This is a genomic window from Stutzerimonas balearica DSM 6083 (genome assembly GCF_000818015.1).
GTDB lineage: Bacteria > Pseudomonadota > Gammaproteobacteria > Pseudomonadales > Pseudomonadaceae > Stutzerimonas > Stutzerimonas balearica.
Genome location: NZ_CP007511.1, coordinates 1,831,238 through 1,946,580, shown reverse-complemented (window position 1 = coordinate 1,946,580; position 115,343 = coordinate 1,831,238). Strand labels below are relative to the sequence as shown.

Genomic DNA, 115,343 nt, shown 5'->3' with positions numbered 1-115,343 from the left:
TGATCGGCCTCGGCGCCTGGATCGGTACGCTGATGCTGCTCAACCTCTGGCTGGTGCTCTGGCCGCATCAGAAAAAGCTGCTTGGCTTTGTCCCGGCGACGCTCGAAGAGCGGGTTCGTTGCTCGCGGATCACCTTTCTCTCCTCGCGCAGCAACACCATCCTGTCCTTTCCCTTGTTGCTTTCGATGGCGGCCGGCAGTCATGGCCTGCATCTGTTCTGAGCGCGCCGAGCGCTACAACTTCGCCGCCGGGCCGGCGATGTTGCCGACCGAGGTACGCCTGCAACTGGCCGATTGGCTCACCCAAGCGCCCGCCTGCGGTGTGCCGCTGCTCGAGCAGCCCTTCACCGGCGCCGGCTTTCGCCAATTGATGGACGAGACCGAGGGGCTGCTGCGCACGCTGCTGGCGATACCGCCCGACTATGAGGTGCTGTTCGCCCAGGGCGGCGCCTCCGCCCAGTTCGGCCTGCTGCCGCTGAATCTCCTGGCCGCCGGGCAATCGGCGGCCTACCTGGTGACCGGCCACTGGTCGCGCAAGGCCTTCATCGAAGCCTGCCGCCACGCGCCGGCGAGGCTGGCCGCGAGCGGCGAGGCCACCGGCTACACCGCCATGCCGCCGAGCCGGGATTGGCAGGTGCCAGCCGATGCGGGCTACTGCCACGTGACCAGCAACGAAACCGGCAGCGGCCTGCAGATGCAGGCTTTTCCCGAACTGGCGGTGCCGCTGGTAGCCGACATGACCTCGGACCTGCTCACCCGACCGATCCCGGTCGAGCGCTTTGGCATGATCTACGCCAGCACCCAGAAAAACCTGGGAGTGCCCGGGCTGTGCCTGCTGATCGTCCGGCGCGACCTGCTCCATGCCCCGCGCGCGGGGCTGCCCAGCGCCTTCAGCTACCAGGTGCTCGCCGAACAGCACAGCCGCTTCAACACTCCGCCGACGCTTGCGCTCTATTGCACCAATCGCATGCTGCACTGGATCGCCGGGCGTGGCGGCGTGACGGCGATGGCGCAACGCTGCCGTGAGCGCAGCCGGCAGCTGTATGACTGCATCGACGCCAGCGGGCTCTACCGCTGCGCCATCCGCCACGAGGATCGCTCAACCGTGAATGTCTGCTTCGAACTGACCGACGACTCGCTCCTGGCGCCATTCCTGCAGCAGGCCGAACGCAGCGGCCTGCATAACCTGCAAGGTCACAGCGCCCTGGGAGGCGTGCGGGCCAGCCTCTACAACGCCATGCCAGTGGAGGGCGTCGCCCGGTTGGTCTCGTTCATGCGTGCGTTCGAGAAGCGCAATGCCTGACCTCTCGATCGACTTCCGGCGCCTGGCCCACCGCACACTGTATGGGGCGACCTGCCTGGCGGCGCGAGTGGCCCCGCTGCCGCAGCCGCAGCGGCACCAGGCCATTCGCGTCATGGGGCTGAGCTTTCCTTCGCCGCTGGGCATCGCCGCCGGCTTCGACAGGCACGGCAAGCTGGGACGTGGCGCTGCCCGGCTGGGGTTCGGTTTCAGCGAACTCGGCACCTTCGACATCGCCAGGTTGCCGCGCTGGCGCACGCAGCCGGGCGATGCCGTACTGGGTGTCAATCTGGGGTTGCCGGTAGCGGCGGACGCCGAGACATTGCGCAAGGGAATCACCCGCGCCTGGCAGGCGGCGGACTACCTGATGCTCAACCTGCTGAGTCCACTTAGCGCCGCGCTGCTTGCTGAGCCAGCGCGGCTGCACGAGGTACTCATGCTGCTGCGTCAGCAGGTCGATCGACTGCGCGAGCAGAGCGGGCGACACGTCCCGCTGCTGGTCAAGCTGCGTTGTGTGCCGGGCGAGGTGCCGCTCGAGCTGACCGAGCGACTGCGGACCTTAGGCTACGACGGCCTGCTCGCGGCGCATGACCCCGGCCCACCGGCGACCGCCGCGCGCTATCGCCGTTGGCAGCAACCAAGCGCGCAGTACGAGGCCTGTGCGCAGGTCGCGGCCTTGAAGGCCAGCTGCGGGCCGCAGGTGGCGCTGCTTTCCGTCGGCGGCATTCAGACGGCCGCCCATGTGCAGGCTCGTCGGGTCGCCGGAGCTGACCTGGTGCAGCTGCATAACGCGCTGCTGCACCGCGGCCCGTGGATCGCCCGTTCGTTGCTGCCCGGGGGCGCACCGGCCAGCTAGCCCTCTGGCCGGAAGATCAGCACCCCAAGCGGTGGCAGTGTCAGGTTCAGCGAAACCGCCTGGCCGTGGCTGGGCGTCGCCTCGACGCCCAGGCTGCCACCATTCCCAACATTCGACCCGCCGTAACAGGCGGCATCGCTGTTGAAAATCTCCTGCCAGCGCCCTTCCAGGGGCACGCCGATCCGGTAGTTTTCCCGCACCACCGGGGTGAAATTGCACACCACCAGCAAGGGGTCGCCAGCCGCGCTGCGCCGCAACCAGGCGAACACGCTGTTGGCCCGATCATCGCCGATCAGCCATTCGAAACCGCGCGGGTCGGCATCCAGTTGGTACAGCGCCGGCTCCTGCCCGTACAGGCGGTTGAGGTCGCGCAGCATCTGCTGGGCGCCGCGGTGGTCCGGTTCGTCCAGCAGGAACCAGTCGAGCTCGCGGTCATGGCTCCACTCGCGCCACTGGCCGAATTCGCAGCCCATGAACAGCAGTTTCTTGCCCGGATGCGTCCACATGAACGCGAGATAGGCGCGCAGGTTGGCGAACATCTGCCAACGGTCGCCCGGCATCTTGTCGATCAGCGACCCTTTGCCGTGCACCACCTCGTCATGGGAGATCGGCAGCACGAAGTGTTCCGAGTAGGCGTAGACCATCCCGAAGGTCATCTTGTCGTGGTGGTACTGCCGGTGGACCGGGTCTTCCTGGATGTACTTCAGCGAGTCGTGCATCCAGCCCATGTTCCACTTGTAGGAAAAGCCGAGGCCGCCTTCGCTGGTCGGTTTGCTGACCCCCGGGAACGCGGTGGACTCCTCGGCAATCACCATCGCGCCGGGCGCCTCGAGGGCAACGACGTCGTTGAGGTGACGCAGGAACTCGATGGCCTCGAGGTTCTCCCGTCCGCCGTGGCGGTTGGGGATCCACTCGCCTTCCTTGCGTGAATAGTCGCGGTAGAGCATTGAGGCGACCGCATCCACACGCAGGCCGTCGACGTGGAACTCGCGCAGCCAGTGCAACGCCGAGGCCAGCATGAAGCCGTGCACCTCGGTGCGCCCAAGGTTGTAGATGTAGGTGTCCCAGTCCTGGTGGAAGCCTTCGAATGGGTGGTCGTACTCGTACAGCGAGGTACCGTCGAAATCGCCCAGGCCATGAGCGTCGGTGGGGAAATGCGCCGGTACCCAGTCGAGGATCACGCCGATGCCGGCGTTGTGGCAGGCATCGACGAACGCGGCGAAATCGTGCGCCGAGCCGTAACGGGCGCTCGGCGCGAACTGCGAGAGCGGCTGGTAGCCCCAGGAACCGCCGAACGGGTGCTCCATGATCGGCATCAGCTCGATATGGGTGAAGCCCATCTCGACCACGTAAGGGATCAGCCGCTCGGCCAGCTCGTGCCAGTTGTAGAGCCGCCCGTCATCGCCGCCCTCGCGCCGCCAGGAGCCGGCGTGCACCTCGTAGATGCTCATCGGCTGGTCAACCTTCTGGCGCACCATGCGCTGCTGCAGCCAACTGTCGTCTCGCCACTCGTAGTCCAATGGCGAAGCGACCACCGAGGCAGTACCCGGTGGCAGCTCGGTGGCCAGTGCCACCGGATCGGCCTTCAGCGGGAGCACGCCGCCGGGGCCGAGAATCTCGTATTTGTAGCGGTCGCCAGGCCTGAGCCTGGGGATGAAGATCTCCCAGACCCCCGCGGGAATGCGCAGCCGCATCGGATGGCGGCGCCCGTCCCAACCATTGAAATCGCCCACCACCGAGACGCGCCGCGCATTCGGCGCCCAGACCGCGAAGCGAACGCCCTCGACACCGTCGACCGTCATCAGCTGGGCGCCGAACGCCCGCCCCAGATGGCGATGATTACCCTCGGCAAACAGATAGATGTCCATTTCGCCGAGCTGCGGCCCGAAGCTGTACGGGTCCTCGGTGACCTGCTCACCACCGGCCCAGCGGATGCGCAACAGGTAGGGTTGCGGGTTGGCCAAACGGATGAAGAACAATCCCGGCACCTGCCCCTGCTCCATGCCGCCCAGTGCAGTGCCCCCCGAACGGTCGAGCACCTCGACACCGAGTGCGTTTGGCAGGTAGGCACGAATCACCAGCCCATCGCCGTCGGGGTGCGGGCCCAGGATGGAGAACGGATCGCCATGCTCGGCGCGGACCAGCGCGTCGACCTCGGCATCGCTGGGCAGCAGGTTTTCTCCGGGCATGGTCACGGCCGGACGATCACTCATTGGACTCTCCTCTGCAAAGCTGTTGAGCCAGCGCTGCCAGGCCCTGCAAGGGGACCGACAGCCAGGCGGGCCGATTCTCAGCCTCGTAGGCCACTTCGTACGCGGTCTTCTCGAGGGTGAACAGCGTCAGCGTCGCCGTGTCGCCCTCTTCGTCCCGCCAAGCATGGCCGATTCCGGTTACCGCTTCGCAATAGCCGTCGAGGAACGCCTTGCGCGCGCTCGCCGCGTAGTGTTCGGCGATGGTCTGGCGTGCCTGACCGGCTTCGGCCGAGCTGTCGCTGACCTGTGCATTGCGAACAGTCATCGCCGCGGCATATTCGAACGACCGCAGAATACCCGCGACATCCTTGTACGGGCTGTACTTGCCACGGCGCTGCGCCAGCGGCCGGGCCGGCTCGCCCTCGAAGTCGATGAAGTAGGCGTCGCCCTGCACCACCAGCACCTGGCCCAGATGCAGGTCACCATGAACGCGGATCCGCAGCCCGCCAAGCGTGCGCATGGCCAGACGATCGACTTCGGTCAGTAGCGTCTCGCGCTGCCCGAACAGCTTGTCGACCAGCGCGGCGTCCTTGCGCTCGAGCTCGCCCCGACGGCTGTCGAGCAATTCGAACGCTCGGCCGAGCTGCTCGCGCACCGATTCACCGATCTCCCGGGCCTGTGCCTGCTCGGTCGGCTCGGCGGCGAATGCGGCGTCATCGGTGTCACTGGCCAGAACCCGGTGCATTTCACCGAGACGCTGGCCGAGCAAACGGTTGAAGACTTCCAGTTCGTCCAGCGCGCTGTACTGGTTCTCGTGCAGCGAAACGCCGCCGGCCAGCTGGTCGCGCACGGCACGGTCAAGCGTGTTGACCGTCCACTCCCAGGCGTCGCCCTGGTTGTCCAGGTAGCGCTGTACCACCATCAGGGCGTAGGGGTTGCCCTGCTGATCGACGCGGCTGACCTGGCCGAGCATGGCCGAGATATGCGCGAAGCCGCGCTCGGTGAGGAAGCTGCCCATCTCCAGCTCCGGATGCACACCCGCCGCCACACGCCGCAGCAGCTTGATCATCACCAGGTTGGAGACGATCACCGAGCTGTTGGACTGCTCGGTGGTCAGGTAACGCACCTCCAGTTCGGCCGGCAGTTCGATCTCGTCGAGCTGGCGCATCGGCACGAAGCGAATCTCGCCGTTTCCGCTATCGAGCACGAGCTGGTCGCGCAGCCCCTGCACGACCGCGAAGATGAATTTGTCCAGCGTGAAGGCGTCGGTCAGCAGGCCCACCTGAGGCCCGCGGCGAACCCGCGCCATCGCCAGCTGCTGCGGCAACGCCGTACCGAACTCGGCCTCGGGCAGGTAGCCGAACGGCAGCTGGTAGACATCGGTGCGTTCACCGCTCCTGACTTCGATCTCGCTGAGCAGCACCGGCCGCTGCGGATCGCCGAAAGGCACCGCGTAGCAGATGTGCACCGCGTCGATGGCGCTGTCCTTGCTGGCGAACCAGCGCCGCTTCGGCAGATAGGTCGGCAACGAGTCGCTTTCGAGGATCTTGCGGCAGGCGCTGTTCAGGGTGTCCAGGCGCTTGAGCACGAGCGTCTGGAAGTCCGGCATCGTTTCCACCGGCTCCTGATGCCAACTGGGCATCTGGTTGCTGGTCGCCAGCTGGAACCAGTAGAAGCCATACGGCGGCAGGGTGAGCAGATAGGGCAGCTGGCCGATCGGCGGGAAAGCGCTGCCGCCGAGCATTTCGACCGGCACCATGCCGGCGTACTGGGACATCTCCAGCTCGGCGGCCTGCGCCGAACGCGAAACGTTGGCCACGCAGAAGATGATTTCGGTCTGCCCGTCCGGGCCGGTGAACTCGCGCAGGTAGGCGAGGATGCGCCGGTTGTTCGGCGCGAGCATCTTCAGCGTGCCACGCCCGAACGCCTTGAACTGCTTGCGAATGGCGAGCATGCGCCGCGTCCAGTTGAGCAGCGAATGCGGGTCGCGCTGCTGCGCCTCGACGTTGATGGTCTGGTAACCGTAGAGCGGGTCCATGATCGGCGGCAGTACCAGGCTCGGCGGGTCGGCCCGCGAGAAGCCGCCGTTGCGGTCCACCGACCATTGCATGGGCGTACGCACGCCATCACGATCGCCGAGAAAGATGTTGTCGCCCATGCCGATCTCGTCGCCGTAGTAGATCACCGGCGTGCCGGGCATCGACAGCAACAGGCTGTTGAGCAGCTCGATGCGCCGGCGGTCGCGCTCGAGCAGCGGTGCCAGGCGGCGGCGGATGCCAAGGTTGATTCGCGCGCGCTTGTCCGACGCGTAGTAGTTCCAGAGGTAATCGCGTTCCTTGTCGGTCACCATTTCCAGGGTGAGTTCGTCGTGGTTGCGCAGGAAGATCGCCCACTGGCAGTTGTCCGGGATGTCCGGCGTCTGGCGCAGGATGTCGGTGATCGGAAAGCGGTCTTCCTGGGCGATGGCCATGTACATGCGCGGCATCAGCGGGAAGTGAAAGGCCATGTGGCACTCATCGCCGGGGCCGCCATTCTCCCCCCCGAAGTACAGCTGGGTGTCTTCGGGCCACTGGTTGGCCTCGGCCAGCAGCATGCGGTCGGGGTAGTTGGCGTCGATTTCCGCGCGGATCTGCTTGAGCACCACATGGGTCTCGGGCAGGTTTTCGTTGTTGGTCCCGTCACGCTCGACCAGGTACGGAATCGCATCCAGGCGCAGGCCGTCGATGCCCAGGTCGAGCCAGTAGCGCATGACGCCGAGTACCGCCTTCATCACCTGCGGGTTGTCGAAGTTCAGGTCCGGCTGGTGCGAATAGAAGCGGTGCCAGAAGTACTGCTTGGCCACCGGGTCCCAGGTCCAGTTGGATTTCTCGGTATCGAGAAAGATGATCCGCGTGCCCTGGTACTTGTCGTCGGTGTCGGACCAGACGTAGAAATTGCGCGCCGCCGAGCCCTTCTTCGCCTTGCGGGCGCGCTGGAACCAGGGGTGCTGGTCGGACGTGTGATTGATGACCAGCTCGGTGATCACCCGCAGCCCACGCTTGTGCGCTTCGGTGATGAAGCGCCGCGCGTCGGCCATGCTGCCGTAGTCGGGGTGGACGTTCTTGTATTCGGCAATGTCATAGCCGTCGTCGCGACGCGGCGAGGGATAGAACGGCAGGAGCCAGATGGTGTTGACCCCCAGGTCAGCGATGTAGTCGAGCTTGTCGATCAGCCCGGCGAAGTCGCCGACGCCGTCGTTGTTGGAGTCGAAGAAGGACTTCAGGTGGACCTGGTAGACCACGGCGTCCTTGTACCAGAGCGGGTCCTTGATGAAGGCTGCGGGCTTGCGCGGTTTCGCCATGTTCCGGTTCCTTTTTCGCCGTCACTGCCGTTCCCACCGCGATTTCAGTGGCTATAAACGGTCTTACGTTGGTTTCATATCTAACTGAATAATCTACGTTTTTGCTCTTATCCTAGAATTCACTTCAAGTCTGGATCGACCTGCTCGGCGGTCAGCCGCCAGATCCCGAAGGGCAAATGCCAGGGCTCGATCCGCATCCACTGCGTCTTGCCGTACCAGGACCAGCGGTGGCCGTTCATCAGGTCTTCACCCTGGGTCTGGGCATCGTCGCGCAGGCCCAGTTCCCAGAGCGGCAGCTCGAAATGCGCCTCCTGGGCGTTGTGCGGATCGAGGCTGATCGCCACGAGAATGAAGTTGGAGCGGTCGGCCGTGCGCTTGCCGAAATAGAGGATGTTGTCGTTCCAGCACAGGTAGGGCTGAAAGCCGAGGTGCGTCTGCAGCGCCGGATTCTGGCGGCGGATGCGATTGAGCTGGGCGATCTCGGCGACGATGTTGCCGGGCGCGTGGTAGTCGCGCGGGCGAATCTGGTACTTCTCCGAGTCCAGGTACTCCTCCTTGCCGGGAATCGCCGCTGCCTCACACAGCTCGAAGCCTGAATACATGCCCCACAAGCCCGAGCCCATGGTGGCCAGCGCGGCGCGGATGAGAAAACCCGCTCGCCCGGACTCCTGCAGGAAGAACGGATTGATGTCCGGCGTGTTGACGAAGAAATTCGGCCGATAGCAATCGCGCAACGGCGGCTCGTTCAGCTGGCCGAAATACTCGGCCAACTCGGCCTTGGTGTTGCGCCAGGTGAAATAGGTATAGCTCTGAGAAAAGCCTACCTTGCCCAGCCGCGCCATCATCGCCGGGCGGGTGAAGGCCTCGGACAGAAACATCACATCCGGGTCGCGCTCACGGATATCGGCAATCAGCCATTCCCAGAACGGCAGCGGCTTGGTGTGCGGGTTGTCGACCCGGAACATCTTCACGCCCTGCTCGACCCAGTGCCACACCACATCGCGCAGCGCCAGCCAGAGCCCCGGAAGGGCGTCCTCGGCGTAGAAATCGACGTTGACGATGTCCTGGTACTTCTTGGGCGGGTTTTCGGCGTATTTGATGGTGCCGTCCGGCCGCCAGGAGAACCAGCCAGGATGCTCCGTCAGCCAAGGGTGATCTGGCGAGCACTGAATGGCGAAATCAAGCGCGATCTCCAGGCCGTGCTCGGCGGCGGCGCGAACCAGGTCACGGAAGTCCTCGAGCGTTCCCAGCTGCGGGTGGATGGCATCGTGACCGCCCTCCTCGCTGCCTATCGCATAGGGACTGCCGGGGTCGCTGGGGCCCGCCTCGAGGCTGTTGTTCGGCCCCTTGCGGTGCTTGCGCCCGATCGGATGGATCGGCGGGAAATAAAGCACGTCGAACCCCATGTCGCGAATCGATGGCAAGCGCTTGTGCACGTCGCGGAACGTGCCGTGGCGGTTGGGATCGTCGGTTTCCGAACGGGGGAACAGCTCGTACCAACTGGCGAACTGCGCCCTGACTCGCTCGACCTCCAACGGATAGACCGGGCTGCGACTGCAGTGCTCGCGTGGGTCGGCGGCGGCCATCGCCACTGCGGTTTCCTCGGCCAGCAAAACCGACACCCGCTCGTCTTCCAGATGAGCCGTTTCGAGCCTATGCAAGAGATCACTGAGCGCGGCGCGCACTTCGCCCTGGGCACGCTCCACGGCACGCTGCAGATGGCGCTTGCCCTCCTCCAGCTCGACACTGATCGGCACGCCAGCGGCGTGTTTCTTCGACAGCTCATAACGATACGATTCGAAAACGTCCCACCAGGCTTCGATCATGAATTCATGACTGGCGACCTGGGTCGGCGTGAAGTGGCCCTCCCAGCTGTCATTGACCAGCGCCTTGAGCCGCGCACGCCGCCAGCTGCTCTCGCCCTTGATGCGCCAGCACACCGCCGCGGCGAGCTTGTCGTGACCGTCGGCAAAGATCTTGCTCGTCACACTGACCGGCTGGCCAACGATGCCTTTTGCCGCGAAGCGACCGCCGTCGATGACCGGCTCGCTCGACTCGATGGCGATACGTGGCATTCGCATGGCCTCGGTGAGTCGTGGGTGGAGGGAGGCAGAATGCTTGGCATCGGTCATCGAACGGCTCCTGAAGCGCTGGGCGTGACGGAACGACACACCGACCCGCTCGCCTCCTGCTGGCAAGCGGATCCGTGATCGATGGAGCGCCCGGCCGACCGGCAATCGTCCGGGCTCTTTATTCCGAGCCGGTCAGGTGGCGAAAGTTCAGCGCGACGCAGAGCGCGCGAGCGCTTCAGGCGACACCCGGCGGCTGCCCCGGGCAGCGTCTAGACTGCGGGAGTTCGCCCAGTTTGAAGGAGACCTTCGGCATGACTCACCCCAAGCCCGATGTACCGCAACCTGACCCGGTGCTGCACGACAAACCGGGCGACATTCCGCAAGTGCCCTGTGCCGACGAGCTGGATGACTACAAGCCCGGAACACCGTACGGCAACCAGAGCGTCAGCGATCCGGACGAGGAGACACAGCCGGGCTGAACAGCTCATTCGAGGGCTGGAGGCCAGCTGCGGCAGGTCAACGCCAGTGCGCTGAACGCATGCTATGGTTCGCGCTTCGATCTTTCCGGGAGTGTTCTCATGCTGCTTCGCCTTCTGACCGCCGGCGCGCTGAGCGCGGTTTGCCTGACCGCCTCGGCTGCCGATGAATCCCACGCGCATGCCGGTCATCCCATGCAGGGTTCGATAACCATCGCTCAGCCCTGGTCGCGCGCGATGCCGCCCAGCGCTCCGACCGGCGCGGTGTACTTCCAGTTGCAGAACCAGGGGCAGGCCGATGATCGCCTGGTCGGTGCCCAGACGCCGCGCGCCGAGCGTGCCGAGTTGCATATGCACAAGCACGAAGGCGATGTGATGCGCATGGTGAAGGTCGATGAGGTCAAGGTTCCCGCCGGCGGCAGCGTCGCGTTCGCGCCGGGCGGCTATCACGTCATGCTGTTCGGCCTGAAACAGCCGCTGGTGGCCGGCGAGCGGTTCCCGGTCACGCTGAAATTCGAGCATGCCGGGGAGCAGACCGTCGAGGTGCCGATTCAGGAAAACGCGCCGGCCGGCAGCGCTCACAGCCATCACTGAAGGAAGCGAGCGGGCCGCCCCGGCAGCGGCCCGCCTCGCACCTGCTCGCCTCAGATCGCCGCGGGCGTGCGCATGGTGACGAACTCCTCCGCCGCCGTCGGGTGGATCCCGAGCGTTTCGTCGAACACCCGCTTGGTCGCTCCGGCCTTCAGCGCTACAGCCAGCCCCTGCATGATCTCGCCGGCATCCGGCCCGACCATATGGCAGCCGAGCACACGATCGGTCTGGGCGTCGACCACGAGCTTCATCAGGCTGCGCTCCAGGCTTTGCGTCATGGTCAGTTTCATCGGGCGGAAACGGCTCTCGTAGACAGTGACCTTGTAGCCACGCTCACGCGCCTGCTCTTCGGTCAGGCCAACGGTCGCCATGTTCGGCAAGCTGAATACCGCGGTCGGAATCAACGCGTAATCGACCTTGCGGTATTCCTCCGGCTTGAACAGCCGCCGTGCGACGGCCATGCCTTCGGCCAGGGCGACCGGTGTCAGTTGCACCCGGCCGATGACGTCACCGATGGCCAGCACCGATGGCACCGACGTCCGATATTCCTCGTCGACGGCGATGAAGCCACGCTCGTCGAGTTCGATACCCAGCTCGGCCAGCCCGAGTCCGTCGAGCATCGGCCGCCGGCCGGTCGCATAGAAAATGCAGTCGGCCTCCAGCGTGCGACCGTCCTCCAAGGTCGCCAGCAGGCTGCCATCGGCCAGCTTGTCGATGCGGGCGATGTCCGACTTGAACTGCAGGTCCATTCCCTTCTTGATCAGCTCGTCCTTGATGTGATCGCGTAGCGAACCATCGAAACCGCGCAGGAACAGCTCGCCGCGATAGAGCAGCTTGGTGTCGGCGCCGCAGCCATGGAAGATCGAGGCGAATTCGACCGCGATGTAGCCTCCGCCGACGACCAGCACGCGGCGCGGCAGTCGCTCCAGGTAGAACGCCTCATTGGAGGTGATTGCATGCTCGTGGCCGGGAATCTCGGGGACGAAAGGCCAGCCACCGGTGGCCACCAGGATGTGCTCGGCGCTGTAGCGCTGGCCGGCGACCTCGACGGTATGGGCATCGACCAGGCGCGCATGTGCTTCGAACAGGCTCACGCCACCGTCGACCAGCAGGTTACGGTAGATGCCGTTGAGGCGCTGGATCTCCTGGTCCTTGTTGGCGATCAGGCTCGACCAGTCGAAGGTGGCGCCGTCGATGGTCCAGCCATAGCCCTGCGCCTGGCCGATGTCTTCGGCATAGTGAGCCCCGAACACCAGCAGTTTCTTCGGTACGCAACCGACATTGACGCAGGTGCCGCCCAGATAGCGGCTTTCGGCCACCGCCACCCTGGCACCGTAGCCCGCTGCGAAGCGCGCCGCACGCACGCCACCGGAGCCCGCACCGATGACAAAAAGATCGAAGTCGTAAGCCATGAGTCGTTGTCTCCTTTGAGAACCGAAAGCATACCCTCCATGGAGGTCCCTCGCATGCGCCCCACCCTCACCCATCTGGCCCTGCACGTCGCTGACCTGGACGCCTGCATCGCCTTCTACCAGCGCTTCTGCGGGATGCAGGTATTCCACGAGCGCGCGGGCAAGGGCTCGCGCATCGTCTGGATGGCCGAACCCGGCCGCGAACGCGAGTTCATTTTTGTCATCATGCCCGGCGGCACCGACCGCCAGTTGGCGGCGGACGATTACAGCCATTTCGGCTTTGCCCTGGCCAGCCGGGCGGAAGTGGATGCGATCGCCGACCTGGCCCGCGAAGCCGGCTGTCTGATCTGGGAACCGCGCGACGAGCCCTACCCGGTTGGCTACTACTGCGGCGTGCGCGATCCGGCCGGCCACTACATCGAGTTCAGCTACGGCCAGCCGCTGGGGCCGGGTGCCGAGGCGCTTGCAGCGGTCGGAAAATGAAAAAGGGCCGCCTGCCGGCAGCCCTTTATCGATCAAGAAATCGCCAAGGCGATCAGAACTTGCCGGTCTGGTAGAAGTTCTCGTAGCAGAAGTTGGTCGCTTCGATGTAGCCCTCGGCGCTACCGCAGTCGAAACGCTGCCCCTTGAACTTGTAGGCCAGCACGCAGCCGTCCTGGGCCTGTTTCATCAGCGCGTCGGTGATCTGGATCTCGCCGCCCTTGCCCGGCTCGGTCTGCTCGATCAGGTCGAAGATATCGGGCGTCAGGATGTAGCGGCCGATGATCGCCAAGTTCGACGGCGCGTCTTCCGGCTTGGGTTTTTCGACCATGTGGCTGACGCGGAAAATATCGTCGCGAATCATCTCGCCGGCGATCACACCATACTTGCTGGTTTCCTCCGGCGGGACTTCCTGAATCGCCACGATCGAGCAGCGGAACTGGTTGTACAGCTTGACCATCTGCGCCAGCACCGGGTCGCCACCGAGGTTGATGCACAGGTCGTCGGCCAGTACCACGGCGAACGGCTGGTCACCGATCAGCGGGCGCCCGCTGAGAATCGCGTGGCCCAGGCCCTTCATCTCGATCTGGCGGGTGTAGGAGAAGGTGCACTCATCGATCAGCTTGCGGATGCCGACCAGGTACTTTTCCTTGTCGGTGTTGCGGATCTGATGTTCCAGCTCATAGCTGATGTCGAAGTGGTCCTCGAGCGAGCGCTTGCCGCGTCCGGTGACCATCGCGATCTCCTTGAGGCCGGCGGCCAGGGCTTCTTCGACGCCGTACTGGATCAGCGGCTTGTTGACCACCGGCAGCATTTCCTTGGGCATTGCTTTGGTCGCGGGAAGGAAACGCGTGCCGTAACCGGCTGCGGGGAAAAGGCATTTCTTGATCATGAGAGTCCTTGATAGAAAGGTTCCAGTTGGTGCACTGCCCGCAAAAGCAGCAACTTCGGAAGCCCGCGTAGGCAACCGACGCTGAGGCTACGACCACCGAATCACCCGCCGGTTCGCGCCCCTCCCGCAGGCGCAAGCCGACCGGCTCACCAGGGCGATGCCCGCCGATGCGCCGGCAAAGCTACGTCCCGTCCAGGCGGCTGTAAATGCTGCCGCTCGCGCTTACGAAAAAATACTGCTCCTTGCCGGAAAACCGCCGCCTCGGCTGACCTGGATCAAGGCAAGCGCGTTTGCGTCGGCCATTGGTCGAAGCCGCCCTTACCTGGCGAGCGTGCTTCAATATCATATCGCCACCATCCAACTTTGGATGGGCGTAAAACCTCCTAAAGATCAGGGACTTTGCGCCGATAGCTTGGGCGAACAAGGCAAGCTCTGTCGCCTGCGCGCCGAATCGTCGAATTACAAGAACAGGTCGAGCGGCCGGATCACACGCCCGCAGCAGTGGACCCAAGGAAAACCATGACCAGTACCTCCGCTTCCCGGCAAATGTCCGTTCAAACCAAGATCAACCTGGCGCTGCTGGCGGTGCTGGTATTGATCATGTCGGCCTCCCTGTTCGTTGCTGCCGACGCCGAAAAGAAACTCGTGCTGCAGGTCGTCGAGCAACAGACCAAGGACGCGGCAGACTCCTATTTCGACAGCATCAACACCATGATGCTGACCGGCACCATGGCCCAGCGCGAAGTTCTGCGTAAGAAGGCACTGGCGCGCCCAGGCGTGATCGACGCCCGCATCATCCGCGGCGAGCCGGTGATCAAGACCTTTGGCCCCGGCTTCGATCACCAGGCGCCGGTCGATGCGCTGGATCGTGCAGCCTTGACCGGCGAGGCCATCGTCAAGGTCACCAAGCAGGACGACGGGCGCCGCGTGCTGACGGTCATCAACCCGATCCTTGCGCACAGCGACTATCGCGGCACCAACTGCCTGGGCTGCCATCAGGTTCCGGAAGACAGCGTCATGGGCGCCGTACGCATCGCCTACGACCTCGACGCACTCGACCAGCAGGTCAACCGCAACCTGCAGCTGCTCGGTGCCGTACAGCTGGTCCTGCTGCTCGCCGGCGTCGCGGTGATGATCTACACCGTGCGCCGGGTGATCATCAGCCGCATCACCGACATGCGCCACACCATGGAAGCCATGACCCGCGACGAGGACCTCAGCCGCAGCGTGACGGTCGGCGCGCACGACGAAATCGGCGCCATGGCAACGGCCTTCAATCGCATGATCGGCAAATTCCGCGGCAGCCTGGAGGCCGTTGCGGCGGTCACCCAGCAGCTCACCGACGTCTCGGGACGGGTTTCCAACGTGGCCGAGAAAACCCTCGGCGCGGTGATGGAACAGCGCAGCGAGACCGACATGGTCGCCTCGGCGATGAACGAGATGAGCGCCACGGTGCAGGAAGTCGCCCGCAACGCCAGCCAGACCGCCACGGCATCGACCGGCGCGGACAACGAATCCAAGGCCGGCGTGCGTGTTGCGAGCGAGGCGCTCGATGGCATCGACACGTTGATCCAGGACATCGAGAAGGCGGCCGAAGTGGTGCGTCAGCTCGAAGCCGACAGCGCCAGCATCGACACCGTGGTCGGCGTGATCAAGGGCATCGCCGAACAAACCAACCTGCTCGCCCTCAACGCGGCCATCGAAGCGGCCCGCGCCGGCGAGCAGGGGCGTGGCTTTGCCGTGGTCGCCGACGAGGTGCGCACGCTGGCCTCGCGCACGCAGAAGTCGACCGAAGAAATTCAGCACATGATCGAGCAGCTGCAGCAGGGCGTCGGCAATGCCGTACAGGCGATGGTCGCCGCGCAATCGCGCGCGCGCTCCGGCTCGGACTGCGTGGCTCGCGCCGCGCAAAGCCTTGGCGCGATTGCCGACGAGGTGGGCACGATCAACGAGATGAACACGCAGATCGCCACCGCCGCCGAGCAGCAGAGCGCGGTCGCCGAAGAGATCAACCGCAACATCACCACCATCAGCCGGATCGCCGACACTACCTCGGCCGACGCCACGCAGACTTCGCAGATCAGCGAAGAACTGGTGCAGCTGGCCGCCGAGCTCAAGCGCCTGGTCGGCCAGTTCCGCCTCTGAGCCCAGGCGATTGGCGGCCACCCGGACTGCAGGTGGTCGCCAACTCAGGTCTTCTTGATCTGAAACAGTCGGTCGATGCGGCCGGATCGGTGATAATTCGCGCCTAGACGAACGGCCGGCCTTACGTGCACCGCGCCGCCTTTAAGAAGAGCATTCGAAGGTGAACCGCTTCCATGGACCAGACACCCACGTTCAACCGCGCGCTGGTTGAAAAGTACGACCGCCCCGGCCCGCGCTACACGTCCTACCCGACCGCCCCGCAGTTTCACCAGGCTTTCGCCGCCGATGATTACCGCAACGCCGCACGCGCCAGCAACGAGGCTACGCCGCCCAAGCCGCTGTCGGTGTACATCCACATCCCGTTCTGCAAGAGCCTGTGCTACTACTGCGCCTGCAACAAGATCATCACCCACAAGACCGAGCGGGCCGCCGAGTACCTCGACTACCTCAAGCGCGAGATTGCCATGCAGGCGGCCCTGTTCGACCGCTCGCGCAAACTGACCCAGTTGCACCTCGGCGGCGGCACGCCGACCTATCTGAGCAGCGAGCAGCTGGCCGACCTGATGGCCACGCTGCACCAGGCGTTCAACATGGACGACAGCGACGATCACGAGTTTTCCCTCGAGGTCGACCCGCGCACCATCAGCCCGCAGCAGATCCAGGAATTGCGCGCACTCGGCTTCAACCGTCTGAGCTTCGGTGTGCAGGATTTCGACGCCCGAGTGCAAGCGGCGGTCAACCGCATCCAGAGCGAGGAACAGACCCGCGAACTGGTCGAGGCCGCCCGCGCGGCCAAGTTCAAGTCGGTCAGCGTCGACCTGATCTACGGCTTGCCACTGCAGACGGTGGAGAGCTTCGATACGACCCTGGACAAGATCATCGCGCTGCGCCCGGACCGCATTGCCGCCTACAGCTACGCACACCTGCCTGAGCTGGTGCGCGCGCAGAAGCTCATCCGCCCCGAGGACATGCCGCCGCCCGAGCGCAAGCTCGAGCTGCTCGAGCTGACCATTCGCCGACTGACCGCCGCCGGGTACGTCTATATCGGCATGGACCACTTCTCGCTGCCGGATGACGAGCTGGCCCTGGCGCGTGCCAACGGCACGCTGCAACGCAACTTCCAGGGCTACTCGACCCATGCCGACTGCGACCTCATCGGCCTGGGCATCTCTTCGATCGGCAAGGTCGGCGACAGCTACAGCCAGAACGTCAAGGAGCTATCGCAGTACTACGCGCGCCTGAACGAGGGCCTGCTGCCGGTGCATCGCGGCTATCAGCTGAGCGAGGATGACCGCATCCGTCGCGACGTGATCGTTGCGCTGATGTGCCATGGACGGATCGACTTCGCGGCGATCGAGGCGAGGCACGGTATCCACTTCACCGAGTACTTCGCCGACTCGCTGGCCAAGCTCGACGAGCATGTCGCCGACGGCCTGGTGCGCATCACCGACCAGGCACTGGAGCTCATGCCGCAGGGCCAGCTGATGATGCGTAACGTGGCGATGGCCTTCGACGCCTACCTCGGTGGCGAACAGCGAGGCCGTTTCTCGCGGACCGTATGAGGCCCGGCTACTCCGGTGCTCACGCATCGGGGTAGCGACTGCTCCGCTGATCGACCGGGCATTGCCAAAGCGCCAGAGACCTGTATAAATAGCCAGCCCCATTCAGTCGTCGTTGGGGCCTGGCGTCCCCGGTGTCATGCGCGCATCCCTACCGAATCCGTTCTATTACCTCGACAACTTCCAGCAGGTGCTCGACTGGGTGTTCCAGCGCCACGGTGACCTGCTGGACGAGGCCGAGCGCGCCTTTGTCGCGGCCTTTGCCGACCTGCCGAAAGCTTCACGTGCCCTGCTGGTGCGAATGGTCATGCGCAAGGGCGAGCTGTTTCGCGCCAGCAAGCTCGACTACGCCGAGATCGGCTGCCCACACGCCGCAGCCGATCCGCTGGCCGCGCTCGGCTGGCTCGACACCGCACCCTTGTTGAGCGGCGCACAGCTGTTCGCCTTGCTGAACAAAACAGAGCTCTTGCGCGCCTTCGCCCTGACCGGCATGAGCGGGATGCGCAAGAGCGAGCTGTTCGACCATCTGGGCGAAAGGCTGACAGGCGAGCGCGCCTTGGGCGACTGGTGTCCGGCACTTGGCGATCGCGTCTTCCAGCTATGCATCGGCGACTGGTGCGAGCGCCTGCGACTGATGTTCTTTGGCAATCTACGCCAGGACTGGTCTGAATTCGTGCTCGCCGACCTGGGCATCTATCGCTACGAGCAGGTGGATTTTTCCCCGGCTTTTCGCGCCTTTCACCGCCGCGAGGACATCGATGCCTATCTGCATCTGCATCGCTGTCGCGAGGCATTCGAGCGCGGCGAGCCAGTGGCGGACGTGCTGGAAGCGATTCCGCGGGAGGCGTTCACCAATCCCTGGCTCGAAGCACGGCGCGGCAAACTGCTGCTGCGCGTCGGCCAGCAACTGGAGCGCCAGGGCGAGTTGGCCGAAGCCTTGCGTGTTCACACCGAAAACCCCTATGCGGGCGCGCGCGAACGCGCCATCCGCGTACTCGAGCGTTGCGATCAGCCCGAGGCGGCACTCGAACTTGCCGAGCGCGCGGCCGCCGCGCCGGAGAGCGAACAGGAGGCGCAGCACCTGCAGCGCATCGTACCCCGACTGCAGCGCTGCCTGGGTCGAGCTTCAGCGCCGCGCCAACGACGTGCGACCGTCGAGCGGCTGGATCTCAGGCTGGCCCTGGACGGCATCCGCGTCGAGCAAGCGGTGCGCGACCACTTGAGCCAGCCTAAGGCGCCCGTGCATTACGTGGAGAACGCCCTGCTCGGCTCACTGTTCGGTCTGCTCTGCTGGGACGCCCTGTTCGCCCCCCTACCTGGTGCCTTTTTCCACCCCTTCCACTGGGCGCCAGCGGACCTGGACCGGCCGGACTTCTATCAGCGCCGAGCCGCGCTTTTCCGGCAATGCCTGGCGCGTCTGGACACTGATGCCTATCGAAGCTGGATCTGGCGAACCTATCGCGAGAAGTCCGGCATCCACAGCGCTTTCGTGGCGTGGGGCGTAGTCGGCGAACAGCTGCTGGGGCAGGCGCTGACATGCATCGCGCCGCACCATCTCAAGCTGATCTTCCAGCGCATGCTCACCGATGTGCGGAGCAACCGCTCCGGGCTTCCGGACCTGGTGCAGTTCTGGCCGGCCGAGCGACGCTATCGCATGATCGAGGTCAAGGGGCCCGGGGACCGGCTGCAAGACAACCAGCAGCGCTGGATCGAATACGCCCTGCGGCACGAGCTGCCGATCAGCGTCTGCCACGTGGCGCGGGCGGACTGAACGTGGCCTACCGCGTCGCGGTGCGTGCGCTGTGCGAGTTCAGCGCCAAGGAGGGCGACCTCGACCTTCGCTTCACGCCTTCGCCAACGGCGCAGGAGGGGATTGCCGGGCATCAGCGCGTGACGTCCCGGCGCGCAGCCGGCTATGAGCGCGAAGTCGCCTTGCAGGGCAGCTACCGGAGCCTGACGGTGCGTGGCCGCGCGGACGGCTATGACCCCGAGCGCAATCGCCTCGAAGAGATAAAGACCTACCGCGGCGATCTGGCGCGGCAACCGGCCAATCATCGTCAGCTGCACTGGGCGCAGGCCAGGGTCTACGGCTGGCTGCTGTGCCAGGCTCGCCAGCTACCGGGCGTCGAGCTGGCGCTCGTCTACTTCGACATACTCACCCAGAAGGAGACCACTATCAGCGAGTATCACGACGCCGATGCGCTGCGTGAATTCTTCGAAACTCAATGCAAGCGTTTTCTCGCCTGGGCCGAGCAGGAGCTGGAACATCGGCAAACACGCGATCGGCTGCTGGCTGCCCTTGGCTTCCCCTACCCCAGCTTTCGCCAGGGCCAACGGCAACTCGCCGAAGCCGTATACAAGTCTGCCTGTACCGCCACGCCTTTGCTGGCGCAGGCTCCGACCGGCATCGGCAAGACGCTCGGCACGCTGTTTCCGCTGCTCAAGGCAATGCCCGGGCAAGCGCTGGACAAGCTGTACTTCCTGGCGGCGAAAACCTCTGGCCGCGCACTGGCGCTGGACGCACTCGCTCGTCTGGAAAGCGCTCAGGTACCGACCCTGCGCGTGCTGGAGCTGATCGCCCGGGAGAAAAGCTGCGAACACCCGGACAAAGCCTGCCACGGCGAGTCCTGCCCGTTGGCCAGCGGCTTCTACGACCGGCTCCCGGCGGCGCGGCTGGCGGCGGTTCGCCGCGGCTCGCTGTGCCAGGCGACACTGCGCGAGATTGCCCTGGCGCACCAGGTCTGCCCCTACTACCTCAGCCAGGAGATGGCCCGCTGGGCCGACGTGATCGTCGGTGACTACAACTATTACTTCGACCTCAGCGCCCTGCTCCACGGCCTGATGCAGGCCAACGAATGGCGCGTCGGCGTGTTGGTGGACGAAGCCCACAACCTGCTCGAACGCGCTCGCGGCATGTACAGTGCCGAGCTCGACCAGCGCATGTTCAGCGGGCTGGCCGGGCAGGCCCCGGCGCTGCTGGCGAAAGCGCTGCGCAGGGTCGGACGCTGCTGGAACGAGGTCCACCGCGAGCAACTGCACGATTACGCCGTACTGCCGGCGTTGCCCGCCAAGCTGCTGGCTGCGCTGCAGCAGTTGGTTGGAGAGGCCACCGAACTGCTCGGCGAAAAACCCGATGCACTGGGCATTGAACTGCGCGAGGCCTGTTTCTCGGCGATGCGCTTCTGCCGCATCGCCGAACTCTTCGGCGATCACTCGCTCATCGACTGCACACTGCTCGTCAAGGGCCAGCGGCGGGCGTCGCGCCTGTGCCTGCGCAATGTCGTTCCCGCCCCCTTCCTCGAACCGCGCATAGCTCAGGCATGCTCGACCGTGCTGTTCTCGGCAACCCTGACACCAAGGCACTTCTACCAGGACACGCTCGGTATCCCCGCCGTGCACGCCTGGCTCGACGTCGAGCCACCGTTCCGCGGCGAGCAACTGACCGTGCATCTTGCACGCGATGTGTCCACGCGCTTTGCCGACCGCCAGGCCTCGCTCGACCCTATCGTCGAGCGCATGGCACGGCAGTACCGGCAACGACCGGGTAATTATCTGGCGTTTTTCAGCAGCTTCGATTACTTGCAGCAGGTCGCCGATCTGTTCTGCCAACTACACGCCGACATTCCCTGCTGGCTGCAGACCCGGCACATGGATGAGGCGGCCCGCAGTGCCTTTCTCGAGCGCTTCACCGAAGACGGCCGCGGCATCGGCTTCGCCGTGCTCGGCGGCGCTTTCGCCGAAGGCATCGACCTGCCCGGCACTCGCCTGATCGGCGCGTTCATCGCCACCCTCGGCCTGCCGCAGGTGAACCCGGTCAACGAGCAGATCAGGGCGCGCATGCAAAAACGCTTCGGCGCCGGCTATGACTACGCCTACTTCTTCCCGGGCATGCAGAAGGTGATCCAGGCGGCCGGCCGAGTAATCCGCACGCCCGAAGATAGCGGCGTGATCCACCTGATCGACGACCGCTTCGCCCAAGCGAGAAGCCTGCGCCTGCTGCCGTCGTGGTGGCTGATCGATTGAGTACGAACGCTGCGACAGCAACCGCGAACAGAGGAAGGCTGGCGCATAGGTCAAAACGACGCTCGACGCGCCGAGCACAAGGCACTCAGGCGAAGCGTGCGGGATGTTGCAGGAGTATTGGTGCCCGGAGCGGGGGTCGAACCCGCATATCCTTTCGGACGAGGGATTTTAAGTCCCTTGCGTATACCAATTTCGCCATCCGGGCGGGATGCGTGGTGGGCGCAGGACTATAACCAGCCTCCCTCGCAGGCGCAACCGGCAAGGCAGAACGGGTATGGCTTTCGCTTGGCAGTCGGCAGCGCCGGCTTCGGGGCGCTTTTTCGGCAAACGATCGAGCCCTTCCTTTTTTGTCCTCAGATACAACAACTGCTATATTTGTATCCATGGACACACAGGAACGGCACATGTCAGCGATTTTACAACCAGCGAACTTTTCCAAAGACCAGTGCGCGGCCGGTCTTCGGGCCGCGCTGAACGTACTCGAGAAATGGCAGGCCTCCACCGAACAGGCCTGCAGCATCCTGCGCATTTCCCGCAGCACCTATGCAAGGGCCCGGGCGGACAATCGAGGCTGGTCGGTCAGTCTCGATCCGGATCAGCTGCAGCGCATCAGCTTCATCCTCAACATCCACGCGGCGTTGCGACTGATCTTCGACAATCCGGACAACGTCTACGGCTTTCCCCGGCTGCCGAACCACAACGAGTTCTTCAATGGGCGCTCTCCACTCGAGGTCATGGCCCAGGGTGACATGATCTCCCTGTATGAGGCATTCAGACGTATCGACAGCCTGCGCGGTGCCCAGTGGTAGCGCCGCACCAGCTGCGGCGCAAAGGCCCTGCGCAGCGGCAAGCCTATCGGCTGGCCAACTCGAAGTTTCCTCCGATCTCGCTTTTCGATGACGTTGCCGACGCGGATGAGTTCGAAACGCTCTTTCAACTGCAGGCGCTGACCAACCCTCGGCTGCGTAACGAGATCGGCCAGCTCGAGCTCATTCCGCGCCAGGAGATTCCCTTCGGTATTCCTGGCTGTTCCTATGCGACGGCGCCCTTTACGCACGTCAACCCGGCGGGTTCGCGGTTCAGTGACGGCACCTATGGCGTGCTCTACCTGGCCGATACCATGGAGACGGCCATCGCCGAAGTGCGCTACCACCAGGATCGTTATTGGTCAGCAGTCGATGGGCTGAGCTACGAGCGCTTCGTCTTTCGCGGGCTGTCCTGCCAGTTCAGTGAAGCCGGCATGCTCGATGCCACCGCCCTGCCCGTCAGCGACCCGATCTATGACCCGGACGACTATACCGACGCTCGGCTGCTCGGCCGGCGGGCCAGGCAGGAGGGTTGCCCGGGCCTGTTTTATCACTCGGTGCGCCATCCGGGGCACGCTTGCTGGGCGCTAATGACGCCGCGACCGGTGACAGCCATCATTCAGGCTGCCCACTACGAAATGGTATGGAATGGACGCATTTGCAGCGTGAGTGCGATCAGCGCCATTTGACTACAGGCCGGCAAGCTGCCCGCGCTGGCGCACGGCCTCTATGGATTCAGTCGTTGCGCATGCGCGGATGGCGCAAAAAGGCCACGCCTGCCGGCAAGGCAGTGGCGACCACGCCCAGGCCCAGTGCGGTAATCGCGGCTTGCAGGCCAAAATGATCAGCCAGCCAGCCCGCGCCTAGCAGTGGCGCGATACTGCCGACATAGCCGCTGACCAGATAGGTGGAGATCAATCCGGCGCGCTGCGCCGGGCTGGCGATACGGTTGACCATGCTGATGCCGGCCAGCAGGCACAGGCCGTGGCCAACGGCGGCAGCGAGCACCCCAACGGCGAACAGCGCCACCGACATCGCCTGGAAATTGAATACCAGCAAGGCGTTGCTCAGTACCACGGCGAGCAAGCCGAGCGAGCCGCACCAATGCAGGCTCAGGCGGGCGCTGAGCAGCTGGACCGCAGCCGACATCATCAGGATCACTCCGATCGAGCAACCGCTGACAGCAGGGCCATGCCAGGGCAGCATCTTGTCGATGAACAGCGGCGACATCGAGGCGTACAAGCCAAACACACCAAACGCGAAGAACGGGCAGCAACAGGTCAGGACAAAGGCAAAGGTATCGCGACGTTCCGGCCAGGTCAGCCTCGGCGCCAGTGCCTGCCAACGAAACGCTGCGGCAGCACCAGGCTCATTCGCATGCACTTTGAGCAGACCGTAAATAGCCAACACCCCGAGCAGCAGGGTCGGAATGTAGGTCGTGACAAGCGGCTGCGGCAGCCATTGTGCCGTCAGGCCGCCGCTGATCGGCCCGAGCCCGAAGCCAAAGGCGAGGAGAAAGCTGGTCAGCGTGGAGACGTACTGAGGGCTGCGCGTGCGCAAGACCTGCATCAACCCTACCGAGGCACTGGTGACGATGAGGCTCGACGACAGGCCCACAGCGAAGCGAGCGGCGCCAAGTGCGCCAAGATCCCATGACAGCATCGACAGCAGCGTGCCGCCCCAGCCCAGCGCCAGCCCGAAAAGCATGACCGGGCGAAAACCCTGGGAATCGGCCAGGCGCCCCATGAACAGCAGGCCTACCAGCGCGCCGAGCATGTAGACGATATAGAGCAGCGACACCTCACTGGTGCGCAGCGACCACAGCGTCTGATAGAGCGGGTACAAGGGCGAAATCAGTGCGGTCCCCATGACGCCGACGCACATGGCGAAACACACCCAGGGAACCGCAGACCACTTCAATCGCATTGTTTTGCCTACCTGCCATCGATATCCGGCAAGCCAGGCAATGTTGCCTAAGTCAGAACGACTCTTGACCGAATGGACGAGAAATCGCACAGCTTACCGATCGCCGGGCACGCCGCCCATAGCCGATGAGCGCAGATATCCGCCCGCCGCAATCAGGCTTCGCAGGGAAGCCGTTCGTCCTCGGGGATCTCTTCGGTCACGTAGACCAGCCAATGCCCGTGTGCTTCGGCTTCCATCCGCAACCCGAAGTAGAGCGCATCGTGCTCGTCCCAGAACTGCTCGACCTCTTCTCGCGTGGCGCGCGACAGCAGCGTCTGGTCACGCGCCTCGAGAATGATGGAGTAACGCTCAACGGTCATGGCTATTCATCCTGTGCGATGCACTCGCGGGGACTGGCATTATGCCAGCGCCACGCCCCGGCAAATGCCCGCTTATCGGCCGGCTAGAGCCTGGCGACGAACGTCACGCGGCTCTCGCACAACAAAGCCGCTGCGAATGAAGGCGTCCGCATCAGCAGAATCGCCAGCGCCGCCCCGGTCGTCCAGGGTTACGCCAGAGCCAGGCGGACGTCAGCCACTCCGGCCAGGCCAGGATCTGGATTGGTAGCGGTCCCGAGCCCGAGGATCATCCCCGGTGAGCCTGCGCCCCGGCAGGGCCCGAAAAAGCTGCATCGAGCCGGAGCCGGTAGCCGCCCGTGACAGCCAGCATCTGGCGAACTCGAGCGACTGCGCGATCACCACCCGCTCGCCCAATCGGCGCCGTTCACCGGCCAAACAGCGCCGGCCCAAGGAACCCGAGGCATGTATGTACGGCCTGAGGCAGAAAGCCTGAGAGGAGCAGCTGCGCATGTCCGACACGACGACTTACCTGGCCATCGCCGGTGCTGTGCTGGTGATCGTCCTCGATCTTCTGGCCATCATCAGCGTATTCAAGAGCGAACGCAGTGTCGGCTCGAAAGCCATGTGGGCACTGGGCATCGCCCTGTTTCCGCTGCTCGGCCTATTGTTCTGGCTGGTAGTTGGCGTGCGCCGCCTGCGCTGAGGCACTTTAGCGCCAGAAACAAAAAACCCCGCAGATTCATCATCTGCGGGGCTCTTGATATGGAGGCCGATGTCGGAATCGAACCGGCGTACACGGATTTGCAATCCGCTGCATAACCACTCTGCCAACCGGCCTCAAAACGCACGCGCCGCATCTGAACTGCGGCGCGCCTTAAACTGGAGCGGGAAACGAGACTCGAACTCGCGACCCCGACCTTGGCAAGGTCGTGCTCTACCAACTGAGCTATTCCCGCGTTGTCGTGTTGACGGGCGCCATTTTAGCGCTCCGCAAAGCCTCGTCAAGCCCTTGATTAAAGAAAGTTTATTTATTCTCGGAGGGGCTCAGATGCGGCCAGGCCGCTACCAGGTAGTTGACCATCGACCAGAGCGTCAACGCCGCGGCGACGATCAACAGCGCGTAGCCCAGGCCGACCCAGACGGTAAGGGCTGGCGGGTTGGCCAGCAGGATGACGAGCGCCACCATCTGCGCTGCCGTCTTCCATTTTCCAAGGCTGGAAACCGCAACCTGCGCCCGGGCGCCGAGTTCGGCCATCCACTCACGCAACGCCGATACGACGATCTCCCGCCCGATGATGATCGCCGCAGGCAGAGTCAGCCACAGGTTCGCATGCTCGCCCACGAGCAACACCAGCGCCACAGCCACCATGAGTTTGTCGGCCACCGGATCGAGAAAGGCGCCGAACGGCGTACTCTGCTGCAGCCGGCGCGCCAGATAACCGTCGAGCCAGTCGGTCAGCGCAGCCACGGTAAATACCGCGCTTGCCGCCAGATAACTCCAGTGAAACGGCAGATAGAACAGCAGTATGAAGAAGGGAATCAGCAGTACACGCAGTACGGTGAGCAGGTTTGGAATATTCATCGGTACCACTGAGCTGCGGAAAAGACGTTGATTCTACTCACTGTGCAACGCAGCATAAATCGACTCGGCGAGCTTTTTGCTGATGCTCGGCGCCTTGGAAATCTCGTCGACACTGGCTCTGCACAATTCCTGCAGACCGCCAAAATGCTTGAGCAGTTCTCGCCGCCGCATCGGACCGATCCCCGGCACGTCTTCGAGGCTGGAGGTCCGCCGCGCCTTGCCTCGCCGAGCCCGGTGCCCGGTGATCGCGAAGCGATGCGCCTCGTCACGGATCTGCTGGATCAGGTGCAGTGCCGGTGAGTCGCCCGGCAGGGTGAATTCGTGAGCCACATCGTTCAAGTAAAGCGTCTCGAAGCCAGGCTTGCGAGTGACGCCCTTGGCCACGCCGAGCAGGATCAGGTCGGACAGAGAAAGCTCGGCCAATACCTCGCGCGCCATATTGAGCTGGCCCTTGCCGCCATCCACCAGCAGGATATCCGGCCGCTTGCCCTCTCCCTCGGCCACCTTGCGAAAGCGCCGCGACAACGCCTGATGCATCGCCGCATAGTCATCGCCCGCCGTGACGCCTTCGATGTTGAAGCGCCGGTAGTCGGATTTGAGCGGCCCCTCCGGGCCGAATACCACGCAGGAGGCCACCGTGGCCTCGCCACTGGAATGGCTGATGTCGAAGCACTCCAGGCGCTGTGGAGGCTCGTCCAGCCCGAGTGCATCGGCCAGCGCCTCGAAGCGTGCCGAAAGATGCTGACGGTTGGCCAGCCGGGCAGTCAGTGCCTGCTCGGCATTGGTCAGCGCCATCTGCTGCCAGCGCGCTCGCGTTCCTCTGACGCGCTGCACGATGCTCAGCTCGGCGCCACGTAGCTCGGCGATGGCCGCAATGAACGTCGGATAATCCTCATGGGCGGCGTTGACGATCAGCTCGCCTGGCAGATCGCGTTCGGCGGAGCCCAGATAATATTGTTCGAGGAATGCCAGCAACACGTCACCGACGCTCTCCTCGATCGCCACCTGCGGAAAGAAATTCTTGCTTCCGAGCACTCGCCCGCCCCGCACGCTGATCAGGTGTACGCAAGCCCCGCCGGGGCTGACACTGGCCGCAACGATGTCGACATTGCCGGTGCCGCCCTCGATGTTCTGCTGATCCTGGACACGGCGCAAAATGCCGATCTGGTCGCGAATCTGCGCAGCGCGCTCAAAATCCAGCGCCAGCGCCGCCTGCTCCATGTTGCGCGAAAGCTCCTCGGCCAGCGCATTGCTGCGCCCCTCGAGAAACATCACCGAGTGCCTGACGTCCTCGGCATATTCTTCCGCCGCGACGAGATTCACACAGGGTGCCTTGCAACGCTTGATCTGGTACTGCAGGCAGGGCCGCGTGCGATTGCGGAAATAGCTGTCTTCGCACTGGCGCACCAGGAATGCCTTCTGCAACAGCCCAAGGCTCTCGCGAATCGCGCCGGCACTGGGATAGGGCCCGAAATAGCGGCCCGGCTCCTTCTTCGCGCCGCGATGAATGCTCAAGCGCGGGTATTTACCTGCAGAAAGAAATACATAGGGATAGGATTTGTCGTCACGCAGCAGGATGTTGTACGGCGGCCGCCACTGCTTGATGAGCGTCTGCTCGAGCAGCAGCGCCTCGGTTTCATTGCCAGTGATGGTCGTCTCGACCTGGGCGATCTTCGCAACCAGCGCAGCCGTCTTGGGCGCCTGGCCGGTCTTGCGGAAATAGCTCGCCAGTCGCTTCTTGAGATTCTTTGCCTTGCCGACATAGAGCAGCTTGCCGTCGGCATCCAGCATTCGATAAACGCCCGGTCGCCCGCTGCAGGCGGCCAGGAAGGCTGAAGCATCGAACCGCTCGGACATCAGTTGACGGTGTCGACCATGCCGTGGCGGACGGCCAGCAGCGCCAGCTCCACATCACTACTGATCGCCAGTTTCTCGAAGATGCGGTAGCGATAGGTGTTCACGGTTTTGGGAGAAAGACAGAGCTTGTCGGAAATGGCCTGGACCTTCTGGCAGTTGGCGATCATAAGCGCGATCTGGATCTCACGCTCGGAGAGCAGGTCGAACGGCGAGGCGCTGGTCTGCGGTTGGAACGACTTGAGCGCCAGCTGCTGAGCGATCTGCGGGCTGATGTAGCGCTGGCCGGCGAACACCATGCGAATGGCCCTGACCATCTCGTCAAGCGCTGCGCCCTTGGTCAGATATCCAGCGGCACCCGCCTGCAGCAGACGGGTGGGGAAAGGATCCTCTTCACAGATGGTGACCGCGATGACCTTCAGGTCCGGATTGCTACGCAGTAGCTTGCGAGTGGCTTCCAAACCGCCGATGCCAGGCATTTTCAGGTCCATCAGGACCACGTCCGGTTTGAGCTCGCGCGCCCGGCGAATGGCCTCCTCGCCGGAGTCCGCTTGACCGACCACATAGAGGCCATCGATATCGGACAACATACGGGTAATACCAGTACGCACCAGATCGTGGTCGTCGACCACCAGCACTCTAATCAAGCAGAACACCTCGTCAATCAGAACCAAAGCTGGCTGGCTACTGGCTTTTTCGTAGGCCGCGAACTTTAGCAAAAAACATCGGCCGCCACCTGCGCCCTGGCGACGCAAGCACACGCCGCCCGTCCGGGAATTGCGCGGCGCAATAACCACTGCGAGCCGTCAGGCATGGGCGATCTCCTACACAATTGCGCCTGTAGGAAATTCGCTCAACAACGATAGCTCAGCCGACAGACGGCACGAAGCGCACGCCAAACAAGACGAGCGGCATTTGTGCCGAACCGGGCGGTGACTTGGTCAATGGTTACGCATCGCAGCACGTGCCAGGCCGTACGGCGGGCAAAGATAGCACAATGCCATGCGACAGCCGCCTGTTCGAAGGGCGGGAGTGGTCAGCTCTCGAGCTGGCTCCACAGGGCAGGCGCACCAGCGGCCTTTTCGATTGCCGCAAGGCGTGCCATGTGGGCGGCGAGTTCCTGCTCGCTGGCTGCCAGCACGGTCGTGCGCTGACGATCAGCCGGCAGACGACGGATCGGGCTGGGCTGGGGACGACCGCCGGCATTGTCCGCACCATCCCCAGCCAGGGACAGGTTGGTCTGCCCGCCAGTCATGGTCAGCCAGACGTCGGCAAGAATCTCGGCGTCCAACAAGGCGCCGTGCAGATCGCGGCCGGAGTTATCGACCCCATAGCGCTTGCACAGCGCGTCGAGGCTGTTGCGCTGGCCCGGGTGCCGCTCACGCGCCATCAACAGGGTATCGAGCACCGTGCAGTGGTCGGTGATCTCGGCGCGGTCACGCTGCCCGAGCAAGGCGAACTCGTTGTTGATGAAGCCGATATCGAACGCCGCGTTGTGAATCACCAGCTGCGCGTCGCGGATGAATTCGAAGAACTCGTCGGCGACATCACGGAAGCGCGGCTTGTCAGCGAGAAACTCGTTGGTGATCCCGTGAACCGCCACTGCGCCCTCATCGACCTCTCGATCAGGCTGCAGATAGACATGGAAATGCCGCCCGGTAAGACGCCGGCCGATCACCTCGACGCAGCCGATTTCAATCACACGGTGACCATCGGTCACCGGCATGCCTGTCGTTTCGGTATCCAGAACTACGCTGCGCATCGGTCTCGCTCGTTACACAATGGGTTGTCGTTTGGCCTGAACCACACCACGGTTAGCCAGCAGATCGGCCTGCTCGTTGCCCGGATGGCCTGTGTGCCCCCTGACCCACTGCCAGGTCACTTCATGGCGATTCACCTGCTCATCCAGCAGTTGCCACAGATCGGCATTCTTGACCGGTTGTTTGCTGGCTGTTTTCCAGCCGCGCTTCTTCCAGTTGGGCAGCCAGTCGTTGATTCCCTGCATCACATACTGCGAATCGGTGCAAAGATGGACCTTGCAGGGTCGCTTGAGCTCGGCAAGCGCGCGGATCGCCGCCATCAGCTCCATGCGGTTGTTGGTGGTCTGCGCCTCGCCACCCCACAGCTCGCGCTTGACGCCCTTGTAAATCAGCAAGGCGCCCCAGCCACCGGGGCCGGGATTACCCTTGCAGGCACCGTCTGTGTAAATCTCGACCAGGTCGTCACTCATGAAATGCTGTATGTCCAAAGGGTTCGAGGCGTGCGCTCGACAAGACTACTCGGCGTTGCGACGGCTGACCTTGGCGACCGGCATCGGCAACAGCTTGCCCATGCGCTCTCGGCGTTGCTGACGCAGCGGCCGCAGCCCGATCATCAGCTTGCGTGCCATCAGCAAGTAGAAGCCGCCGGCCGGGGCCTGCAAGCGATTACCAAGCCGATCGAGACGAGCCAGTCGCGCCTGCCAGTCGCTCGAGGAAAGCGGCGGACAATAGCATCCGAAGCGACGATTCTCCAGCGCGAACCCCAGCAGATTGAGCCAGTCCCCGACCCGCGAAGCGCGAATGCAGCGCGCCTGGCGAAAGCCGTCACGGGCGGTCAGATGACGGGCGCCCCATAGGCTCCACGGATTCACGCCGAGGATGAGCAGATGACCACCCGGCCTGACGCTGCGCGCCGCTTCGCGCAGCAGGCCATGTGGCGAGGTGCAGAAATCCAGCGCGTGCTGCAAGACCACCACATCGGCGGCATGCTCACCGATCGGCCAGGCCTGCTCGTCGCAGTGGATCTCGACCCCGTCCATTGGTGCGCCGAGGCGAACGCAGCGCTTGATCTTCTGCGCCTGCAAGGGCACTCCGGCGAATGGGCCGCAATGCACCAGATAACTGCCAAAGCAGCGCTGCAGCGCCTCTTCCAGAGCCTGCTGCTCCTGGCGCAACAACTGCTGCCCCGGCGGCGTTTCGAACCACAGCCTGGCGGACTCGGCAATCCGCATCGCCTGATCGGGCGCTTTGGTGCAGCAATGATCGGTCATGGCAAGGCTCCGTATCAGGTTCACGCGGACAGCTTGCGCAAGATGCGGGGCGGCTTCAACTTTCGCCCCGGGCTGCTAGCATGCGCCTTTGTCCACTGTCTGGCGAGCACCCCGAGATGCCCATCATCGAAGCCCTACCCGCCTTCTCCGACAACTATATCTGGCTCCTGCAGGATAGCGCCTCGCGCCGCTGCGCCGTGGTCGATCCCGGCGATGCCGAGCCCGTGCTGCGCTGGCTGGAGCAGCATCCGGACTGGCAACTCAGCGACATCCTGATCACCCATCACCATCACGACCATGTCGGTGGCGTGCTGGCGCTCAAGGAACGCACCAGTGCTCGAGTGCTCGGCCCGGCTCACGAGCAGATTCCCGGGCGAGACATGGCGCTCGATGATGGCGATCAGGTCGCAGTGCTGGGTCGCAGTCTGCAGATCATCGCCGTGCCCGGTCACACGCTGGGACACATCGCCTACTACGACGCAGACGCCAACCAACCCGTACTGTTCAGTGGCGATACCCTGTTCGCCGCAGGTTGCGGCCGCCTGTTCGAAGGTACGCCAGAGCAGATGTTCCAGTCACTGACGCGACTCGCTGCGCTCCCGCAACACACGCAGGTGTTCTGCACGCACGAGTACACGCTCAGTAATCTGCGCTTCGCCCGTGCGGTGGAGCCGGACAACCCGGCGATCGAAAAGCGGTTTCAGGATGTTTCCCAACTGAGAGAGGCTGGTCGCTGCAGCCTGCCTTCAACCCTCGCACTGGAGCAGCAGACCAACCCCTTCCTGCGCACTGCGGACACCGCCGTAGCCCGCTCGGCAAGCGTACAGGCGGGCCACGAACTGAAGGAGGAAGTCGCGGTATTCGCGGCCCTGCGAAGCTGGAAAGATCGCTTCTGAGCAGCGTCGACGACATCCCGAAATCGACCCGGCAAACTTGACCCCCCGGGAGGGCATTTCTAGAATCGCCCGAATTTTGTGCCCCGGAAGGCCACGCCCATGCCGCCACAACCCAGGAAACGCTGCGAACCAGACGCCTTGGTGACTACCGGCCGGGCCATTGCACTGGCCCTGTGCATCGCCCTGGCAGGTTGTCAGAGCAATGCCCGGCACGACGCCGAGGACGACATGAGCCTCGGTCGTCAGGTTACCCAGCGTGCCGATCCCATCTGGTTGAGCGATACCGTCCGCCCCGTAGTCCATGAAGACATCTGGGAGCGCATCCGCGACGGTTACCAGCTGCAGGACTACATCGACGGTAATCCCCGCATCGAACAGCAGCGCCTGCTGTTCGCCAGCCGCCCGGCCAATGTCGAAGTCGCCACCGAACGTGGCAGCCCGTTCATTCATTACATCGTCGAACGCCTCGAAGAGCAGAATATGCCGCTCGAGCTGGCCCTGCTGCCCGTCATCGAAAGCTCGTACGATCCGTTCGCCTATTCGCCCGCGCATGCCGTTGGCTTGTGGCAGTTCATCCCTTCGACGGGACGCCATTTCAATCTGCGGCAGACCAACTGGTACGACGGGCGCCGCGACATCACCGCCTCGACCAACGCCGCCCTGCGCTACCTCAATTACCTGCACGGCCTGTTCAACGGCGACTGGCTGCTCGCCCTCGCCGCCTACAACGCCGGGGAAGGCACGGTCAGCCGGGCAATCGAGCGTAATCAGCGGCTGGGCCTGCCGACCGACTACTGGAACCTGCCGCTACCCAGCGAAACGCGTGACTACGTACCCAAGCTGCTCGCCCTTTCACAGCTGATCAAGACGCCCGAGTCCTACGGCCTCAGCCTGAGTCCGATCGCCAACGAGCCCTATTTCGAAGTCGTCCCGCTCAAGCAGCGCATGGACCTGGCCCGCGTCGCCAAGCTGGCCGACATCGACGAGGACGAGCTGATCCAGCTCAACCCGGCCTTCACGCGCCGGATCACCCTCGACGGCCCGCCGCAGCTGCTGGTTCCGCTGAGCAAGGCGGAAACGCTGGCGGCAAACCTGGCGCGCATGAAGCCGCAGGATCTGGTGGACTGGCAGCAGTACCGGGTTCGCCCGGGCGATACCCTGAGTGGAGTGGCCGGCCGGCATCAGGTCAGCGTGCGTACGCTCAAGGAAGTCAACCGTCTGCGCAGCAACACGCTTCGTATCGGCCAGACGCTGACCATCCCCAGTGCCAGCGGGTCGACGCCGCGCCTGCTGGACGCCGTGGCCGCCCGCTCCGGCGCGACGACGCCGCGCAGCTACCGCGTCAAGCCTGGCGACAACCTCTGGGATATCGCCAAGAGCCAGGGCGTATCGGTGCGCGACCTGCAGGCATGGAACGGTCTGGCGGGCAGCCAGCTGAAGGTGGGCCAGGCGTTATTCCTGGAGAAAACCGCGGCTGGCACCAAGAGCAAGCCGACCTACTACAAGGTGCGCAGCGGCGATTCGCTGTACGAGATCGCCAGACGCTTCAACGTCAAGATCGCCAGCCTGAAGAACTGGAACCCGCACGGCACAGGCATTCTGCGCCCCGGTCAGTTGCTGACGCTCTATCTTCCCTGAGAAGCGCCGGTCAGCCCCGACCGGCCAAAGCCCCCAGGCAGCGCCCGGCCAGCTGGGCGAAACGCTGAAACGCGACGAACTGCTCGTGCTTGAGTGCCCGCCCGGACAGCCGACTGTCGGCGTAGATAACGCCGATTTCCCGGGTGCCCGCCAGTAGCGGCGCAACGAAGAACATTCCGTTGCCGAGCAGTTGGCGAATCGGCTGGGTGACCAGCTCGGCCAGGTTGTAACTGGCCGGTACGCCCATCCACAGCGGCTGACGGTGGCGCAGCACGTAACTGAAGATATGCGGCAACTCCGGCTGTTCGGCTGGCAGGCTGAAGGATTCGAGCCAGCTCTGCGTACCCTCCCCCACGGCGCACCGTGCGCGAAAGCGCGTCTGCTTGTCGGCGAGCACGACCACCATCACGCGCTCCAGGCCCGCTCCCCGGTGCAGCCCCTTTAGCAACGCATCGAGGATCAGCGTGACATCGCTGCCTGCACAGGCCATCTGTCCCAGGTCCTGCATCGCCTGTTGCAGCACCAGCAGATCGGGCTGCAGCAGCGCCGCCTGTCGCTGCATCTGTTGCAAACGAATCTGTTCCGGATCCGTGTTGGGGATCAACCGGCACAATTTGCTCGCACCGAACGTCGAGGCTACCTGCACGGCCTCGTCGGCACTGGCCAGGATCTGCTGCAGCGCGTCTGCTTCGCTGATGCCGGCCAGATCGGCATACTCGGCGGCCAAGGCGGCCATCCGCGGACTCTCCCAGCCGTCGAGCGCCGCCTCGCTGATCCTGACACCCAGCGTCACCGACCGCGCGCGGCTGTCCTGGACCGTTGTCGCCCCCTGGGCCAGCGCCGTCAGTTCACCGAGGCTCCAGCTTTTGACCAGCCCCAGCGTGAGTTGACGGAAGCTGGTGCCAAGCACCTGTTGCACAGCCTCGTCCGCCAGTACACCCGGTACCGCCAGGGCCTCGGCCAATTCATCGGCCTGCGTGCCCCCACAGCCCCAGAATGCAAGCTCTCCGACATGGCACAACAAGGCCGCGATGAAAACCTCTTCCTCGCTTCGCGACATCAGGTAACCGGACAGATTGCGTGCCTGCACGGCCGCATGGAAGGAGCGCGCCAGCAGCTCCAGCAGCTGGTGCCGCGGCGCGCGATCGAGCAGCCCGTCGACCAGGCTGACCGACAGGCTGATCAGACGGACGTTGTCGAAGCCGATCAGCACGATCGCCCGGGAGATCGTCTTGATCACTTCCTGCGAGGGGTTGTAGTAGCTGCTATTGGCCACTCGCAGCACCTTGGAAGTCAGCGCCGCATCGCGCAACAGCACGTCGGCGAGCTGCTGCACCGACGCGTGCTCGGCCTGGGTCAGGCGCTGGAGGTCCGTCACGACCGAGGCAAGCGCCGGCAACTCAGACTGGTTGAGGCGCTCGATCCACGATTGCAGACCCTGGGTATGTACGGGCAAGAAATGCCACCTTGCCGCGATGGCGGCGCAATGAAATCACCCGCAGTTTGCCCGAGGAGCCCGCGCTTTTTCCAGCACGGACAAGCTGTTACTGTACCGACCCGAAAAGCCTGAAAGCACCATGGATCGGGTCCTCCATCTGATGCGATTTCTTTTAGCGATAATCAGCTGCCTGCTGGTCAGCCCGCCGGTCTGGGCGACCATCACGCAGAGCCATGGCTATGCGCAGTTCGGCAATCTCAAGTATCCCTCGAGCTTCACGCACTTCGACTGGGTCAATCCGCGCGCGCCGAAGGGCGGTCGGGTACGCCTGATGGCCTCCGGCACCTTCGACACGCTCAACCCTTACACCTTCAAGGGCACCAGTCCGAGCGCCACCCCCGGTTTCTTCGCCTACGGCATCAGCGAGATGAACGAGCCGCTGATGGTCGGCAGTGGCATCTACGACCCCTCCGGTGACGAACCCACCTCCAGCTACGGCCTGATCGCCGAGTCCGTGGAGTACAGCGATAACTTCAGCTGGGTGGTCTTCAACTTGCGGGACGAGGCACGCTTTCACGACGGCAAGGCAATCACCGCCTATGACGTCGCGTTTTCCTATCGCGTGCTACGCAAGGAAGGCCATCCGCAGTTCCGTACCAACCTCAAGGGCGTCAAACGGGTCGACATTCTCAACCGTCACCGTATCCGCTTCGTCTTCGAGCGCCCCGATCCCCTGCTGATCAGCCGCCTCGGCGAACTCCCGGTGCTGCCGCAGCACTACTGGAAGGGCAAGGATTTCCGCGCCACCACGTTCGAGCCGCCACTGGGCAGCGGCCCCTATCGCATCGCCCAGGTGGTACCCGGCCGTCGCCTGGTATTCGAGCGGGTGAAGAACTGGTGGGGCAAGGACCTGCCGGTCAACCGTGGCAAGTACAACTTCGATCGCGTTGAAGTGGAGTTCTATCGCGACGACATCGTCGCTTTCGAAGCCTTCAAGGTCGGCGAGTTCGACTTCTATATCGAACACCAGGCGAAGAACTGGGCGACGGCTTACGAATTCCCCGCGGTCACGCGCGGCGATGCGATCCGCGCCGAAATCCCGCACCAGATCCCGACTCAGACCCAGGCGCTGTTCATGAACAGCCGCCGCGCGATCTTCAACGATCGCCGCGTCCGCCAGGCCCTCGGGCTGCTGTTCGACTTCGAATGGACCAACCGGGCCCTGTTCTACGGTGCCTACCGGCGTAGCGAAAGCTACTACCCCAACAGCGAGTTCGCCGCCACCGGGCTGCCCGAGGGCGGTGAGTGGCTGGCCCTGTCGGCCTACCGGGATCGACTACCTGCCGAACTGTTCAGCGAGCCAATCGAATTTCCCCGCACCGCCGGCCACGGTATTCCGCGCAAGACGCTGCGCCAGGCACTCGAACTGCTTCGCGATGCGGGCTGGAAGCTCACCGAATCGGGGTTGCGCAACAAGCGCGGCGAGGCACTGCGCTTCGAGATACTGCTGGTCAACCCGCGCCTTGAGCGAATTCTGCAACCTTACGCCCAGAACCTCGCGAGGGTTGGCATCGAGGCGAACCTGCGCACGGTCGACGCATCGCAGTACAAGCAGCGCCTGGATCAATATGACTACGACATGATTCTCACCACGCTGGCGCAGAGCCTGAGCCCGGGTCAGGAGCAGTGGCTGTATTTCCATTCCAGCCAGGTGGACGTCAAAGGCGGCCGCAACTACGCCGGCGTCGCCAATCCAGTGATCGACGATCTGCTGAGCCAGCTGCTGGCCGTCAAGAGCCGGGACGAGCAGATCGCCGTGACGCGCGCGATCGATCGGATCCTGCTGTGGAACCATTACACCATTCCCAACTGGTACATCGGCCATCATCGGCTGGCGTACCGTAACCGCTTCGCCTACAAGACCACGCCGCCCTACACCCTGGGGCTGCGCGCCTGGTGGCTGAAAGGCCTGGAGAAGGCTCAATGAACCGTCCCATGCAACGACTCGCCCAGCAGTTCGCCTTGCTCGGCCTGCTCTGCGCCTGCACGCTGGCAGGCGCCGCGCCCCGTCACGCCCTCACGCTGTACGACGAACCGCCCAAGTACCCGGCGAACTTCGAGCACTTCGAATACGCCAACCCTGACGCCCCCAAGGGCGGCGTCCTGCGGCAGGCCGGTTTCGGCAGCTTCGACTCGCTCAACCCCTTCATCAACAAGGGCGTATCGGCCGAAGACATCGGCCTGATCTATGACACGCTGACCACCAACAGCCTCGACGAACCCTTCACGGTCTATGGGCTGGTCGCCGAGAAGATCGAGCGTGGCCCGAAAAACGACTGGGTGCGTTTCTATCTGCGCCCTGAGGCACGCTTTCACGATGGCCAGCCGGTCACCGCCGAGGACGTCGCCTTTACCTTCGAGACCCTGATCAGCCAGGGCGCACCGCAATACCGGGCCTACTATGCGGACGTCGACAAGGTCGTGGTCGAAGGCAAGCGCCAGGTTCGCTTCGACTTCAAACATGCCGGCAACCGCGAGCTGCCAATGATCCTCGGCCAGCTGCCGGTGCTGCCCAAGCACTGGTGGGCCGAGCGCAACTTCACTTCCGGCAGCCTGGAGCCGCCACTCGGCAGCGGCCCCTATCGCGTCGAGCGAGTCCAGCCAGGCCGCTCGATCAGCTATGCGCGCGTGGAGGACTACTGGGGTCGCGACCTCGCCGTGAACCGTGGCTTCTACAACTTCGACCGGCTGGTATTCGACTACTACCGCGACAACACCGTCGCGCTCCAGGCATTCAAGGCCGGACAGTTCGACTACTGGCTGGAAACCAGCGCAAAGAACTGGGCAACCGCCTACGACATTCCCGCCGTGCACGAAGGTCGCCTGATCAAGGAAGAAATTCCGAACTACAACCCCACCGGCATGCAGGGCTTCATCTTCAACATCCGCCGTCCGCTGCTGCAGGACCGGCGGGTCCGCGAAGCGCTGGCATTGCTGTTCGACTTCGAATGGACCAACCGGCAGCTGTTCAACGGCGCCTACTTCCGTACCCACAGCTATTTCGACAACTCGGAGCTCGCCTCCTCCGGTCTGCCCGGCAAGGATGAGCTCGCGGTGCTCGAACCGCTGCGCGGCCAGATTCCCGACGAAGTCTTCGAGAAGCCGTTCGAGCTGCCGGTCACCGACGGCAACGGCATCATCCGCGAGCAGCAGCGACGCGCCTATCAGTTGCTCACCGAGGCCGGCTGGCGTGTCGAGAACGACCGCATGGTCGATGCCCAGGGCAAGCCAGTGAAACTCGAGTTCCTCCTGGTGCAGTCCGAATTCGAGCGGGTCCTGCTGCCCTACAAACGCAACCTGGCCGACCTCGGCATCGAGCTGGAAATTCGCCGGGTAGACGTCTCGCAGTACGTCAACCGCCTGCGCTCGCGCGACTTCGACATGATCGTCAGCGGCTTCGGCCAATCCAACTCGCCGGGCAACGAGCAGCGCGAGTACTGGCATTCGGTCAGCGCCGACAACCCCGGCAGCCGCAACTTCATCGGTCTGAAAGACCCGGCGATCGACACGCTGGTCGAGCAACTGATCGCCGCCGACACGCGCCAGGAGCTGATTACCCATACCCGAGCCCTCGACCGTGTATTGCTCTGGGGGCATTACGTCGTACCCAACTGGCACATCAAGACCTGGCGCGTGGCGTATTGGAGCCACCTGGCACACCCGCAAGTGACGCCACGCCAGGACATCGGCCTGATGACCTGGTGGACGCGCCCCGAGGAACCGGCCCCGGCCACCCCGACGCAGGCACCCGCGGAGTCGGAACGCTGATGCTCGCCTACATCGTTCGACGTCTCCTGCTGATCGTGCCGACGCTGTTCGGCATCCTGCTGATCAACTTCATCATCATCCAAGCAGCGCCTGGCGGGCCGGTCGAGCAGGCGATCGCCAAGCTCGAGGGCTTCGAAGGTGCGACCAGCCGTATCGCCGGCGGTGGCTCGGAAGTCGCCGCCGCCGGCAACAACTACCGCGGCGCGCAAGGCCTGGATCCCGAGCTGATCGCCGAAATCGAGCGGCTCTACGGATTCGACAAGCCACCGGCCGAACGCTTCTGGCTGATGCTCAGCAACTACGCGCGGCTGGATTTCGGCGAGAGCTTCTTCCGAGACGCCAAGGTGACCGAGCTGATTCTCGAAAAGATGCCGGTATCGATCTCGCTGGGGCTGTGGAGCACGCTGATCATGTACCTGGTGTCCATTCCGCTCGGTATCGCCAAGGCCAACCGGCACGGCAGCAGCTTCGATGTCTGGACCAGCTCGGTGATCATCGTCGGCTATGCGATCCCGGCGTTTCTGTTCGCGATTCTGCTGATCGTGCTGTTCGCCGGCGGCAGCTATTGGAACTGGTTCCCGCTGCGCGGCCTGACCTCGGCCAACTTCGACGACCTGACGCTCGGCGGCAAGATCCTCGACTATTTCTGGCATCTCGCGCTGCCGGTCACCGCGCTGGTCATCGGCAACTTCGCCACACTGACGCTGCTGACCAAGAACAGCTTTCTCGACGAGATCAACAAACAGTACGTGATCACCGCGCGCGCCAAGGGCTTGAGCAAGAATCGGGTGCTCTATGGTCACGTCTTCCGCAACGCCATGCTGATCATCATCGCCGGCTTTCCGGCGGCCTTCATTGGCATGTTCTTCACGGGCTCGCTGTTGATCGAAGTGATCTTCTCGCTCGACGGTCTGGGCCTGCTGAGCTTCGAGGCAGCGATCAACCGCGACTACCCGGTGGTGTTCGGCACGCTGTTCCTGTTCACCTTGCTCGGTCTGGTCGTCAAGCTGATCGGCGACCTCACCTACACCCTGGTCGATCCGCGCATCGACTTCGAAAGCCGGGAGGGCTGAAATGAAGCTGTCCCCTCTCAATCAGCGCCGGTTCGAGCTGTTCAAGGCACACAAGCGCGGCTGGTGGTCGCTCTGGCTGTTCGTCGCGCTGTTCACGCTGAGCCTCGGCGCCGAGCTGATCGCCAACGACAAGCCGATCGTGGTGCGCTACGACGGGCAATGGTACTTCCCGGTCTTCAAACGCTATCCGGAGACCACCTTCGGCGGCGAGTTCCCGCTGCAGGCCAACTACAAGAGCCCCTACATCGAGAAGCTGATCGCCAAGAAAGACGGCTGGATGATCTGGCCGCCGATCCCGTTCGACTACTCGAGCATCAACTACGACCTGCAGGTCCCCGCGCCGGCGCCACCGTCCTGGGATAACTGGCTGGGTACCGATGACCAGGGCCGCGATGTGCTGGCGCGAGTGATCTACGGGTTCCGCATCTCGGTGCTGTTCGCGCTCACGCTCACGTTGATCAGCTCGGTGATCGGCGTCGCTGCCGGCGCATTGCAGGGCTTCTACGGTGGCTGGGTCGACCTGGTCGGGCAACGGGTACTGGAAATCTGGTCCGGGCTGCCGGTGCTCTATCTGCTGATCATCCTGGCCAGCTTCGTGCAACCGAACTTCTGGTGGCTGCTGGGCATCATGCTGCTGTTCTCCTGGATGAGCCTGGTCGACGTGGTGCGTGCGGAGTTCCTGCGCGGCCGCAACCTCGAGTATGTGCGGGCGGCGCGGGCGCTGGGCATGCGCAACGGCGCGATCATGTTCCGCCACATCCTGCCCAACGCCATGGTGTCCACCATGACGTTCATGCCGTTCATCCTCACCGGGGCGATCGGCACGCTGACCGCGCTCGACTTTCTCGGCTTCGGGCTGCCACCCGGTGCTCCCTCGCTGGGAGAGCTGGTGGCACAGGGCAAGGCGAACCTGCAGGCGCCCTGGCTCGGCATCAGCGCATTCGTGGTGCTGGCCGTCATGCTGACGCTGCTGGTGTTCATCGGCGAGGCGGCGCGCGATGCCTTCGACCCAAGGAAGTGACATGGCCGAGAATCTGATTGAAATCCGCGACCTCGCGGTCGAATTCAGTCATGGCGAAAGCCGGCAGCGCGTCGTCGAAGGGGTGAGCTTCGACATTCGCAAGGGCGAGACTTTGGCGCTGGTCGGCGAGAGCGGTTCGGGCAAGTCGGTCACGGCGCATTCGATACTGCGCCTGCTGCCCTACCCACTGGCGAGCCACCCGGCCGGGCAGATCCTCTTTCATGGCGAGGACCTGTTGCACGCTGACGAAAAGCGCATGCGTGCGATCCGCGGCAATCGCATCGCGATGGTCTTCCAGGAGCCGATGACCTCGCTCAACCCCTTGCACACGGTCGGCAAGCAGATCAACGAGGTGCTCAGCATCCACAAGGGCCTGCGTGGCCGTGCCGCCAGTGCACGCACGCTCGAGCTGCTCGAGCTGGTCGGCATTCCCAACGCGCGCGAACGCTTCCGTGCCTATCCCCACGAGCTGTCGGGTGGCCAGCGCCAGCGGGTGATGATCGCCATGGCCCTGGCCAACGAACCGGAGCTGCTCATCGCCGACGAACCCACCACGGCGCTGGACGTAACGGTGCAGCTGAAGATTCTCGAGCTGCTGAAGGATCTGCAGGCGCGCCTGGGCATGTCGTTGCTGCTGATCAGCCACGATCTCAACCTGGTTCGCCGCGTCGCGCATCGTGCATGTGTCATGCAGCGCGGTCGCGTCGTCGAACAGGCATCGTGCGAGCAATTGTTCCGCGCGCCGCAGCATCCATACACGCAGGAGCTGCTGGCGGCGGAGCCGAGCGGTGGTCCGGTGGACGTCGAACAGCGCCCGTCATTGCTGGAGGTCAACGACCTGCGGGTCTGGTTCCCGATCAAGAAGGGGGTCATGCGCAGGACGGTGGACCACGTCAAGGCAGTCGATGGCGTCTCGTTCAGTCTGCCCAAGGGACAGACGCTTGGCATCGTCGGCGAAAGCGGCTCCGGAAAGTCGACCCTTGGGCTGGCGATCCTGCGTCTGATCGGTAGCCGTGGCGAGATACGCTTCCAGGGGCACGAGCTCAGCAGCCTGTCACAACGGGACGTGCGCCCGCTGCGACGGCAGATGCAGGTGGTTTTCCAGGACCCGTTCGGCAGCCTGAGCCCGCGCATGTCGGTGGGCCAGATCATCGGCGAGGGCCTGCGCATTCACCGGATCGGAACGGCCAAGGAGCAGGAAGCGGCGATCATCGAGGCGCTGGTGGAAGTCGGGCTCGACCCGGACACCCGCCACCGCTACCCGCACGAGTTTTCCGGCGGACAGCGGCAGCGCATCGCCATTGCGCGCGCGCTGGTATTGAAACCGGCGCTGATTCTGCTGGACGAGCCCACCTCGGCGCTCGACCGAACGGTTCAGCGCCAAGTGGTCGAGCTATTGCGATCGCTACAACAGAAGTACGACCTGACCTACCTGTTCATCAGCCATGACCTGGCGGTGGTCAGGGCGCTGAGCCACCAGATGATGGTGGTCAAGCAGGGTCAGGTCGTGGAACAGGGGGTGGCAGGCGAGATATTCGCGGCCCCGCAACATCCATATACACAACAGCTGCTGGAGTCGGCCTTTCTGGCCCCGGCAGCCGATGCACAACCAGAAGAGGGAAAAGCACATGGGTTTTCTAACCGGTAAGCGCGTACTGATCGTAGGCGTGGCCAGCAAACTGTCGATCGCCTCCGGCATCGCCGCCGCCATGCACCGCGAAGGTGCCGAGCTGGCCTTCACCTACCAGAACGAGAAGCTCAAGGGCCGCGTCGAAGAGTTCGCCGCCGGCTGGGGCTCGAGCGCCGACCTGTGTTTCCCCTGTGACGTGGCCAACGACGAAGACATCGCGCGGGTCTTCGAGGAGCTGGGCAAGAAGTGGGACGGCCTGGACTGCATCGTCCACTCGGTTGGTTTCGCCCCGGGCGACCAGCTCAACGGTGACTTCACCGAAGTAACCACCCGCGAAGGCTTCAAGATCGCCCACGACATCAGCGCCTACAGCTTCGTCGCCCTGGCCAAGGCCGGTCGCGAAATGATGAAAGGCCGCAACGGCAGCCTGCTGACCCTTTCCTACCTGGGCGCCGAGCGCACCATGCCGAACTACAACGTGATGGGCATGGCCAAGGCTTCGCTGGAAGCCGGCGTACGCTACCTGGCCGGCAGCCTCGGCCCGGAAGGCACCCGCGTGAACTGCATCTCCGCGGGCCCGATCCGCACCCTGGCCGCCTCCGGCATCGCCAGCTTCCGCAAGATGCTGGCCGCCAACGAGAAGCAGACCCCGCTGCGTCGCAACGTGACCATCGAAGAAGTCGGCAACGCCGGCGCCTTCCTCTGCTCGGACCTGGCCTCGGGCATCAGCGGCGAAATTCTCTATGTCGACGGCGGCTTCAACACCACCGCCATGGGCTCGCTGGAAGACTGACGGCAAGCCAGGACAGCACCCAGGAGAACCCCGCCCCGTGCGGGGTTTTTCTTTGCCGGGCGCAACACCCATTCACCGCGCTGCTCACGAGACGCAGCCTGTTCGAGCGCGGAGGTTTCCGGACATGTCGCGCGGCCTGTGCTTGCCGGCTGGTCACGCCTGTGCTGGCGTACCGCGGCAGCTGGACATCACGCCCGCAGGCCCGCCTTGCGCAACCCCTCGGCCAGGGTTTCCAGATTCTCCGGGCGCTGGATCGGTAGACCTTCTATGAAGGGCCGGACGATATCCACAGCGTCGGCCGCAACGCCAGTTCGACCGAGCCGGCGCGCTTTGGTGTTTCTGCTCAAACCGACACAGGTGCCCTTGCTGACCCCGGTGCGCTGAAGACCGGCCGGGCTCACGGCGATTGCGCCGGGCATAGCCATGCCTCCAGGGCAATCGCCGGTGCGCCTCTTGACCATCCGTTCAGCTGGCCGCCAGATAGGCCTCGGTGTCCACGAGCGTGGCATAGGCGAAGCCCAGCGCGGCCATTATCGCCGCATGCACCTGCCTGGCCGGAACCGTGACCCCACCGAATTCCAGATCCAGCGTGGCGCAGGCATCGTGCAAGAGGGTCACGCCATAACCGAGGTCGGCCGCCGCACGCACCCCTGCATCGATGCACATGTGGCTCATCGCACCTACCACCACCAGCTCCTGCACGCCGCGCTCGTCCAGCAGCTGTTTGAGCGAGGTCTCGCGGAAGGCATTCGGGTAATGCTTGACCACTACCGGCTCGTCGCCCTGCGGAACGACGGCGTCCTGGATCTTCACACCTTCGCTGCCCGGCACGAATATCGGCTTCTCGCCATTGACGAATTCGTGCCGGACATGGATCACCGGAATCCCTCTGGCGCGGGCATCGGCGATCACCTTGGCCGCATTGCTGACGGCCCGTTCGATGCCGCTCAGCGGCAGCTTGCCCGTTGGTAGGTATTCGTTCTGCAGGTCGATTACGACCACCGCACGCTTGCTCATGGCTGGCTCCTTTGACGATGCTGTGCAAGGGAAGGCCATCATCGGCTGTCAGCAGAAGGTTGCTAAGTGGTGCGATCGACATCTTCAGGGGCGCTACCGACAGGCGACGGCGAGCGGGTCATCGAGCTGGGCATCCTGCTCTACCCCGGTGCTCAACTGGCCACCGTCCTCGGCCTGACCGATCTGTTCGGCATCGCGCGTCGCCTCGCCGGCGAGCAGGCTAATCGCAATGCGCCCGTTCTGCGCGTCTCGCACTGGCGACTCGAGAACCCCGGCGACCTGCCGATGCGCGTCGCCGACTCGCATCCACAGGCGCGCGGCCAGCTGCAGGTGCTGATCCTGCCTGCCAGCCTCGAGACGCCGATCTCGGCGGAGGCGGCGGCGCCCTATAGGGCCTGGCTGCGGCAGCAGCATCAGGCCGGCGTCACCCTGGCATCGGTCTGCGCCGGCGCCTTTCTGCTGGGCGAGACCGGCCTGCTGGACGGCCGCACCATCACCACGCACTGGCTCCACGTGGACGGTTTCTCGGCCCGCTTCCCGGACGTTCGCCTGGATGTCGACCAGCTGATCATCGATGCCGACGACATCATCAGTGCCGGCGGCGTCATGGCCTGGACCGATCTCGGTTTGCGCCTGGTCGATCGCTATCTGGGCCCGACGATCATGCTCGAGACCGCGCGCGTGCTGTTGATCGACCCGCCCGGCCGGCAGCAGCGCTACTACCGCGGCTTCACTCCGCGGCTGGCACACGGTGATACGGCGGTGCTCGCGGTACAGCACTGGCTGCACGAGACGGGTGGCGGCGACGCCGCCCTGGCCGAGCTCGCGCAACGCGCCGGCCTGGAACAGCGGACCTTTCTGCGGCGCTTTCGCAAAGCCACCGGCATGACGACCACCGAGTATTGCCAGCGACTGCGGGTCGGGCGGGCGCGCGAATTGCTGCAGGCTGACCGCCTGTCCATCGAGCGGGTCGCCTGGGAGGTGGGCTACGCCGACCCCGGCGCGTTCAGAAAGGTCTTCACCCGCATCGTCGGCCTCAGCCCGGGCGCCTACCGGCGCCGCTTCGCCACGCTCGCCTAGCGCCAGGCGCGCTGCGCCCGCCCGCCGATCACTGCCGCGCCCTTGGCCCACGGTTGCGCACGGTTGCGTCCGCGTTCTGTCACAGCAGGGGAACAACCGCGAATCGGAGGCCAATGCATGACCCTGGACGAACAACTGGCACTGCTCGAAGAACTCCTGCTGGCGCGCGGCCCCGCAGGCCAGGAGGACGAGGTGCGCCAGATCTGTCGGCGCCAATTGCAGCAATCCTGCCAGGCAGTCTGGCAGGACGAGGCAGCCAACCTCATCGGCCGCATCGAGGCCACTGGCATGCCGCGCGAGCAGGCAGAGCGCCGCACCACCCGGATAATGGCGCACCAGGACGAGATCGCCATGGTGGTCAAACGTATCGATGATGACGGCCGCCTGCGCGTCGTGGCGCTTGGCGGCGCCTACCCGGTGAACTTCGGCATGTGTCCGGTGGACATTCTCGGCGAGCGCGAGGTGGTCCATGGTGCCCTGTCGTTCGGCACCATGCACGGCACCGGCGAGTCCAGCCAGTCGATGCACGTGTTGCAGGGTGACGTGCAATGGCACGACGTGCATGTCATCACCCGATATTCGAAAGCCGAACTCGGCGAGCTGGGGGTGCGCGCCGGCACACGGGTGGTGCTCAGCCGCCACTGGCGCCGGCCCTTTACGATACGCGACTGTATCGCCGGGCATTTTCTCGACGACCGCGCACCGCTGGTCGCCGCGCTGGTCGCCGCCCGCCGCCTGGCCGAGCGCGCCCACGAACTGCAAGGCGATGTGCTGATCGTGCTCACGACCAACGAGGAAGAAACCAATTCCGGCGCGCAGTACGCGGCGCGGACCCTGCCCGGCTCGCTGTGCATCGCCCTCGAAGTCGGTCCGATCGCCGCCGAGTACGACACCCGCCTGGCGCTCGACCCCATCGTGCTGACGGGTGACGAGAAAGGCTTCTACTCCAAACAGGTGTCCGATGAGCTGCTCAAGGCCGCCGCGCGCTGCGGTTATTGCCCGCAGCCGGCGCTGATGCCCGGCTTTGCTTCGGATGCGAGCGCCGTGCTCGGCTCGGGCTCCTCGCCTCGCGCCGGCTGCCTGGCCATTCCTACCGAGAACACCCACGGCTACGAAGTGATCATGCAGCAGGGCATGGAGGCTTGCGCGCGCACGCTGGTCGAGTACCTGCTCACCGGGCAGCAGTAAGCACGGTCGCGGTCGGCAAGCCGCCCGATGGACCGATGCGCAAAGGCTGACCTGGATCAGCCAGACGCCCCCTGCAACGGCGCTAAATAGAGCGGTAATGGACGGCAGGGAGCAGCGGCAATGCCTCAATCAGCGCAAAAGCTTCGTCTTGGTGCCCTGGTGGCACTGGTGGTCGGCTCGATGATCGGCGGTGGCATCTTTTCCTTGCCACAGAACATGGCGGCGAGCGCCGGTGCCGGCGCCGTCCTGATCGGCTGGGCAATCACCGGCATCGGCATGCTGACCCTCGCCCTGGTGTTCCAGACGCTGGCCAACCGCAAGCCCGAGCTCGACACCGGCGTCTACGCCTATGCCAAGGCGGGCTTCGGCGACTACATGGGCTTCTCCTCGGCGTGGGGTTACTGGATCAGCGCCTGGATCGGCAACGTCAGCTACCTGGTGCTGCTGTTCAGTACCCTGGGGCTGTTCTTCCCGGCCTTCGGCGAAGGCAATACCGCACTGGCCATCGTCTGCGCTTCGCTGCTCCTGTGGGGCATCCATTTCGTGGTGCTCAGCGGCATTCGCGAAGCGGCCTTCCTCAACCTGGTCACGACCATCGCCAAGGTCGTGCCGCTGGTGCTGTTCATCGTCATTGCGGCGCTGGCCTTCAAGATCGAGGTGTTCACGGCCGATTTCTGGGGTACCGGCAATCTCGAGCTTGGCAGCGTGCTGAATCAGGTGCGCGGGATGATGCTGGTCACCGTCTGGGTGTTCATCGGGATCGAGGGGGCCAACATCTACTCGGCACGTGCCGAGCGGCGCCGCGATATCGGCAAGGCCACCGTCATCGGCTTCTATTCGGTGCTGCTGCTTCTGGTGCTGGTCAACGTGCTGTCGATGGGGATTCTCAGCCAACCGGAACTTGCGGCGCTGAAGAACCCCTCCATGGCTGGCGTGCTGGAGCATGTGGTCGGGCGCTGGGGCGCGCTGCTGATCAGCGTTGGCCTGGTGATCTCGCTGCTCGGCGGCCTGCTGGCCTGGACGCTGCTGTGCGCCGAGATTCTTTTCGCCGGCGCGCGCGACCACACCATGCCGGCCTTTCTGCGCAAGGAGAACGCCAGGCAGGTCCCGAGCAATGCGCTCTGGCTGTCGAACGGGCTGATCCAGCTGATGCTGGTCATCACCCTGTTCAACGATGCCACCTACCTAAACCTGCTGTACCTGGCGACGTCGATGATCCTGGTGCCCTACTTCTGGTCCGCGGCCTATGCGGTGCTGGTGAGCTGGCGCGGCGAGACCTACGAGCAGCAACCGGGCGAGCGCCGCAGGGATCTGCTGATCGCGCTGATCGCCCTGCTCTACGCCGCCTGGCTGCTGTACGCCGGCGGCATCCAGTACCTGCTGTTGTCGGCGCTGCTCTACGCCCCCGGCGCGCTGTTCTTCGCCAAGGCCAAACGCGAGCTCGGCGAGCCGGTATTCACACTGCCGGAAAAGCTCATCTTCGCCGCCGTGCTGATCGGTGCCCTGATCGCCGCCTACGGCCTCTATGACGGCTTCCTGACCCTTTGACCCGCCCGGCCCCGCCCATTGGCGGGCCGGACCGCGACACAGGAGATACGCGAATGGCTACACCCACTCCCCCGCTCGGCGTGCATTCGGAAGTCGGCAAGCTGCGCCAGGTGCTGGTCTGCTCACCCGGGCTTGCCCATCAACGTCTCACACCATCGAACTGCGACGAGTTGCTGTTCGACGACGTGTTGTGGGTCAGCCAGGCCAAGCGTGACCATTTCGACTTCGTCACCAAGATGCGCGAGCGCGGCGTCGAGGTGCTGGAGATGCACAACCTGCTCACCGAGACGCTGCAAGACACCGAAGCCAAACGCTGGCTGCTCGATCGCAAGCTGACGCCCAACCTCGTGGGCCTTGGCCTGCATCACGAGGTGCGCGCCTGGATGCAAGAGCTGGGGCCACGCCGGCTGGCCGAATACCTGATCGGCGGCGTCTCCGGCGATGACCTGCCGGGGACGCACAGTGGCGAGATCGTGCGGATGTTCCGCGACTACCTGGGCCACTCGAGCTTCATCCTGCCGCCACTGCCGAACACCCTGTTCACCCGCGACACCACCTGCTGGATCTATGGCGGCGTGACGCTGAACCCGATGCACTGGACCGCGCGCCGGCAGGAAACGCTGCTCACCGCCGCCATCTACCGCTTTCATCCGACCTTCGCCAATGCCGACTTCAGGGTCTGGTACGGCGACCCGGAGCTGGACCACGGCCTCGCCACGCTCGAGGGCGGCGACGTGATGCCACTGGGCCACGGCGTGGTGTTGATCGGCATGGGCGAGCGCTCCTCGCGCCAGGCCATCGGCCAGCTGGCGCAATCGCTGTTCCAGCAGGGCGCGGCCGAACGCGTGATCGTCGCCGGCCTGCCGGTCGGTCGAGCGTCCATGCACCTGGATACGGTGTTCAGCTTCTGCGACCGCGACCTGGTGACCATCTACCCCGAAGCCGTCCAGGCGATCACTTCCTTCAGCTTGCGTCCCGACGAGGGCAAACCCGGCGGTATCGACGTGCGCCGCGAAGAAAAGTGCTTTCTCGACGTGGTCGCCGAAGCCCTTGGCATCCACAAGCTGCGCACCGTGGCAACCGGCGGCGACAGCTACGAAGCCGAACGCGAGCAATGGGACGATGGCAACAACGTGGTCGCGCTCGAGCCCGGCGTGGTGATCGGTTACGACCGCAACACCTACACCAATACCCTGCTGCGCAAGGCCGGCGTCGAGGTCATCACCATCGATGCCAGTGAACTGGGTCGCGGCCGTGGCGGCGGCCACTGCATGACCTGTCCGATCACCCGCGACCCCGTGGACTACTGAGGAGCCGACCCGATGGCGTTCAACCTGCACAACCGGCACCTGCTCAGCCTCACGCACCACAGCGAGCGCGAGCTGCGCTACCTGCTCGATCTCGCTCGCGACCTCAAGCGCGCCAAGTACAGCGGAACCGAGCACCAGCACCTCAAGGGCAAGAACATCGCCCTGATCTTCGAGAAGACCTCGACCCGCACCCGCTGCGCGTTCGAGGTCGCCGCCTACGACCAGGGCGCCAACGTCACCTACATCGACCCGATGTCCTCGCAGATCGGCCACAAGGAGACCATGAAGGACACCGCCCGCGTGCTCGGGCGCATGTACGACGCCATCGAATACCGCGGCTACAGCCAGCAGGTGGTCGAGGAACTCGCGCAGTTCTCCGGCGTGCCGGTGTTCAACGGCCTGACCGACGAGTACCACCCCACGCAGATGCTTGCCGACGTGCTGACCATGCGCGAGCACAGCGACAAGCCGCTGCAGCAGATCCGCTACGCCTACGTCGGCGACGCACGCAACAACATGGGCAACTCGCTGCTGCTGGTCGGCGCCAAGCTGGGCATGGACGTGCGCATCAGTGCGCCCAAGGCGCTCTGGCCGCACGAAGAACACCTGGCCGCCTGTCGCGCGTTCGCCGCGCAGTCCGGAGCGCGGCTGACGCTGACCGAGGACCCGCACGAAGCCGTCCGCGACGTCGACTTCATTCACACCGATGTCTGGGTATCGATGGGCGAGCCGGTCGAGACCTGGGGCGAGCGCATCGCCCTGCTGCTGCCCTATCAGGTCAACGCGGCGCTGATGCAGGCCGCCGGCAATCCGCGGGTGAGGTTCATGCACTGCCTGCCGGCCTTTCACAACGCCGAGACCAAGGTCGGCAAGGAGATCGCCGGGCATCATCCGGAGCTGGCGGGCGGGATCGAAGTCACCGACGAGGTGTTCGAGTCGCCGGCGAGCATCGTCTTCGACCAGGCCGAGAACCGCATGCACACCATCAAGGCGGTGCTGGTCGCCACGCTCGGCGGCGTCTGACACGAGGAATGAGCATGCGCATTGTCATCGCCCTGGGCGGCAACGCCCTGCTACGTCGCGGCGAGCCGATGAGCGCCGAGCGCCAGCGCGAGAACGTGCAGCTGGCCTGCAGCCAGATCGCGCAGATCGCGCCCGGCAACCAGTTGGTGATCGCCCATGGCAATGGACCCCAGGTCGGTCTGCTGGCGCTGCAGGGCGCGGCCTACGGCCCGGACGGCGCCTACCCGCTCGACGTGCTCGGCGCGGAGACCGAAGGCATGATCGGCTACATGATCGAACAGGAGCTCGGCAATCGGCTGCCCGCGGGCACGCCGCTGGCGACCTTGCTGACCCAGGTCGAAGTGGACCCGGCCGATCCCGCGTTCGCCTCACCGAGCAAACCCATCGGCCCGATCTACAGTCGTGAGGACGCCGACCGCCTGCAGGCCGAGAAAGGCTGGCAGATGGCCGCCGACGGCGCGCACTTCCGCCGCGTGGTGCCCAGCCCCCGGCCACGACGCATTCACCAGCTGCGGCCGATCCAGTGGCTGCTGGAGCGCGGTTGCGTGGTGATCTGCGCCGGTGGCGGCGGCATTCCCACCGTGTGCGATGCCCAGCAGCGTTCGCGTGGCATCGAGGCGGTGATCGACAAGGACCTGTGCTCGGCGCTGTTGGCCGAGGTGCTGGCCGCGGACCTGCTGCTGATCGCCACCGACGTCGATGCCGCCTATACCGGCTGGGGCACCGCGGCGCAGCGGGCCATCGCCCTGGCGCATCCGGACGCGCTCGAGCCACTGCCCTTCGCCGCGGGCTCGATGGGGCCGAAGATCCAGGCGGCTTGCGGCTTCGCTCGGCAGACCGGCAAGGATGCGGTGATCGGCGCTCTGGCCGACATCCAGGCGATCGTCCTCGGCCAGGCCGGCACGCGGGTGAGTAGCAGCGCCGCAGGCATCCGCTATCGCTGAACGCGCGGCGGACGGTCAGCGTGCGCCACCACCTGCCGCCCGGTGGTGCAGCCCCGCCCGGCTCAGCAGGGCACGCCCTGCATCAGGCCAATCGAGTCATTGCCAGAACCATCCGCCTCGATCACCCAGCTGCACACCTGGTTGCGACCACTGCGCTTGGCCCGGTACAGCGCGCGGTCGGCGCGGGCGATCAAGGCATCGATGTGCTGGTCGTCGGCCTGCAGTTGTGTCAGCCCCAGGCTCACCGTGATGGCGATGTCGCCAACCGAGGTCACGATGGGTTCGCCGGCAATGGCCAGGCGAATCTTTTCGGCGACGCAGCGCGCGCCCTCGGCATCGGTATGCGGCAGGACGAGCGCAAACTCCTCGCCGCCCAAACGACCGATGAGGTCGTGAGAGCGCAGCATGCGCATGCAGGTGGCGGTAAAGGCCTTCAGCACCTCATCGCCGATCGGGTGGCCATAGGCGTCGTTGACGTGCTTGAAATGATCGATATCGAGCATCACCAGGCTCAGCGGCTCGCCGTGACGCTGCGCACGATCGACCTCGGCCGCCAGGTCGAGCAGCAATGCCCGGCGGTTGCTGACGCCGGTCAGCATGTCGGTGCTGGCCAGCTGCGACATGACCTGATGCGCGTCCTGCAGTCGCGCCGTGCTCAGGAAGTGGCGACGGGCAAGCACATACAGGAGGACGGCGAGCGCCAGCAACAGCACCGAGATCAGCGCTGCCGAAGCCAGCAAGAGCTGCTTACGTGCCTCGAAAGCCACCATGAAGTCATCCGGAGACAGCAGCACCACGACCACCACGCCGTCTTCTTTCAGGCGCCGATAGGCGCCCAGCCGATGCTCGCCATCAATGGCGCTGATGCCTTCGTAATAGCCTTGCGGCGGCGACTGCGCCGCGAAATAAGGCCTCGACTCGGGCACCTGGAAACGCCCATAGCGCCCCGGAATGGGCTCGCCCGAGGCGATGGCGCGCAGGCTGCGATCGGTGCCGAGCAGGGCGATCATGCCGTGGGCACCTACGTCGATCTGCTGGTAGTAGTCGCTAAAGAAGCCCGTCGGCACCGAGAGCACCAGCACCCCGGCGAACTGCCCGTCCTTGTGCATGGGCCGGGTGAACTGGATGGTCCATTGCTTGGATACGCGCCCGAGCACCGGCTTGCTGATGTACAGACGGTCCTGCTGGGGATGGTCGCGGTGTACACGAAAGTGTTCCCGGTCGCTCAGGTCGAACGGTGCCTCGACCTTGGCGAGATTGGAGAACACCAGCCGGCCCTGGGCATCGATCACCGCCATCTGGGTGACGACGCTGCCATACGCCTGCTGCTCTTTGCCGAGCGTCTGCTCGAGCGGTCGCTGATCCAGCAGGTCAGCCCGCATGTCGAGCAGGATCATGTCCATCAGCCGAATCACGCTGCGTACATGCGCCTCGAAGGCGGTCGCGAGGTTCATCGCATCCTTGCGCGCGGCGGCCTCGGTCAATATGCGTTCATGGCGGATTTCGCCGAAGACAGCGGCCCACATCGGCACCAGTGTCAACAACAGCAACGATAACGCCAGCAGCCCTGCTCGTCCCTTCAAACCCGTACCCCGACATCCGGCGAACCGTACGCTGCGCATTTTAAGCGACGCTCGAGGCGACCAGGGGTGGCAAAGTGCCACATATCCCTACCCGTGCCAGGGAAATGCGCCGTGCCCCGCGCGGCCGGCGCACCCGAACGCTACACCTTGAACTGGTCCATCAGGGTCTGCTGGTGATTGGCCAGGGTATTGAGCGACTGGCTCACGCGTGCCGACTCGTCGGCCTGCCCGGTAAGCGATTCGGTCACCTCACGAATGCCCTGCACATTGCGATTGATTTCCTCGGCGACGGCGCTCTGCTCTTCGGCCGCGCTGGCGATCTGCAGGGTCATCGAGGTGATCACCGATACCGAGCCGCCGATGCGCTGCAGCGCGCTGACCGCCTGCGCAACGTGCTCGACGTTGTCCTGGGCCTGCTGGTATTCGGCGCTCATGCTCTGCACCACCTCGCGCGTGCCCTGCTGCAGCCCCTCGATGACCACGCGAATGTCCTCGATCGACTCCTGCGTGCGTCGCGCCAGATGGCGCACCTCGTCGGCGACCACGGCGAAGCCACGCCCGTTCTCGCCAGCGCGGGCCGCTTCGATCGCCGCGTTGAGCGCCAGCAGGTTGGTCTGTTCGGCGATAGCGCGAATGGTCTCGAGCACAGAGCCGATCTGCTGGCTGCTGCTGGCCAGGCTTTCGACCTGCTGCATCGCGCTGCTCATGTCATGCGCCAGGCGCTCGATGCGCCGCGTGGTTTCGTCGATCACCGCCAGCCCTTCGCGTGACGCCTGGTCGGCCGAGCGCGCGGCCTCCGCCGCTTCGGCCGCGTTCTGCGCCACGCCCTGCGCGGTCGCGCTCATCTCGTTGGAGGCGGTTGCCACCTGCTCGACCTCGCTGAGCTGCGCCTGCATGCCCTGGCTGGTGTGGTTGGCAATTCCGGCCGAGCGATCGGCCGTCGCCCGGGCATCCTGCACCGAGCGTTTGACCTCGGCGACGATCGGCTGGAGCTTGTCGAGAAAGCGGTTGAAGCCCACCGCCAGGCGACCCAGCTCGTCACGGCTACCGTAGTCCAGGCGCCGGGTCAGGTCGCCCTCGCCGCCGGCAATGTCTTCGAGCCGCTCGGCTACCGTGAGGATCGGCCGGGTGATGCTGCGCGCCATCAGGCCGACCAGCAGCAGCCCCACGCCGATCGCCAGCACGCCGACCAGGATCGAGTACAGGTTGTCGGTCGCGCGCTGCTGATCCAGCGTCTGCTCCAGGGCCTGCGCCCGCGCCAGCACCACGTCACGCGGCGCCCGAATGACCACGCCCCAGGGCTTGGCCGCCGATATCGGCTGAATCGGCGCCACCACACTCAGCTGCTCGCTTGCAGCCAGCGACGCCGGCGCACCGCTGCCCAGGACCCGACGGATTTCACCGGCCTGTTCCGCATAGGCCTCGTCCAGCGGCTTGCCCAGCCAGGAGGCCGAGCCGCTGTGCCCGGCGATCAGCCCGGTCGGGCTGACGATGCCGATGTCACCATGGCCGTCATAGAGGTCCCGGTTGGCGGCCTCGACCACGCTTTGCAACGTGGCCAGGCGGATGTCGAGGCCGACCACCCCGATCACCTGATCGCCGTCGCGCAGCGGCAAGGCGATGCTGGTCATCAGGACCGGCCGCCGATCGACCTCATCGATGTACGGGTCCAGCAGGCAGGGCGCCGCGGTTGTCAGCGGGCAGGTATACCAGCTGTTGTAGGGCATGCCGCTCGGCCCTGGCGTGGTATCGGCGAGTTCGTCCTCGGTGGTCATCTCGGACTGGAACTGGCCGTCGGCGATCTGCGACCAGTACATCGAGAAACGCCCCTGCAGGTTGCTCCCGGCCACGTAATCGTCGAGGAACTCGGCATCCTGCCCGTCTAGGCCGTTCGGCTCGAAGGACATGTAAACGCCGAGCAGCTGCGGACGCGCCTTCAGCGCATCGCCCAGCCGCGACGCCAGCGTCACGCGCAGGGTCTGGGCACTGATGTCGCCCTGCCGGAACTGCTCGCGCAGCATCGCGACCTGCTCGGCAAGGCTGCGGGCATAGGCGTAGTTGTCCATGAACTCGGCACGTATCCCCTGCGCCTGGGCCTGGGCGAGCGCCTGCATGCGTGCGTCGGCCGAGGCTTCGAGCATGCTCGCGCTCATGTCGCGGACCACGGCGGCACTCTTGGCCGACTGGTAAAGCGAGGCGGAAATGAGCAGCGAGACGATGACCAGCAGGCACAGGCCGGCCAGTGCGGTCAGCTTGAGCTGGATGGAAAGTCGGGACAGCATCGGACACACCCTGATGGCAAAGACACAGCCGGGCTATCGGCGTGCAGCCGCGACTCTGAAGGGCAGCCGTCCGGGAATGCCTCGTTCTGGTGCATCCTTCAGCGCTGCAGCAGGCGGCGCATCCAGTCGAGCAGCACCGTCGGCAGCAGATCGGGCCGGGGCAGCAGCGCATAGCGGGACGCGCCGAACATTCGCGGCAGGTAGGCACCGGCCTGCCGGTCGATCGTCAGGCAGAACGGCGAAATCCCCTGCAGCGTGGCCTCCAGCACGGCCTGCCGGCTGTCCTCCACGCCGTACGGCCCCGTGTACTGATCCTCGTCACTGGGTTTGCCGTCGGAGAGCACCAGCAGCAGGCGATGCGCGGCCGGCTGCGCCATGAGTGCTGTGCTGGCATGCCGGATGGCCGCGCCGCAACGGGTGTAGTGCTCCGGCTCCAGTGCCGCGATCCGCAAGGCAACGCCCTGGCTGTATGCCTCGTCGAAACCCTTGAGCTCGCGCACGCTGACCGCATCGCGGCCCTGCCCGGAAAAGGCCTGTACCGCATAGGGTGAGCCCAGCCCCTGCAGGGCGATGCAGAGCAGCAGCAGGGCTTCGCGCTCGACGTCGATGACCCGCCGCCCCTGCGAGACCCAGCTGTCGGTGGAGCCGCTGACATCGATCAAGACGAGGATCGCCAGGTCCCGCTGCTGCGCGTGGTTGGCCTGGTAGAGCCGGTCGCTCAGCCCCTGCCCGGCCTGCATCGCCGCCGCTGCATCGACGTAGGCATCGACATCCAGCTCGTCGCCCTCGACCTGCGCGCGCAGCCACACCCGGCGCGCGCGCAGCAGTTCGAAGCGCCTGCGGATCCCGGCCAGCATGCCCCGGTGTGCCTCGAGCGTCTGCGCCACCCAGGCCTCGCTGCCGGCTTGCGCCACGCCGGGCCGGACCGTCGCGCCCTGCTCGGCGTAACGGCCGGTTCGATGGTCCCATTCGGGGTAGACGCAGCCCTGCGCGCTCGCCAATCCCGGCGGCGCAGCCAGCCGCTGCGCAGGCTCCGGCGGGTCGTCGCTGAGCAGCACCTCGCGCGGCTGTCCCGGTGAGCTGACCAGGCGTGCACGGGGCAACTCGCCGAGCAGCTCGCCATAGAGCTCGGCGTCGGCGCCGTCGTCCCGGTCGATGGGACGCTGCAGCCCCAGCGGGTCCTCGGCGTGCGGATGCGGCTCGTCGAGCTGGATCATCAGCGGGCCCGGCCCATCCGCCTGCCGTTCCTCGTCGTGCGCCTGGCGGACCTCGGGGCGCCGCGCCAGGCGCGCGCTGCGCGGCGGCGTGTCGCTCTGCTCGCCGCGCCGGGCTTCTGTCACCGGACAGCGCTCGGGCGCGGGTTCGAGCAGGCAGCCGGTCCAGAAATCCGCGAACAGGGGCTCGTCACCGAGGGCGTCTCCCGGCGCCAGGGCCGGCCAGCCTTCGAGCAGTTGCATGGCGAGCGCCATCGAGTCAGCCGGCGAAGTGGCCACGGGAAAGCCAGCGGCCCGCCCGGCGAGCAGCGCGCGAACGCGGTGTTCCACACCTCGCCGCGCCGGGCCGAAAGCAGAGAGCGGCGGCCGGCGCGCCAGGCATTCGGCGCGCAACGCCTGCAGGTCGGCTGCGCAGCCCGGCAGTTCGCGCAGCAGGTCGCACTCGGCGGCATGTGCCTCGAACAGCTGATAAAGCGCGCCGGCCAGCGGCGGCAGCGTGCGCCAGGCCGCCTGCGCGCTGCCGCGGCGAATCCGCATCGCCTGATGCAATGCCATGGCCTTGTAGAGCACCGCTGCCCGCCCCTGGTCGGCTACGTGAAGCCCGCGCGGCAGCCACAGCTGGCGCCCGTCCGTAGCCGGTACCGGCTCGCGCCGGTACGGCCGGGGGCTGCGGCCGAAACAGCGCGCCAACCAGGTAGCGCGTGCCGGCGGTTGGGCCACGCGCAACGTTACGGGTTGGCCGAGCACCGCGAGCAGCAGCAGGTCGAGACGCTCGGCAACCGCCTCGAGCGACAGCATGGGCGCCGCGGGCGGCGCAGGCCGATAGCGCTGCCACAGGCGCTGGGCGAAGACCGTCGCATGACGCGCCGCATCGGTGAGGACTTCCTCGGCTTCGGCCATGGCTAGATGAAGGTGCCGTCGACCAGATCGCGCATCGCGTCGACCAGTGTTTCGTCGTCCGACAGCGGCGAAACGATCGCCGCCAGGCAGGCCGCGCGAATCTCGATGCCCTGCGCGCAAAGCGCACCGGCAGCGACCAGCAGCCGGGTGCTCGGCACTTCGCTCAGGCCGCGGTCACGCAGCGCCCGCAGCCGCTGCGCCAGGGCGACCAGCGAACGCGCCGTGGGCGCATCGACCCCGCTTTCGCGCTGGACGATGCAGGCCTCGCGGTCGGCATCCGGAAAGCCCAGGTCCAGCGCCACGAAGCGCTGACGGGTGCTGGGCTTGAGGTCCTTGAGCATGCGCTGGTAGCCGGGGTTGTAGGACACCACGAGCTGGAACCCGGGCGGGGCCTGCAGCAGCTCGCCAGTCTTGTCGATCGGCAGCAGGCGACGGTGATCGGTCAGCGCATGCAGCACCACGACGGTGTCCTGCCGCGCCTCGACGACCTCGTCCAGGTAACAGATGGCGCCTTCGCGCACCGCTCGGGTCAAGGGCCCGTCCTGCCAGGCGGTGCCGTCATGGCGGATCAGGAACCGGCCGATCAGGTCGCTGGCCGACAGGTCGTCATGGCAGGCGATGGTCACCAGCGGTCGGCCGAGGCGCCAGGCCATGTGCTCGATGAAACGCGTCTTGCCGCAGCCGGTCGGCCCCTTGAGCATCACCGCCAGTCCGCGCGCGTGGCAGCGCTCGAACAGCGCCACCTCGTCGCCCACGGGCAGGTAGAACGGCTCCTCATGGGGGCGCAGCGCCGTCGGTTGCTCCGGCAGGTTCATGCCGAACGCACCGGCGCCGGCGCGGGGGCAGGCTCATCGACCACCAGGCGTGGCGCGTGGCGGAAGAAGTCATAGATGAACAGCGCCACGCCCACGGTGAACAGCGAGGCCGTGGCGATCAGCATGACGAAGTGAATCTGGATCTTGAGCTGCGCATCGAGATAGCCCATGCCCATGATCCGCTCCAGGTAGACCTGCGCGATGCCGGCGGTGGCGAACGACAGCGTCATGCCGAACATCCCGCTGATCTGCAGCCAGAACGCCCAGTAGCCCAGCGTGCTGCCCTGCTCGCGGCGCCCGCCGGTCAGCGACGGCAGCGCATAGCTGATCATCGCCAGCACGATCATCGCGTAGGCGCCATAGAAGGCGGCATGCCCGTGCATGGCGGTGATCAGGGTGCCGTGGGTCCACTTGTTCACGCTCGGCCAGGTATGCGCCAGGCCCAGCAGGCCGGCGCCGAACAGCGAGAACACCGCGCTGCCGATCGTCCAGTGCAGCGCCAGCGTATTCGGGTGGGCCAGCCCCGAACGGCGGATCGCACCGTAGGCATAGGCAGCCATGCCGACCAGCGCCAGCGGCTCGAGCGCGCTGAACAGCCCGCCGATCGGCAGCCAGTAGCTGGGCACGCCGACCCAGTAATAGTGGTGCGCGGTGCCCAGGATCCCGGCGATGAACACCAGCCCGACGATCACGTACAGCCACTTCTCCATCACCTCGCGGTCGGCGCCGGACAGGCGGATCAGCAGGTAGGCCAGAAACCCGCCCATGATCATCATCCACACGCCCTCGACCCACAGGTGGATGGTCCACCAGCGGTAGAAGATCGACACGGTGTAGTTCTCGTAATGCAGCAGCGCCGGCAGGTAAAGCAGCGCCGCGCTGACGAAGCCGATCATCAGCACCGCCTCGGTGGTGGTGAAGCGCCGCGCCTTGCGGATGGTCATGCCGACGTTGTAGAGGAAGATCAGCATGCAGATAACGATGACGATCTTGTGCGGCAGCGGCTGCTCGAGCAGCTTGTTGCCGGTGCCGTAGCGAAACAGGTAGCCGATGATCGCGGTGACGCCCATCAGCGTCCACAGCCCCAACTGAATGTACGCCAGCCGCGTGCTGTGCAGTTCGGTACGCGATTCCTCGGGAATCATCCAGTAGGTCGCGCCCATGAAGCCGGTCAGCACCCAGACGATCAGCAGATTCGTATGGATCACCTTGGTCACGTCGAACGGCAGGATGTACAGCAGCGGGTCCGGGCCGATGTACTTGGTGGCCGAGAGCAGGCCGAACACCAGCTGCAGGCCGAACAGCACCATCGCGACGGCGAAGTACCAATAGGCCACCGATTGGGACTGATAGCGCATCGTTGTCTCCCCTTGATCTGGCTGGGTCGGCCCGCGGCCGCGGCCCTTCGCGGTTACTTGAGGGTTTCGAGAAAGGCCACCAACTGCCCGACCTGTTCGTCCGACAGGCTCTGCCTGTAGCCGGTGGGCATGAACGAAGTGCCGTCGGCCGAATACATCTCGCCGGGCACGATGTGGGCGCTGGGCGACAGGATCGATTCGCGGATGTAGCCGCCGGCGTCCTTGGCCTTGCCGTGGTAGTCCGGCGAGGCCACGGTCTGCGCCGCCCGCGTACCGATCCCGGCAAGCGAAGGCCCGGCCATGTCCGCACCCGGCACGGTGGAATGACAGGCATTGCAGGCCGGCGTCGCGGTCTTGAACAGCTGCTCGCCGAGCGCCCGCGGGTCGTCACCGGCATCCACCGGCCGCGCCCCGGTCGGCGTCTGGCCGCTGCTGCCGGCAGCCGCAAGCGTCGCGGCGCCTGGCGCGAAGCTGCCGGTGACGAGGATCGGCCGCGGTGGCCAGCCCTGGTTGTCGACCTTGCTGACCCAGTCGAGAAAGGCGATCAGGTCGCTGATCTCGTCTTCGGCCAGGTCCTGCCGCGGCATCAGCCGGCGGTGGGTCTGTTCGTTGTAGAAGCGCGACGGGTCGCGCATGTAGGCCTTCAGATACGGCTCGCCGCGGTGCTGGGTGATCTTCGTCAGATCCGGGGCGTAATAGGCGCCTTCCCCGAACAGCGTGTGGCAGTTGATGCAGTTGTACTTGTGCCACACGTCCATGCCGTGCCGCACTTGCGGCGTGATGTCCTGGGCGTTGGTCAGCTCGGGAAACTGGCGGTGGCTGTCCAGCGTAAGGCCGAGAAACAGAAGCGCGGACAGTCCCGTGGCGGCAACGGCGAATAATCTTGCCTGGCGATTGTTCATGTTCTGCCCCTCAAACGCTGATGCCGGTCCAGTGGATGAGAGTCATGGAGAACGCATAGAGCATGGCACTGGCCATCAACACCAGCACGACAACGCTAATTATCTTCAACGGGCCGTACAACTTCCGAGCCTGCATGACCGTCTCCTCTTGGCTGCAATTACCGCTGGAGCTCGCGGCAGTTATGCAACAGGCGAAGAATGAACATTGCGACGCAAGAACCTGAAACGGAGCCGCCCCTCGCCGCCTGTTGTTACTGCGCAGTCTAGGCAGGCTGCCGGGCCCTGCCAGGCGGCTCCCGACTGCCCGGCTGCGCGATTCAATAACTTTGCTAGTTGAAATCAAAGTTGCTGATCAAGAATTAAGCCGGACGAACGGGAAACTTTGACGACAGTCATATCCGGCCGATCAAACAAGCGAGACGGAGTTAATTCCGGCCATTGACCGCCCACAAATAAATTGGCGGCCCTGCCAGACGAACGGCAATCGCTGGCGTGGTGCTACAGCACCCGATATTTCAGACAACGCGTTCAACGCACCATCCATCGGAAACACCTCCATCTTGGCTATTCGGTCAGCTTCAGAACCGAACAGCCGCTCTAGCCTGGCGGTCGGTGATAGTGGCGTGACGGTTTTGCGAAACAGGCGAGTCTTCAGCAGTTGATATTTCGATAACACTTCTCCGTCGCTCGCCGCGGCCTCACGCCAAGACCTCTTGCATGTTTTGGAGCGATAAAAGAATGAACAAACTTCGGGTAGTCTCGCTTTCCGTCCTCTCCGCTGGCGCGCTGTGCGTCCCCTTGTCGGGCTTCGCCGCGCCAGGCGAACCGCTGCTAAGGCTCGGGGTGCTCGGCGCCTACAACGAAACCCAGTTCGATTCCGATGATGTCGATACGGATGACAAGGCCTACCTCGGTCAGGGCGGCCTGTTTCTCGACTTCGGTAACAAGCTGAGCGGTACGCAAGGCCTGATCTACCAGGCTGGCATCAGCGGCAAGTACGGCGAGAAGAACGATATCGAGGTGAAGGAGGCGCAGGCCGATGTCGACCTGGGCTGGCGCTTCGCGCTGGATGCCCGCAATTACATGGATGTACTGGTCGGCGCCGGTTACAGCTGGTCGCGCTTCGAGCCCGAGGACAATGACTACGATGCACGCCTGACCAACAAGATGCCGTTCGCCAAGGCGGCGCTGGGCTATAACCACGACTTCGGCCCCTCGCTGATCCGCTTCGAGGCCGGCGCCCGCTATTCGATGGAGGGCGAAGCGAAACTGAAGATCGATGACGTCGGCAGCGACACCGCCGACCTGAAGGACAAGGCACACCCATACGCCGAGCTCACGCTGCTGATGAACCGCGAGGGTCAGCTGCCGCTCACCGCAGGGGTCTACTACACCCGCACCAACTACCAGCTCGAAGGTGGCGACGACCTGTCCGACAGCGCCGAACTGGAACGCGACGAATACGGCTTCAAGGTCGGCCTGGCTTTCTGATCCGCGACAGTGGCGAGTGCCGGCTTGCCGCACTCGCCCGCTCCGCAAGCGTTCAGGTGTGCCTGTGCTGAGCGGCGCGAAGCGCACAGTGTTGCCCCGCTCGATGTGCAGGCCTACCGGCCGATGGCCAATGCCATGATGCAGCGCTAGGTCAGGCCCTGGGCGCGTTCCTGCTCGACGATTCCTCTCAGCCAGGCAGCGCTCTCGCGCTCCGGTTGGCAGACGAAACCCAGGCGCTCGTAAAACGGCCGGTTCCAGGGCACGTCGCTAAAGGTGGTCAGCGTTACACGGGCCAGACGCTGCTCGCGCGCCGCGCAGACGGCGGCAGCGATCAGTTGACGGCCAATGCCCTGCCCCTGCTGCGCCGGCATCACCGAAACCTCCCAGATGTGCAGGCCGTCGCCGCGGCGCTCGGCAACGAGAAAGCCGAGGATGTCGCCTCTCCCGGATGCCGCGACCCAGGCATTGCCACCTTCGATCAGCTCGCCGATACGTTGGACCGGCTGGACAGGGCTGTCGGCGAGCCATTCCAGGCCCGGCACGTTGAGGAACGCCCGGGCCGCCGAACGCTCGACAGCCGGCAGCCTCGGGGCATCAGCCACAACGGCCCGCCTGACGCAGAACAGGCCGTTCGCCAGCGAGGTAGCCGTTTGCTCGTTGGGTTGTGTCACAGAGGGTCTCGCTCAACTGCCGCCTGGCCCATGCTACACGGCGAGAGCCCGGTTACCCACAGACTCGACGGCAGCCAGCAGGCCACAGCCCCGAGCCGTCGCCGGGCGGCCGACCGGGCCCAGGCGGCGCTGGGGTTCAGCCGGCCGTCATTCCAGCTCGCCCGGCGTTGCCGAGCGATGTGGCGGGTCTTCGGTCACGGTTTCCTGTTCGGTTCGATGCATGTTCCGGTTGGGTACCGAGTCGTTCTCGGGCATGCCCTTCACCAGCCGGCCATCTTCGGTAACGATCTGCCCTTGCTCGTTCCGGTGAGTTTCGAGCTTCTGCTGCGGTGCAGGATTACCCATCGGGCTCGGGCGCGAGCCGGTGTCCTCGCGTGGGGTGCCTGCCGGCCATTGCGCCGCGGCCTGCTGGGTGGCCGCCAGCAGCACGGCGAGCGAGAGCGTCAGCAAAGATCTGTTCATGGTGCCTCCTCGGCTCTGAGAGCTGTGTATCGACGAATGGGCCCTGTCCTGCCCACGGCGATCAGCCGCTGACCACGCCTTCCGGCTTGCAGACCAGCAGCGCAAGCGGACCGCCGGCGGAATACTTGCCGGGCACGCGCATGACGACTTCCTCGTTCGGGCTGATCGACACGGCCGGCGCCGCGGTCATCGCCGTTTCCTCAGGCAGCGCATGAAACTGGCAGGACGCGATCTCTTCGCTGCGATTGGTCACCTTGATCGCCGGAACGCCGCGAAGATCCACCTTTTCGGACGACGCCGCCGGGACGCCAAGCTCTTCGATCTCCAGGTCAAGGCCATTCAGGCGGGTGACCACCAGCGGTTCATCGCCCAACGCCGGGACGGCAAATGCGAGGCTGGCCAGTGCCAACAAGGGTCTTTTCATCCTCGTTCTCCGTTGTGACTTATTAAATGTGAACGGCCTATCGAGGTTGAGTTCGGGGCAACCTGCGCTTCGGGCACTTTTCCGGCCCAGTGGAGCAGGGTCTTCCAGCCCGTTTCGACAGCCGCCAGTGACCGACGCGAGTGCGCTGGGCGCTTCGGCCACCGGCCTGCGCAGCCACGGGTACGGCCAGCGCGAGCCGTATGCGCAATCACCGCGACCTGCGGCGCAACCATACGAGACGCTCTGCACAAAACCGCACATTGCCCGTTCCATGGCCGCCGTGCTGGTCGCATCAACAGGGCTGCGGCCTGGCGCCCGGCGAGGTACTCCGGTCGCCCGCTAGGCATACCTCTTCCGGCTCTTCAGCGCTTGATTCGCATCATTTGCCGTACGGCCGGCGCTCCTATCGTCTGCCGCGGTTCAGCCATGGCGCTCGCTTGGGCGTCGTGTCGATTGCGTACAGCTAGGAGGCCGCATGATCCGCCAAAAATTGACCCACCTGCTTTTCCTCAGCCTGCTGCTGGGCGCTCTGCCCTGCCAGGCCGCCATCAACGACGCCGAAGCCGTCAACCGCGCCGGGCAACAGCGCATGCTCAGCCAGCGCGTCGCCAAGAGCTACCTGATGATCGGCACCGATACCCGCACCGAACAGGCGCTGACGCAGCTCGACCATAGCGTCGCCAGTGCCGAAGAGAACAGCCTGCTGTTGGCCGACTATGCGCCGAACGCCTCGATTCGCGCGGCGGTGGACGAAGCCTTCGCTACCTGGCAGCAGTTTCGCGAGCTCGCCCTGGGCAAGCCGGACAAGGCCAACTCGCTGGACGTTCTGCGTCTGGCCGAGCGCTTTCTCAGCCAGAGTGAGGGCCTGGTAAAGCGCATCGAGCAGCACAATGGCAGCCAGGCCGCGCATCTGGTCAACCGCAGCGGGCGACTGCGCATGCTGAGCCAGCGCATCGCCATGCTTTACCTGGCGTTGAGCTGGAACCTGCCGGCCCCGGAGCTCAAGCGAGAATTCGTCACCGCCGTTCAGGAATTCGACGAAGGACTGGCCGAGCTGCACGAGGCCAGGCAGAACACAGCCGTGATCACCCAGCGGCTCGACCAGATCGACAAGCAGTGGCGCTTCGCCCGGGCCGGCTTCCAACTGGCGGATGAATCTCGCTATGTACCGACGGTCATCGTCACGACCAGCGAATCCCTGCTGCAGAAGCTCGAGGCGCTGACGGCCGACTATGCGAACCTGGCCCAATCCACTCACTGACGCACTGCCCGGGCTGGCGACGATGGCGCGCCCCGGTTGCGCGCATCGGTCGGTGGCAAAGGTGCGCGCGCAGCTGGTTGGGTCGCGTACAAGGCACGCGGCGCCGCGCAGAGATGGCGCAGCGATCCGGTGGCAGGTATTCCGACGCGCCTCCGGCACCCTGGGCCAGGCACCTCGAGCTGAACGGCAAGGCCCGGAACGACCGCCCAGGGGCGCTTACATCCTACTGATTTGCAAGCATTTTTTTGCGATCAAAAAATGCGCAATCTAACGGCAGCCCAGGGTACACAGGGCGCGGCGCCGGTTATCCGGGAGATATCAACGGTATTATCCACAGCCTTTGTGGATTAATGCCGTTCCGCCGGCTTCTGCGATCACGACGCGCTCATCCTGGCTGTCGCCGCCATCGGGTAAGCCTTCCCCGCACGGAGTCGCTACGGTTACGCGCCGGGATCAGGCGCCAGGTTCCGCGCGATCCACTGCGCTGCCGTTGTCAGCTCGATGCCTTGTGCGGCGTTGAACGTCAGGCGCTTGTCCCATGCCACGCCGCGCCCCTCGGCAAATACCGCGCGATACTTTTTCATCGGGTCACCAGGGTCGGCGGCCAGGTCGCCCTTGAGCTTCGCCACGCTCGCTGAGCGCGGACGACGACGGCCTCAACCGTGAGGTGCTGAGTCATGCCGGCAATCGCTGGTCACTCGGAATCGTTCATACGCTTGGCGTCGCCGGCCGGCTGCGCCACGCCGAACTGGCCAGGCGCCTGGACGGCGTAACGCAGCGGATGCTGACGCGCAGCCTGCGCCAGCTGGAGCGCGACGGCCTGGTCCATCGGCAGGACCATGCCGAAGTCCCGCCCCGGGTCGAATACGAACTCACGGCCCTTGGCCGCGGACTGCTTGCCCAGATGGTGCCGCTATGGACGTGGGTAATCGGGCACGCCGATGAGTTTCGGGCCGCACGACATCGCTACGATGCGCGAAGCCAGGGCAATGCCGAAGGGGCGCGCCTCGACCGAGAGGCCGGAGAACGAGCGTAACGGTCACCGTTGCCGGCCCTCCGGCGGCGACTGCCTGAGCCGGTCCGCAACTCCCGCGCCGCCGGATTGCCGCCTAGGCTGCGCCGGTCACGGCCGCGCGTATGTCAGCGGCCAGCTGGCGCACGCACTCTTCGCGGGTGTCCCACGAGCACATGAAGCGCGCACCACCGACGCCGATGAAGGTATAGAACATCCAGCCGCGGTTTCTCAGCGCTTCCAGCGCCGCGGGGGGAAGACTGACGAAGACGCCGTTGGCCTGCACCGGAAACATCAGCTCGACGCCTGGCAGTTCCCGGATCAGCTCGGCCAGCAGCTGGGCGCAGCGGTTGGCATGCTCGGCGTATTTCAGCCAGGCTCCGTTCTCGAGCAGCCCGACCCAGGGAGCCGACAGAAAGCGCATCTTGGAAGCCAGCTGGCCGGCCTGCTTGCAGCGATACTCGAAATCGACGGCCAGTTCGCGATTGAAGAACAGGATGGCCTCGCCCACTGCCATGCCGTTCTTCGTGCCACCGAAACAAAGCACATCGACGCCTGCTTTCCAGCTCAGCTCGGCGGGCGACATGCCCAGGTGCGCACAGGCATTGGCGAAGCGCGCGCCGTCCATATGCAGGTGCAGCCCGAGCTCCTTGCAGGTATCGCTGATGGCACGCAGTTGCTCGGGCTGGTAGACGGTACCGACCTCGGTGGCCTGGGTGAGGCTTACCACGCGCGGCTTGGGGTAATGGATATCCTTGCGCTTGAGGGCGATTTCACGGATGGCCGCTGGCGTCAGCCTGCCCTGCTCGGTCCGCGCGACCAGCAGCTTGGAGCCGTTGGAAAAAAATTCCGGCGCGCCGCACTCATCGGTTTCGATGTGTGCAATGTCGCCGCAGATGACGCTGTGGTAGCTCTGGCAGAGCGACGACAAGGCCAGCGAGTTGGCCGCCGTGCCGTTGAAGGCGAAGAACACTTCGCAGTCGGTGTCGAACAGCGCGCGGAAGTGATCGGCGGCGCGGGTGGTCCATTGGTCGTTGCCGTAGGCCTTGTCGTGGCCCTGATTCGCCCTCGCCATGGCCTCCCAGGCTTCGGGGCAGATGCCGGAGTAGTTGTCGCTGGCAAACTGTTGATTGGCAGTGGTCATCACATCCTCTTCGTATGGCACTGCCGGGTGGTGGCTGGCAGCACCTTAGGTTTTAGAGCCCCGGCCTGGCGAGCGCAAACCCGATTGGCGGAGCGGCAGCTGTTTCATGGACAGCACCGATCCGCCTCGGCTTTAGCCGTTCGTCGCCAGCCTGCCTCGCCTGGGGCCCGGAAGAGGTCGCCGTCAACCCAGCTGCGTGGCCAGCTCCGGCAGGATCTCGAACAAGTCGCCGACCAGGCCGTAGTCGGCAACCTGGAAGATCGGCGCTTCCTCGTCCTTGTTGATCGCAACGATCACCTTGGAGTCCTTCATGCCCGCCAGGTGCTGGATCGCACCGCTGATGCCGACGGCGATGTACAGCTGCGGCGCGACGATCTTGCCGGTCTGGCCGACCTGCATGTCGTTCGGCACGAAGCCGGCGTCGACCGCGGCGCGCGAGGCACCGACCGCGGCGCCGAGCTTGTCGGCCAGCGAGTACAGGTGCTTGAAGTTGTCGCCGTTCTGCATGCCGCGGCCGCCGGAAACGACGATCTTGGCCGCGGTCAGCTCCGGACGATCCGACTTGGCCAGCTCTTCGCCAACGAAGGCGGACTTGCCGGCGTCACCGCTGCCGGAGACCTGCTCGACGGCCGCCGAGCCGCCTTCGGCGCTCACCGCGTCGAAGCCGGTGGCACGCACGGTGATGACCTTGATCGGGGCGCTGGACTGCACGGTGGCGATGGCATTGCCGGCGTAGATCGGGCGCTTGAAGGTGTCGGCGCTTTCGACGGCAATGATCTCGGAGATCTGGTCGACATCCAGCAGCGCGGCCACGCGCGGCAGGAAGTTCTTGCCGTTGGTGGTGGCCGGGGCCAGCACGTGGCTGTAATTTTTCGCCCCACTTTCCCCTACAAGCTGCGCGATCAGCGGCGCGACGTTTTCCGGCAGCTGGTTGGCGTAGGCCGCGTCGTCGGCGACCAGCACCTTGGACACGCCCTCGATCTTGGCCGCCGCTTCACCGATGGCGCCGCAGCCGCTGCCGGCGACCAGCACATGGATGTCGCCGCCGATCTTCGCGGCCGCCGCCACGGTGTTCAGGGTTGCAGCCGCCAGGACCGCGTTGTTGTGTTCAGCGATAACCAGGATAGCCATCAGATCACCTTCGCCTCGTTCTTCAGTTTCTCGACCAGTTCAGCCACGGACTTGACCTTGATGCCGGCGCTGCGTGCGGCCGGCGCCTCGACCTTGAGGGTCTTCACGGTCGAGGTGGTGGTCACGCCCAGCGCCTCGGGCGTCAGGGTTTCCAGCGGCTTCTTCTTGGCCTTCATGATGTTCGGCAGCGACGCGTAGCGCGGCTCGTTCAGGCGCAGGTCGGTGGTGACGATCGCCGGCAGGTTCAGCGCGACGGTCTGCAGGCCGCCGTCGATCTCGCGGGTGACGTTGACCTTGTCGCCAGTCACTTCCACCTTGGAGGCGAAGGTGCCCTGGGCGTAGCCGGTCAGCGCGCCGAGCATCTGCCCGGTCTGGTTGTTGTCGCTGTCGATCGCCTGCTTGCCCAGGATGATCAGTTGCGGTTGCTCCTTGTCGACCACGGCCTTGAGCAGCTTGGCGATCGCCAGGGAATTGAGTTCATCAGCGGCCTCGACCAGCACGGCGCGGTCGGCGCCCAGCGCCAGGGCGGTGCGCAGCTGCTCCTGGGCAGCGCTCGGGCCGACGGAGACGACCACGATTTCGCTGGCCACGCCTTTCTCTTTCAAGCGCACGGCTTCTTCCACGGCGATTTCGCAGAAGGGGTTCATCGACATCTTGACGTTGGCCAGGTCAACGCCGGAGTTGTCCGCCTTGACGCGGACCTTGACGTTGTAATCGACCACTCGTTTGACGGCGACCAGTACTTTCATGTGGAAAACCTCTCGATCTCACGGGAGCGGATGATGCCCGCCGCCCAGCCGGCGGGTAAGGCGAGCACCTGCCGGGTCTGTTCAGAAAAGCTCTTCGACGAGCGCCATGGTGCTGTGGCTACCGGCCAGCACGCTGGCAAGCAGGGCGCCGGTGCGAGGTAGCAGGTGGTCGGCGTAGAAGCCCGCGGTGACCAGCTTGGCCTCGAGGAAGGCGGGATCGCCGCGCCCGGCGGCCAGCGCGGCGGACGCGGCCAGCGCCGAGCGCGCCATGGCCCAGCCCCCGCACAGATACCCCAGCAGCATCATCAGGTTGAAGGCGACGCTGCCGGGCAGCGCGGGATCGCTTGCAGCGCCCTCCAGCAGGTACTGGCGCGCTCGCCGTGCAGCCGCCAGCGCCTCGGCCAGCGGCGCCGCCAGCCTGCTGCAGCGCGCATCCTGGCGCAGGTGGCCGAGGGTCGTGTCGATGTCATCGAGCAGCTCGGCCAGCAACGCTCCGTCGTTGGCGAGGGTCTTGCGCCCTACCAGGTCCATCGCCTGGATGCCGTTGGTGCCCTCGTAGATCGGCAGGATGCGCGCATCACGGAAATGCCGCGCAACACCGGTCTCTTCGACATAGCCCATGCCGCCATGAACCTGCACGGCCAGCGAGGTCACCTCCTGCGCCAGCTCGGTCAGCCAGCCCTTGATGATCGGCGTGTAGAGATCCACGCGGCCCTGGCGGGCACGGTGGCTGGCCGGGTCGGGCGCATGGCGGGCGCGGTCCAGTTCGGACGCCGCGAGCAGCGCCAGGGCGCGCATGGCCTCGGTCGAGGCCTTCATCTGCATCAGCATGCGGCGCACATCGGGGAAGCGGATGATCGGGTAGCGGCTGCCGTCGCGCTGGGTGCCCTGCAAGCGCTCGCGGGCATAGCTGCGGGCGTCCTGCCAGGCGCGTTCGGAAATCGCCAGGCCCTGCAGCCCCACGGCCTGGCGCGCGTGGTTCATCATCGTGAACATGCAGGCCAGCCCGGCGTGCGGCTCGCCGACCAGGTAGCCGATCGCCCCGCCCTGCTCGCCAAAGCTCATGGTGCAGGTCGGGCTGCCGTGGATCCCGAGCTTGTGCTCCAGCGACACGCAGCGCACATCGTTCGGCTCGGCGGCTTCGCCTGCGGCGTTCGGCAGGAACTTGGGCACCAGAAACAGCGAGATACCCTTTACGCCAGCAGGCGCATCCGGCAGGCGAGCAAGCACCAGATGAATCACGTTGGTTGTCATCTGGTGGTCGCCCCAGCTGATGAAGATCTTTTGCCCGGTGATGCGGTAGTGCTCGCCTTCGGGAACCGCGCGCGCCTTGACAGCCGCCAGATCGGAGCCGGCATCCGGCTCGGTGAGATTCATCGTGCCGGTCCACTCGCCGCTGACCAGCCTGGGCAGATAGCGCGCCTGCAACGGTGCCGACGCATGATGCGCCAGGGCCTCGATGGCGCCCTGGGTCAGCAGTGGGCAAAGCGCGAACGCCATGTTCGCCGCGTGCCAGACCTCACTGACCGCGGTCCCCAGCACATTCGGCAGCGCCTGCCCGCCAAACGCCTCGGGCGCGGTAAGCGAACACCAGCCCCCTTCGCTGAACAACCGATAGGCGTCGGCGAAACCGGGTGCCTCCTTGACGCCGTGCTCGGTCAGCCGGACGCCTTCCCGGTCGCCGATCGCGTTCAGCGGCGCCAGCACTTCGGCGCCCAGTTTTCCCGCCTCGGTCAGCACTGCCGCCGCCAGCTCGCTGTTGATATCGCCCAGGCCAAGCTCGGCGCATAGGCGCTCGAAGCCCAGCACTTCATTGAGCACGAACTCGGTGTCGCGGTACGGGTGGACGTAATCGGCCATGTGCGTTTCTCTCGGTGCGTTAGTGGTAGCGCTGGCCGCTGTGCAGCCGCGCGCGGAAGTCGTCGGTGAGTTGGTACAGCCCGCCGTGGTGTGCATGGCGCCTGGCGCGGGCGGCGAACTCGGCGAGCCCCTGGTTCTGGATGTAGCGCAGCGCGCCACCGCGAAAGCGCGGGAAGCCGAGGCCGAGCACCAGGCCCATATCCGCTTCGGCGGCACTGGCGACGATGCCGTCTTCGAGGCAGCGCACGGTTTCCAGGCACAGCGGGATCATCAGCCGGTCGACGATGTCCTGGTCGCTCACCTCGGCGCCTGGCGTACCCAGCAGCGCCCGCGCCTCGGCCGACGGCTCGCGCTGGCGCCGGCCCTGCTCGTCGGTGCCGTAGAGGTAGAAACCGCGGCCGTTCTTCTGGCCCAGGCAGCCGGCCGCGAGCAACTGCTCCATCACCGGTTCGCCGTCATGCCCCATGCGTGCGGGGTAGCCCGCCTGCAGGACCCGGTCGGCATGCACCATGGTGTCCAGGCCGATCACGTCGGCGAGATAGGCCGGGCCCATGGGCCAGCCGAAGGCTTCCATGACCCGGTCGATACGCTCGAAATCGACACCGTCCTGCAGCAGCCGGTTGAAGCCGTTGAAGTAGGGAAACAGCACCCGATTGACCAGAAAGCCCGGACAGTCGCCGACCACGATGGGCGTCTTGCCCAGCGCCTGGGCGAAGGCCACGGTGCGCGCCAGCGTCACTTCGTCTGTGTGGCGACCGCGGATGACCTCCACCAGCGGCATCATCGGCACCGGGTTGAAGAAGTGCATGCCGCAGAAGCGCTCGGGGTGCTTCAGCCCTTCGGCCAGCCGGTCGATGGAAATGGTCGAGGTGTTGGAGGCCAGCACCGCGTCGGCTGCCAGCAGCCCCTCGGCTTCGCCGAGCACCGCGGCCTTGACGTCGGCCCGCTCGACCACCGCCTCCACCAGCAGATCGACCTCGGCGAAGCCCTGCCAGTCCAGCGTCGGGGTGACCCGCTCGAGGATGGCCGCCTTCTGTGCCTCGCTCAGCTTGCCCTTGGCGATCTGCCGGTCGAGCTGGGCGGTGGCGGTGCGCATGCCCAGGTCCAGTGCCTCGGCACGGATGTCCTTCATCAGGATCGGCGTGCCGCTGGCTGCCGCCTGGTAGGCAATGCCGCCGCCCATGATGCCAGCGCCGAGCACTGCGGCGCGGCGCACCGGCGCGGCACCTTCGGCATGCCGACGGGCCTGCTTGCGTACCGCCTGATCGGCGAGGAACAGCCCGACCAGCGAGGCCGCCTCGGGCCCACGCGCCAGGGCCACGAAGGTCTCGCGCTCGACCTGCAGCGCCTCGGCGAACTGCAGCCCGGCTTGGGCCTGCACCGCAGCGAGAATCGCCTGCGGCGCCGGATAGCGCGGATCGAGCGTATCGCCACGGGCGGCGATGCCGTCCGGCACAGCCACCGGCCGACGCTTGCGTGCGCGCCGGGCCTGCCAGTCGCCGCCCTCGGCAACCTCACCGAGCAACGCCAGCGCCTCTTGGCGCAAGGCTTCCGGGGCCACCACCCGGTCGGCGACACCGGCCGTCAACGCCGCCCCGGCCTTCCGCGGCTTGCCCTCGAGCAGCCAGTCCAGCGCATCGGCCGCGCCGACAAGGCGCGACAGCCGCACCGTGCCGCCGAAGCCGGGGCAAATGCCCAGCGTGACTTCCGGCAGACCGACCCGCGCATCCTCGGCCAGCACCCGGTAGTCGGTGGCCAGCGCCAGCTCCAGGCCGCCACCAAGGGCGAATCCGTTGATCGCGGCAACGCTTGGGTAAGGCAGCGACTCCAGGCGCCCGAGGCTGTCCAGCGCCTGCTCGAGCCAGGCCTGCAGCGCGCCCTCCCCGGCCTCGAACAGCGCGGGGAATTCGCTGACGTCCGCACCGGCCACGAATGCCGACTTGGCGCTGCGCACCAGCAGCCCGCGCAACGCGGTGTGCTCGAGCACCTCCAGCGCCGCGCGCAGATCCGCCAGGGTGGCGCGGTCCAGTTTGTTGACCGACGAGCCGTCGAGATCCAGCACCAGCTCGGCGAAGCCGTCGCCAAGCATTTCCAGGCGCAGCGCCTGCCCTTGGTAAAGAGTCATCAGAGGCGCTCCAGCAATGCGGCGATGCCCTGGCCGCCGCCGACGCACAGGCTGACCACGGCGAAGCGGCCGCCGCTGCGGTGCAGCTCGTGCACGGCCTTGACCATCAGGATCGCCCCGGTGGCGCCGATGGGGTGGCCGAGGGAGATGCCGCTGCCGTTGGGGTTGACCTTTTCCAGCGGCAGGTCGAGCTGCTGCACCACCGCCAGAGCCTGGGCCGCGAAGGCCTCGTTGAGCTCGAAGAAATCGATATCGCCGATCTCCAGCCCGTTGCGCGCCAGCAGCTCGCGCACCGCCGGCACCGGGCCGATACCCATGATCTCGGGTGCCACGCCGGACACCTGATAGTCGACCAGCCGCGCCATGGCCTGGTGGCCGTTGGCCTCGGCGTACTCGCGGTCCATCAGCAACAGCGCCGCGGCGGCGTCGTTCAGGCCAGACGCGTTGCCCGCGGTAACGGTGCCGCCCTCGCGCTTGAACGCCGGGCGCAGAGCCGCCAGCTCTTCCGGCGTGCAGTCGTGGCGCACGTGCTCATCGGTGTCGAACGACCGGGTGCCCTTGCGGGTTTTCAGCTCCACGGGGACGACCTGCCCGGCGAAGCGCCCCTCGGCGATGGCGCGAGCCGCCCGGCGGTGGCTTTCCAGGGCGAGAGCGTCCTGCTGCGCACGGCTGATGCCGTAGCGCTCGGCGACGTTTTCCGCCGTGATTCCCATGTGATAACGGTTGATCGGACAGGTCAGCGCGCCAACCATCAGGTCGAGTGTCTGGCCGTCTCCCATCCGCTGGCCAAAGCGGGCCGCGGGCAGCAGGTAGGGCGCGCGGCTCATGGACTCGGCGCCGCCCGCGATCGCCGCCTGGCAAAGGCCGAGTTGAAGCTGCTGCGCCGCACTGATGACCGCTTGCAACCCGCTGCCACAGAGCCGGTTCACCGACATGGCGACGCAGCGCTCGGTCAGGCCCCCTTCCAGCGCAGCCACCCGCGAGAGATACAGATCGCGCGACTCGGTCGGCAGTACGTTACCGAACACGCAGTGCCCCACGCTCGCCGGGTCCACGCCGTAGCGCTTGACCGATTCGGCAACCAGTTGGGTTGCCAGCTCACTCGGCCTGGCGTCTTTGAGGCTGCCGCCGAAATCCCCGATCGCCGTGCGCAAAGCGCCGGTGATCACCACCTCACGTAGTTGCATGGAAGGCTCCCTGCTCAGGTAGAGTTGCCGGATAGCGCGAAGGAACGGCCTCGAGCCGGCCATTGCACCAGCCGAGCACGTCGCCGCTCGCTTGTTCGTAAAGCGCTGCTAGCTTCGCCGTTCACGCAGGCGCCAGCCATAACCAAAGCTGACTAATACTTGACATAAACGGACAATCCGAGAGCCTCACATGTCTTACGAGGGCTACAGCATTTCGGTCCACTTCGCCTGTAGCGCCATCAAGGCGGCGCAGCGCAGTGGGCTCGACGAACAGGCGTTGCTGCAGGAAGCCGGCATCGGCCAGCGCTTGCTCGACAACGCGCAGATGCGCATGACCTCACTGCAGTTCAGCCGACTGATGCTGGCGCTATGGCGCGTCGGCGACGACGAATTCATGGGCCTTGCGTCCTACCGTAGCCGCCACGGTGTGTTCGCCCTGATGGCCCGCCAGGTCATCGGCTGCCGTCACCTGGCCTCGGTCTATTACCGAATGGCGCGCTTTTACAATCTGGTCAACGATTCGCTGCGTCTGGAGCTGACCGCCGATGGCGGGCAAACCGCTTTCGTGATGCGCCTGGCCGATCCGGAGCGTGATTCGGAGCATCTCTTGCGGGAAGTATTCATGCTGCTCTGGCATCGTTTCGCCAGCTGGCTGGTGGGCCAGCGCATCGGATTGCGGGAGGTGCACTTCGACTACCCGCAACCGGCCAACCATGCCGAGTACAGGCTGATGTTTCCCTGCCCGGCACGCTTCTCGATGCCCGATTGCCGCCTGGTGCTCGACCCTCAATGCCTGGACATGCCGGTGGTCCAGACGCCCGCCACGCTGCGTGAACACCTGCGGCGGGCGCCGCTGGAATGGTTCACCCGCCCGTCCTACCAGGCCACCTTCACGCGCAGCGTCAGTGACCTGTTCCAACACGATGGCGCATTCAGGGACCTCGGTATCGAGGCCGCGGCAGAGGCGCTGCATATCACCGAGCGCACGCTGCGGCGGCGTCTTGCCCTCGAAGGTGTCCGCTTCCAGGCGCTCAAGGATGGCCTGCGCCGCGACCTGGCCATCCACTACCTCAGCCAGGCAGGGCTGCCGATCAGTGAAATCGCCCAGCGTCTCGGCTTCTCCGAACCTTCGGCTTTCACCCGTGCCTTTCGCCAGTGGACCGGCGACAGCCCACGCGCCTATCGGGAAGCGGCGCGGGCCTGAACGCCTAGCCGCGCAAGCGCAGCGGATCCACCAGGCGTGCCGCGACGGCCATGCCGACCAGATCGGCCAGGCGCTCGGCCTGCATGCGCTTCATCACCCGGGACCGATAGAGGTCGACGGTCTTGATGCTGATGTCGAGCTGGCGAGCGATTTCCTTGGTGGTGTAGCCCTGCACCAGCGGCAGCAGTACATCGCGCTCTCGCGGCGTCAGGCTATCCAGGCGGGCCTGCAGGCTGACGTGCTCGCCGGTGCCGCCGGCACGTTCCTGACGACTGAGCGCCTGCTGCACGCTATCGAGCAGCAATTGCTCGTTGTAGGGCTTCTCGATGAAATCCACCGCGCCGGCCTTGAATGCGCGAACCACGATAGGCACATCGGCGTGGCCACTGACGAAGATCACGGGCAACTGCAGCCCGCGCGCGCGCATGGCCTCCTGAACCTGCAGACCGCCCATACCCGGCATCCTGACGTCCAACAGCACGCAGGCGTTATCCACGCCATTGCAGGCTTCGAGAAACTCCCGCCCGCCGGTGAACGGCCTGGCAGACAACCCCACCGACTCCAGTAGCCAGACCGTCGAGTCGAGCATGCCCTGGTCGTCGTCGACGATATACACCACCTGCTCGTGAGCATCGCTCATCCGCGTTCCTCTGTTGTTATTGTCTTGATCGGCAGGCGACAGCGCATGCACAGTCCTCCGTTCTCGCCCGGCTGGCCCTGCAACGCGCCGCCAAACCCCTCGATGATGCTGCGGCTCATCGGCAACCCGAGCCCGAGACCGTCCGGCTTGCGGGTAAAGAACGGCGTAAAGGCCTGCTCGAGTTCCTGCTCATCCAACCCACGGCCCTGGTCCGCAACGGCCAGGACCACCTCATCGGCCTGTCGCTCGGCGCGCAATACGATACGCGACGGCTGCCCCGGGTGGGCTTCGCGGTTCGCTTCTATCGCATTGCGCAGGAGGTTGATCAAGACCTGCTCGAGCAGCACGCGGTCGGCATAGACCCGTGGCAGGTCGGCGGCCAGCGCCTGCTCGACGGTCACCTGGGCGGCAGCGGTCTCCCACGCGCAGAGGCGCACCGCGTCGCGCGCGACCTCGGCGACATCGAGCGGCTGCATGCGCCGCTGCCCCTTGCGCAGGAACGCCCGCAAGCGCTTGATCACCTCCGAGGCATGGTTGGCGTGCTCGGTAATCCGCTCCAGGCCCTGGGCCACCCGCTCGGCTGCTTGCGGATTCTGCCCCAGGCTCTGCAGGTAGCGCTGGCTGGCGCTGGCGTAGTTGACCACTGCTGCGAGCGGCTGGTTGATCTCATGCGCGATGCCGGAAGCCAGCTCGCCAAGGGTGATGAGGCGCCCCGTATGCGCCAGCTCGTCCTGGTGGCGCCGCTGCTGCGCCTCACGCAGCTCACGCTCGCTCATGTCGCGGGCCACCAGCGAGTAATAACGCTCGCCGCCGGTCGTCCGATGCGCCAGCAGCACGAGGGAAATCGGCACCGAGGCACCGCCGTCCTGCGCGAGCAGACGCGAATCGCAGCTCCAGACGCCCTCGCGCTCGGCGGTCGTGCGGCCGGTTCCATGCAGCAGCGCCAGTACCTCGGTATCGAACAGCGCGTCGAGTGCCGGCATCTGCCCATCCTGCAGACGCAGCGTTCGCCTTGCCGCCGGATTGAGATAGGTCACCCGCCCCTCGGCATCGATGAACAACACCAGGTCAGTGTTTACTTCCACCACCTCGGCCAGCCGCCGGCGGTTCTCTTCGGCCTGCACCCGCGCGGTGATGTCGCGCGACACGCTGACCACCTCGACCACCGCGCCGGTATAGGTCTCGCGGATGGCATGGCTGGCGGTCTCGAACCACAGGTAGTGACCGTCCCGATGGCGCACCCGGTAGGTCATGGTGTGATAGCCGTCCACCTCCAGCGCGTCGCGGCTGCGCGCCGGCAACTGGGCCCGGTCTTCGGGGTGGAACAGTGTTTCCACCAGCTGGCCACGCAACTGCTCCGGCCAATAGCCGAGCAGCCGCCAGGCCGCTGGCGAGGCGTCGAGAAAGCGTCCATCGGGCGCGTGCCGGGAGATCAGGTCGGTGGTGTTTTCGGTGATCAGCCGATACAGGCGCCGGGCGCGTGCCGCATCCCGCTCGGCCAGGACCTGTGCGGTCGCCTCTCGACAGCGCGCGAGCACCCGGTTCTGCGCGGGATCGGGAACAAAGGTCCAGATCAGGATGCGCTGATCGTATTCGGCCTCCACCCCTTCGATAGCCCGTTGCTGCGCCAGACAAGCGCCGACCAGCGCGGCGTGATTGACGGGCAGAAAGCGCAGCAGCTCATCCAGAGGGCGATCGGCCAGCAGCGCCAGCAGGGCAGCGTTCAGCTCGACGGGATGCGCGTGCTCGTCCAGCAGCAGGCTCGGTTGCGGATCCAGGCCGAGCAACGGCGACTGACGCGCCAGGCCGCTCGCGCATGCGAGCAGGCTCAGCAACAGCTCGCGTACCCAGCTCAGCGAGCAGGGACCGACATCGCCATCGGTGGCAAGCAACAACAATCCGGGTACGGCTTCATCCAGATCCAGCGCCAGCACGGCGCCCTGAACGATACCTGCCCGGCGCAGGCGGCCGGCAAGCCAGCAGTCCAGCCCACGGACAACGGCGAGGTCGAGCAGGCCCTCGCCGCCGAGCCGCTCATGCAGCAGGCGATCACTGGCCTGCAGCGGATCACCCAGGCCGGGAGGCAGCTGTGCGCCACTGCCCTCATGGGTGTAGATGCCGGCACCGGCCTGCCAGGTCATGTAGTACGCCTGGCGTACCCCGGCGCAGCCGCGCAGCACCCGGCACAGGGCATCGGCGCGCGCGTCGAGTGCTACCTGTTCACGCTGCAGACGCAGCCAGGTGTGAAGGCGAACGGGAGTTGTGCTCATAAGCAATCCGTCTGAAAGGTTGGCCGGGAGAAACCCCCTGGCCCGCACGGAAATAAATATAGGAGTATTACCATATTCGCCCAGCAATACTTCCATATGCCTTCCGACTGATCTATAAGATTTGCAAGCCGCCCGGGCGAAGCTCCCAGGCGATGCAGAACAAGAGCTAATAATCAGCCAAGTGGTGTCTTGCATGACCATCTATGAACAGGGCCTTGCGCCCGCCGCAGTCAACCATGTTGCCCTCAGCCCGCTCAGCTTCATCGAGCGCACCGCCAGCGTTTATCCCGATTACCCCGCCGTGATCCACGGTTCGATCCGTCGCACCTGGGCCGAAACCTACATGCGCTGCCGACGCCTGGCCTCTGCGTTGGCCGGGCGTGGTATCGGCAAGGGCGATACCGTCGCGGTGATGCTGCCCAATATCCCCTCGATGCTCGAGGCCCATTTTGCCGTGCCCATGATCGGAGCGGTGCTCAATACGCTCAATGTACGCCTGGATGCCGAAGCCATTGCCTTCATGCTGCAGCATGGCGAGGCCCGGGTATTGATCGCCGACCGCGAGTTCGCCTCGGTCGTGCGCGCGGCCGTCGGGATGCTCGATCACCCGCCGCTCGTGATCGATGTGGACGACCCCGAGTACGGCGAAGGCGAGCCGGTTTCCAGCCTCGACTACGAGGCGCTGCTCGCCGAAGGCGACCCGGCGTTCGCCTGGCAGTGGCCGGAAGACGAGTGGCAGGCGATCAGCCTCAACTACACCTCCGGCACCACCGGCAACCCCAAGGGCGTGGTCTATCACCACCGCGGCGCCTATCTGAACGCGCTGGGCAACCAGATGACCTGGGCGATGGGCAACCATCCGGTCTATCTCTGGACGCTGCCGATGTTCCATTGCAACGGCTGGTGCTACCCCTGGACGATTACCGCGCTGGCCGGCGTCCATGTGTTCCTGCGCCGCGTCGACCCGCAGAAGATTCTAGGGCTGATTCGCGAGCATCAGGTCACTCACCTGTGTGGCGCGCCGATCGTGCTCAATGCGCTGGTCAACATGCCCGCTTCGGCCAAAGCCGCCATCGACCACCCCGTGCACGCCATGGTCGCCGGCGCCGCGCCGCCGGCCAAGGTGATCGGCGCAGTCGAGGAAATGGGCATCAAGGTGACGCATGTCTACGGCCTGACCGAAGTCTATGGGCCGGTCACCATCTGCGCCTGGCATGCCGAATGGGACGAGCGCCCTCTAGAGGAGCGCGCGGAAATCAAGGCACGCCAGGGCGTGCGCTACCCGACCCTGGAAGGGCTGATGGTGGCCGATCCCAAAACCCTGGAGCCGACCCCGCGCGACGGCCAGACCATCGGCGAGATCTTCATGCGCGGCAACACGGTGATGAAGGGTTACCTGAAGAACCCCAGTGCAACGGCCGAAGCGTTCGAAGGTGGCTGGTTCCATACCGGCGACCTGGCCGTCTGCCACCCGGACGGCTACGTGGAGATCAAGGATCGGCTCAAGGACATCATCATTTCCGGCGGGGAGAACATTTCCACCATCGAACTCGAAGGTGTGCTGTACCGCCATCCTGCCGTGCTGGAAGCTGCCGTGGTGGCTCGACCGGATGAGAAATGGGGCGAAACCCCCTGCGCCTTCATCAACCTCAAGGCCGATCACCAGGCCGTCGACGAAGACGCCATCATCAGTTTCTGCCGCGAGCACCTGGCCTCGTTCAAGGTGCCACGCACCGTCATATTCGGGGCGCTGCCCAAGACCTCGACCGGCAAGATCCAGAAGTACGTCCTGCGCGAACGGGCACGCGACCTGTCGCCACCCCAGGCTGCACCTCTGCGCAATCTGGCCTGACCCCGCTTTTTTCTGCCTGGTACTGCCATCCCGTTGCAGGGATGGCGGCTGCCGGCGGCATCCGTTCACAACAACAAGAAGGCGCCACGCGGCGCCAACGGAGGCTCCATGCAACTGTACAAACGTAACGACGGCGACGAACAACCCTGCTGGAAGGCCGGACCGTTCAAGCTTCGCCTGCCTTTCGTGCACTACCGCTGGGAAACCGCGGAGATGCTCCAGGCGCTGATCATGTTCGTGGTCAGCCTGGGCATGATCCCGCTGTTGGAGAAATACCTCGGCCTGCCCTACGACGTGGCGCTGGCCTACGTGGTGGTGTGCGGCATCGGTTTCATGCTGCCGGCGTTGCTCGGCGTGCCGCTGGTGCCGGGCTGGATCACCCCCGGCATCCCGGTGGTGCTGCTGTTTCTCGGCAACTTCGAGCCGGGGCCGGAGGCGATCCGCGCGCTGTTCACGTTGCAGATCCTGGTTTGCGTCATCTTCTTTTTGCTCGGGGTCACGCGCCTGGGCAGCGTGATGGTGCGCATCGTGCCCAACTCGATGAAGGGCGGGATCATCATCGGCGCCGGCATCGCCGCGCTGATCGGCGAGATCGAGACCGGCGGGCGCCTGGCCAACACGCCGATCTCGCTGGTGCTGGGCAGCCTGATCTGCCTGTACCTGATGTTCTCGGTGTCGTTCCGCGGGCTCACCGAGCGGGTGCCGCTGGCGCGCAAGATCGTCAACTACGGCATGGTCCCGGGGATGATCGTGGCCATCGTCGCCGGTATCGCGGTGGGCGAGTACAGGATGCCGGACGTGCGCTTCGGCATCACCGCGCCGGCTTTCGACCAGCTCTGGCAGTACCTGCCCTTCACCGCCGGCTTCCCCGACGCCCAGGTGTTCATGCTGGCGGTGCCCACCGCGGTGATCGCCTACATCATCGCCTTCGGCGACATCATCGTCGGCCAGTCGCTGATGCAGCGCGCCGACGAGCTGCGCACCGACGAGAAGATCGAGATCAACGTCGACCGCATCCACCTGGTCTGCGCCATCCGCAACGCCCTGCATGCCTTCTTCGCGCCCTACCCGGGCCTGGCCGGCCCGCTGTGGACGGCGGTCGCGGCGACCATGGCCGAGCGCTACAAGTACGGCCGCAAGGCGATGGAGTCGATCTACAGCGGCGCCGGCACCTTCTGGATCACCGGCTTTCTCGCGCTGTTCGTCCTGCCGCTGGTGAGCTTCTTCCAGCCGGTGCTGCCGATCGCCCTGTCGCTGACGCTGATCCTCACCGGCTACATCTGCCTGATGGTCGGCTTCGAGCAGCTCAACAACAACGCCGAACGCGGTATCGCCGGCACCATGGGCGTGGTGCTGGCGGTGTACGGCGCGGGCTGGGGCCTGGCGGCCGGCGCCGTGCTGTACCTGCTGATCGAGCGCACCCACCTGCTGCGCTTCGCCTCCCCCGGGGTGCGCGCCCAGCGCCCCAGCGAAGCCGAGTGATTTCCGGCCGCCGGCAACGGCGGCCCCCTCCCCGGAACCTCCCGCCATCGGCATGCACGGCCGATGCGGGCGGCTGCACCCAACAACAAGAAAAAGGACACCGCCATGACGCTCACCTCCCGCCACCTGTTGCTCGCCGGCCCCGCCTGCGCCGCCTTCGTCGAGGACAGCAAGGCCCAGCTGGACCTGACCAACTTCTACTTCAACCGCGACTTCCGCGACCCTGGCGCCGCCCAGTCCAAGGCCGACGAATGGGCCCAGGGCTTCGCGCTGAAGATCGAGTCCGGCTACACCGAGGGGCCGGTCGGTGTCGGCCTGGACGTCCTCGGCCTGCTCGGCGTCAAGCTCGACTCCAGCCCCGACCGCACCGGCACCGGCATCCTCAAGAGCGACCGCGAGGCGCCCTTCCGCGCCCAGGACGAGTACGGCGAACTGGGCCTGACCGGCAAGCTGCGGGTGTCCCGGACCACCGTCCACGGCGGCACCCTGCAGCCGCTGCTACCGGTGCTGATGCGCAACTACAGCCGCCTGCTGCCGCAGACCTTCCGCGGCGCCTGGCTGAACAGCCGCGAGTGGGACGGGCTGACCCTCGACGCCGGCTGGCTGGGCGCGGTGAACCAGCGCAATTCCTCGGACTACGAGGACATGACCGTCTTCAACGGCGGCGCCCGCAATATCGAGCTTGGCCAGGCTGCCAGCGACCGCTTCCTGTTCGGCGGCGGCAGCTACCAGTGGACGCCGGCGCTGACCACCAGCTACTACGCCGCCGAATTGCAGGACCTCTACCGCGAGCACAACCTGCGCCTGCTGCACGTTCTGCCGCTGGGCGAGCAACAGAGCCTGAAGACCGACCTGCGCTACCTGCGCTCGACCGACGCCGGCAACAGCAACATCGATGCCCATACCTTCGCGGCGATCCTCAGCTATCGCCTGCGTCACCACACGTTCAGCGCCAGCTACCAGCAACTGGACGGCGACACCGGCTACGCCTACATCGCCGGCTCCGACAACTTCCTGCCGCACCTCTCGCAGGTCCAGGACTTCGGCAACGAGGACGAGCGCTCCTGGCAGCTGCGCTATGACTACGACTTTGCCGGCCTCGGCCTGCCTGGGCTGTCTTTCATGACGCGCTACACGAAGGGAAGCAACATCCAACTGCAGAACGACAACGGTAATGAATGGGAGCGCAACACCGACATCGCCTACGTTGCCCAGGACGGCCCCTTCAAGGGGCTGGGCATCAAGCTGCGCAATGCCACGGTACGCTCCGACTTCGGCAGCGATATCGACGAGAACCGGCTCATCCTGAGCTACAGCTTGCAGCTGCGCTAGCCGGCGCCTGGTGCGCTCAGTCGCCGCGCAGAACGGATCTTCGGCCACCGTGGCCGTCGGCAGATCTGCGCGGCGACTTCACCAGGACGGCTTGCGCCCTGTTGGCGCCCTTGGTGCACCCTTTGCCGTGAGCCTGCGGTACAGACCAGCCAGGAACGAAAAGGCCCGTCGCTGCGCGGCCTTTGTTACATGGCGCGGTAACGAGGTGCTCGTTGCGTACACCTGGGCTCAGTGGGAACACGCTGGGAACGGTCACATCTGCCCTGCACCAGACATGCGAAAGCCCCGGAATACGGAGCTTTCGGCTTACTGCATGGTGCGACGGAGGACTCGAACTGACCGACCAGGCTGCTGAGCTTGCAGGTAGATGTTTTACGTTCCGTCCAACTGGGACCAATCTTGGGACACCAATCTAAACGGTGGAATCCAACGCAAGCTGTCTTTGCCCCTGCTGGCTTGAACGGCAGCCCCAGCGCATCACTCGCCTTCCATGCTTCGCCAGATGTCTGGCCAAAGCGCGCATATCAGCTGCATGCCCGAAGATCGGCTGGGGGTTCGGAGCTGACGCCGATGGCGCGGCGACGGGAATTTGAGCAACGGGCGGCCTGGATATAGCCTCGCCCGAACATAAGCCTGCTACTCGGCGTACCGCCCAGCGGAAGCTTGGTAAGCTGGCTGCGTTCCACGGTCATTGGGGGTTTTGTGTTTTCACTCAAGCGCAAAGGTGATTTCCGCCTGCAACTGACCCGCACGCTGAAGCAGCCTGGACGGCACAAGATCGAGCTGTATCTGTTCACTCCGCACGAAAGCAATCTGTCGGCATGGACCCTGTCGGAAGAGCAGTTCTTCTTTAAGGCGCTGACGCACAGTTTCGGGCTGATGGGCATGCCATCGAAGGACCGCCTCATCAAGGCCGACCATTCCTTCGTCCTGCTCTCTCCGCACTACGAAATCATGTATGGCTCCTGGTTCTTCCAGTACCAGGCTTCGATGGAGCGGCTGCGCCAGCAGATGCTCACGTCCGGGGCGGTGGCAGAGCCCGTCGCACGCGGCCTGCGGCTCAGCCAGAACTTCGCGCAACGTTTGCGCAGGTCCAGCCCGAAGCAGAGCAATCAGCAGCGCTACTTTCGTCAGATGGACGTCTATTTCTCATGGCATGCCGAGCAGTTCCTGCTGGAAAGCATGACCCTCGAGGGCTACGCAACCGTCGATGAAGAACTCAAGCAATCGGTGGCGGAATTCCTGCGCCAGGAACGTCGATACCGCAAGGAGCGCGAGTACCTGAGCGACTTCCACGGAACCCCGACACGGATATGGAACCGCATGGCGCTGTATCACCGGCTGCTGGAGTATCCGGTGATGTTGCGCTCGAAGGTCACAACGCTGGGGGCCGGCACCCACAAGCTGGTCAAGGCGATGTCGACGATGCTGATCATGTCGTTCTTCACCTACTTCCTGTTCAACGCGCGCGGCGCCAGCGAGAAACTCTCGCTCACGCTTCTGCTGGTGATCGCGCTGGTCTATGCCGTTCGCGACCTGCTGCGCGACGACATGATCACGGCCATCACCCGCAGACTGCGCAAAGGCAAGCCGCGCTGGAAGATTCGCTTGCTGATGCCCTACACCCGCAAGGTGCTCGCGCAGCAACGCGTCTGGCTCGACTATCGCAAGCTGCCCGATCTGCCACCGTTGGTTCGAGAACACTCCGGCAAGTGGGCGACCAACGAGGAGCGGCAAATCATCTGCTATCGCGTGCTGACGACCCTGGACAAGGCAGCACTGGAGCACGACGAAATTCGGGAGCGCCTCACCCTGGATTGCGAACAGCTTTGCGCAATGATCCAGGCGAGCCACAACAAGCTGTTTGCCCAGTCCGAAGGCGAGGATTCCGCCAGCGACGACGGCAAAGGTTCAGTCCAGGCCCACCCCATCGAGAAGCAACACGACTACAACCTGCTGCTGTTGCAGACCAATCCGGGCGAGCACTTTCCATCGGCCCAGCGCTGGCGCCTGAGGCTTGGCACCAACGGCATCGTGCAATGCGAAAGCAAGAAGGCCCACTGGCCTGAACCACCAGAGCTACAACGCTCCGCCTGGTATCGACTGGGCCGCCTGTGGCGATGGGGATGAACCCCTTTGCGGGCCTGCCCAGCCTGCCAGTCGGCCACCTTCTCTCATCGAGGCCCGGCGTAGGGCGCCTGGCGCCCGACGGCAGGCCAACGTCAGAACCATCGCGATGCCCATCACCAAAGGGCTCGTCGACGACGCCCACGCCTGCATTCGCACGCTGAGCCTGGGCTAGGCAAAGACCAGACTGGACGCCCCGCAGACCGTCTTCGTCGACATCCGGGACGTGCGAGCGCTGGAACGCGAGGGCATGTTCCCGAGCGCCCTTCATACCGCGCGGGGGATGCTGGAGTGCTCAGTCGCCCCCGGGAGCCCTTACGACAAGGATATCTTCGGCCCGGCAAGACATTCGTCCTGTACCGCGGCTCTGCCTGGCGCTCCAGTCTGGCGGCGACAACGCTACAGGACATGGGGCTGAGCCCGGATTGCCACATTGGCGGCGCTTCAAGGCCTGGAAGGACGCCGACCTGCCGGTGGTGGATAAGCCTCGCCGCGACAAAACCTGACGGACGGGCGCAAGGCGTACGCCCGGCAGGCGAAGTCGCCAGGCTTGAGTATGGTTATGTCGGAGCGAGTCATTCGTGGCACAATGCCACCACTCAGCCGCTCGGTGCAAAGATTGCGCTGTGCTGCTGCCGAGCCGTGATCGACCACCCTATCAACGCTACCGGACGGAATCGGAATTGAAGTACCACGGAAAGGACCCGCGCCAGTGCACTGCACTTCGTAACCACATCAATGCGCTGCTGGCAGACGGCGCCTCGCTGGTCGGCAGAGACCCGGTGAGGCTGGTTTACAAGGGACAGACACTGACCGTGCAGCACGGATTGTTGCTCAGCGAGCCAACGCCTGACGAATTGGTCGAGGCACTCAACGTGCTTGCCAAAGGCAATGATCGGGCGCGGGCCGCCGCGATCGAAACCTGCCTGAGGCATCTGGACGATGCGCTCGCGCCCTATCCCCCCTTTCGCTATCGAGACGTCGACATGAGCCATCTCTCGGATGACCTTGGGTCGATCTCTCGCTGGTAGCGTCATAGGCGAAGCGCTGACAGGCAGTCGGCCGGATAACCGCGCCGATCGATTTCTTTACCTCCGCTCAATGGCTCCTGCTGCCAAGTGTTCCTGAACTGCGATACTGTCGGCTCGTTGGCTCGCACAGTCGACCACATCTGCTGAGCATTGCGCTTGCCCTGACCTCCTCGACCGATCATGTCGCCCATGAACAGACCCTTGCTGAGCTATCTCGTCAGATACCCATCGGCCGGCCTGCTGTTCGTTCAGCTGCTGGGCATCCTGCTCTACCCGTTCATGGAAAATACGCCGCTCGGTCGCGCCGCTTTCGGCGCATTCGGTGTGGTGGTACTGGTTTCGGCGTTGCGGATCGTCAACCGCAGCCCGACGATTCATTCGGTCGCGTTCGTCCTGGCGGCTGCCATCCTCGTGCTCACGGTGGCGACCGAGCTCATGGCCATGCCGGAGCTGCGCCTGTTGTTGGTTACGCTGGAAGCCGCCTTCTACTTCTATGCCGCGGCGGGCCTCATTGGCTACATGATGGAGGATCAGCGCACCACGACAGACGAGCTGTTTGCCGTCGGCGCAACCTTTACATTGCTGGCCTGGGCGTTCGCCTATGCCTATGCGGCATGCCAACTGGTTGCCCCGGGCAGCTTCGTTGCCCAGCTGCGACCCGATGAGCCGAGGACCTGGCTCGAGCTGCTGTTTCTCAGCGTTACCGTGCTCTCCGGCGTCGGGCTCGGTGACATCCTGCCCCTGCGCCCCTTCGCCCGCGCGTTGGTGATGCTCGAGGAAATTGCCGGGCTGATGTACATCGCCCTGGTGGTATCACGAGTGATCGGGCTGACCATTCGCCGTTAGGCGCTAGGCCTTTTCGGCTCGTAGACAACGCACAAACAAGGCAACCTGAATGGCAGCTTAGCGTTTCGTTCGGACCGGCGTTTGCCGATAGCAGCTTTTTGTTGCACCCTGCATCGTTTACGTCGGCGTTCGTTCGTGACGACACGACCACCGGAAGCTTTCGATAGCATTCCGGCGCTGTCGAACCTGCGATGCCACCGCAGTGCCGAAGCACTGCGCGAAGCGATTCACCACGCCCTCATTCACTAGGCAGATTCACGTGATAGCACTCGAGCGCTTGGAAAGCGGTATCGATGGTCTCGACGCCATCACCCATGGCGGATTCGTTGCCGGGGCCGCCTATCTGATCCAGGGCCGCCCCGGTTCGGGCAAAACCATTCTTGCCAACCAGGTTGCCTTCCACCATACCGCCCAGGGCGGCAAGGTCATTTTTGCCTCGCTGCTTTCGGAGCCCCACGACCGACTGTTCCAGTATCTGTCGACGCTCAGCTTCTTCGACGCCGCGCAGATAGGCGCCGGTATGCTGTATGTCAGTGCCTTCGATACCCTCGAGAGCGACGGGCTGGACGAGGTGTTGAAGCTGTTGCGCCGCGAGATCTTGCGGCACAAGGCAACCTTGCTGGTACTCGACGGCCTGATGAACGTTCGAAGCCGTTCGGACACGCCGCTGAACACCAAGAAGTTCATCGCCGAATTGCAGGTCCATGCCAGTTTTGCCGGTTGCACGACACTGATGCTCACCAGCGCCGAGATCGACCATGGCAGCCCTGAGTTGACCATGGTCGACGGCGTATTCTCGCTCCAGGAAGAACGGGGCGGCATGCGCTCCTATCGGCGGCTCGGGGTGCACAAGTATCGGGGGTCCGGCTTTGCCGCCGGTGAGCACGATTACGAGATCACCGGCGACGGGATTGCCGTCTATCCGCGCATCGAAGCGCTATTGAGTCAGCCCACGGCGCCGATGGCGCTGGGCGAGCGGCTGGTCTCTACCGGAGTCGCCGGGCTGGACGCTGCGCTGGGCGGCGGAGTGCTCGAACGCAGCGCGACCCTCGTCATCGGCCCGTCTGGCGCCGGCAAGACGACCCTCGGCCTCAACTTCATGACCGGGGCGTCGCCGCAGGAGCGCAGCGCCTTCTTCGGCCTGGTCGAATCGCCCGAGCAACTGCTGAGAAAGTCCGATCAGCTGGACCTCGGCCTTCGAGCCGCGGCCGAGCACGGGTGGCTGGATTTTCATTGGCAGCCAACCACACAGTTTTTTCCCGACCAGGTCGCGCTGGCCGTGATCGACCAGGTGCGCGAGAAGCGCCTGTCTCGCATCGTGATCGACACCCTGGCCGCTCTCAAGCGCCCATGCGCGCGGCAGCGCCGGCAATTGGAGTTCACCAGCGCGCTGGTGAACGAGGTCCGCGCGCTGGGTGCAACAATGGTGGCGACGTGGGAGCTCAGCCACTTTCCGGGGGCCGATCCGACGGCTCCACCCGCCGAGCTTTGCAGCCTGTTCGACAATATCGTCCTGCTCGATTTCACCGAGGGGGCAGGCCCCAGCGAACCAACATTGAGGATCATCAAAAGACGCAATGGCGCATACGAGCGGCATATCCATTCCGCGCAGATCGGCCGAGGCGGCTACTCGACGACGCCCACCGGCACACCCACCCCGCAAGACCGCTAGCGGTCGAGAAGGCTTTACTCCATGACAACGGTCCTGGTGGTCGATGATGAATACCTGATTGTCGAGGTCCTGACCCTAGCGCTCGAAGACGCCGGTTTCATGGTGACCCAGGCAAGCAATGGCATGAAGGCCCTGGACGCCTTGCATCGTGAGGGGCCATCGCTGGTGGTATGCGATTACATGATGCCGCTAATGAACGGCCTGGAGCTGGCTACCGAAATTCGCAAACGCCCCGAATGGGCGCACCTTCCCATCGTGCTGATGAGCGGTGGCCATGCGGGTCTGGCGTCCCAGGCCCCTGGGCTTTTCGACCACATTCTGCAGAAGCCCTTCAATATCGCCCAATTCGTGGAGCTGGTAATCGAGCTGGTCGGCGATCCCCTCGGTTCAGGCTAGCCGGGTGCCGACTCGGACAGCGAGCTGAGCCGGTTCGGCAGCGGGGTTGTCCTTGCCGTAAGACGCTCGCTGACAAGCTATCAGCACTGCGCGCACAGAGTAGAGGCAAGCAGTGCCCTCAACCTGCACCGCCGATAGAAAACGCCTACTCGCCCAACCGATCCGTGCCGGTCGCGGACGGCCCGAGAGGGCACGGTACGGCTGGTGTGCAGGTGTCTGAAGGTTTCTGCCAGCAGCTATTACGCCTGGCAGCATCGCGAGCCAAGCCCACGTGCCCAAGAGAATGCGCGCCTCGAGGACAGCCGTGGGGGGTGATCTGAGCGCCACGGATGCACGAGGATCTGCCCGACGAGGGCACGAAACCGTCGGCCTGAACCGCGCTGCTCGCCTGATGGCCGCCGAGCGAATTCAAGGCTGGCCACGTCGGAAGCGGCGTGACTCCGAAGAGTTACCAACGGCCGTCCAGCTGGCGTGAAAAGCCTGCTGAATCGCGATCTCAGCCCCTAGAGCCGGAACGTAAGCGGGTCACGGATATAACGGAGATCGCCACATGGGAGGGCAAGCTGTTTCTTTGCGTGGTGCTCGATCTGTACAACAAGCTGGTGGTCGGTTGGTCGGTGCATCACCGTCAGGATCGGCAGAGGGTGATCCGAGCGGTGGAAATGGCGATCTGGCAACGCCAGGACAGATCCTGCATTCGGATCGCAGCAGCCAATCACCAGTGCTGACTACCAGCGTTTTCTGAATCGCAACGCTGGTCTGCAGCACGAGTGCAGTCGGGCATTGCGGCGACAACGCAGCCTGAAGGCTTCTTCGGTCAGCTGAAACGGGAGCGCGTTGCCCGTCAGTCTTATCAAACCCGAGATGAAGTACGGGCGGATTTATTCGACTACATCGAGCGGTTTCATAACCCACGAATGCGTCTTAGAGTCGTCCGCAAGATTTGAGGTTTTCAGCCTTTTTCAAACCGTCCGTGGGAATGGTTAGAACCCGGACACACCTAGAGCAGCCTGACCCACGCTGGGATGGTAGGTTCTAAGGGAAGCTGAGAGTGAAGAGGCACAAAAAAGCCCCTATGACGGGGCTTTCGGAGATTCCCGATTCCTTCTGAAAGGCCTCGAAATCATATGATGGTGCGGACGGAGAGACTCGAACTCTCACACCTTGCGGCGCCAGAACCTAAATCTGGTGTGTCTACCAATTTCACCACGTCCGCATAAACGGGGACTAAAACGAAAACGCCAGGCTATTGCCTGGCGCTTCTGGAATATGGGGTGGACGATGGGAATCGAACCCACGACACCAGGAGCCACAATCCTGTGCTCTACCAACTGAGCTACGCCCACCATATTTCATTGCTTGTGCCAGACACCAAATGGCGCACCCGGCAGGACTCGAACCTGCGACCATCCGCTTAGAAGGCGGATGCTCTATCCAGCTGAGCTACGGGCGCTTTATCTGCAATCTTTGCGGAGCGCAGACTTGAAGCTCCGGCTACCGAGGACTTCCTCGATGAGCCATCTTACCCAGCAGCAGGCTGTGCTCGACAAGCGGGGCGCATGTTATAGAGCCCCTGTACGCCCGTCAACAGCGCCAGCGAAAAATATTCAGCAAGATAAAGGAGTTACAGGCTCATCCGGCGGCGGCGCCTTTGCCGGCCCGGCAAGCCGTGCGAGAATGCCGCTCCTTTTTAATCCCTTCCCGATGGTTAACCAAGCGTCATGACCGCACAACTGATCGACGGTAAAACGATCGCCGCCACTATCCGCCAAGGTATCGCCAGCCGCGTGGCCGAGCGCCGCAACCAGGGGCTGCGCGTCCCCGGGCTCGCGGTGATTCTGGTAGGCACCGATCCGGCATCCCAGGTATATGTCGCGCACAAGCGCAAGGACTGCGAGGAAGTCGGCTTCAAGTCGATTGCCCATGACCTGCCGGCCGACACCCGCCAGGACGAGCTCCTCGCCTTGATCGATCAGCTCAACGATGACGCCGAGATCGACGGCATCCTGGTTCAGCTGCCGCTACCGGCCCACCTGGATGCCTCGCAGCTGCTCGAGCGGATTCGCCCGGACAAGGACGTGGACGGCTTCCATCCCTACAACGTCGGCCGCCTGGCCCAGCGCATGCCACTGCTGCGCCCCTGCACCCCCAAGGGCATCATGGCGCTGCTGGAGAGCACCGGCGTCGATCTGCACGGCCTCGACGCCGTCGTCGTTGGCGCCTCGAACATTGTCGGCCGGCCGATGGCGCTGGAACTGCTGCTCGCCGGCTGCACCACGACCGTGACCCATCGCTTCACGCAGAACCTGGAAAGCCATGTCCGCCGTGCCGACCTGGTCGTCGTTGCGGTCGGCAAGCCGGGGCTGGTCAAGGGTGAATGGATCAAGCCCGGCGCCATCGTGATCGACGTGGGCATCAATCGCCTCGCCGATGGTCGCCTGGTCGGCGATGTCGACTTCGCCATTGCTGCCGAGCGCGCCAGCTGGATCACGCCGGTCCCAGGCGGAGTCGGCCCGATGACCCGCGCCTGCTTGCTGGAGAACACGCTGCACGCGGCCGAGAAGCTGCACGCCTGAGTTGCAGCGGAAACGAAAAACGGCACCTGGTGGTGCCGTTTTTCATTCGAGCTCGAACTAGTCGGCCAGACGCCAAGTCGTGCCGCCCTTGCCGTCTTCGAGCACCACGCCCATGGCGCCGAGCTGGTCACGGATGCGGTCGGATTCGGCCCAGTTCTTCTCGGCTCGTGCAGCCAGGCGCGCAGCTATCAATGCCTCCACCTCGCCCGCATCGACCTTGCCCGCAGCGCCCGCTTGCAGGAAAGCCTCGGGCTCCAGCTGCAGCACGCCGAGCACACCGGCCAACTCCTTGAGACGCGCAGCCAGAGCGGCTGCAGCCTGCAGGTCCGATTCGCGCAGGCGGTTGACCTCACGAACCATATCGAACAGTACCGCACAGGCTTCCGGCGAGTTGAAGTCGTCATCCATCGCCGCGCCGAAGCGCTCGACGAAGGTTTCGCCACCGGCAGGGGTCGCTTCCGGCAGCCCCTTGAGGCCGTTGTAGAAGCGCTCCAGCGCGCCCTTGGCCTCGCGCAGGCTGTCCTCGGAGTAGTTGATCGGGCTGCGGTAGTGACTGGACACCAAGAGGTAGCGCACCACCTCGGGATGGTATTTCTCCAGCACCTCGCGGATGGTGAAGAAGTTGCCCAGGCTCTTGGACATCTTCTCGCCGTCGACGCGCACCGCGCCGGCATGCATCCAGGCGTTGGCGTAGGGCTTGCCAGTGGCCGCCTCGCTCTGCGCGATCTCGTTCTCGTGATGCGGAAACACCAGGTCCGGACCACCGCCGTGGATATCGAAGGTGTCGCCCAGGCAGCAGGTGGACATCACCGAGCATTCGATGTGCCAGCCCGGTCGGCCCGGCCCCCAGGGCGATTCCCAGCTCGGCTCGCCCGGCTTGGCGCCCTTCCATAGCACGAAGTCGAGCGGATCTTCCTTGGCTTCGTCGACCTCGATGCGCGCACCGATCTTCAGGTCATCGATCTTGCGGCGCGACAGCTTGCCGTAGCCCGCGAACTTGCCGACCCGGTAGTAGACGTCACCGTTGCCCGGGGCGTAGGCATACCCCTTGTCGATCAGGGTCTGGATCATCGCGTGCATGCCCGCGATGTGGTCGGTGGCGCGCGGCTCGATGTCCGGGCGCAGCACGTTTAGACGCGCCTCGTCCTCGTGCATGGCGGCGATCATCCGGCCGACCAGATCCTGGAACGACTCGCCATTCTCGCTGGCGCGCTTGATGATCTTGTCGTCGATGTCGGTGATATTGCGCACGTAGGTCAGCTCATAGCCGCGATGGCGCAGCCAGCGGGCGACCACGTCGAAGGCCACCATCACCCGCGCATGGCCGATGTGGCAGTAGTCGTATACGGTCATGCCGCACACGTACATGCGTACCTTGTTATCGACCAGAGGCGTAAAGACATCCTTGCTCTTGCTAAGGGTGTTGTAGATCGACAGCGCCATGGATCAGGCTCCCCAGGAGTCGCGCAGCGTAACGGTGCGGTTGAACACCGGCGCGCCCGGTTTCGAATCCTTCAGGTCGGCGCAGAAGTAGCCCTCGCGCTCGAACTGGAAGCGCTCTTCCGGGGCGGCATCGGCCAGCGACGGCTCGGCGCGGCAGCCCTTGAGCACCACCAGGGAGTCCGGGTTGATGTTGTCGAGGAAGCTGCCGCCCTCCTCGTCGGTCTTCTCCGGGTTGGCGGCCTTGAACAGGCGGTCGTAGAGGCGTACCTCGCACTCGACGCTCTCGGCAGCCGGTACCCAGTGGATCACGCCCTTGACCTTGCGCCCTTCGGGGTTCTTGCCCAGGGTGTTCTCGTCGTAGGAGCAGCGCAGCTCGACGATATTGCCCTGCTCGTCCTTCACCGCCTCGTCGGCGCGGATCACGTAGCTGCCGCGCAGGCGCACCTCGCCACCGGGGATCAGGCGCTTGTAGCCGGCCGGTGGGGTTTCTTCGAAATCGCTGGCGTCGATGTAGAGCTCGCGGGAAAACGGCAGCACTCGCACGCCCATGTCCTGCTTGGGATGGCGCGGCAGCTCGAGCTTCTCGACCTGGCCCTCCGGATAGTTGGTGATCACCACCTTGAGCGGCTTGAGCACGCACATGGCGCGTGCGGCATTGGCATCGAGATCCTCGCGGATGGCGAACTCGAGCATGCCGATGTCGACCACGCCGCCGGCACGGTTGACACCGATCATGTCGCAGAAGGTGCGGATCGACGCGGGGGTATAACCGCGGCGACGGTAGCCGGACAGCGTCGACATGCGCGGGTCGTCCCAGCCGGATACGTGCTTCTCATCGACCAGTTGCTTGAGCTTGCGCTTGCTGGTGATGGTGTAGTTCAGGTTCAGCCGGGCGAATTCGTACTGACGCGGCTGAGCCGGCACCGGCAGGTTGGCGAGGAACCACTCGTACAGCGGACGGTGGTCCTCGAACTCCAGGGTGCAGATCGAGTGGGTGATGCCCTCGATGGCGTCCGACTGCCCGTGGGTGAAGTCATAGCTGGGGTAGATGCACCACTTGTCGCCGGTCTGGTGGTGATGGGCGTGGCGGATGCGGTAGAGGATAGGATCGCGCAGGTTGATGTTCGGCGATGCCATGTCGATCTTCGCGCGCAGCGACTTGGCGCCGTCCGGGAACTCACCAGCCTTCATGCGGGCGAATAGGTCGAGGTTCTCTTCGACGGAACGGTCGCGGTAGGGGCTGTTCTTGCCAGGCTCGGTGAGACTGCCGCGGTAGGCGCGCATTTGCTCGGCATTGAGATCGCAGACAAAGGCCTTGCCGGCCTGGATCAGATGAATCGCCCATTCATGCAACTGGTCGAAATAATCGGAGGCGTAGCGCTCCTGGCCGGCCCACTTGAAGCCCAGCCATTCGACGTCGGCCTTGATCGCGTCGATGTATTCCTGGTCTTCCTTGGCCGGGTTGGTGTCGTCGAAGCGCAAGTTGCACTCGCCGCCGAATTCCTGGGCCAGGCCGAAGTTCAGGCAGATGCTCTTTGCATGGCCGATGTGCAGGTAGCCGTTGGGCTCTGGCGGAAAGCGCGTGATGATCTTGGTGTGCTTGCCGCTGTCCAGATCGGCCTGGACGATGGGACGCAGGAAGTTGGCGGCTTTTTCGACGGTAGGCTTGCTCATGGTGTCCTTGAATGTCTGCAATGCGGCTCAGGGTAGGCCGGCCAAAACAAAGGGCTTATCATAACGGACCCGTCAACCCCCTGACAGAGCAATGCGCCGCGCCTGGTTGACGCCTCTGCCGTTCGCCCGCCTTGCAACCATCGACTACGGAAACTTCCCATGATCAAACTGCAGACCAATTTCGGTGACATCGTCCTCAAGCTCTTCGAGGACAAGGCTCCGGAAACCACGGCCAACTTCAAGGAATACGTCAAGAGCGGCCACTATGACGGCACCGTCTTCCACCGTGTGATCAGCAACTTCATGATCCAGGGCGGCGGCTTCGAGCCCGGCATGAAGCAGAAGGCGACGCGCAAGCCGATCAAGAACGAAGCCAACAACGGCCTTTCCAACAAGACCGGCACCATCGCCATGGCCCGCACCATGGAGCCGCATTCGGCTTCTGCGCAGTTCTTCATCAACGTGAAGGACAACGACTTCCTCGACCACAGCGCACCGACCGTACAGGGCTGGGGTTACGCCGTATTCGGCGAGGTCGTCGAGGGCATGGACGTGGTGGAAAAGATCAAGAATGTGCCCACCACCATGAAGTCCGGTCACCAGGACGTGCCGGTCGACGACGTGGTGATCGAGAAGGCCGAGATCATCGAGTGATCCTGTTCATTTCCGATCTGCACCTGCAAGAGGAGCGCCCGGATATCACCCGGGCGTTTCTTCATTTCCTCGAGGAACGCGCGCCCGGTGCGCAGGCGCTTTACATACTCGGCGACTTCTTCGAGGTGTGGATCGGCGATGATGGCATGAGCGACTTCCAGCGCTCGATTGCCATGGCCTTGGCAAAGCTCGCCCAGAGCGGCACCCAGGTCTATCTGATGCACGGCAACCGTGACTTTCTGCTCGGACGGGCGTTCTGCCGACTGGCCCGCTGCCAGTTGCTCAAGGACCCGACAGTCATCGAGCTGAACGGCCATCGCGTGCTGCTAAGCCACGGCGATGCGTTTTGCACCCACGATCACGCCTACATGCGCATGCGGCGCTGGCTACGCAATCCGCTGAGCCTCATGCTGCTGCGCAATCTGCCGCTGGCAGCCCGCCAGAAGCTCGCGCGCAAGTTACGCAACGAAAGCCGCGCTCAGACCCGCCTGAAGGCAGCGGAAATCGTCGATGTCACGCCCGCGGAAGTGCTGCGCGCCATGCGCAGGCATCGGGTCGACACCTTGATCCATGGCCATACGCATCGGCCGGCGGAGCATCTTCTGGAGCTCGACGGCAGGCCGGCGCGGCGAATCGTGCTCGGTGACTGGGATGCTCGCGGCTGGGCGCTGGAGGCCGACCGCAACGGCCTGCGACTGGCCGACTTCGCGCTGACCTGAATCAGGCCGCCTGCGGCACTCCGCTGTGGAAGCGAAACTCGCAGTCGGCACTTTCGACCAACTCACGCTCGCGCTCTCGTACTCTGAGGATCGTCGCATCGACGTCCGCGGCCTCACCGTACTGATATGCGAGTTTGAGGTAATCCTGGAAATGTCGCGCCTCCGACTTCAGCAGCCCGTGATAGAACTTGCCGAGCTCCTCGTCCAGATGCGGAACCAGCCGGGCAAAGCGCTCGCATGAGCGCGCCTCGATGAAAGCGCCGATTACCAGCGTATCGGTCAGCCGAAACGGCTCATGGTTGCGTACCAATTCGCGCAAGCCGGCGGCATAGCGGGAAGAGCTGACGTTGCGCAGCGGGATGCCGCGCCGCCGAAGAATCGCCAGCACCTGCTCGAAATGTCGCAGCTCTTCGCGAGCCAGCCGCGACATCTTGTTTTGCAGGTCCGGCTTGTCGACATAGCGAAACATCAGCTGAAACGCCGTGCCCGCAGCCTTCTTCTCGCAGTTGCCGTGATCGATCAGCATCACGTCCTGGTTGGCGAGTGCAGCAACGACCCAGGCGTCCGGCGTCGAGCAGCCGAGAAATTCGTTCAAATCAGAAAACATGGCGAACTCGTCGTATTCATAGGCGTGATAGGCAGGCGCTGACCATCGCGACGGCCGGCAGCGGCGGGCATTATACGAATGCGTCGCGCGGCGGCCAGTGCTGCTTGACATGCGTCAGGAGCCAGGCGCGGCGATCAACTATAGTGAACGCCCAGCACACGGAAACGGAGCCGATCATGCTAGCCATTCGCTGCATCCTCGTGGTAGTCGACCCCAAACTGCCGGAATCGCTTGCCCTGAAGCGCGCCCACCTGATCGCCAGCGTCAGCCAGTCGCGGCTCCACCTGCTGGTCTGCGACGGCAAGCATGACCATAGCGCCCATCTGGAGTCGCTCCGCACGCAACTGGAAGCCGAGGGGCACAACGTTTCCGTGCAACAGGCATGGAATGACAGTCCACACCAGACGATCATCAATGTGCAGCAGGCCGAGGGCTGCGGCCTGGTGATCAAGCAACACGTCCCGGACAACCCTCTCAAGCGGGCCCTGCTCACGCCGGACGACTGGAAACTGCTGCGCTACTGCCCCTGCCCCGTCCTCATGGTGAAGACGGACAAACCCTGGCGCGGCGGCAAAATCCTCGCAGCAGTGGACGTCGGCAACTCCGACGAAGAGCACCGCACGCTGCACGCGACCATCGTCAACCATGGTTACGAAATCGCCGAACTGGCCGATGGCTCGCTGCACGTACTGAGCGCACACCCCTCTCCCATGCTTTCGGCAGCCGATCCGACCTTCCAGTTGAAGGAAACGATCGAAGCGCGCTACCGCGAAGCGTGCAAGCGCTTCCAGACCGAATACGAGATCACCGACGAGCGCCTGCACATCGAGGAAGGGCCCGCCGATGCGCTGATCCCTCGCGTGTGCCATCAACTCAACGCGGTGGTGACCATCATCGGCACGGTCGCGCGGACGGGTTTTTCCGGCGCGCTGATGGGTAACACGGCCGAGGTTGTGCTGGATGCCCTGGAAAGCGACGTGCTGGTGCTCAAGCCGGACGAGATCATCGACCATCTGGAGCAAGTTGTCAGACACTGACGCGGGGCCATACCGTCAAACGCGGATATCGGCACCTTCGCTGAGAAATCGCGGTGCGATGTAGCGATCGTAATGCGCCTGCGACAGCAGGAAAAACTCACGATCGATCGCATCGCGCAGCTGCGGCAATGGCCAGTCGCGAAATTCGGGCAGCAGTGCCACACCGTATGCCTCGAGCTGCTGGATCAGCCGGGCGCCGCGAGCTATCAGCTGATAGGCCCAGCAATACTCCGACTGGTCGGCGACAAAACGGATGCCTCTCGCCTCGAGCTGCGCTCTTAGCCGCTGTGCATCGAACACCTCGAGCTTGGCTGCCATGACCTGGGCCAGCAGTGCCTCCAGCCGGCGCCAGACGGCGCGCTTCTCCTCGGAGCCGTACGCGTTCCAGTTGATCACTTCGTGGTGGAACCGCTTGCAGCCACGACAGACCAGATCGCCGTAGACGGTCGAGCAAAGCCCGACGCAAGGAGTTTTGATTCGCTGATCCGACATAGAAGACAGGCACGCTGAAACCGGCCGGCATCTTAGACTTTTGTCCTAACGAGGTCACCTGCCAAGGTATTGGCAGGAGGCCCGAAATACAGCGCAATCCGCATCATCGCTGGGCTGGAGCAGCGCGACAAAAAAACCACTGGCATTCTCGCAGAACGCCGCGCCACGGGCTTTCGACTTAACTTTGCCGGCCCGTTCCTTTAGAATCCCTCCGCCGTTTTAGGCGCCATAGTCCACAAGAAGCTGTTTTCAAAGCGTCACGAGCACAGTTCATGCGGCCGCTGGGCCGGATGCGCAGACCCCCCTCCTGCCGTCCGGCTCGCCAAGCACGTAAAACTTTGAAAACAGCTTCCGGATGCGCGTCCCGAGACACCCAAGGGACCAATGATGAGGGTAAAAACTGTGCTTGAAGCCTATCGCAAACACGTAGAAGAGCGTGCCGCCCAGGGCGTCGTGCCCCAGCCGCTGAATGCCGAGCAAACCGCTGGCCTGGTCGAGCTGCTGAAGAACCCGCCCGCCGGCGAAGAAGATTTCCTGGTCGACCTGATCACCAACCGCGTCCCCGCTGGCGTTGACGAAGCCGCCTACGTCAAGGCCGGCTTCCTGACCGCTGTCGCCAAGGGCGAAGCCAGCTCCCCGCTGATCTCCAAGCAGCGCGCCGTCGAACTGCTCGGCACCATGCAGGGCGGCTACAACATCGCCACGCTGGTCGAGCTGCTGGACAACGCAGAACTCGCCAATACCGCCGCAGAGCAGCTCAAGCACACGCTGCTGATGTTCGACGCGTTCCACGATGTGGCCGAGCGCGCCAAGAGCGGTAACGAAGCCGCCAAGGCCGTCATGCAGTCCTGGGCCGAAGGCGAGTGGTTCCTGGCCAAGCCGGCCGTTCCGGAAAAAGTCACCCTGACCGTGTTCAAGGTTCCGGGCGAAACCAATACCGATGACCTGTCCCCCGCTCCGGACGCCTGGTCGCGCCCCGATATCCCGCTGCACGCCCTGGCGATGCTGAAGATGGCCCGCGACGGCATCGAGCCGGTCCAGCCTGGCGTCGTCGGCCCGCTGAAGCAGATCGAAGAAGTCAAGGCCAAGGGTTTCCCGGTTGCCTACGTCGGTGACGTGGTCGGTACCGGCTCTTCCCGGAAGTCCGCTACCAACTCGGTGCTGTGGTTCTTCGGCGACGACATCCCCTATGTACCGAACAAGCGTGCCGGTGGTTTCTGCTTCGGCACCAAGATCGCCCCGATCTTCTACAACACCATGGAAGACGCCGGCGCCCTGCCGATCGAATTCGACTGCACCAACCTGGCCATGGGCGACGTCATCGACGTCTACCCGATGAAGGGCGAAGTGCGCCGTCATGGCAGCGACGAGCTGGTCACCACCTTCCAGCTGAAGACCGACGTGCTGCTGGACGAAGTCCGCGCTGGCGGCCGCATCCCGCTGATCATCGGCCGCGGCCTGACCGAGAAGGCGCGTGCCGAGCTGGGCCTGGCTCCGTCGACCCTGTTCAAGAAGCCGCAGGCTCCGGCCGACAGCGGCAAGGGCTTCACCCTGGCGCAGAAGATGGTCGGCCGTGCCTGCGGCCTGCCGGAAGGCCAGGGCGTGCGTCCGGGCACCTACTGCGAACCGAAGATGACCACCGTCGGCTCCCAGGACACCACCGGCCCGATGACCCGTGACGAGCTGAAGGACCTGGCGTGCCTGGGCTTCTCCGCCGACCTGGTGATGCAGTCCTTCTGCCACACCGCGGCCTATCCGAAGCCGATCGACGTCACCACCCACCACACCCTGCCGGACTTCATCATGACCCGCGGCGGTGTATCCCTGCGTCCGGGCGACGGCATCATCCACAGCTGGCTGAACCGCATGCTGCTGCCGGATACCGTGGGTACCGGTGGTGACTCGCACACCCGCTTCCCGATCGGCATCTCCTTCCCGGCTGGCTCGGGCCTGGTAGCTTTCGCCGCTGCCACTGGCGTCATGCCGCTGGACATGCCGGAATCCGTGCTGGTGCGTTTCAAGGGCAAGCTGCAGCCGGGTATCACTCTGCGCGACCTGGTCCATGCCATCCCCTACTACGCCATCCAGCAGGGTCTGCTGACCGTTGAGAAGAAGGGCAAGAAGAACATCTTCTCCGGCCGCATTCTCGAGATCGAAGGCCTGAACAACCTGACCGTCGAGCAGGCATTCGAGCTGTCCGACGCCTCCGCCGAGCGCTCCGCCGCTGGCTGCACCATCAAACTGCCGGAAGAGTCGATCGCCGAGTACCTGCGCTCGAACATCACCATGCTGCGCTGGATGATCAGCGAAGGCTATGGCGACGCACGCACCCTGGAGCGCCGCGCTCAGGCCATGGAAGCCTGGCTCGCCAAGCCGGAGCTGCTGTCCGCCGACGCCGACGCCGAGTATGCCGCGGTAATCGAAATCGACCTGGCCGAAGTCAAGGAGCCGATCCTCTGCGCGCCGAACGATCCGGACGACGCACGCCTGCTGTCGACTGTTGCTGGTGACAAGATCGATGAAGTGTTTATCGGCTCGTGCATGACCAACATCGGCCACTTCCGCGCTGCCGGTAAGCTGCTGGACAAGGTCAAGGGCGGCATTCCGACTCGCCTGTGGCTGGCTCCGCCGACCAAGATGGACCAGCATCAGCTCGTCGAGGAAGGCTATTACGGCATCTACGGCAAGGCCGGCGCACGCATGGAAATGCCGGGCTGCTCGCTGTGCATGGGTAACCAGGCCCGCGTACAGACCGGTGCAACCGTTGTGTCGACGTCGACTCGTAACTTCCCGAACCGCCTGGGCGACGCGACCAACGTCTACCTGGCTTCGGCCGAGCTGGCGGCTGTCGCGTCGATCATCGGTAAGCTGCCGACCGTCGAGGAGTACATGGAGTACGCGAAGAATATCGACAGCATGGCTGCCGACATCTATCGCTACCTGTCCTTCGACCAGATCGCCGAGTTCCGCGAAGCTGCAGAGAAGGCGAAGATCGCCGTTGTAGAAGTCTGAGGTAATTGCCCTGCACTAGCAGGGCGATCCACCTGAGTGATAAGCCCTGCGCAGGAAACCCTGCCGCAGGGCTTTTTTTCGTCTATCGACAGCGCCAACAGCGGCCGCGCGCCGCGAAAACCAAATGGCAGATTGCAGATACGAAAATGCCCGTATCCGAGGATGCGGGCATTGTTCTGGGCTGCTGCCTGGCAGGGAGCCAGGCGCTAGCGAGGGTCAGTCCTTACTGGACCTGGGCCTCGACTTCAGCCTCGACGCGACGGTTGATCTGACGGCCTTCCTCGGTGGAGTTGTCAGCAACCGGACGGGACTCGCCGTAACCGACGGAATCTACACGATTGCCTTCCACGCCGTACTGGTTGACCAGCACTTCACGCACCGCCTGAGCACGACGCTCGGACAGACGCTGGTTGTACTGATCAGTACCGACCGAGTCGGTGTGACCTTCAACAGTGGTGGAAGTCTGCGGATACTGCTGCATGAAATCGGCGAGGTTCTTGATGTCGGCGTAGCTTTCTTCACGCACGCGCGACTTGTCGAAATCAAACTTCACGTCCAGCTCGACGCGCACCACTTCCGGCTCGGGTTCCGGCTCGGTATCTACGATCGGGGCCGGAGCCGGCTCCGGCGTCGGCTCCACGGCCGCTACCTGTTGACGCGCACCACCACCGAAGTTCAGGCCGACACCCACACCAGCCATCCACTCGCTGTCGCCGGCATCGATATTGTGCATACCGTCAACGCTTGCCTTGGCGAACAGGTTCTCGGTGAAGTAGTACTTCAGGCCGGCACCGACGTTGGCGAAGGTGCTGTGGTCACGACCGCTGCGAGCGGCCTGGCCGATGCTCTGGTGAGCCATGCCAGCCGACACGTAGGGACGCAGACCTACGCCCGGCTGACCGAAGTGATAAGTGGCATCGAGCGAAGTCAGGTTGCCCTTGATGTCCTTGTGGCTACCGTTGACCGGCTCGTCGGAGGTCAGGTCGTGGTATTCGCCATAGGACAGCCCCAGCGAAACGTCATCGGTGAGGAAGTAACTAACGCCCGCACCGTACAGCTCGCCCTCGTCCTCGAAGTCGCGCGAGCTGTCGGAGAAATAGTGCTTGCCGAAACCTTCCACTTCGACCGCGCCCTGCCCCTGGGCAAGCGCATTGAAAGAGGTGGCGGCTACGATCGAGCCAATGACTACGCCCAAGGTGTTTTTCAATTTCATCCGTAAATCCCCATCTGGTGGTTAGCGTCAGAACAATCTAAGGAGACCGGCTGTCATATACCCAAGCTGTTCGCTAGTGAATAAGACAGCAAAAAAAGGCTAAGTTTCGGGAGAGTCTGAAAAATTCTGCCGCAACTTATCCAATGCGCGCTTATAGCGCATCTTCGTTGCGCTCAGCCCCATATGCATGATGTCGGCGATTTCCTGGAACTCGAGTTCGGCAACGAAGCGCAGAACCAGGATTTCGCGATCTATGGGATTGACGTGGACAAGCCATCGATCGAGGCCGCCCTTTTCCTCGAGTTTGGGCGCCTTTTCCTCAGACGCCTCCTCGATCGGGTCAAGACTGAGCGCATCGAGCAAGCGCCGCTTGCGTCGCTCCTTACGGTATTGGGTAATACACTCGTTGTAAGTGATGCTATAGAGCCATGTCTTGAATTTCGATTTACCTTCGAAAGTCTTCAGCCCATAAAGCACTTTGAGCATCACCTCCTGACAGACGTCGTCGGCATCTCGATCATTTCCCAGATAACGCGCGCAGACATTGAACAGCGTCCGCTGATACCGGCGCATCAACTCTTCGTACGCGCGCGTTATATGAAACAGCTCAACGCGCGCGCGCTCGACCAACTCTTCATCGGTGAGCTCGCGCGGGTTATAGCGTGTGGCTGTCGTATGGGTTTTAGTCAAGACACTTCGAGCCGGCAGTCCGCCAGGGTCGCCAATCGGGTGCAGGAAAATGGCGACATATTCTACCAGAGAACCGTGTCAGCGACTGCCTACTCGCTGCTCCAGCAAGGTTCGATTGGGAATCGAGGCCAGCTCGCCATCATCGAGCAAGACCAGCGTCTTGACCGTACCGATCTCTTCGATTTCGCCCTCCAGTTCGGCAAGGCGGATCCGCTGCCCCACCTCGTAAAGCTCACGAACATAGATGCCAGCGAGTATCTGCCCCACCAGCTCGCGGCTGCCCAGGCCGAGCGCTAGCGCAACCGCCAGCCCCACGGTGATCAAGACGATAGCGATGACGTAGTTGAGCAGCTCGGTCTTGACCTCCAGCTGACCGATCGCGACGGAGATGCCGATGATGATCACCAACCCCTGTGCGATTCGAGCCAGACCATGCGCGTAGTCCAGGCCGACCCCTTCAGCAGCCCCTCGAACCAGACCGCTGACCAGCTGCGCGAGGAGCATGCCGACCAGAAGAATCAGCGCTGCGCCCAACACCTTGGGCACATAGAGCGCCAGAACGTCGAGTGTTGCAGAGACCCGCTCCAGGCCGAGTGATTCGGCAGCCGAGACGAGAAAGATGAGCAGCACGAACCAGTAGACGATCTTGCCGACCAGCGTCGAGACCGGCACGCGGATGCCGGCGCGCCCCAGCAGCTTGGTCAGGCCCGTACCGGCCATAAGGCGGTCAAGGCCTATCTTCGCCAGCACCTTGGAAAGCAGGGTATCGAGCAGCTTGGCAACCACGAAGCCCAGCAGCACGACCACCAGGGCGCCAAACAGGCGTGGAATGAAGGCCGCGACCGAGCCCCAAAGGGAGCTCATGGCAGACAGCAGGCTTTGAGTCCAGGGATCGAATTCCATGATCAGTCGACCTTATCGAAAGAAGAACTGGGAGAACGCCGGCGGGTCACAGGCGCGACATTACCCGAGCCGCTGTTGATCGCGATCATCAGGGCTTGCAGGCAGTGGCCCAGCAGGCTGAAGAGATCCCCTGCGCCAACCTGCCGATTGGCGGTCTTGAGTACCCGGCCAAGACTGGCGCTCTCATCGTGAGCAGAAGATTGGTTGAGCAGGTCGCGCAGCGACTCTTCGAAGGGATCGCGCATGAACACCTCGCAGGATATGTCGGCTAGACGGCTGGCCTGCCACTTTGGTCACATTTACAGCCAGCGCAACCGCCGGAATACCCACCACTGGAACACGGCGATAAGGGCAATCACCCCGCAGGCGAAGGCGAACCCATAGGGATTCTCGGCCCCCGGCAGCCCCCCGACGTTGATGCCCAACAAGCCCGTCAGAAAGCTCATCGGCAAAAAGAAGCCGGTAATGATACCCAAAAGATACATGGTCCGGTTCATTCGTTCGCTGAGGCGTCGCTGCTCGGCCTCGAGCACCAGGTTGACGCGCTCTCGCACCAGATCGAGTTCCTCGAGATAGCGCACCAGCCGGTTGCTCAGCTCGTTCCAGTAATCGGCATCGTCCTCGACGAACCAGCTCAGCCGGTTGCGCGCCAACTGTGCGTAGATCTCCCGCTGCGGCAGCAGAAAGCGCCGCAGCCCCGCCGCGCGACGGCGCAGCGAGAGCATGCTGTCATGCTCCGGCCGGTAACGCTCATCGAGCTCGAGCCGCTCTTCCTCGACGTCGACCAGTTCGGCGAACTCCTCGACCAGCCCATCGACGTGATCGGTCATCGCATCGGCGAGATAGACCAGCACCTCCGACGCGGTGCGTGGCCCGTGCCCTTCCTCCAGCAGGCGAATCACCGCTTCGGTCGAGCGCAGCGGACGCAGACGCAGTGAAATGACCCGCTGCCGGTCGGCAAATATTCGCAGCGAGATCATGTCCTCGGGCGCTGCGTCGGGATTGAGGTTGACGCCACGCAAGAAGAGCAGCATCTGCTCGCCCGCCAGCGGCAGCAGTCGCGGCCGCGTGTTCTCCTCGAGCAGCACGTCACAGGCGAACTCGTTCAGCCCGCTGCGTTCGCGCAACCAGCGCTGCGCCTGCGGATGACTTCGATCCCAGTGCAGCCAGAGGCTTTCGCCCTCGGCCAAAGGCTCCGCAAGCTGGGAAAAGCCAATCGAGCGCGCGCCGCCACAACCATCGAGTACGAAAGCGTGCACCAAGCCTTGTGAATCGTCCTGCACCACCCGAGTTGCCCCCTAGATACAAAAAGCCCGGCGAAGCCGGGCCGATATCATGAACTGCCCGTCGCTCACTCGGGCATTTTCAGCGCTTCGGGCGAAACGATGATGCCGTTGTTATCGGCGTAGACATATTCGCCGGGGCGGAAAGTGACGCCGCAGAAGGTCACAGGCACGTTGAGGTCGCCGATGCCACGCTTGTCGGTCTTCATCGGATGGCTGGCCAGCGCTTGCACGCCGAGCTCGGTCTGCGCCAGCACGTCGACGTCGCGTACACAGCCGTAGATCACCAGGCCCTCCCAGCCGTTGCGGGCAGCCTTCTCGGCGAGCATGTCGCCTAGCAAGGCACGACGCAGCGAGCCACCGCCATCGACAACCAGCACCTTGCCAGTGCCATCTACCTCGACCTGCTCCTTGACCAGCGAGTTGTCCTCGAAGCACTTGATGGTGACGATCTGGCCGCCGAACGAATCACGGCCGCCGAAGTTGCTGAAGATCGGCTCGACGACCTGGACGAGCTCCGGATAGGCATCGCACAGATCAGGGGTGACGTATTGCATGAAAAGCTCCTTTTGCGGGTAAAGCCCATGTCGGCTCGGGTACGGCTGGGGCCGTCACGCCTGCCGTACTCCACTCGCCCAGATAAAAAACAGGGCGGAAAAACCGCCCTGTTGGATCACGCTCAGATATTGCCTTCGGCGAGGAAGAACCAGGTGTCGAGCACCGAATCCGGATTCAGCGAGACGCTTTCGATCCCCTGCTCCATCAGCCATTTGGCCAGGTCCGGATGATCGGATGGGCCCTGGCCGCAGATGCCGATGTACTTGCCGGCCTTGTTGCATGCCTGGATGGCGTTGGCCAGGAGCTTCTTGACGGCCGGATTACGCTCGTCGAACAAGTGCGCAATGATTCCCGAGTCACGATCCAGGCCAAGGGTCAGCTGGGTCATGTCGTTCGAGCCGATGGAGAAGCCGTCGAAATACTCGAGGAACTCGTCGGCCAGCAATGCGTTGGACGGCAGTTCGCACATCATGATCACGCGCAGGCCGTTTTCGCCGCGCTTGAGGCCGTACTGAGCGAGCAGATCGACGACCTGGGAAGCCTCACCGAGGGTGCGCACGAAGGGCACCATCAGTTCGACGTTGGTCAGGCCCATCACGTCGCGGACCTTCTTCATCGCCCGGCACTCGAGCTCGAAGCAATCGCGGAAGGAATCGCTGATGTAACGCGAAGCTCCGCGGAAACCGAGCATCGGGTTCTCTTCTTCCGGCTCGTAGAGCTTGCCACCGATCAGGTTGGCGTACTCGTTGGACTTGAAGTCCGACAGGCGCACGATGACTTTCTTCGGCCAGAACGCCGCGGCCAGGGTGCTGACCCCCTCGACCAGCTTCTCGACATAGAAGTCGACCGGATCGCCATAGCCGGCGATGCGCTTCTCGACGCTGTTCTTCACATCGGCCGGCAGGCCGTCGAAGTTCAGCAGGGCCTTGGGGTGCACGCCGATCATGCGGTTGATGATGAATTCCAGGCGCGCCAGGCCAACACCCTCGTTGGGCAGGTGCGCGAAGTCGAAGGCACGGTCCGGGTTACCGACGTTCATCATGATCTTGAACGGCAGATCCGGCATGGCGTCGATGGAGTTCTGGCGGATGTCGAAGCCCAGCTCGCCGTCGAAGATCAGGCCGGTGTCGCCCTCGGCGCAGGAAACGGTCACGCGCTGGCCGTCTTGCAGCAGCTCGGTGGCATTACCGCAGCCGACGACAGCCGGGATCCCCAGCTCACGAGCGATGATCGCTGCGTGGCAGGTACGTCCGCCGCGGTTGGTGACGATTGCGCTGGCGCGCTTCATCACCGGTTCCCAGTCCGGGTCGGTCATGTCGGAGACCAGCACGTCGCCCGGCTGGACCTTGTCCATCTCGCTGACATCGTGAATGACCTTCACCGGGCCGGCGCCGATGCGCTGACCGATGGCGCGGCCTTCGACCAGTACGGTGCCCTTCTCCTTCAGCAGGTAACGTTCCATGACGTTGGCACTGCTGCGGCTCTTCACCGTTTCCGGGCGCGCCTGGACGATGTACAGCTTGCCGTCGTCACCGTCCTTGGCCCACTCGATGTCCATCGGGCGACCGTAGTGCTTTTCGATGATCATTGCCTGCTTGGCGAGGTTGGTGACCTCCTCGTCGGTCAGGCAGAAACGCGCGCGGTCGGCGGCGTCGACCTCGACGGTCTTGACCGATTTGCCGGCCTTGGCTTCATCGCCATAGACCATCTTGATCGCCTTGCTGCCGAGGTTGCGACGCAGGATCGCCGGACGACCGGCTTCCAGGGTCTGCTTGTGCACGTAGAACTCGTCCGGGTTGACGGCGCCCTGTACCACGGTCTCACCCAGGCCGTAGGCGCCGGTGACGAACACCACGTCACGGAAGCCCGATTCGGTGTCCAGCGTGAACATCACGCCGGCAGTGCCGGTTTCCGAACGCACCATGCGCTGCACGCCGGCGGACAACGCGACGAGCTTGTGGTCGAAGCCCTGGTGCACGCGGTAGGCGATGGCGCGGTCGTTGAACAGCGAGGCGAAGACTTCCTTGGCCGCGCGAATCACGTTGTCGACACCACGGATGTTGAGGAACGTCTCCTGCTGGCCGGCAAAGGAGGCGTCCGGCAGGTCTTCGGCGGTGGCAGACGACCGCACGGCAACCGCCATGTTGTCATTGCCGTTGGCCATTTCGGCGAAGGCCTTGCGGATGTCCGCATCGAGCTGAGCGGGGAATTCGGCGTCCATGACCCACTGGCGGATCTGTGCACCGGCCTTGGCCAATGCGTTTACGTCGTCGACGTCCAGCGAATCGAGCACTTCGTGGATACGGTCGTTCAGGCCGCTCTGCTCGAGAAAGTCACGATAGGCCTGGGCAGTGGTGGCGAAACCGCCCGGTACGCTGACCCCGGCACCGGCGAGGTTGCTGATCATCTCGCCCAGGGAGGCGTTCTTGCCCCCTACCCGCTCAACATCGTGATTGCCGAGCTTATCGAGGGAAACTACGTACTCTACCAAGGTGATCTCTCCACTTTGTGTTGAAAACCCAACCGGAACCACTCCGTGTGGCGGTGGCCTGGCCCTGCGAAATAAGTGACAATGCCCGCCAATCCAGCCCGCCAAAACGGGCCAATCATACAGCTGAGAACCGTTCCTGACTAAGGCCCTGGGTACATGAAACGAACCGCTTTCTTCATTTCCGACGGTACCGGTATCACAGCCGAAACGCTTGGCCAGAGTCTGTTGGCGCAGTTCGAGAACATCAGCTTCACCAAACTCACGCGCCCGTACATCGATACCGCGGAAAAAGCGCGGGCAATGGTACAGCAAATCAATAATGCAGCGGAAAAGGACGGCGCTCGGCCGATCATTTTCGACACGCTGGTCAACCAGGAAATCCGCGACATTCTCGCCGAATCCAATGGCTTCATGATCGACATCTTCTCGTCGTTCCTCGCTCCACTCGAGCACGAACTCATGTCGCGCTCGTCCTATTCGGTTGGCAAGTCCCACTCCATCAGTCACAACACCAACTACATGGAGCGCATCGAGGCGGTCAACTTCGCGCTCGACAACGATGACGGCGCCCGCACCCGCTACTACGACAAGGCCGACCTCATCCTGGTCGGTGTATCGCGCTGCGGCAAAACGCCTACCTGCCTGTACATGGCGATGCAGTATGGCATCCGCGCGGCCAACTACCCGCTGACCGAAGAAGACATGGAACGTCTTCAGTTGCCGACCGCGCTCAAGCAGTACAAGGACAAACTGTTCGGCCTGACCATCGACCCCGACCGCCTCGCCGCGATCCGCAACGAACGCAAGCCCAACAGCCGCTACGCCAGCTTCGCCCAGTGCGAGTTCGAGGTCCGCGAAGTCGAGAACCTGTTCCGCCGCGAGAACATCGCCTACATCAACTCCACGCATTTCTCGGTCGAGGAAATCTCGGCAAAGATCCTGGTCGAGAAAGGCGTGGAGCGTCGCCTCAAATAATTGCCGCTTCGCTAGACAACAAAAAGTCCGCTTCGTGCGGACTTTTTGTTGTCTGACCCGGGGGGCGCGATCAGAAACTATCGCCCGGTACGCGCACGGCCCCTTCCATCAGCATGCGCGCACTACGGCTCATGATCGCCTTGGTCACGGTCCACTCACCGTTTACCTGTTTCGCCTCTGCACCGACCCGCAGCGTTCCCGACGGATGCCCGAAGCGCACCGACTCGCGCTCACCGCCGCCCGCGGCCAGGTTGACCAGCGTCCCGGGAACCGCCGCCGCGGTGCCGATCGCCACCGCACAAGTCCCCATCATCGCGTGGTGCAGCTTGCCCATCGACAGCGCGCGTACGAGCAAGTCAACCTCGCCCGCCTCGATGGTCTTGCCGCTTGAGGCGCGATAGCTCTTGGGCGGCGAGACAAAGGCGACCTTCGGCGTGTGCTGGCGGGTCAGCGCTTCTTCGGCCGTCTTGATCAGCCCCATGCGCAACGCACCTGCCACACGAATCTGCTCGAAGCGCGCGAGCTGCGCCGGATCGCCATTGATGTCTTCACGCAGCTCGGTGCCCTGGTAGCCGATATCCTCGGCGTTGACGAACACCGTGGGAATGCCGGCAGTGATCATGGTTGCCTTGAAGGTGCCGATACCGGGCACTTCCAGTTCGTCAACCAGGTTGCCGGTGGGGAACATCGAACCGCCTTCTTCGCCGTCGTCGGACGGGTCGAGAAACTCCAGCACGATTTCGGCAGACGGAAAGGTCACGCCATCGAGTTCGAAGTCGCCGGTTTCCTGAACCTCGCCGTCAGTGATCGGCACGTGGGCAATGATGGTCTTGCCGATGTTGGCCTGCCAGATACGCACCACGCAGGTTCCGTTGTCGGGGATGCGCGCTGGGTCGACCAGCCCGGCGTGAATGGCGAAGGCTCCGGCTGCAGTGGACAGGTTGCCGCAATTGCCGCTCCAATCGACGAACGGCTTGTCGATCGAAACCTGGCCGTAGAGGTATTCGACGTCATGTTCCGGTCGCTCGCTCTTGGACAGGATCACGCATTTGGAGGTCGACGAAGTGGCGCCGCCCATGCCGTCGATCTGTGCGCCGTAGGGATCGGGGCTGCCGATCACTCGCATGAACAGCCGGTCGCGGGCTTCACCCGGCACCTGACAGCGCTCGGGCAGATCGTGCAGGCGGAAGAACACGCCCTTGCTGGTACCGCCACGCATGTAGGTGGCCGGAATCTTGGTCTGGGCTACGTGAGCCATGGGAACTTGCTCCTCATGAAGCCGCGCCGCCAGGGCGACACGGCAAGGAATGCGAATACCGACGCTCCGCCTGCCTCAGGCGGGCGGAGCGTCGATCGGGCTCAGGCCTGGCCGAGGAAGTCCTTGGCGAAGCGCTGCAGCACGCCGCCAGCCTGGTAAACGCTGACCTCGGCAGCGGTGTCGAGACGGCAGGTCACCGGCACGCGGGCTACCTCGCCATTCGTGCGATGGATGACCAGAGTCAGATCGCAGCGCGGCGACAGATCGCCCTCGATGTCGTAGGTCTCGGTACCGTCGAGGCCCAGCGTCAGGCGCGTAGTGCCCGGCTTGAACTCCACCGGCAGCACGCCCATGCCGATCAGATTGGTACGGTGAATGCGCTCGAAGCCTTCGGCGACGATCACCTCCACGCCGGCCAGACGCACCCCCTTGGCCGCCCAGTCACGCGAGCTGCCCTGCCCATAATCGGCCCCGGCGACGATGATCAGGTTCTGCTTGCGATTCATGTAGGTTTCGATGGCTTCCCACATGCGCATCACCTGGCCCTCCGGCTCGACGCGCGCCAGCGAGCCCTGGATCACTTCGCCCGCCTCGTCGCGGCACATTTCATTGAGCAGCTTCGGGTTGGCGAACGTGGCACGTTGAGCGGTCAGGTGGTCGCCGCGGTGAGTGGCGTAGGAGTTGAAGTCCTCCTCGGGCAGGCCCATCTTCGCCAGATACTCGCCCGCCGCCGAGTCCGGCAGGATCGCGTTGGATGGCGACAGGTGGTCGGTGGTGATGTTGTCGCCCAGCACGGCCAGCGGGCGCATGCCCTTGAGCGTACGCTCGCCGGCCAGAGCACCTTCCCAGTACGGCGGTCGGCGAATGTAGGTGGACATCGGGCGCCAGTCGTACAGCGGGCTCTTGGCTTCCTCGACCGCGCCCAGATCGAACATCGGAATGTAGATCTGCTTGAACTGCTCCGGCTTCACGCTGGAGGCCACGATGGCGTCGATCTCCTCGTCGGACGGCCACAGGTCCTTGAGGGTGATCGGGTTGCCGTTGCGGTCGGTACCCAGCACGTCCTGCTCGATATCGAAACGCACGGTGCCAGCGATGGCATAGGCGACCACCAGCGGCGGCGAGGCCAGGAAGGCCTGCTTGGCATACGGATGGATGCGGCCGTCGAAGTTGCGGTTGCCGGACAGCACCGCCGTGGCATACAGGTCACGGTCGATGATTTCCTGCTGGATCTTCGGATCCAGCGCGCCGGACATGCCGTTACAGGTGGTGCAGGCGTAGGCGACGATGCCGAAACCGAGCTTTTCCAACTCGGTCAGCAGGCCGGCTTCCTCCAGGTACAACTTGGCGACCTTGGAGCCCGGCGCAAACGACGTCTTGACCCAGGGTTTGCGTGCCAGCCCCAGCTCGTTGGCCTTCTTCGCCAGCAGGCCGGCGGCGACCACGTTGCGCGGGTTGGAGGTGTTGGTGCAGCTGGTGATTGCGGCGATGATCACCGCGCCGTCCGGCAGCAGGCCCTCGGCCTCTTCGGCACGGGCGGCGGCCAGCTTGGCTTCGTCGGCGATGCCCCTCTCGTGCAGTGCAGAGGTCGGCAGGCGGCGGTGCGGGTTCGACGGGCCGGCCATGTTACGCACGACCGACGACAGATCGAATTCGAGCACACGCTCGTATTCGGCCGACTCCAGCGCCGAAGCCCACAGCCCGGTCTGCTTGGCGTACTGCTCGACCAGCGCCACCTGTTCCGGCTCACGACCGGTCAGCTTGAGGTAGTCGATGGTCTGACCGTCGATGTAGAACATCGCCGCGGTGGCACCGTATTCGGGGCACATGTTGGAAATGGTCGCGCGATCGCCGATCGACAGGCTGTCAGCGCCTTCGCCGAAGAACTCGACGTAGGCACCCACCACGCGTTCCTTGCGCAGGAACTCGGTCAGGGCGAGCACGATGTCGGTGGCGGTGATGCCGGGCTGACGCTTGCCGGTGAGCTTGACACCGACGATATCGGGCAGGCGCATCATCGACGGATGACCGAGCATCACGGTTTCGGCTTCCAGACCGCCGACGCCGATCGCGATCACACCCAGCGCATCCACGTGCGGGGTGTGGGAGTCGGTACCGACGCAGGTATCCGGGAATGCGACGCCGCCTCGCGCCTGGATCACCGGCGACATCTTCTCCAGGTTGATCTGGTGCATGATCCCGTTGCCGGCGGGGATCACGTCGACGTTCTTGAACGCGGTCTTGGTCCACTCGATGAAGTGGAAGCGATCTTCGTTGCGGCGATCCTCGATGGCGCGGTTCTTGGCGAACGCGTCCGGGTCGAAGCCCGCGGCTTCCACGGCCAGCGAGTGGTCGACGATCAGCTGGGTCGGTACTACCGGATTGACCTTGGACGGATCACCGCCCTGTTCGGCGATCGCATCGCGCAGGCCGGCCAGATCGACCAGTGCGGTCTGGCCAAGAATGTCGTGACAGACCACGCGCGCCGGATACCAGGGAAAGTCCAGGTCGCGCTTGCGCTCGATGATCTGCTTGAGCGAGTCGGTCAGCATGGCCGGATCGCAACGGCGCACCAGTTGCTCGGCCAGGACGCGCGAGGTGTAGGGCAAGGTGTCGTAGGCGCCGGGCTGGATATCCTCGACCGCCGCGCGGACATCGAAGTAATCCAGCTGGGTGCCGGGCAGGGATTTGCGATAGTCGGTGTTCATGCCGTTAGGGACTCGATCGAAAAATTTCGGGATTGACGGTAAAGCGCAGGAGCGCCGCAAAGGCGCTCCTGCGACTTATCAACGCTGAGCGAGCGGCACCACCTTGCGCTGCTCGACGCCGACGTACTCGGCGCTCGGGCGGATGATGCGGTTGTTGGCGCGCTGCTCGAACACATGGGCCGTCCAGCCGGTCACCCGCGAGCAGACGAAGATCGGGGTGAACAGCTTGGTCGGGATGCCCATGAAGTGGTAGGCCGAGGCATGGTAGAAGTCAGCGTTGGGGAACAGTTTCTTCTGCTCCCACATGGTTTCGTCGACTGCCACCGAAACCGGATAGAGCACGGTGTCGCCTACCTCGTCGGCCAACTTCTTGGCCCACACCTTGATGACCTCGTTGCGCGGATCGGACACCGAGTAGATCGCGTGGCCGAAGCCCATGATCTTGTCCTTGCGCGCCAGCATGCCGAGGATGCCTTCGCGGGCTTCCTCAGGACTCTTCCACTGCTCGATCATGTCCATCGCCGCTTCGTTGGCGCCGCCGTGCAGCGGGCCACGCAGCGAGCCGATGGCGCCGGTCACGCAGGAGAACAGGTCCGACAGGGTCGAAGCGCAAACGCGCGCGGTGAAGGTGGAGGCGTTGAACTCGTGCTCGGCGTAGAGGATCAGCGAGACGTTCATCACCCGCACGTGGGTTTCGCTGGGCTTCTTGCCGTGCAGCAGCGCCAGGAAGTGGCCGCCGATGGTCTCCTCGTCGCTGGTGCAGCTGATGCGCACGCCTTCATGGCTGTAGCGGTACCAGTACACCATGATCGCCGGGAACGCCCCGAGCAGACGGTCGGCCTTGTCGCGCTGCTGTTCGAAGCTCTCCTCCGGCTCGAGGTTACCGAGCATCGAGCAGCCGGTGCGCATGACGTCCATCGGGTGGGCGCTGGCCGGGATGCGCTCGAGCACTTCCTTCAGCGCCTGCGGCAGGTCGCGCTGGGCCTGCAGTTTCTTCATATAGGCCGACAGTTGTTCCTTGTTCGGCAGCTCACCGTACAGCAGCAGGTAGGCGACTTCCTCGAACAGGCAGTGTTCGGCGAGCTCGCGCACGTCGTAGCCACGATAGGTCAGACCCGCCCCCTCCTTGCCGACGGTGGAAAGGGAGGTCTGGCCAGCGATCTGGCCGCGCAGGCCTGCACCGGTGAGTACTTTTGCTTCTGCCATTGCTACGTTCCTCATCTTGGATTTTTTGTAGGAATCTTGCTGGATACTGCTCAGCGGGGTTCGGTTCAGCCTTTCTTCTGGGCGAACAGGGCGTCCAGATGCTGCTCGAAGGCGTGATAGTTGATGCGATCGTAGAGCTCCATGCGGGTCTGCATGGTATCGATCACGTTCTTCTGGGTTCCGTCGCGGCGCAGCGCGGTATATACGTTCTCGGCCGCCTTGTTCATCGCGCGGAACGCCGACAGCGGATAGAGCACCAGGGACACGTCGACGCTGGCCAGCTCTTCGGTGGTGTACAGCGGCGTTGCGCCGAACTCGGTGATATTGGCCAGAATCGGCGCCTTCACACGATCGGCGAAGGTCTTGTACATCGCCAGCTCGGTGATCGCCTCAGGGAAGATCATGTCGGCACCGGCCTCGATGCAGGCGGCCGCACGGTCCAGCGCCGCGTTCAGGCCTTCCACCGCCAGCGCGTCGGTCCGCGCCATGATCACGAAGCTGTCGTCGGTACGCGCATCGACCGCGGCCTTGATGCGGTCGACCATCTCCTGTTGCGAGACGATCTCCTTGTTCGGACGGTGGCCGCAGCGCTTGGCGCCGACCTGGTCCTCGATATGGATCGCCGCGGCGCCGAACTTGATCATCGACTTGACGGTACGCGCCACGTTGAAGGCCGAGGAGCCGAAGCCGGTGTCGACATCGACCAGCAGCGGCAGGTCGCAGACGTCGGTGATCCGGCGCACGTCGGTCAGCACGTCGTCCAGGCCGGTGATCCCCAGGTCCGGCAGCCCCAGCGAGCCCGCCGCGACACCACCACCGGAGAGGTAGATGGCCTTGAAGCCGGCACGCTTGGCCAGCAGCGCGTGGTTGGCATTGATCGCGCCGACTACCTGCAGCGGATGTTCACTGGCCACGGCGTCACGAAAGCGCTGGCCGGCAGTTGGAAGAGTCATGCGTTGCCCCTCTTTGATGGTGACTTGTGCTCTTGGGTCGCCTGGTAATGGCGTTCAATGTTGCGTTTGGAAGCCGCGATATGCCGACGCATCAGCAGCTCGGCCAGCTCGCCGTCGCGATCGGCGATGGCATCGAGAATCCTGTGATGCTCGGCAAAGGCCTGGTG

General features: G+C 64.5%; 97 protein-coding genes, 6 tRNA genes and 1 pseudogene (2 of these 104 running past the window's edge). 48 read left to right on the top strand and 56 right to left on the bottom strand.

The features are described from left to right. The 3 genes in view from CL52_RS08935 to CL52_RS08925 are tightly spaced (each overlapping or abutting the next) and all read left to right on the top strand, a layout consistent with a single transcriptional unit that may run on beyond the window. A protein-coding gene (locus CL52_RS08935; protein WP_041105673.1) for a urate hydroxylase PuuD crosses the window boundary here: on the top strand, window positions 1-221 show its end. Its footprint begins 283 nt before the window's first position; the window shows 221 of its 504 coding nt (coding positions 284-504); its start codon lies beyond the left edge, outside the window; it ends in the stop codon at window positions 219-221. After that, entirely contained in the window at window positions 202-1,302 is a 1,101-nt protein-coding gene (serC, locus tag CL52_RS08930; protein ID WP_043219963.1) for a 3-phosphoserine/phosphohydroxythreonine transaminase, read from the top strand. Before CL52_RS08935 ends, serC begins: the two co-directional genes overlap by 20 nt. Further along, entirely contained in the window at window positions 1,295-2,155 is an 861-nt protein-coding gene (locus CL52_RS08925; RefSeq protein ID WP_043219960.1) for a hypothetical protein, read from the top strand. Before serC ends, CL52_RS08925 begins: the two co-directional genes overlap by 8 nt. Here CL52_RS08925 and glgB read toward each other — a convergent pair. The 3 genes from glgB to CL52_RS08910 all read right to left on the bottom strand — a co-directional run bounded on the left by glgB (window position 2,152) and on the right by CL52_RS08910 (window position 9,819). Continuing rightward, window positions 2,152-4,368, bottom strand: a complete 2,217-nt coding sequence (gene glgB, locus CL52_RS08920) for a 1,4-alpha-glucan branching protein GlgB (RefSeq protein WP_043219958.1) — start codon at window positions 4,366-4,368, stop codon at window positions 2,152-2,154. The genes CL52_RS08925 and glgB overlap by 4 nt on opposite strands. Further along, a complete protein-coding gene (gene treS / locus CL52_RS08915; RefSeq protein ID WP_043219957.1) occupies window positions 4,361-7,687 on the bottom strand; it encodes a maltose alpha-D-glucosyltransferase in 3,327 nt (1,108 codons plus the stop codon). Before treS ends, glgB begins: the two co-directional genes overlap by 8 nt. Before the next feature lie 119 nt (window positions 7,688-7,806). After that, window positions 7,807-9,819: an alpha-1,4-glucan--maltose-1-phosphate maltosyltransferase gene (locus CL52_RS08910; RefSeq protein ID WP_043219955.1), complete on the bottom strand. Its 2,013-nt coding sequence runs from the start codon at window positions 9,817-9,819 to the stop codon at window positions 7,807-7,809. Between the two features lie 251 nt (window positions 9,820-10,070). Between CL52_RS08910 and CL52_RS21330 the strand changes: the two genes are divergently transcribed. Next, complete coding sequence (locus tag CL52_RS21330) at window positions 10,071-10,238, top strand: hypothetical protein (RefSeq protein ID WP_165563508.1); 168 nt, start codon at window positions 10,071-10,073, stop codon at window positions 10,236-10,238. A 99-nt stretch (window positions 10,239-10,337) separates the two neighbouring features. Further along, window positions 10,338-10,829 (top strand): copper chaperone PCu(A)C, encoded by a 492-nt coding sequence (locus CL52_RS08905; RefSeq protein WP_043219951.1) that lies wholly within the window; start codon window positions 10,338-10,340, stop codon window positions 10,827-10,829. 50 nt (window positions 10,830-10,879) lie between these two features. Here CL52_RS08905 and gorA read toward each other — a convergent pair whose 3' ends face one another. Further along, window positions 10,880-12,238: a glutathione-disulfide reductase gene (gene gorA, locus CL52_RS08900; protein WP_043219948.1), complete on the bottom strand. Its 1,359-nt coding sequence runs from the start codon at window positions 12,236-12,238 to the stop codon at window positions 10,880-10,882. Between the two features lie 54 nt (window positions 12,239-12,292). On the opposite strand from gorA, the gene CL52_RS08895 reads away from it, so the two are divergent. After that, the gene (locus tag CL52_RS08895) at window positions 12,293-12,721 is read left to right on the top strand and encodes a VOC family protein (RefSeq protein ID WP_041105685.1); all 429 of its coding nucleotides are present in this window, start codon (window positions 12,293-12,295) and stop codon (window positions 12,719-12,721) included. Window positions 12,722-12,773: 52 nt separating this feature from the next. Here the strand turns inward: CL52_RS08895 and galU are convergent, their stop codons facing one another. Further along, window positions 12,774-13,610, bottom strand: coding sequence for a UTP--glucose-1-phosphate uridylyltransferase GalU (gene galU, locus CL52_RS08890; RefSeq protein WP_041105686.1), 837 nt, complete (start codon window positions 13,608-13,610; stop codon window positions 12,774-12,776). Between the two features lie 157 nt (window positions 13,611-13,767). On the opposite strand from galU, the gene CL52_RS21055 reads away from it, so the two are divergent. From CL52_RS21055 to CL52_RS08870, 5 genes are all read left to right on the top strand, one after another. Next, window positions 13,768-14,133 (top strand): hypothetical protein, encoded by a 366-nt coding sequence (locus tag CL52_RS21055; protein WP_143008624.1) that lies wholly within the window; start codon window positions 13,768-13,770, stop codon window positions 14,131-14,133. Continuing rightward, entirely contained in the window at window positions 14,130-15,755 is a 1,626-nt protein-coding gene (locus CL52_RS08885; RefSeq protein WP_043219945.1) for a methyl-accepting chemotaxis protein, read from the top strand. The genes CL52_RS21055 and CL52_RS08885 overlap by 4 nt, the downstream gene beginning before the upstream one ends. 173 nt (window positions 15,756-15,928) lie before the next feature. Continuing rightward, complete coding sequence (gene hemN / locus CL52_RS08880) at window positions 15,929-17,317, top strand: oxygen-independent coproporphyrinogen III oxidase (protein WP_043219943.1); 1,389 nt, start codon at window positions 15,929-15,931, stop codon at window positions 17,315-17,317. A gap of 136 nt (window positions 17,318-17,453) precedes the next feature. Next, on the top strand, window positions 17,454-19,085 hold the full coding sequence (locus CL52_RS08875; RefSeq protein ID WP_043219941.1) for a VRR-NUC domain-containing protein: 1,632 nt from the start codon (window positions 17,454-17,456) through the stop codon (window positions 19,083-19,085). Window positions 19,086-19,087: 2 nt separating this feature from the next. Continuing rightward, window positions 19,088-21,337, top strand: a complete 2,250-nt coding sequence (locus tag CL52_RS08870) for an ATP-dependent DNA helicase (protein ID WP_043219939.1) — start codon at window positions 19,088-19,090, stop codon at window positions 21,335-21,337. 118 nt (window positions 21,338-21,455) lie between these two features. Here the strand turns inward: CL52_RS08870 and CL52_RS08865 are convergent. Next, window positions 21,456-21,542, bottom strand: a tRNA-Leu gene (locus CL52_RS08865). 199 nt (window positions 21,543-21,741) lie between these two features. On the opposite strand from CL52_RS08865, the gene CL52_RS08860 reads away from it, so the two are divergent. Next, a complete protein-coding gene (locus CL52_RS08860) occupies window positions 21,742-22,146 on the top strand; it encodes an antitoxin Xre-like helix-turn-helix domain-containing protein (RefSeq protein WP_043219936.1) in 405 nt (134 codons plus the stop codon). Further along, the gene (locus CL52_RS08855; RefSeq protein ID WP_052264533.1) at window positions 22,140-22,832 is read left to right on the top strand and encodes an RES family NAD+ phosphorylase; all 693 of its coding nucleotides are present in this window, start codon (window positions 22,140-22,142) and stop codon (window positions 22,830-22,832) included. The genes CL52_RS08860 and CL52_RS08855 overlap by 7 nt, the downstream gene beginning before the upstream one ends. 46 nt (window positions 22,833-22,878) lie before the next feature. Here the strand turns inward: CL52_RS08855 and CL52_RS08850 are convergent, their stop codons facing one another. Then, a complete protein-coding gene (locus CL52_RS08850; RefSeq protein ID WP_052264532.1) occupies window positions 22,879-24,069 on the bottom strand; it encodes an MFS transporter in 1,191 nt (396 codons plus the stop codon). 152 nt (window positions 24,070-24,221) lie between these two features. Then, complete coding sequence (locus tag CL52_RS08845; protein ID WP_043219931.1) at window positions 24,222-24,428, bottom strand: hypothetical protein; 207 nt, start codon at window positions 24,426-24,428, stop codon at window positions 24,222-24,224. 487 nt (window positions 24,429-24,915) lie between these two features. On the opposite strand from CL52_RS08845, the gene CL52_RS08840 reads away from it, so the two are divergent. Then, the gene (locus CL52_RS08840) at window positions 24,916-25,110 is read left to right on the top strand and encodes a PLDc N-terminal domain-containing protein (RefSeq protein ID WP_043219929.1); all 195 of its coding nucleotides are present in this window, start codon (window positions 24,916-24,918) and stop codon (window positions 25,108-25,110) included. 60 nt (window positions 25,111-25,170) lie between these two features. Here CL52_RS08840 and CL52_RS08835 read toward each other — a convergent pair. From CL52_RS08835 to CL52_RS08800, 8 genes are all read right to left on the bottom strand, one after another. Beyond that, window positions 25,171-25,244 (bottom strand) — tRNA-Cys (locus tag CL52_RS08835). Window positions 25,245-25,287: 43 nt separating this feature from the next. Beyond that, window positions 25,288-25,363 (bottom strand) — tRNA-Gly (locus tag CL52_RS08830). Between the two features lie 68 nt (window positions 25,364-25,431). After that, on the bottom strand, window positions 25,432-25,989 hold the full coding sequence (pgsA, locus tag CL52_RS08825) for a CDP-diacylglycerol--glycerol-3-phosphate 3-phosphatidyltransferase (RefSeq protein ID WP_043219927.1): 558 nt from the start codon (window positions 25,987-25,989) through the stop codon (window positions 25,432-25,434). Window positions 25,990-26,022: 33 nt separating this feature from the next. After that, complete coding sequence (uvrC, locus tag CL52_RS08820) at window positions 26,023-27,846, bottom strand: excinuclease ABC subunit UvrC (RefSeq protein WP_043219926.1); 1,824 nt, start codon at window positions 27,844-27,846, stop codon at window positions 26,023-26,025. Further along, on the bottom strand, window positions 27,846-28,490 hold the full coding sequence (gacA, locus tag CL52_RS08815; RefSeq protein WP_041105885.1) for a response regulator transcription factor GacA: 645 nt from the start codon (window positions 28,488-28,490) through the stop codon (window positions 27,846-27,848). Before gacA ends, uvrC begins: the two co-directional genes overlap by 1 nt. 389 nt (window positions 28,491-28,879) lie before the next feature. Beyond that, window positions 28,880-29,605 (bottom strand): DNA polymerase III subunit epsilon, encoded by a 726-nt coding sequence (dnaQ, locus tag CL52_RS08810; protein WP_043219924.1) that lies wholly within the window; start codon window positions 29,603-29,605, stop codon window positions 28,880-28,882. A gap of 12 nt (window positions 29,606-29,617) precedes the next feature. Next, on the bottom strand, window positions 29,618-30,073 hold the full coding sequence (gene rnhA / locus CL52_RS08805; RefSeq protein ID WP_041105771.1) for a ribonuclease HI: 456 nt from the start codon (window positions 30,071-30,073) through the stop codon (window positions 29,618-29,620). 45 nt (window positions 30,074-30,118) lie between these two features. Beyond that, window positions 30,119-30,874: a class I SAM-dependent methyltransferase gene (locus CL52_RS08800; protein ID WP_043219920.1), complete on the bottom strand. Its 756-nt coding sequence runs from the start codon at window positions 30,872-30,874 to the stop codon at window positions 30,119-30,121. Window positions 30,875-30,990: 116 nt separating this feature from the next. Between CL52_RS08800 and gloB the strand changes: the two genes are divergently transcribed. Together gloB and CL52_RS08790 are read left to right on the top strand one after the other, a co-directional pair. After that, entirely contained in the window at window positions 30,991-31,770 is a 780-nt protein-coding gene (gene gloB, locus CL52_RS08795) for a hydroxyacylglutathione hydrolase (RefSeq protein ID WP_043219917.1), read from the top strand. A 99-nt stretch (window positions 31,771-31,869) separates the two neighbouring features. Then, entirely contained in the window at window positions 31,870-33,408 is a 1,539-nt protein-coding gene (locus CL52_RS08790) for a lytic transglycosylase domain-containing protein (RefSeq protein WP_082041980.1), read from the top strand. Between the two features lie 10 nt (window positions 33,409-33,418). Here CL52_RS08790 and CL52_RS08785 read toward each other — a convergent pair whose 3' ends face one another. Continuing rightward, complete coding sequence (locus CL52_RS08785) at window positions 33,419-34,864, bottom strand: HDOD domain-containing protein (protein ID WP_043219915.1); 1,446 nt, start codon at window positions 34,862-34,864, stop codon at window positions 33,419-33,421. Between the two features lie 142 nt (window positions 34,865-35,006). Between CL52_RS08785 and CL52_RS08780 the strand changes: the two genes are divergently transcribed. Genes CL52_RS08780 through fabI form a run of 6 tightly spaced genes read left to right on the top strand, consistent with a single transcriptional unit; the run spans window position 35,007 to window position 43,191 of the window. Continuing rightward, window positions 35,007-36,833, top strand: a complete 1,827-nt coding sequence (locus CL52_RS08780; RefSeq protein WP_043223052.1) for an extracellular solute-binding protein — start codon at window positions 35,007-35,009, stop codon at window positions 36,831-36,833. Between the two features lie 8 nt (window positions 36,834-36,841). Beyond that, complete coding sequence (locus CL52_RS08775; protein ID WP_235366405.1) at window positions 36,842-38,674, top strand: extracellular solute-binding protein; 1,833 nt, start codon at window positions 36,842-36,844, stop codon at window positions 38,672-38,674. Next, entirely contained in the window at window positions 38,674-39,747 is a 1,074-nt protein-coding gene (locus tag CL52_RS08770; protein ID WP_041105780.1) for a microcin C ABC transporter permease YejB, read from the top strand. Before CL52_RS08775 ends, CL52_RS08770 begins: the two co-directional genes overlap by 1 nt. A 1-nt stretch (window position 39,748) precedes the next feature. Beyond that, window positions 39,749-40,768: an ABC transporter permease gene (locus CL52_RS08765; protein ID WP_043219910.1), complete on the top strand. Its 1,020-nt coding sequence runs from the start codon at window positions 39,749-39,751 to the stop codon at window positions 40,766-40,768. Window position 40,769: 1 nt separating this feature from the next. Beyond that, on the top strand, window positions 40,770-42,416 hold the full coding sequence (locus CL52_RS08760) for an ABC transporter ATP-binding protein (RefSeq protein WP_043219908.1): 1,647 nt from the start codon (window positions 40,770-40,772) through the stop codon (window positions 42,414-42,416). Beyond that, window positions 42,397-43,191 (top strand): enoyl-ACP reductase FabI, encoded by a 795-nt coding sequence (gene fabI / locus CL52_RS08755; RefSeq protein WP_043219905.1) that lies wholly within the window; start codon window positions 42,397-42,399, stop codon window positions 43,189-43,191. The genes CL52_RS08760 and fabI overlap by 20 nt, the downstream gene beginning before the upstream one ends. Before the next feature lie 188 nt (window positions 43,192-43,379). On the opposite strand, the gene CL52_RS21230 is transcribed toward fabI, so the two are convergent. Both CL52_RS21230 and CL52_RS08745 read right to left on the bottom strand, forming a co-directional pair. Next, window positions 43,380-43,610, bottom strand: coding sequence for a hypothetical protein (locus CL52_RS21230; protein ID WP_043219903.1), 231 nt, complete (start codon window positions 43,608-43,610; stop codon window positions 43,380-43,382). Between the two features lie 46 nt (window positions 43,611-43,656). Further along, window positions 43,657-44,208 (bottom strand): cysteine hydrolase family protein, encoded by a 552-nt coding sequence (locus CL52_RS08745; RefSeq protein ID WP_043219899.1) that lies wholly within the window; start codon window positions 44,206-44,208, stop codon window positions 43,657-43,659. A gap of 69 nt (window positions 44,209-44,277) precedes the next feature. Here CL52_RS08745 and CL52_RS08740 point away from each other — a divergent pair, with 69 nt between their 5' ends. From CL52_RS08740 to arcC, 6 genes are all read left to right on the top strand, one after another. Further along, window positions 44,278-45,288 carry a GlxA family transcriptional regulator gene (locus tag CL52_RS08740; protein ID WP_200889412.1) on the top strand — a complete coding sequence of 337 codons (1,011 nt, stop codon included), beginning with the start codon at window positions 44,278-44,280 and terminating at the stop codon, window positions 45,286-45,288. A gap of 117 nt (window positions 45,289-45,405) precedes the next feature. Then, window positions 45,406-46,476 carry a zinc-binding metallopeptidase family protein gene (locus CL52_RS08735; RefSeq protein WP_043219897.1) on the top strand — a complete coding sequence of 357 codons (1,071 nt, stop codon included), beginning with the start codon at window positions 45,406-45,408 and terminating at the stop codon, window positions 46,474-46,476. Between the two features lie 120 nt (window positions 46,477-46,596). Continuing rightward, a complete protein-coding gene (arcD, locus tag CL52_RS08730; RefSeq protein WP_043219894.1) occupies window positions 46,597-48,024 on the top strand; it encodes an arginine-ornithine antiporter in 1,428 nt (475 codons plus the stop codon). 53 nt (window positions 48,025-48,077) lie between these two features. Further along, on the top strand, window positions 48,078-49,334 hold the full coding sequence (gene arcA / locus CL52_RS08725) for an arginine deiminase (RefSeq protein ID WP_043219892.1): 1,257 nt from the start codon (window positions 48,078-48,080) through the stop codon (window positions 49,332-49,334). Between the two features lie 12 nt (window positions 49,335-49,346). Beyond that, window positions 49,347-50,357, top strand: a complete 1,011-nt coding sequence (locus tag CL52_RS08720; RefSeq protein ID WP_043219889.1) for an ornithine carbamoyltransferase — start codon at window positions 49,347-49,349, stop codon at window positions 50,355-50,357. Window positions 50,358-50,371: 14 nt separating this feature from the next. Continuing rightward, on the top strand, window positions 50,372-51,301 hold the full coding sequence (gene arcC / locus CL52_RS08715; protein WP_043219888.1) for a carbamate kinase: 930 nt from the start codon (window positions 50,372-50,374) through the stop codon (window positions 51,299-51,301). Window positions 51,302-51,363: 62 nt separating this feature from the next. Here arcC and CL52_RS08710 read toward each other — a convergent pair whose 3' ends face one another. The 6 genes from CL52_RS08710 to CL52_RS08685 form a co-directional block, all read right to left on the bottom strand. After that, window positions 51,364-52,884, bottom strand: a complete 1,521-nt coding sequence (locus tag CL52_RS08710; protein WP_235366404.1) for a sensor domain-containing diguanylate cyclase — start codon at window positions 52,882-52,884, stop codon at window positions 51,364-51,366. Window positions 52,885-53,024: 140 nt separating this feature from the next. Then, the gene (locus CL52_RS08705) at window positions 53,025-55,166 is read right to left on the bottom strand and encodes a methyl-accepting chemotaxis protein (RefSeq protein WP_043219885.1); all 2,142 of its coding nucleotides are present in this window, start codon (window positions 55,164-55,166) and stop codon (window positions 53,025-53,027) included. Window positions 55,167-55,264: 98 nt separating this feature from the next. Then, window positions 55,265-57,280 carry a nitric oxide reductase activation protein NorD gene (locus CL52_RS08700; RefSeq protein ID WP_043219882.1) on the bottom strand — a complete coding sequence of 672 codons (2,016 nt, stop codon included), beginning with the start codon at window positions 57,278-57,280 and terminating at the stop codon, window positions 55,265-55,267. 2 nt (window positions 57,281-57,282) lie between these two features. Beyond that, window positions 57,283-58,095: a CbbQ/NirQ/NorQ/GpvN family protein gene (locus CL52_RS08695; protein ID WP_052264531.1), complete on the bottom strand. Its 813-nt coding sequence runs from the start codon at window positions 58,093-58,095 to the stop codon at window positions 57,283-57,285. Next, on the bottom strand, window positions 58,092-59,453 hold the full coding sequence (locus tag CL52_RS08690; RefSeq protein WP_041110629.1) for a cbb3-type cytochrome c oxidase subunit I: 1,362 nt from the start codon (window positions 59,451-59,453) through the stop codon (window positions 58,092-58,094). Before CL52_RS08690 ends, CL52_RS08695 begins: the two co-directional genes overlap by 4 nt. Before the next feature lie 53 nt (window positions 59,454-59,506). Next, window positions 59,507-60,355, bottom strand: coding sequence for a c-type cytochrome (locus CL52_RS08685; RefSeq protein WP_043219880.1), 849 nt, complete (start codon window positions 60,353-60,355; stop codon window positions 59,507-59,509). A 62-nt stretch (window positions 60,356-60,417) separates the two neighbouring features. On the opposite strand from CL52_RS08685, the gene CL52_RS21225 reads away from it, so the two are divergent. After that, complete coding sequence (locus CL52_RS21225) at window positions 60,418-60,579, top strand: hypothetical protein (RefSeq protein WP_158052526.1); 162 nt, start codon at window positions 60,418-60,420, stop codon at window positions 60,577-60,579. A gap of 514 nt (window positions 60,580-61,093) precedes the next feature. Beyond that, on the top strand, window positions 61,094-61,846 hold the full coding sequence (locus CL52_RS08680; protein ID WP_043219878.1) for an outer membrane beta-barrel protein: 753 nt from the start codon (window positions 61,094-61,096) through the stop codon (window positions 61,844-61,846). A 146-nt stretch (window positions 61,847-61,992) separates the two neighbouring features. Here the strand turns inward: CL52_RS08680 and CL52_RS08675 are convergent, their stop codons facing one another. The 3 genes from CL52_RS08675 to CL52_RS08665 all read right to left on the bottom strand — a co-directional run bounded on the left by CL52_RS08675 (window position 61,993) and on the right by CL52_RS08665 (window position 63,403). Beyond that, window positions 61,993-62,517, bottom strand: coding sequence for a GNAT family N-acetyltransferase (locus CL52_RS08675; RefSeq protein WP_082041979.1), 525 nt, complete (start codon window positions 62,515-62,517; stop codon window positions 61,993-61,995). Window positions 62,518-62,664: 147 nt separating this feature from the next. After that, a complete protein-coding gene (locus CL52_RS08670) occupies window positions 62,665-62,979 on the bottom strand; it encodes a hypothetical protein (protein WP_174606282.1) in 315 nt (104 codons plus the stop codon). A gap of 61 nt (window positions 62,980-63,040) precedes the next feature. Further along, a complete protein-coding gene (locus CL52_RS08665) occupies window positions 63,041-63,403 on the bottom strand; it encodes a hypothetical protein (protein WP_043219874.1) in 363 nt (120 codons plus the stop codon). 475 nt (window positions 63,404-63,878) lie between these two features. Between CL52_RS08665 and CL52_RS08660 the strand changes: the two genes are divergently transcribed. Further along, the gene (locus tag CL52_RS08660; protein WP_043219873.1) at window positions 63,879-64,664 is read left to right on the top strand and encodes a type IV pili methyl-accepting chemotaxis transducer N-terminal domain-containing protein; all 786 of its coding nucleotides are present in this window, start codon (window positions 63,879-63,881) and stop codon (window positions 64,662-64,664) included. A gap of 440 nt (window positions 64,665-65,104) precedes the next feature. On the opposite strand, the gene CL52_RS08655 is transcribed toward CL52_RS08660, so the two are convergent. After that, window positions 65,105-65,293 carry a hypothetical protein gene (locus tag CL52_RS08655; RefSeq protein WP_043219871.1) on the bottom strand — a complete coding sequence of 63 codons (189 nt, stop codon included), beginning with the start codon at window positions 65,291-65,293 and terminating at the stop codon, window positions 65,105-65,107. Window positions 65,294-65,298: 5 nt separating this feature from the next. Here CL52_RS08655 and CL52_RS20625 point away from each other — a divergent pair, with 5 nt between their 5' ends. After that, window positions 65,299-65,700, top strand: a complete 402-nt coding sequence (locus tag CL52_RS20625) for a winged helix-turn-helix transcriptional regulator (RefSeq protein WP_074519841.1) — start codon at window positions 65,299-65,301, stop codon at window positions 65,698-65,700. A 73-nt stretch (window positions 65,701-65,773) separates the two neighbouring features. Here the strand turns inward: CL52_RS20625 and CL52_RS08650 are convergent, their stop codons facing one another. From CL52_RS08650 to bktB, 6 genes are all read right to left on the bottom strand, one after another. After that, entirely contained in the window at window positions 65,774-66,820 is a 1,047-nt protein-coding gene (locus CL52_RS08650) for a threonine aldolase family protein (RefSeq protein ID WP_043219867.1), read from the bottom strand. A 183-nt stretch (window positions 66,821-67,003) separates the two neighbouring features. After that, window positions 67,004-67,951, bottom strand: coding sequence for an electron transfer flavoprotein subunit alpha/FixB family protein (locus tag CL52_RS08645; RefSeq protein WP_043219864.1), 948 nt, complete (start codon window positions 67,949-67,951; stop codon window positions 67,004-67,006). Beyond that, window positions 67,951-68,700 carry an electron transfer flavoprotein subunit beta/FixA family protein gene (locus tag CL52_RS08640; RefSeq protein WP_043219862.1) on the bottom strand — a complete coding sequence of 250 codons (750 nt, stop codon included), beginning with the start codon at window positions 68,698-68,700 and terminating at the stop codon, window positions 67,951-67,953. Before CL52_RS08640 ends, CL52_RS08645 begins: the two co-directional genes overlap by 1 nt. A gap of 81 nt (window positions 68,701-68,781) precedes the next feature. Next, window positions 68,782-70,560 carry an acyl-CoA dehydrogenase gene (locus CL52_RS08635; protein WP_043219860.1) on the bottom strand — a complete coding sequence of 593 codons (1,779 nt, stop codon included), beginning with the start codon at window positions 70,558-70,560 and terminating at the stop codon, window positions 68,782-68,784. Window positions 70,561-70,579: 19 nt separating this feature from the next. Continuing rightward, a complete protein-coding gene (fadB, locus tag CL52_RS08630) occupies window positions 70,580-72,685 on the bottom strand; it encodes a fatty acid oxidation complex subunit alpha FadB (RefSeq protein ID WP_043219858.1) in 2,106 nt (701 codons plus the stop codon). Next, on the bottom strand, window positions 72,685-73,872 hold the full coding sequence (bktB, locus tag CL52_RS08625) for a beta-ketothiolase BktB (protein WP_043219856.1): 1,188 nt from the start codon (window positions 73,870-73,872) through the stop codon (window positions 72,685-72,687). Before bktB ends, fadB begins: the two co-directional genes overlap by 1 nt. 190 nt (window positions 73,873-74,062) lie before the next feature. On the opposite strand from bktB, the gene CL52_RS08620 reads away from it, so the two are divergent. Then, complete coding sequence (locus tag CL52_RS08620; RefSeq protein ID WP_043219853.1) at window positions 74,063-75,076, top strand: AraC family transcriptional regulator; 1,014 nt, start codon at window positions 74,063-74,065, stop codon at window positions 75,074-75,076. Window positions 75,077-75,080: 4 nt separating this feature from the next. Here CL52_RS08620 and CL52_RS08615 read toward each other — a convergent pair whose 3' ends face one another. Together CL52_RS08615 and CL52_RS08610 are read right to left on the bottom strand one after the other, a co-directional pair. Then, on the bottom strand, window positions 75,081-75,716 hold the full coding sequence (locus CL52_RS08615) for a response regulator transcription factor (protein ID WP_043219850.1): 636 nt from the start codon (window positions 75,714-75,716) through the stop codon (window positions 75,081-75,083). Then, window positions 75,713-77,986 (bottom strand): PAS domain-containing sensor histidine kinase, encoded by a 2,274-nt coding sequence (locus CL52_RS08610; RefSeq protein ID WP_143008623.1) that lies wholly within the window; start codon window positions 77,984-77,986, stop codon window positions 75,713-75,715. The genes CL52_RS08615 and CL52_RS08610 overlap by 4 nt, the downstream gene beginning before the upstream one ends. A 193-nt stretch (window positions 77,987-78,179) precedes the next feature. Between CL52_RS08610 and CL52_RS08605 the strand changes: the two genes are divergently transcribed. The 9 genes and pseudogenes from CL52_RS08605 to CL52_RS21430 form a co-directional block, all read left to right on the top strand. Further along, on the top strand, window positions 78,180-79,838 hold the full coding sequence (locus CL52_RS08605) for an acyl-CoA synthetase (protein WP_043219848.1): 1,659 nt from the start codon (window positions 78,180-78,182) through the stop codon (window positions 79,836-79,838). A gap of 108 nt (window positions 79,839-79,946) precedes the next feature. Beyond that, a complete protein-coding gene (locus CL52_RS08600) occupies window positions 79,947-81,320 on the top strand; it encodes a solute carrier family 23 protein (protein WP_043219844.1) in 1,374 nt (457 codons plus the stop codon). Window positions 81,321-81,425: 105 nt separating this feature from the next. Then, window positions 81,426-82,652, top strand: a complete 1,227-nt coding sequence (locus CL52_RS08595) for an OprD family porin (protein ID WP_043223035.1) — start codon at window positions 81,426-81,428, stop codon at window positions 82,650-82,652. A gap of 702 nt (window positions 82,653-83,354) precedes the next feature. After that, window positions 83,355-84,782, top strand: a complete 1,428-nt coding sequence (locus tag CL52_RS08590; RefSeq protein ID WP_043223033.1) for a hypothetical protein — start codon at window positions 83,355-83,357, stop codon at window positions 84,780-84,782. A gap of 623 nt (window positions 84,783-85,405) precedes the next feature. Then, a complete protein-coding gene (locus CL52_RS08585; protein WP_342006653.1) occupies window positions 85,406-85,810 on the top strand; it encodes a hypothetical protein in 405 nt (134 codons plus the stop codon). Between the two features lie 189 nt (window positions 85,811-85,999). Then, entirely contained in the window at window positions 86,000-86,656 is a 657-nt protein-coding gene (locus CL52_RS08580) for an ion channel (protein WP_041105436.1), read from the top strand. A 259-nt stretch (window positions 86,657-86,915) separates the two neighbouring features. Continuing rightward, the gene (locus CL52_RS08575) at window positions 86,916-88,328 is read left to right on the top strand and encodes an ATPase domain-containing protein (protein ID WP_043219842.1); all 1,413 of its coding nucleotides are present in this window, start codon (window positions 86,916-86,918) and stop codon (window positions 88,326-88,328) included. A 21-nt stretch (window positions 88,329-88,349) separates the two neighbouring features. Beyond that, on the top strand, window positions 88,350-88,724 hold the full coding sequence (locus CL52_RS08570) for a response regulator (protein WP_041105434.1): 375 nt from the start codon (window positions 88,350-88,352) through the stop codon (window positions 88,722-88,724). A 174-nt stretch (window positions 88,725-88,898) separates the two neighbouring features. Next, window positions 88,899-89,763, top strand: a pseudogene (locus tag CL52_RS21430) (IS3 family transposase); the annotation flags it as partial. Window positions 89,764-89,855: 92 nt separating this feature from the next. Here CL52_RS21430 and CL52_RS08565 read toward each other — a convergent pair. The 3 genes from CL52_RS08565 to CL52_RS08555 form a co-directional block, all read right to left on the bottom strand. Next, a tRNA-Leu gene (locus CL52_RS08565) sits at window positions 89,856-89,940 on the bottom strand. 54 nt (window positions 89,941-89,994) lie between these two features. Next, window positions 89,995-90,070: transfer RNA gene (locus CL52_RS08560), tRNA-His, on the bottom strand. A 30-nt stretch (window positions 90,071-90,100) separates the two neighbouring features. Next, window positions 90,101-90,177: transfer RNA gene (locus CL52_RS08555), tRNA-Arg, on the bottom strand. A 268-nt stretch (window positions 90,178-90,445) separates the two neighbouring features. Between CL52_RS08555 and folD the strand changes: the two genes are divergently transcribed. After that, window positions 90,446-91,300, top strand: coding sequence for a bifunctional methylenetetrahydrofolate dehydrogenase/methenyltetrahydrofolate cyclohydrolase FolD (folD, locus tag CL52_RS08550; RefSeq protein WP_043219839.1), 855 nt, complete (start codon window positions 90,446-90,448; stop codon window positions 91,298-91,300). 57 nt (window positions 91,301-91,357) lie between these two features. Here the strand turns inward: folD and cysS are convergent, their stop codons facing one another. Further along, the gene (cysS, locus tag CL52_RS08545) at window positions 91,358-92,743 is read right to left on the bottom strand and encodes a cysteine--tRNA ligase (RefSeq protein WP_043219837.1); all 1,386 of its coding nucleotides are present in this window, start codon (window positions 92,741-92,743) and stop codon (window positions 91,358-91,360) included. 3 nt (window positions 92,744-92,746) lie between these two features. Continuing rightward, window positions 92,747-94,417 carry a glutamine--tRNA ligase/YqeY domain fusion protein gene (locus CL52_RS08540; RefSeq protein ID WP_043223027.1) on the bottom strand — a complete coding sequence of 557 codons (1,671 nt, stop codon included), beginning with the start codon at window positions 94,415-94,417 and terminating at the stop codon, window positions 92,747-92,749. A 159-nt stretch (window positions 94,418-94,576) separates the two neighbouring features. On the opposite strand from CL52_RS08540, the gene CL52_RS08535 reads away from it, so the two are divergent. Further along, complete coding sequence (locus CL52_RS08535; protein WP_041105431.1) at window positions 94,577-95,071, top strand: peptidylprolyl isomerase; 495 nt, start codon at window positions 94,577-94,579, stop codon at window positions 95,069-95,071. Next, a complete protein-coding gene (lpxH, locus tag CL52_RS08530) occupies window positions 95,068-95,790 on the top strand; it encodes a UDP-2,3-diacylglucosamine diphosphatase (protein WP_043219835.1) in 723 nt (240 codons plus the stop codon). The genes CL52_RS08535 and lpxH overlap by 4 nt, the downstream gene beginning before the upstream one ends. A 1-nt stretch (window position 95,791) precedes the next feature. Here the strand turns inward: lpxH and CL52_RS08525 are convergent, their stop codons facing one another. Further along, window positions 95,792-96,397, bottom strand: coding sequence for a MiaE family protein (locus CL52_RS08525; RefSeq protein WP_041105429.1), 606 nt, complete (start codon window positions 96,395-96,397; stop codon window positions 95,792-95,794). A gap of 176 nt (window positions 96,398-96,573) precedes the next feature. On the opposite strand from CL52_RS08525, the gene uspL reads away from it, so the two are divergent. Continuing rightward, entirely contained in the window at window positions 96,574-97,434 is an 861-nt protein-coding gene (gene uspL, locus CL52_RS08520; protein WP_043223025.1) for a universal stress protein UspL, read from the top strand. Window positions 97,435-97,449: 15 nt separating this feature from the next. Here the strand turns inward: uspL and CL52_RS08515 are convergent, their stop codons facing one another. Beyond that, window positions 97,450-97,926: a DUF1289 domain-containing protein gene (locus CL52_RS08515; protein ID WP_041105428.1), complete on the bottom strand. Its 477-nt coding sequence runs from the start codon at window positions 97,924-97,926 to the stop codon at window positions 97,450-97,452. Between the two features lie 402 nt (window positions 97,927-98,328). Here CL52_RS08515 and acnB point away from each other — a divergent pair, with 402 nt between their 5' ends. Further along, window positions 98,329-100,938 (top strand): bifunctional aconitate hydratase 2/2-methylisocitrate dehydratase, encoded by a 2,610-nt coding sequence (acnB, locus tag CL52_RS08510; RefSeq protein WP_043219833.1) that lies wholly within the window; start codon window positions 98,329-98,331, stop codon window positions 100,936-100,938. Between the two features lie 223 nt (window positions 100,939-101,161). Here the strand turns inward: acnB and CL52_RS08505 are convergent, their stop codons facing one another. From CL52_RS08505 to ppsA, 7 genes are all read right to left on the bottom strand, one after another. Continuing rightward, on the bottom strand, window positions 101,162-102,151 hold the full coding sequence (locus tag CL52_RS08505) for an OmpA family protein (protein ID WP_043219830.1): 990 nt from the start codon (window positions 102,149-102,151) through the stop codon (window positions 101,162-101,164). A gap of 99 nt (window positions 102,152-102,250) precedes the next feature. After that, on the bottom strand, window positions 102,251-102,841 hold the full coding sequence (gene sigX, locus CL52_RS08500) for an RNA polymerase sigma factor SigX (RefSeq protein ID WP_041105425.1): 591 nt from the start codon (window positions 102,839-102,841) through the stop codon (window positions 102,251-102,253). 78 nt (window positions 102,842-102,919) lie between these two features. Further along, on the bottom strand, window positions 102,920-103,744 hold the full coding sequence (locus CL52_RS08495) for a mechanosensitive ion channel family protein (protein WP_041105424.1): 825 nt from the start codon (window positions 103,742-103,744) through the stop codon (window positions 102,920-102,922). A 2-nt stretch (window positions 103,745-103,746) separates the two neighbouring features. Then, window positions 103,747-103,989 carry a hypothetical protein gene (locus tag CL52_RS08490; protein ID WP_043219827.1) on the bottom strand — a complete coding sequence of 81 codons (243 nt, stop codon included), beginning with the start codon at window positions 103,987-103,989 and terminating at the stop codon, window positions 103,747-103,749. Between the two features lie 54 nt (window positions 103,990-104,043). Further along, window positions 104,044-105,003, bottom strand: coding sequence for a divalent cation transporter CmaX (gene cmaX, locus CL52_RS08485; protein WP_224109782.1), 960 nt, complete (start codon window positions 105,001-105,003; stop codon window positions 104,044-104,046). A 92-nt stretch (window positions 105,004-105,095) separates the two neighbouring features. Next, window positions 105,096-105,584: a ribonuclease E activity regulator RraA gene (gene rraA, locus CL52_RS08480; protein ID WP_041105421.1), complete on the bottom strand. Its 489-nt coding sequence runs from the start codon at window positions 105,582-105,584 to the stop codon at window positions 105,096-105,098. A gap of 122 nt (window positions 105,585-105,706) precedes the next feature. After that, window positions 105,707-108,076, bottom strand: coding sequence for a phosphoenolpyruvate synthase (gene ppsA / locus CL52_RS08475; protein WP_041105420.1), 2,370 nt, complete (start codon window positions 108,074-108,076; stop codon window positions 105,707-105,709). A gap of 156 nt (window positions 108,077-108,232) precedes the next feature. Between ppsA and ppsR the strand changes: the two genes are divergently transcribed. Further along, entirely contained in the window at window positions 108,233-109,051 is an 819-nt protein-coding gene (ppsR, locus tag CL52_RS08470; protein WP_041105419.1) for a posphoenolpyruvate synthetase regulatory kinase/phosphorylase PpsR, read from the top strand. A 70-nt stretch (window positions 109,052-109,121) separates the two neighbouring features. Here the strand turns inward: ppsR and prpF are convergent, their stop codons facing one another. The 5 genes from prpF to CL52_RS08445 form a co-directional block, all read right to left on the bottom strand. Beyond that, the gene (gene prpF, locus CL52_RS08465) at window positions 109,122-110,309 is read right to left on the bottom strand and encodes a 2-methylaconitate cis-trans isomerase PrpF (RefSeq protein WP_043219822.1); all 1,188 of its coding nucleotides are present in this window, start codon (window positions 110,307-110,309) and stop codon (window positions 109,122-109,124) included. Between the two features lie 101 nt (window positions 110,310-110,410). Continuing rightward, window positions 110,411-113,017, bottom strand: a complete 2,607-nt coding sequence (gene acnD / locus CL52_RS08460) for a Fe/S-dependent 2-methylisocitrate dehydratase AcnD (protein WP_041105416.1) — start codon at window positions 113,015-113,017, stop codon at window positions 110,411-110,413. Window positions 113,018-113,095: 78 nt separating this feature from the next. Beyond that, window positions 113,096-114,223, bottom strand: coding sequence for a bifunctional 2-methylcitrate synthase/citrate synthase (gene prpC / locus CL52_RS08455; RefSeq protein ID WP_043219818.1), 1,128 nt, complete (start codon window positions 114,221-114,223; stop codon window positions 113,096-113,098). Window positions 114,224-114,288: 65 nt separating this feature from the next. Continuing rightward, entirely contained in the window at window positions 114,289-115,176 is an 888-nt protein-coding gene (gene prpB, locus CL52_RS08450; protein ID WP_041105413.1) for a methylisocitrate lyase, read from the bottom strand. Further along, on the bottom strand, window positions 115,173-115,343 hold the 3' portion of the coding sequence (locus tag CL52_RS08445) for a GntR family transcriptional regulator (protein ID WP_043223023.1). Its footprint extends 555 nt past the window's final position; 171 of the gene's 726 nt are visible here — the last part of the coding sequence; the start codon falls outside the window, past its right edge — the gene reads right to left on this strand; it ends in the stop codon at window positions 115,173-115,175. The genes prpB and CL52_RS08445 overlap by 4 nt, the downstream gene beginning before the upstream one ends.

Bases quoted from the DNA above. Each gene is read 5' to 3' on its own strand.
- serC (WP_043219963.1), top strand. From the start codon at position 202: ATGGCCTGCATCTGTTCTGAGCGCGCCGAGCGCTACAACTTCGCCGCC.
- CL52_RS08925 (WP_043219960.1), top strand. From the start codon at position 1,295: ATGCCTGACCTCTCGATCGACTTCCGGCGCCTGGCCCACCGCACACTG.
- glgB (WP_043219958.1), bottom strand. From the start codon at position 4,368: ATGAGTGATCGTCCGGCCGTGACCATGCCCGGAGAAAACCTGCTGCCC.
- treS (WP_043219957.1), bottom strand. From the start codon at position 7,687: ATGGCGAAACCGCGCAAGCCCGCAGCCTTCATCAAGGACCCGCTCTGG.
- CL52_RS08910 (WP_043219955.1), bottom strand. From the start codon at position 9,819: ATGACCGATGCCAAGCATTCTGCCTCCCTCCACCCACGACTCACCGAG.
- CL52_RS21330 (WP_165563508.1), top strand. From the start codon at position 10,071: ATGACTCACCCCAAGCCCGATGTACCGCAACCTGACCCGGTGCTGCAC.
- CL52_RS08905 (WP_043219951.1), top strand. From the start codon at position 10,338: ATGCTGCTTCGCCTTCTGACCGCCGGCGCGCTGAGCGCGGTTTGCCTG.
- gorA (WP_043219948.1), bottom strand. From the start codon at position 12,238: ATGGCTTACGACTTCGATCTTTTTGTCATCGGTGCGGGCTCCGGTGGC.
- CL52_RS08895 (WP_041105685.1), top strand. From the start codon at position 12,293: ATGCGCCCCACCCTCACCCATCTGGCCCTGCACGTCGCTGACCTGGAC.
- galU (WP_041105686.1), bottom strand. From the start codon at position 13,610: ATGATCAAGAAATGCCTTTTCCCCGCAGCCGGTTACGGCACGCGTTTC.
- CL52_RS21055 (WP_143008624.1), top strand. From the start codon at position 13,768: ATGCCCGCCGATGCGCCGGCAAAGCTACGTCCCGTCCAGGCGGCTGTA.
- CL52_RS08885 (WP_043219945.1), top strand. From the start codon at position 14,130: ATGACCAGTACCTCCGCTTCCCGGCAAATGTCCGTTCAAACCAAGATC.
- hemN (WP_043219943.1), top strand. From the start codon at position 15,929: ATGGACCAGACACCCACGTTCAACCGCGCGCTGGTTGAAAAGTACGAC.
- CL52_RS08875 (WP_043219941.1), top strand. From the start codon at position 17,454: ATGCGCGCATCCCTACCGAATCCGTTCTATTACCTCGACAACTTCCAG.
- CL52_RS08860 (WP_043219936.1), top strand. From the start codon at position 21,742: ATGTCAGCGATTTTACAACCAGCGAACTTTTCCAAAGACCAGTGCGCG.
- CL52_RS08850 (WP_052264532.1), bottom strand. From the start codon at position 24,069: ATGCGATTGAAGTGGTCTGCGGTTCCCTGGGTGTGTTTCGCCATGTGC.
- CL52_RS08845 (WP_043219931.1), bottom strand. From the start codon at position 24,428: ATGACCGTTGAGCGTTACTCCATCATTCTCGAGGCGCGTGACCAGACG.
- CL52_RS08840 (WP_043219929.1), top strand. From the start codon at position 24,916: ATGTCCGACACGACGACTTACCTGGCCATCGCCGGTGCTGTGCTGGTG.
- pgsA (WP_043219927.1), bottom strand. From the start codon at position 25,989: ATGAATATTCCAAACCTGCTCACCGTACTGCGTGTACTGCTGATTCCC.
- uvrC (WP_043219926.1), bottom strand. From the start codon at position 27,846: ATGTCCGAGCGGTTCGATGCTTCAGCCTTCCTGGCCGCCTGCAGCGGG.
- dnaQ (WP_043219924.1), bottom strand. From the start codon at position 29,605: ATGCGCAGCGTAGTTCTGGATACCGAAACGACAGGCATGCCGGTGACC.
- rnhA (WP_041105771.1), bottom strand. From the start codon at position 30,073: ATGAGTGACGACCTGGTCGAGATTTACACAGACGGTGCCTGCAAGGGT.
- CL52_RS08800 (WP_043219920.1), bottom strand. From the start codon at position 30,874: ATGACCGATCATTGCTGCACCAAAGCGCCCGATCAGGCGATGCGGATT.
- gloB (WP_043219917.1), top strand. From the start codon at position 30,991: ATGCCCATCATCGAAGCCCTACCCGCCTTCTCCGACAACTATATCTGG.
- CL52_RS08790 (WP_082041980.1), top strand. From the start codon at position 31,870: ATGCCGCCACAACCCAGGAAACGCTGCGAACCAGACGCCTTGGTGACT.
- CL52_RS08780 (WP_043223052.1), top strand. From the start codon at position 35,007: ATGCGATTTCTTTTAGCGATAATCAGCTGCCTGCTGGTCAGCCCGCCG.
- CL52_RS08775 (WP_235366405.1), top strand. From the start codon at position 36,842: ATGCAACGACTCGCCCAGCAGTTCGCCTTGCTCGGCCTGCTCTGCGCC.
- CL52_RS08770 (WP_041105780.1), top strand. From the start codon at position 38,674: ATGCTCGCCTACATCGTTCGACGTCTCCTGCTGATCGTGCCGACGCTG.
- CL52_RS08765 (WP_043219910.1), top strand. From the start codon at position 39,749: ATGAAGCTGTCCCCTCTCAATCAGCGCCGGTTCGAGCTGTTCAAGGCA.
- CL52_RS08760 (WP_043219908.1), top strand. From the start codon at position 40,770: ATGGCCGAGAATCTGATTGAAATCCGCGACCTCGCGGTCGAATTCAGT.
- fabI (WP_043219905.1), top strand. From the start codon at position 42,397: ATGGGTTTTCTAACCGGTAAGCGCGTACTGATCGTAGGCGTGGCCAGC.
- CL52_RS21230 (WP_043219903.1), bottom strand. From the start codon at position 43,610: ATGCCCGGCGCAATCGCCGTGAGCCCGGCCGGTCTTCAGCGCACCGGG.
- CL52_RS08745 (WP_043219899.1), bottom strand. From the start codon at position 44,208: ATGAGCAAGCGTGCGGTGGTCGTAATCGACCTGCAGAACGAATACCTA.
- CL52_RS08735 (WP_043219897.1), top strand. From the start codon at position 45,406: ATGACCCTGGACGAACAACTGGCACTGCTCGAAGAACTCCTGCTGGCG.
- arcD (WP_043219894.1), top strand. From the start codon at position 46,597: ATGCCTCAATCAGCGCAAAAGCTTCGTCTTGGTGCCCTGGTGGCACTG.
- arcA (WP_043219892.1), top strand. From the start codon at position 48,078: ATGGCTACACCCACTCCCCCGCTCGGCGTGCATTCGGAAGTCGGCAAG.
- CL52_RS08720 (WP_043219889.1), top strand. From the start codon at position 49,347: ATGGCGTTCAACCTGCACAACCGGCACCTGCTCAGCCTCACGCACCAC.
- arcC (WP_043219888.1), top strand. From the start codon at position 50,372: ATGCGCATTGTCATCGCCCTGGGCGGCAACGCCCTGCTACGTCGCGGC.
- CL52_RS08705 (WP_043219885.1), bottom strand. From the start codon at position 55,166: ATGCTGTCCCGACTTTCCATCCAGCTCAAGCTGACCGCACTGGCCGGC.
- CL52_RS08700 (WP_043219882.1), bottom strand. From the start codon at position 57,280: ATGGCCGAAGCCGAGGAAGTCCTCACCGATGCGGCGCGTCATGCGACG.
- CL52_RS08695 (WP_052264531.1), bottom strand. From the start codon at position 58,095: ATGAACCTGCCGGAGCAACCGACGGCGCTGCGCCCCCATGAGGAGCCG.
- CL52_RS08690 (WP_041110629.1), bottom strand. From the start codon at position 59,453: ATGCGCTATCAGTCCCAATCGGTGGCCTATTGGTACTTCGCCGTCGCG.
- CL52_RS08685 (WP_043219880.1), bottom strand. From the start codon at position 60,355: ATGAACAATCGCCAGGCAAGATTATTCGCCGTTGCCGCCACGGGACTG.
- CL52_RS21225 (WP_158052526.1), top strand. From the start codon at position 60,418: ATGGCACTGGCCATCAACACCAGCACGACAACGCTAATTATCTTCAAC.
- CL52_RS08680 (WP_043219878.1), top strand. From the start codon at position 61,094: ATGAACAAACTTCGGGTAGTCTCGCTTTCCGTCCTCTCCGCTGGCGCG.
- CL52_RS08670 (WP_174606282.1), bottom strand. From the start codon at position 62,979: ATGAACAGATCTTTGCTGACGCTCTCGCTCGCCGTGCTGCTGGCGGCC.
- CL52_RS08665 (WP_043219874.1), bottom strand. From the start codon at position 63,403: ATGAAAAGACCCTTGTTGGCACTGGCCAGCCTCGCATTTGCCGTCCCG.
- CL52_RS08660 (WP_043219873.1), top strand. From the start codon at position 63,879: ATGATCCGCCAAAAATTGACCCACCTGCTTTTCCTCAGCCTGCTGCTG.
- CL52_RS08650 (WP_043219867.1), bottom strand. From the start codon at position 66,820: ATGACCACTGCCAATCAACAGTTTGCCAGCGACAACTACTCCGGCATC.
- CL52_RS08645 (WP_043219864.1), bottom strand. From the start codon at position 67,951: ATGGCTATCCTGGTTATCGCTGAACACAACAACGCGGTCCTGGCGGCT.
- CL52_RS08640 (WP_043219862.1), bottom strand. From the start codon at position 68,700: ATGAAAGTACTGGTCGCCGTCAAACGAGTGGTCGATTACAACGTCAAG.
- CL52_RS08635 (WP_043219860.1), bottom strand. From the start codon at position 70,560: ATGGCCGATTACGTCCACCCGTACCGCGACACCGAGTTCGTGCTCAAT.
- fadB (WP_043219858.1), bottom strand. From the start codon at position 72,685: ATGACTCTTTACCAAGGGCAGGCGCTGCGCCTGGAAATGCTTGGCGAC.
- bktB (WP_043219856.1), bottom strand. From the start codon at position 73,872: ATGCAACTACGTGAGGTGGTGATCACCGGCGCTTTGCGCACGGCGATC.
- CL52_RS08620 (WP_043219853.1), top strand. From the start codon at position 74,063: ATGTCTTACGAGGGCTACAGCATTTCGGTCCACTTCGCCTGTAGCGCC.
- CL52_RS08615 (WP_043219850.1), bottom strand. From the start codon at position 75,716: ATGAGCGATGCTCACGAGCAGGTGGTGTATATCGTCGACGACGACCAG.
- CL52_RS08610 (WP_143008623.1), bottom strand. From the start codon at position 77,986: ATGAGCACAACTCCCGTTCGCCTTCACACCTGGCTGCGTCTGCAGCGT.
- CL52_RS08605 (WP_043219848.1), top strand. From the start codon at position 78,180: ATGACCATCTATGAACAGGGCCTTGCGCCCGCCGCAGTCAACCATGTT.
- CL52_RS08600 (WP_043219844.1), top strand. From the start codon at position 79,947: ATGCAACTGTACAAACGTAACGACGGCGACGAACAACCCTGCTGGAAG.
- CL52_RS08595 (WP_043223035.1), top strand. From the start codon at position 81,426: ATGACGCTCACCTCCCGCCACCTGTTGCTCGCCGGCCCCGCCTGCGCC.
- CL52_RS08580 (WP_041105436.1), top strand. From the start codon at position 86,000: ATGAACAGACCCTTGCTGAGCTATCTCGTCAGATACCCATCGGCCGGC.
- CL52_RS08570 (WP_041105434.1), top strand. From the start codon at position 88,350: ATGACAACGGTCCTGGTGGTCGATGATGAATACCTGATTGTCGAGGTC.
- folD (WP_043219839.1), top strand. From the start codon at position 90,446: ATGACCGCACAACTGATCGACGGTAAAACGATCGCCGCCACTATCCGC.
- cysS (WP_043219837.1), bottom strand. From the start codon at position 92,743: ATGGCGCTGTCGATCTACAACACCCTTAGCAAGAGCAAGGATGTCTTT.
- CL52_RS08540 (WP_043223027.1), bottom strand. From the start codon at position 94,417: ATGAGCAAGCCTACCGTCGAAAAAGCCGCCAACTTCCTGCGTCCCATC.
- CL52_RS08535 (WP_041105431.1), top strand. From the start codon at position 94,577: ATGATCAAACTGCAGACCAATTTCGGTGACATCGTCCTCAAGCTCTTC.
- CL52_RS08525 (WP_041105429.1), bottom strand. From the start codon at position 96,397: ATGTTTTCTGATTTGAACGAATTTCTCGGCTGCTCGACGCCGGACGCC.
- uspL (WP_043223025.1), top strand. From the start codon at position 96,574: ATGCTAGCCATTCGCTGCATCCTCGTGGTAGTCGACCCCAAACTGCCG.
- CL52_RS08515 (WP_041105428.1), bottom strand. From the start codon at position 97,926: ATGTCGGATCAGCGAATCAAAACTCCTTGCGTCGGGCTTTGCTCGACC.
- CL52_RS08505 (WP_043219830.1), bottom strand. From the start codon at position 102,151: ATGAAATTGAAAAACACCTTGGGCGTAGTCATTGGCTCGATCGTAGCC.
- CL52_RS08495 (WP_041105424.1), bottom strand. From the start codon at position 103,744: ATGGAATTCGATCCCTGGACTCAAAGCCTGCTGTCTGCCATGAGCTCC.
- CL52_RS08490 (WP_043219827.1), bottom strand. From the start codon at position 103,989: ATGCGCGATCCCTTCGAAGAGTCGCTGCGCGACCTGCTCAACCAATCT.
- rraA (WP_041105421.1), bottom strand. From the start codon at position 105,584: ATGCAATACGTCACCCCTGATCTGTGCGATGCCTATCCGGAGCTCGTC.
- ppsR (WP_041105419.1), top strand. From the start codon at position 108,233: ATGAAACGAACCGCTTTCTTCATTTCCGACGGTACCGGTATCACAGCC.
- prpF (WP_043219822.1), bottom strand. From the start codon at position 110,309: ATGGCTCACGTAGCCCAGACCAAGATTCCGGCCACCTACATGCGTGGC.
- acnD (WP_041105416.1), bottom strand. From the start codon at position 113,017: ATGAACACCGACTATCGCAAATCCCTGCCCGGCACCCAGCTGGATTAC.
- prpC (WP_043219818.1), bottom strand. From the start codon at position 114,223: ATGGCAGAAGCAAAAGTACTCACCGGTGCAGGCCTGCGCGGCCAGATC.
- prpB (WP_041105413.1), bottom strand. From the start codon at position 115,176: ATGACTCTTCCAACTGCCGGCCAGCGCTTTCGTGACGCCGTGGCCAGT.